Source organism: Psychrobacter sp. CLB018, from assembly GCF_041222815.1.
Lineage (GTDB): Bacteria > Pseudomonadota > Gammaproteobacteria > Pseudomonadales > Moraxellaceae > Psychrobacter > Psychrobacter faecalis.
This window is the reverse complement of record NZ_CP166085.1, coordinates 57,672-173,014: the sequence shown is the minus strand read 5'-3', so window position 1 is coordinate 173,014 and position 115,343 is coordinate 57,672. Positions and strand designations below refer to the sequence as shown.

100 protein-coding genes, 2 tRNA genes, 1 pseudogene and 1 riboswitch (1 of these 104 only partly in view) are annotated in these 115,343 nt (G+C 43.9%); of the genes and pseudogenes, 39 read left to right on the top strand and 64 right to left on the bottom strand.

The genetic code is table 11. The features are described from left to right. Positions 1 to 1,078: the 5' portion of an energy-dependent translational throttle protein EttA gene (gene ettA, locus AB8P72_RS00755; protein ID WP_369957899.1), read on the bottom strand. Its footprint begins 584 nt before the window's first position; the window shows 1,078 of its 1,662 coding nt (coding positions 1-1,078); the start codon lies at positions 1,076 to 1,078; its stop codon lies off the left edge, out of view. Between the two features lie 494 nt (positions 1,079 to 1,572). Between ettA and AB8P72_RS00750 the strand changes: the two genes are divergently transcribed. Both AB8P72_RS00750 and AB8P72_RS00745 read left to right on the top strand, forming a co-directional pair. Next, positions 1,573 to 1,863: a GNAT family N-acetyltransferase gene (locus tag AB8P72_RS00750; protein ID WP_369957898.1), complete on the top strand. Its 291-nt coding sequence runs from the start codon at positions 1,573 to 1,575 to the stop codon at positions 1,861 to 1,863. 295 nt (positions 1,864 to 2,158) lie between these two features. Next, a complete protein-coding gene (locus AB8P72_RS00745) occupies positions 2,159 to 2,452 on the top strand; it encodes a 4a-hydroxytetrahydrobiopterin dehydratase (protein WP_306495380.1) in 294 nt (97 codons plus the stop codon). Between the two features lie 131 nt (positions 2,453 to 2,583). Here AB8P72_RS00745 and AB8P72_RS00740 read toward each other — a convergent pair whose 3' ends face one another. Then, on the bottom strand, positions 2,584 to 2,739 hold the full coding sequence (locus tag AB8P72_RS00740; RefSeq protein WP_068407724.1) for a DUF1328 domain-containing protein: 156 nt from the start codon (positions 2,737 to 2,739) through the stop codon (positions 2,584 to 2,586). A gap of 445 nt (positions 2,740 to 3,184) precedes the next feature. Between AB8P72_RS00740 and AB8P72_RS00735 the strand changes: the two genes are divergently transcribed. The 3 genes from AB8P72_RS00735 (at position 3,185) to AB8P72_RS00725 (ending at position 6,645) form a co-directional block, all read left to right on the top strand. Then, positions 3,185 to 4,498 (top strand): trans-acting enoyl reductase family protein, encoded by a 1,314-nt coding sequence (locus AB8P72_RS00735; RefSeq protein WP_369957897.1) that lies wholly within the window; start codon positions 3,185 to 3,187, stop codon positions 4,496 to 4,498. 374 nt (positions 4,499 to 4,872) lie between these two features. Then, positions 4,873 to 5,718, top strand: coding sequence for a hypothetical protein (locus tag AB8P72_RS00730; protein ID WP_369957896.1), 846 nt, complete (start codon positions 4,873 to 4,875; stop codon positions 5,716 to 5,718). A 444-nt stretch (positions 5,719 to 6,162) separates the two neighbouring features. Continuing rightward, entirely contained in the window at positions 6,163 to 6,645 is a 483-nt protein-coding gene (locus AB8P72_RS00725; protein WP_369957895.1) for a hypothetical protein, read from the top strand. Between the two features lie 103 nt (positions 6,646 to 6,748). Here the strand turns inward: AB8P72_RS00725 and AB8P72_RS00720 are convergent, their stop codons facing one another. Next, a complete protein-coding gene (locus AB8P72_RS00720) occupies positions 6,749 to 9,313 on the bottom strand; it encodes a Tex-like N-terminal domain-containing protein (RefSeq protein WP_369957894.1) in 2,565 nt (854 codons plus the stop codon). A 425-nt stretch (positions 9,314 to 9,738) separates the two neighbouring features. On the opposite strand from AB8P72_RS00720, the gene ompR reads away from it, so the two are divergent. After that, a complete protein-coding gene (gene ompR / locus AB8P72_RS00715) occupies positions 9,739 to 10,497 on the top strand; it encodes a two-component system response regulator OmpR (RefSeq protein WP_068407795.1) in 759 nt (252 codons plus the stop codon). 114 nt (positions 10,498 to 10,611) lie between these two features. Here ompR and AB8P72_RS00710 read toward each other — a convergent pair whose 3' ends face one another. The 4 genes from AB8P72_RS00710 to ubiG form a co-directional block, all read right to left on the bottom strand. Then, a complete protein-coding gene (locus AB8P72_RS00710) occupies positions 10,612 to 10,878 on the bottom strand; it encodes a DksA/TraR family C4-type zinc finger protein (RefSeq protein WP_068407796.1) in 267 nt (88 codons plus the stop codon). Positions 10,879 to 11,212: 334 nt separating this feature from the next. Continuing rightward, positions 11,213 to 12,049 (bottom strand): YciK family oxidoreductase, encoded by an 837-nt coding sequence (locus AB8P72_RS00705; protein WP_369957893.1) that lies wholly within the window; start codon positions 12,047 to 12,049, stop codon positions 11,213 to 11,215. A gap of 94 nt (positions 12,050 to 12,143) precedes the next feature. Further along, the gene (locus AB8P72_RS00700; RefSeq protein WP_193029931.1) at positions 12,144 to 12,854 is read right to left on the bottom strand and encodes an HAD family hydrolase; all 711 of its coding nucleotides are present in this window, start codon (positions 12,852 to 12,854) and stop codon (positions 12,144 to 12,146) included. Between the two features lie 73 nt (positions 12,855 to 12,927). Further along, the gene (ubiG, locus tag AB8P72_RS00695; protein ID WP_369957892.1) at positions 12,928 to 13,788 is read right to left on the bottom strand and encodes a bifunctional 2-polyprenyl-6-hydroxyphenol methylase/3-demethylubiquinol 3-O-methyltransferase UbiG; all 861 of its coding nucleotides are present in this window, start codon (positions 13,786 to 13,788) and stop codon (positions 12,928 to 12,930) included. 454 nt (positions 13,789 to 14,242) lie between these two features. On the opposite strand from ubiG, the gene AB8P72_RS00690 reads away from it, so the two are divergent. Then, positions 14,243 to 14,863 carry a thiol:disulfide interchange protein DsbA/DsbL gene (locus AB8P72_RS00690; protein ID WP_068407799.1) on the top strand — a complete coding sequence of 207 codons (621 nt, stop codon included), beginning with the start codon at positions 14,243 to 14,245 and terminating at the stop codon, positions 14,861 to 14,863. A 118-nt stretch (positions 14,864 to 14,981) separates the two neighbouring features. On the opposite strand, the gene yjgA is transcribed toward AB8P72_RS00690, so the two are convergent. From yjgA to mazG, 8 genes are all read right to left on the bottom strand, one after another. Next, positions 14,982 to 15,494 carry a ribosome biogenesis factor YjgA gene (gene yjgA, locus AB8P72_RS00685; protein ID WP_068407800.1) on the bottom strand — a complete coding sequence of 171 codons (513 nt, stop codon included), beginning with the start codon at positions 15,492 to 15,494 and terminating at the stop codon, positions 14,982 to 14,984. A gap of 118 nt (positions 15,495 to 15,612) precedes the next feature. Next, entirely contained in the window at positions 15,613 to 16,572 is a 960-nt protein-coding gene (gene rapZ, locus AB8P72_RS00680) for an RNase adapter RapZ (protein ID WP_193029929.1), read from the bottom strand. Positions 16,573 to 16,613: 41 nt separating this feature from the next. Further along, positions 16,614 to 17,516, bottom strand: coding sequence for a pantoate--beta-alanine ligase (gene panC, locus AB8P72_RS00675; protein WP_193029928.1), 903 nt, complete (start codon positions 17,514 to 17,516; stop codon positions 16,614 to 16,616). Between the two features lie 96 nt (positions 17,517 to 17,612). Then, positions 17,613 to 18,413 (bottom strand): 3-methyl-2-oxobutanoate hydroxymethyltransferase, encoded by an 801-nt coding sequence (gene panB / locus AB8P72_RS00670; protein ID WP_193029927.1) that lies wholly within the window; start codon positions 18,411 to 18,413, stop codon positions 17,613 to 17,615. A gap of 111 nt (positions 18,414 to 18,524) precedes the next feature. After that, positions 18,525 to 19,025 carry a 2-amino-4-hydroxy-6-hydroxymethyldihydropteridine diphosphokinase gene (folK, locus tag AB8P72_RS00665; protein WP_369958252.1) on the bottom strand — a complete coding sequence of 167 codons (501 nt, stop codon included), beginning with the start codon at positions 19,023 to 19,025 and terminating at the stop codon, positions 18,525 to 18,527. Between the two features lie 102 nt (positions 19,026 to 19,127). After that, positions 19,128 to 21,449 (bottom strand): polynucleotide adenylyltransferase PcnB, encoded by a 2,322-nt coding sequence (gene pcnB, locus AB8P72_RS00660; RefSeq protein ID WP_193029926.1) that lies wholly within the window; start codon positions 21,447 to 21,449, stop codon positions 19,128 to 19,130. 164 nt (positions 21,450 to 21,613) lie between these two features. Further along, the gene (locus AB8P72_RS00655; RefSeq protein WP_369957891.1) at positions 21,614 to 22,015 is read right to left on the bottom strand and encodes a ComEA family DNA-binding protein; all 402 of its coding nucleotides are present in this window, start codon (positions 22,013 to 22,015) and stop codon (positions 21,614 to 21,616) included. Beyond that, positions 22,002 to 22,877 carry a nucleoside triphosphate pyrophosphohydrolase gene (mazG, locus tag AB8P72_RS00650; protein ID WP_198327943.1) on the bottom strand — a complete coding sequence of 292 codons (876 nt, stop codon included), beginning with the start codon at positions 22,875 to 22,877 and terminating at the stop codon, positions 22,002 to 22,004. Before mazG ends, AB8P72_RS00655 begins: the two co-directional genes overlap by 14 nt. A 177-nt stretch (positions 22,878 to 23,054) precedes the next feature. Between mazG and AB8P72_RS00645 the strand changes: the two genes are divergently transcribed. After that, positions 23,055 to 24,542 carry a phosphomannomutase CpsG gene (locus AB8P72_RS00645; RefSeq protein ID WP_369957889.1) on the top strand — a complete coding sequence of 496 codons (1,488 nt, stop codon included), beginning with the start codon at positions 23,055 to 23,057 and terminating at the stop codon, positions 24,540 to 24,542. Between the two features lie 149 nt (positions 24,543 to 24,691). Here the strand turns inward: AB8P72_RS00645 and AB8P72_RS00640 are convergent, their stop codons facing one another. From AB8P72_RS00640 to sdhC, 13 genes are all read right to left on the bottom strand, one after another. Then, positions 24,692 to 26,080 (bottom strand): UDP-glucose/GDP-mannose dehydrogenase family protein, encoded by a 1,389-nt coding sequence (locus AB8P72_RS00640; protein WP_193029924.1) that lies wholly within the window; start codon positions 26,078 to 26,080, stop codon positions 24,692 to 24,694. Between the two features lie 115 nt (positions 26,081 to 26,195). Further along, positions 26,196 to 27,860 (bottom strand): glucose-6-phosphate isomerase, encoded by a 1,665-nt coding sequence (pgi, locus tag AB8P72_RS00635; protein WP_068407819.1) that lies wholly within the window; start codon positions 27,858 to 27,860, stop codon positions 26,196 to 26,198. A gap of 3 nt (positions 27,861 to 27,863) precedes the next feature. Beyond that, complete coding sequence (locus AB8P72_RS00630; RefSeq protein ID WP_068407821.1) at positions 27,864 to 28,745, bottom strand: UTP--glucose-1-phosphate uridylyltransferase; 882 nt, start codon at positions 28,743 to 28,745, stop codon at positions 27,864 to 27,866. Between the two features lie 52 nt (positions 28,746 to 28,797). Then, entirely contained in the window at positions 28,798 to 29,844 is a 1,047-nt protein-coding gene (gene galE / locus AB8P72_RS00625; protein ID WP_102077760.1) for a UDP-glucose 4-epimerase GalE, read from the bottom strand. A 121-nt stretch (positions 29,845 to 29,965) separates the two neighbouring features. Continuing rightward, positions 29,966 to 30,841: a succinate--CoA ligase subunit alpha gene (gene sucD / locus AB8P72_RS00620; RefSeq protein WP_068407825.1), complete on the bottom strand. Its 876-nt coding sequence runs from the start codon at positions 30,839 to 30,841 to the stop codon at positions 29,966 to 29,968. A gap of 178 nt (positions 30,842 to 31,019) precedes the next feature. Beyond that, positions 31,020 to 32,186, bottom strand: coding sequence for an ADP-forming succinate--CoA ligase subunit beta (gene sucC, locus AB8P72_RS00615; RefSeq protein WP_068407827.1), 1,167 nt, complete (start codon positions 32,184 to 32,186; stop codon positions 31,020 to 31,022). A 193-nt stretch (positions 32,187 to 32,379) separates the two neighbouring features. Then, a complete protein-coding gene (gene lpdA, locus AB8P72_RS00610; protein ID WP_068407828.1) occupies positions 32,380 to 33,831 on the bottom strand; it encodes a dihydrolipoyl dehydrogenase in 1,452 nt (483 codons plus the stop codon). A 219-nt stretch (positions 33,832 to 34,050) separates the two neighbouring features. Further along, complete coding sequence (gene odhB, locus AB8P72_RS00605) at positions 34,051 to 35,313, bottom strand: 2-oxoglutarate dehydrogenase complex dihydrolipoyllysine-residue succinyltransferase (protein WP_068407829.1); 1,263 nt, start codon at positions 35,311 to 35,313, stop codon at positions 34,051 to 34,053. Positions 35,314 to 35,468: 155 nt separating this feature from the next. Then, positions 35,469 to 38,351 (bottom strand): 2-oxoglutarate dehydrogenase E1 component, encoded by a 2,883-nt coding sequence (locus AB8P72_RS00600; protein WP_369957888.1) that lies wholly within the window; start codon positions 38,349 to 38,351, stop codon positions 35,469 to 35,471. 928 nt (positions 38,352 to 39,279) lie between these two features. Continuing rightward, entirely contained in the window at positions 39,280 to 39,990 is a 711-nt protein-coding gene (locus AB8P72_RS00595; protein WP_068407835.1) for a succinate dehydrogenase iron-sulfur subunit, read from the bottom strand. A 193-nt stretch (positions 39,991 to 40,183) separates the two neighbouring features. Then, positions 40,184 to 42,034 carry a succinate dehydrogenase flavoprotein subunit gene (gene sdhA, locus AB8P72_RS00590; protein WP_068407838.1) on the bottom strand — a complete coding sequence of 617 codons (1,851 nt, stop codon included), beginning with the start codon at positions 42,032 to 42,034 and terminating at the stop codon, positions 40,184 to 40,186. Positions 42,035 to 42,492: 458 nt separating this feature from the next. Next, positions 42,493 to 42,897 (bottom strand): succinate dehydrogenase, hydrophobic membrane anchor protein, encoded by a 405-nt coding sequence (sdhD, locus tag AB8P72_RS00585; RefSeq protein ID WP_102077800.1) that lies wholly within the window; start codon positions 42,895 to 42,897, stop codon positions 42,493 to 42,495. A 2-nt stretch (positions 42,898 to 42,899) separates the two neighbouring features. Continuing rightward, positions 42,900 to 43,286 (bottom strand): succinate dehydrogenase, cytochrome b556 subunit, encoded by a 387-nt coding sequence (sdhC, locus tag AB8P72_RS00580; RefSeq protein ID WP_082894375.1) that lies wholly within the window; start codon positions 43,284 to 43,286, stop codon positions 42,900 to 42,902. Positions 43,287 to 44,451: 1,165 nt separating this feature from the next. Between sdhC and gltA the strand changes: the two genes are divergently transcribed. After that, the gene (gene gltA, locus AB8P72_RS00575) at positions 44,452 to 45,732 is read left to right on the top strand and encodes a citrate synthase (protein ID WP_102077758.1); all 1,281 of its coding nucleotides are present in this window, start codon (positions 44,452 to 44,454) and stop codon (positions 45,730 to 45,732) included. A gap of 91 nt (positions 45,733 to 45,823) precedes the next feature. Here gltA and AB8P72_RS00570 read toward each other — a convergent pair whose 3' ends face one another. Together AB8P72_RS00570 and AB8P72_RS00565 are read right to left on the bottom strand one after the other, a co-directional pair. Then, positions 45,824 to 46,837, bottom strand: a complete 1,014-nt coding sequence (locus tag AB8P72_RS00570; protein ID WP_102077757.1) for a hypothetical protein — start codon at positions 46,835 to 46,837, stop codon at positions 45,824 to 45,826. A 139-nt stretch (positions 46,838 to 46,976) separates the two neighbouring features. After that, entirely contained in the window at positions 46,977 to 47,552 is a 576-nt protein-coding gene (locus tag AB8P72_RS00565; RefSeq protein WP_369811315.1) for a type IV secretion protein Rhs, read from the bottom strand. A 227-nt stretch (positions 47,553 to 47,779) separates the two neighbouring features. Here AB8P72_RS00565 and AB8P72_RS00560 point away from each other — a divergent pair, with 227 nt between their 5' ends. Beyond that, complete coding sequence (locus AB8P72_RS00560; protein WP_193029921.1) at positions 47,780 to 49,069, top strand: replication-associated recombination protein A; 1,290 nt, start codon at positions 47,780 to 47,782, stop codon at positions 49,067 to 49,069. 298 nt (positions 49,070 to 49,367) lie between these two features. Next, a complete protein-coding gene (gene ribBA, locus AB8P72_RS00555) occupies positions 49,368 to 50,480 on the top strand; it encodes a bifunctional 3,4-dihydroxy-2-butanone-4-phosphate synthase/GTP cyclohydrolase II (RefSeq protein ID WP_068407844.1) in 1,113 nt (370 codons plus the stop codon). Positions 50,481 to 50,618: 138 nt separating this feature from the next. Here the strand turns inward: ribBA and AB8P72_RS00550 are convergent, their stop codons facing one another. The 5 genes from AB8P72_RS00550 to AB8P72_RS00530 form a co-directional block, all read right to left on the bottom strand. Continuing rightward, complete coding sequence (locus AB8P72_RS00550) at positions 50,619 to 51,110, bottom strand: acyl-CoA thioesterase (protein ID WP_369957887.1); 492 nt, start codon at positions 51,108 to 51,110, stop codon at positions 50,619 to 50,621. A 44-nt stretch (positions 51,111 to 51,154) separates the two neighbouring features. Next, positions 51,155 to 52,096 (bottom strand): hypothetical protein, encoded by a 942-nt coding sequence (locus tag AB8P72_RS00545; protein ID WP_193029920.1) that lies wholly within the window; start codon positions 52,094 to 52,096, stop codon positions 51,155 to 51,157. A 71-nt stretch (positions 52,097 to 52,167) separates the two neighbouring features. Beyond that, positions 52,168 to 53,136, bottom strand: a complete 969-nt coding sequence (locus tag AB8P72_RS00540; protein ID WP_238059963.1) for a uroporphyrinogen-III synthase — start codon at positions 53,134 to 53,136, stop codon at positions 52,168 to 52,170. Between the two features lie 121 nt (positions 53,137 to 53,257). Next, positions 53,258 to 54,289 (bottom strand): hydroxymethylbilane synthase, encoded by a 1,032-nt coding sequence (gene hemC / locus AB8P72_RS00535; RefSeq protein ID WP_193029918.1) that lies wholly within the window; start codon positions 54,287 to 54,289, stop codon positions 53,258 to 53,260. Positions 54,290 to 54,574: 285 nt separating this feature from the next. After that, positions 54,575 to 55,312: a LytTR family DNA-binding domain-containing protein gene (locus AB8P72_RS00530; protein ID WP_068407854.1), complete on the bottom strand. Its 738-nt coding sequence runs from the start codon at positions 55,310 to 55,312 to the stop codon at positions 54,575 to 54,577. A gap of 212 nt (positions 55,313 to 55,524) precedes the next feature. Between AB8P72_RS00530 and AB8P72_RS00525 the strand changes: the two genes are divergently transcribed. Further along, positions 55,525 to 56,520 (top strand): IS4 family transposase, encoded by a 996-nt coding sequence (locus AB8P72_RS00525; protein ID WP_145958783.1) that lies wholly within the window; start codon positions 55,525 to 55,527, stop codon positions 56,518 to 56,520. Between the two features lie 262 nt (positions 56,521 to 56,782). Here AB8P72_RS00525 and AB8P72_RS00520 read toward each other — a convergent pair whose 3' ends face one another. Then, positions 56,783 to 57,829 (bottom strand): sensor histidine kinase, encoded by a 1,047-nt coding sequence (locus tag AB8P72_RS00520; protein ID WP_369957886.1) that lies wholly within the window; start codon positions 57,827 to 57,829, stop codon positions 56,783 to 56,785. A 218-nt stretch (positions 57,830 to 58,047) separates the two neighbouring features. Here AB8P72_RS00520 and argH point away from each other — a divergent pair, with 218 nt between their 5' ends. The 3 genes from argH (at position 58,048) to thiC (ending at position 62,588) form a co-directional block, all read left to right on the top strand. Beyond that, positions 58,048 to 59,421: an argininosuccinate lyase gene (argH, locus tag AB8P72_RS00515; RefSeq protein ID WP_102077748.1), complete on the top strand. Its 1,374-nt coding sequence runs from the start codon at positions 58,048 to 58,050 to the stop codon at positions 59,419 to 59,421. 343 nt (positions 59,422 to 59,764) lie between these two features. Further along, complete coding sequence (locus AB8P72_RS00510) at positions 59,765 to 60,055, top strand: oxidative damage protection protein (RefSeq protein WP_068407860.1); 291 nt, start codon at positions 59,765 to 59,767, stop codon at positions 60,053 to 60,055. A 168-nt stretch (positions 60,056 to 60,223) separates the two neighbouring features. Beyond that, positions 60,224 to 60,346, top strand: a riboswitch (TPP riboswitch). A 262-nt stretch (positions 60,347 to 60,608) separates the two neighbouring features. After that, positions 60,609 to 62,588, top strand: a complete 1,980-nt coding sequence (gene thiC, locus AB8P72_RS00505) for a phosphomethylpyrimidine synthase ThiC (RefSeq protein ID WP_369957885.1) — start codon at positions 60,609 to 60,611, stop codon at positions 62,586 to 62,588. An 86-nt stretch (positions 62,589 to 62,674) separates the two neighbouring features. Here thiC and AB8P72_RS00500 read toward each other — a convergent pair whose 3' ends face one another. Next, positions 62,675 to 63,565 carry a fructose bisphosphate aldolase gene (locus tag AB8P72_RS00500; protein WP_102077747.1) on the bottom strand — a complete coding sequence of 297 codons (891 nt, stop codon included), beginning with the start codon at positions 63,563 to 63,565 and terminating at the stop codon, positions 62,675 to 62,677. 160 nt (positions 63,566 to 63,725) lie between these two features. Next, positions 63,726 to 64,574: a hypothetical protein gene (locus AB8P72_RS00495; RefSeq protein WP_102077746.1), complete on the bottom strand. Its 849-nt coding sequence runs from the start codon at positions 64,572 to 64,574 to the stop codon at positions 63,726 to 63,728. Between the two features lie 327 nt (positions 64,575 to 64,901). On the opposite strand from AB8P72_RS00495, the gene AB8P72_RS00490 reads away from it, so the two are divergent. The 3 genes from AB8P72_RS00490 to AB8P72_RS00480 all read left to right on the top strand — a co-directional run bounded on the left by AB8P72_RS00490 (position 64,902) and on the right by AB8P72_RS00480 (position 68,476). After that, the gene (locus AB8P72_RS00490; protein ID WP_369957884.1) at positions 64,902 to 66,851 is read left to right on the top strand and encodes an ABC transporter ATP-binding protein; all 1,950 of its coding nucleotides are present in this window, start codon (positions 64,902 to 64,904) and stop codon (positions 66,849 to 66,851) included. A 64-nt stretch (positions 66,852 to 66,915) separates the two neighbouring features. Then, positions 66,916 to 67,818, top strand: coding sequence for an alpha/beta fold hydrolase (locus AB8P72_RS00485; RefSeq protein ID WP_102077744.1), 903 nt, complete (start codon positions 66,916 to 66,918; stop codon positions 67,816 to 67,818). 40 nt (positions 67,819 to 67,858) lie between these two features. Continuing rightward, complete coding sequence (locus AB8P72_RS00480; protein WP_102077743.1) at positions 67,859 to 68,476, top strand: alpha-ketoglutarate-dependent dioxygenase AlkB; 618 nt, start codon at positions 67,859 to 67,861, stop codon at positions 68,474 to 68,476. A 45-nt stretch (positions 68,477 to 68,521) separates the two neighbouring features. Here AB8P72_RS00480 and AB8P72_RS00475 read toward each other — a convergent pair whose 3' ends face one another. The 3 genes from AB8P72_RS00475 to AB8P72_RS00465 form a co-directional block, all read right to left on the bottom strand. Beyond that, the gene (locus AB8P72_RS00475; protein WP_068407878.1) at positions 68,522 to 69,517 is read right to left on the bottom strand and encodes an NADP-dependent oxidoreductase; all 996 of its coding nucleotides are present in this window, start codon (positions 69,515 to 69,517) and stop codon (positions 68,522 to 68,524) included. An 80-nt stretch (positions 69,518 to 69,597) separates the two neighbouring features. Next, on the bottom strand, positions 69,598 to 70,356 hold the full coding sequence (locus tag AB8P72_RS00470; RefSeq protein ID WP_068407879.1) for an endonuclease/exonuclease/phosphatase family protein: 759 nt from the start codon (positions 70,354 to 70,356) through the stop codon (positions 69,598 to 69,600). A 202-nt stretch (positions 70,357 to 70,558) separates the two neighbouring features. Continuing rightward, positions 70,559 to 71,671 carry a hypothetical protein gene (locus tag AB8P72_RS00465; RefSeq protein WP_068407880.1) on the bottom strand — a complete coding sequence of 371 codons (1,113 nt, stop codon included), beginning with the start codon at positions 71,669 to 71,671 and terminating at the stop codon, positions 70,559 to 70,561. 463 nt (positions 71,672 to 72,134) lie between these two features. On the opposite strand from AB8P72_RS00465, the gene AB8P72_RS00460 reads away from it, so the two are divergent. The 4 genes from AB8P72_RS00460 to AB8P72_RS00445 all read left to right on the top strand — a co-directional run bounded on the left by AB8P72_RS00460 (position 72,135) and on the right by AB8P72_RS00445 (position 75,859). Further along, positions 72,135 to 74,324: a M3 family metallopeptidase gene (locus AB8P72_RS00460; protein WP_068407881.1), complete on the top strand. Its 2,190-nt coding sequence runs from the start codon at positions 72,135 to 72,137 to the stop codon at positions 74,322 to 74,324. Next, complete coding sequence (locus tag AB8P72_RS00455) at positions 74,325 to 74,582, top strand: YheV family putative metal-binding protein (RefSeq protein WP_068407882.1); 258 nt, start codon at positions 74,325 to 74,327, stop codon at positions 74,580 to 74,582. A gap of 125 nt (positions 74,583 to 74,707) precedes the next feature. Beyond that, positions 74,708 to 75,250, top strand: coding sequence for a hypothetical protein (locus tag AB8P72_RS00450; RefSeq protein ID WP_068407884.1), 543 nt, complete (start codon positions 74,708 to 74,710; stop codon positions 75,248 to 75,250). 30 nt (positions 75,251 to 75,280) lie between these two features. After that, entirely contained in the window at positions 75,281 to 75,859 is a 579-nt protein-coding gene (locus AB8P72_RS00445; protein ID WP_068407886.1) for a hypothetical protein, read from the top strand. A 111-nt stretch (positions 75,860 to 75,970) separates the two neighbouring features. Here the strand turns inward: AB8P72_RS00445 and pnp are convergent, their stop codons facing one another. From pnp to tpiA, 14 genes are all read right to left on the bottom strand, one after another. After that, positions 75,971 to 78,073 carry a polyribonucleotide nucleotidyltransferase gene (pnp, locus tag AB8P72_RS00440; RefSeq protein WP_369957883.1) on the bottom strand — a complete coding sequence of 701 codons (2,103 nt, stop codon included), beginning with the start codon at positions 78,071 to 78,073 and terminating at the stop codon, positions 75,971 to 75,973. A gap of 637 nt (positions 78,074 to 78,710) precedes the next feature. Next, positions 78,711 to 78,977 (bottom strand): 30S ribosomal protein S15, encoded by a 267-nt coding sequence (gene rpsO, locus AB8P72_RS00435; RefSeq protein WP_068407892.1) that lies wholly within the window; start codon positions 78,975 to 78,977, stop codon positions 78,711 to 78,713. Between the two features lie 298 nt (positions 78,978 to 79,275). Continuing rightward, positions 79,276 to 79,455, bottom strand: a complete 180-nt coding sequence (locus AB8P72_RS00430; RefSeq protein ID WP_102077737.1) for a hypothetical protein — start codon at positions 79,453 to 79,455, stop codon at positions 79,276 to 79,278. Positions 79,456 to 79,540: 85 nt separating this feature from the next. Next, positions 79,541 to 79,702, bottom strand: coding sequence for a hypothetical protein (locus tag AB8P72_RS00425; RefSeq protein ID WP_156508534.1), 162 nt, complete (start codon positions 79,700 to 79,702; stop codon positions 79,541 to 79,543). Between the two features lie 129 nt (positions 79,703 to 79,831). Then, positions 79,832 to 80,356: a type 1 glutamine amidotransferase domain-containing protein gene (locus AB8P72_RS00420; RefSeq protein ID WP_068407895.1), complete on the bottom strand. Its 525-nt coding sequence runs from the start codon at positions 80,354 to 80,356 to the stop codon at positions 79,832 to 79,834. A gap of 352 nt (positions 80,357 to 80,708) precedes the next feature. After that, entirely contained in the window at positions 80,709 to 81,770 is a 1,062-nt protein-coding gene (gene truB, locus AB8P72_RS00415; protein WP_369957882.1) for a tRNA pseudouridine(55) synthase TruB, read from the bottom strand. Between the two features lie 8 nt (positions 81,771 to 81,778). After that, complete coding sequence (locus tag AB8P72_RS00410) at positions 81,779 to 82,183, bottom strand: ribosome-binding factor A (RefSeq protein ID WP_068407899.1); 405 nt, start codon at positions 82,181 to 82,183, stop codon at positions 81,779 to 81,781. 154 nt (positions 82,184 to 82,337) lie between these two features. Then, positions 82,338 to 85,064 carry a translation initiation factor IF-2 gene (infB, locus tag AB8P72_RS00405; RefSeq protein WP_068407901.1) on the bottom strand — a complete coding sequence of 909 codons (2,727 nt, stop codon included), beginning with the start codon at positions 85,062 to 85,064 and terminating at the stop codon, positions 82,338 to 82,340. 164 nt (positions 85,065 to 85,228) lie between these two features. Continuing rightward, positions 85,229 to 86,713 (bottom strand): transcription termination factor NusA, encoded by a 1,485-nt coding sequence (gene nusA / locus AB8P72_RS00400; protein ID WP_068407903.1) that lies wholly within the window; start codon positions 86,711 to 86,713, stop codon positions 85,229 to 85,231. Between the two features lie 129 nt (positions 86,714 to 86,842). Further along, entirely contained in the window at positions 86,843 to 87,343 is a 501-nt protein-coding gene (rimP, locus tag AB8P72_RS00395; RefSeq protein WP_068407904.1) for a ribosome maturation factor RimP, read from the bottom strand. 565 nt (positions 87,344 to 87,908) lie between these two features. Continuing rightward, positions 87,909 to 87,985: transfer RNA gene (locus tag AB8P72_RS00390), tRNA-Met, on the bottom strand. Between the two features lie 152 nt (positions 87,986 to 88,137). Beyond that, positions 88,138 to 88,222: transfer RNA gene (locus AB8P72_RS00385), tRNA-Leu, on the bottom strand. Between the two features lie 197 nt (positions 88,223 to 88,419). Further along, positions 88,420 to 88,728, bottom strand: a complete 309-nt coding sequence (gene secG, locus AB8P72_RS00380) for a preprotein translocase subunit SecG (protein WP_025652589.1) — start codon at positions 88,726 to 88,728, stop codon at positions 88,420 to 88,422. Between the two features lie 266 nt (positions 88,729 to 88,994). Then, complete coding sequence (tpiA, locus tag AB8P72_RS00375) at positions 88,995 to 89,795, bottom strand: triose-phosphate isomerase (protein ID WP_082894377.1); 801 nt, start codon at positions 89,793 to 89,795, stop codon at positions 88,995 to 88,997. A gap of 464 nt (positions 89,796 to 90,259) precedes the next feature. On the opposite strand from tpiA, the gene pilB reads away from it, so the two are divergent. The 4 genes and pseudogenes from pilB to coaE all read left to right on the top strand — a co-directional run bounded on the left by pilB (position 90,260) and on the right by coaE (position 95,071). Beyond that, the gene (gene pilB, locus AB8P72_RS00370) at positions 90,260 to 91,894 is read left to right on the top strand and encodes a type IV-A pilus assembly ATPase PilB (protein ID WP_369957881.1); all 1,635 of its coding nucleotides are present in this window, start codon (positions 90,260 to 90,262) and stop codon (positions 91,892 to 91,894) included. Between the two features lie 222 nt (positions 91,895 to 92,116). Next, positions 92,117 to 93,340: pseudogene (locus AB8P72_RS00365) on the top strand (type II secretion system F family protein). A 25-nt stretch (positions 93,341 to 93,365) separates the two neighbouring features. Next, entirely contained in the window at positions 93,366 to 94,265 is a 900-nt protein-coding gene (locus AB8P72_RS00360; RefSeq protein ID WP_068407907.1) for an A24 family peptidase, read from the top strand. 116 nt (positions 94,266 to 94,381) lie between these two features. Continuing rightward, the gene (gene coaE, locus AB8P72_RS00355) at positions 94,382 to 95,071 is read left to right on the top strand and encodes a dephospho-CoA kinase (protein ID WP_068407908.1); all 690 of its coding nucleotides are present in this window, start codon (positions 94,382 to 94,384) and stop codon (positions 95,069 to 95,071) included. Here the strand turns inward: coaE and rlmB are convergent. Together rlmB and AB8P72_RS00345 are read right to left on the bottom strand one after the other, a co-directional pair. Continuing rightward, positions 95,034 to 95,804, bottom strand: coding sequence for a 23S rRNA (guanosine(2251)-2'-O)-methyltransferase RlmB (gene rlmB / locus AB8P72_RS00350; RefSeq protein WP_068407911.1), 771 nt, complete (start codon positions 95,802 to 95,804; stop codon positions 95,034 to 95,036). The genes coaE and rlmB overlap by 38 nt on opposite strands. Before the next feature lie 364 nt (positions 95,805 to 96,168). Then, positions 96,169 to 96,504, bottom strand: coding sequence for a pyrimidine/purine nucleoside phosphorylase (locus tag AB8P72_RS00345; protein ID WP_068407914.1), 336 nt, complete (start codon positions 96,502 to 96,504; stop codon positions 96,169 to 96,171). 545 nt (positions 96,505 to 97,049) lie between these two features. On the opposite strand from AB8P72_RS00345, the gene recN reads away from it, so the two are divergent. From recN to AB8P72_RS00305, 8 genes are all read left to right on the top strand, one after another. Further along, on the top strand, positions 97,050 to 98,729 hold the full coding sequence (gene recN / locus AB8P72_RS00340; protein ID WP_068407916.1) for a DNA repair protein RecN: 1,680 nt from the start codon (positions 97,050 to 97,052) through the stop codon (positions 98,727 to 98,729). Positions 98,730 to 98,932: 203 nt separating this feature from the next. After that, positions 98,933 to 99,496 (top strand): YqgE/AlgH family protein, encoded by a 564-nt coding sequence (locus AB8P72_RS00335; protein WP_068407919.1) that lies wholly within the window; start codon positions 98,933 to 98,935, stop codon positions 99,494 to 99,496. A gap of 72 nt (positions 99,497 to 99,568) precedes the next feature. Continuing rightward, positions 99,569 to 100,123, top strand: a complete 555-nt coding sequence (ruvX, locus tag AB8P72_RS00330; protein WP_068407922.1) for a Holliday junction resolvase RuvX — start codon at positions 99,569 to 99,571, stop codon at positions 100,121 to 100,123. Positions 100,124 to 100,212: 89 nt separating this feature from the next. After that, positions 100,213 to 100,692 carry a hypothetical protein gene (locus AB8P72_RS00325; protein WP_068407925.1) on the top strand — a complete coding sequence of 160 codons (480 nt, stop codon included), beginning with the start codon at positions 100,213 to 100,215 and terminating at the stop codon, positions 100,690 to 100,692. 76 nt (positions 100,693 to 100,768) lie between these two features. Continuing rightward, positions 100,769 to 101,095, top strand: coding sequence for a sulfurtransferase TusA (tusA, locus tag AB8P72_RS00320; RefSeq protein ID WP_068407927.1), 327 nt, complete (start codon positions 100,769 to 100,771; stop codon positions 101,093 to 101,095). 106 nt (positions 101,096 to 101,201) lie between these two features. Continuing rightward, a complete protein-coding gene (locus AB8P72_RS00315; protein WP_369957880.1) occupies positions 101,202 to 102,434 on the top strand; it encodes a methyltransferase in 1,233 nt (410 codons plus the stop codon). Between the two features lie 38 nt (positions 102,435 to 102,472). Continuing rightward, entirely contained in the window at positions 102,473 to 103,411 is a 939-nt protein-coding gene (xerD, locus tag AB8P72_RS00310) for a site-specific tyrosine recombinase XerD (protein ID WP_068407934.1), read from the top strand. A gap of 44 nt (positions 103,412 to 103,455) precedes the next feature. Further along, positions 103,456 to 103,794, top strand: coding sequence for a DUF3817 domain-containing protein (locus AB8P72_RS00305; RefSeq protein WP_068407936.1), 339 nt, complete (start codon positions 103,456 to 103,458; stop codon positions 103,792 to 103,794). 41 nt (positions 103,795 to 103,835) lie between these two features. Here AB8P72_RS00305 and AB8P72_RS00300 read toward each other — a convergent pair whose 3' ends face one another. The 3 genes from AB8P72_RS00300 to AB8P72_RS00290 form a co-directional block, all read right to left on the bottom strand. Next, entirely contained in the window at positions 103,836 to 104,231 is a 396-nt protein-coding gene (locus tag AB8P72_RS00300; protein WP_193029873.1) for a transposase family protein, read from the bottom strand. Then, on the bottom strand, positions 104,228 to 104,668 hold the full coding sequence (locus AB8P72_RS00295) for a transposase family protein (protein ID WP_102076715.1): 441 nt from the start codon (positions 104,666 to 104,668) through the stop codon (positions 104,228 to 104,230). Before AB8P72_RS00295 ends, AB8P72_RS00300 begins: the two co-directional genes overlap by 4 nt. Before the next feature lie 162 nt (positions 104,669 to 104,830). Next, complete coding sequence (locus AB8P72_RS00290; RefSeq protein WP_068407355.1) at positions 104,831 to 105,265, bottom strand: PH domain-containing protein; 435 nt, start codon at positions 105,263 to 105,265, stop codon at positions 104,831 to 104,833. Between the two features lie 171 nt (positions 105,266 to 105,436). Between AB8P72_RS00290 and AB8P72_RS00285 the strand changes: the two genes are divergently transcribed. After that, positions 105,437 to 106,045 (top strand): class I SAM-dependent methyltransferase, encoded by a 609-nt coding sequence (locus AB8P72_RS00285; RefSeq protein ID WP_068407352.1) that lies wholly within the window; start codon positions 105,437 to 105,439, stop codon positions 106,043 to 106,045. Between the two features lie 129 nt (positions 106,046 to 106,174). Here AB8P72_RS00285 and lptG read toward each other — a convergent pair whose 3' ends face one another. Continuing rightward, positions 106,175 to 107,416 carry an LPS export ABC transporter permease LptG gene (gene lptG / locus AB8P72_RS00280; protein WP_068407349.1) on the bottom strand — a complete coding sequence of 414 codons (1,242 nt, stop codon included), beginning with the start codon at positions 107,414 to 107,416 and terminating at the stop codon, positions 106,175 to 106,177. After that, positions 107,416 to 108,705, bottom strand: a complete 1,290-nt coding sequence (gene lptF / locus AB8P72_RS00275; protein WP_369957879.1) for an LPS export ABC transporter permease LptF — start codon at positions 108,703 to 108,705, stop codon at positions 107,416 to 107,418. The genes lptG and lptF overlap by 1 nt, the downstream gene beginning before the upstream one ends. 611 nt (positions 108,706 to 109,316) lie before the next feature. On the opposite strand from lptF, the gene AB8P72_RS00270 reads away from it, so the two are divergent. From AB8P72_RS00270 to sstT, 3 genes are all read left to right on the top strand, one after another. Then, positions 109,317 to 110,969 (top strand): leucyl aminopeptidase, encoded by a 1,653-nt coding sequence (locus tag AB8P72_RS00270; protein ID WP_306495373.1) that lies wholly within the window; start codon positions 109,317 to 109,319, stop codon positions 110,967 to 110,969. Between the two features lie 50 nt (positions 110,970 to 111,019). Further along, entirely contained in the window at positions 111,020 to 111,508 is a 489-nt protein-coding gene (locus AB8P72_RS00265; protein ID WP_369957878.1) for a DNA polymerase III subunit chi, read from the top strand. 196 nt (positions 111,509 to 111,704) lie between these two features. Next, complete coding sequence (sstT, locus tag AB8P72_RS00260; protein ID WP_068407337.1) at positions 111,705 to 112,907, top strand: serine/threonine transporter SstT; 1,203 nt, start codon at positions 111,705 to 111,707, stop codon at positions 112,905 to 112,907. A gap of 116 nt (positions 112,908 to 113,023) precedes the next feature. Here the strand turns inward: sstT and AB8P72_RS00255 are convergent, their stop codons facing one another. Beyond that, positions 113,024 to 113,347: a chaperone modulator CbpM gene (locus tag AB8P72_RS00255; protein ID WP_068407333.1), complete on the bottom strand. Its 324-nt coding sequence runs from the start codon at positions 113,345 to 113,347 to the stop codon at positions 113,024 to 113,026. A gap of 143 nt (positions 113,348 to 113,490) precedes the next feature. Next, the gene (locus AB8P72_RS00250) at positions 113,491 to 114,513 is read right to left on the bottom strand and encodes a DnaJ C-terminal domain-containing protein (RefSeq protein ID WP_201589919.1); all 1,023 of its coding nucleotides are present in this window, start codon (positions 114,511 to 114,513) and stop codon (positions 113,491 to 113,493) included. Between the two features lie 461 nt (positions 114,514 to 114,974). Between AB8P72_RS00250 and AB8P72_RS00245 the strand changes: the two genes are divergently transcribed. Beyond that, on the top strand, positions 114,975 to 115,337 hold the full coding sequence (locus tag AB8P72_RS00245; RefSeq protein ID WP_286796483.1) for a septal ring lytic transglycosylase RlpA family protein: 363 nt from the start codon (positions 114,975 to 114,977) through the stop codon (positions 115,335 to 115,337). Positions 115,338 to 115,343 lie beyond the last annotated feature (6 nt).

Below are 115,343 nucleotides of genomic sequence, written 5' to 3'. Positions count from 1 at the left end.
CACCGTTTGGACCGATAATACCAACGATAGCGCCCGCTGGGACGTTAAAGCTTAAGTTTTCATACAGCAGACGATCGCCAAACGATTTAGAGATATCGTTGACTTCGATGACTTTATTACCCAAACGTGGACCTGGTGGAATATAAATCTCAGAGGTCTCATTACGCTGCTGGAACTCTTTTGAGTTCAATTCCTCAAAACGCTGCACGCGTGATTTAGACTTGGCTTGCTGACCTTTTTGGTTTTTACGAATCCACTCAAGCTCTTTTTTCAGCGCTTTAGCAAACGATTCTTCTTGTTTATTTTGCTGCTCTAGACGGACGTTCTTTTGCTCGAGCCACTCAGTATAGTTGCCTTCGTACGGATAGCCATGGCCACGGTCAAGCTCCAAAATCCACTGAGCAACGTTATCCAAGAAATAACGGTCATGGGTAATGGCGACGATGGTACCGCTGTAGTTCTGTAGGAACTGCTCAAGCCAAGCAACCGATTCAGCGTCCAAATGGTTGGTCGGTTCGTCAAGTAACAGCATATCAGGGCGTGATAACAGCAGACGGCAAAGTGCCACGCGGCGTTTTTCACCACCTGATAATTTGCTGACGTCTGCATCCCATGGTGGTAGACGCAAAGCATCAGCAGCTTTTTCTAGCTGGGTATTTAAATTATGCGCATCCCATGCTTGAATGATGTCTTCCATTTTGCCTTGTTCTTCGGCAAGCTTATCAAAGTCGGCATCAGGTTCAGCATATTCGGCATAAATGGCATCGAGGCGTGACAGTGCATCTAAAGCTTCACGCATACCATCTTCGACGTTGCCGCGGACATCTTTACTGTCATCAAGCTGTGGTTCCTGCGGTAGATAACCAACCTTCGTACCTGCTTGCGCGCGCGCTTCGCCGCTAAAGTCTTTATCCACGCCCGCCATGATACGTAGCAAAGTTGATTTACCTGAACCGTTAATACCTAAAACACCGATTTTGGCGCCAGGAAAAAACGACAGATTGATGTTTTTTAAAATCTCGCGCTTAGGTGGAACAAGTTTTGACACGTTGTTCATCGTGTAGATATATTGAGCCATTAACACTCCGATAGACTGCATAGACGAGACGTGCAAACCAGACTTAGCAATCATGCCAAACGGGCTGCGCCTCAAAAATCAGGGTTATAAATTGTTTACCATTATCGCATTGTGGCGCAACCCCTGCAAGCTAACGGACTGTTTTACCTGTCTTTATATGCCTTTTAACTTTTTTTGCAGACTTTTTACGCTTAGCTGTCTGTTTTAGTAGCTTTCTCTGCCAATACCTTTATGCGAAATCACGCCTTACAAACTCATGTCGTGACGTTTGAATTAAAGTAAGGCTATTAACATTCGCCCTATCTAGCCTTACGGTAAATGACTAGAAAATTCATTTAAAAAAGCTCACAATAAGTACCATAAAAGGTTAACACTAAGCAGATCATGCGTATGATAGCTATTTAATAACTAATGCCTAAATAATCAATATTCAAGAATAGCCAGTTTATCAACCGCTAGGAATAATTATAAATATCAATAATTGGAGAATCTTTATGAGTAATAACGACAAACAGAATTTAGACATCGTTCACAATGAGCAAGCCAAGCGTTTTGAAACGTCAATCAATGGTCATACGGGTTATATCAGCTATCAAGAGCGCGGCGATCAACTGGTATACGACCATACCATCGTGCCACAAGAATTGGGTGGTCGCGGTGTTGGGTCTGCACTGGTTAAGCATGCTTTAAACTACGCGCAGGATAATAATAAAAAAGTGGTGCCACAGTGCTCGTTTGTCGCCTCATATATTGATAAATACCCTGAATATAAAGGGTTGCTTTAAGCTTAACAAAACAAGCCAATGATAGATAAAGCTTTATAGTAGTAACTATATAGTAGTAATTATGCTATAAAAGCCTTATCTTGGTTTAAGCGCTAAAACGTACGACTACCCTCCTATTTATCTGACGATAATTATTATATTTTTGCTTGCAATGATGTAATAAAGACAATCAGAATTAGGTGGGTTTTTTGTCCTATGTGCTTTTTGTCCTGACATTGGGCAAGAGAAGATATGTAAAGTGGAATAGAAAGCAGCAAACCGATAACCCTCCCTAATAATAATAAAGGATATCACCATGAGTAGTTTATCTAACCAACAAATCGACTTACAATTGGAAGACTTGGCTGGCTGGCGGCGCGACGGCAATAGTATCGTCAAAAGCTATCATTTCAGCGATTTTATTGAAGCGATGAGCTTTATGAATCAAGCCGCTTTTTATGCCGAAGCGCTCGAACATCATCCTGAGTGGAGCAATACTTATAACATTGTCGATGTACGCCTGACCACGCATGATACGGGTGGTATCACAAGTCTAGATATTCGCCTTGCAAAACGTATGGAACATATTATCCAGCCTAAAACTTTCTAGAACCGCATAAGACGTTTGGTACCAAAAGTAATCAAAATAATCAAATTTTAGCTATAAAAAAAGTCCTCAATCGAGGACTTTTTCTTATTACCAATATGGAAAATTACGACCTAAGCAGTCACTGTTCTCTATTACATACGGCGACTAACAAATGCGACAATGAATAGAATCACAGCAATGGCTAGTAGGATATAAGCAAAGTTTGCCGATAGACCAGCGACACCGCCAAAACCTAGGAAACTTGCAATCAACGCGATTACCGCAAAAATAATAGCCCAACGAAACATAATATTCTCCTCAAATTATGGTTAGAAACTAGATATACAGCTAGCAGTTTTGGTTATTAATAACCTATTTATCAATCAACCGTTTTACCACTGCACTCTTTTCTTCCTGAAAATCTTCTTTTTGTTTTGATACAACTTATTACTGCGTACGAATATAGATTAGCAATGATTTTCTCTGAAGAACGTTCATTTTGGTAATAATGTCGATAGGTTATGTAAACTTTGTAGTAAATCTTACCATTCCTAAGTTTTTACTTGGCTTTTCAAGACTTATGTGTAGAGATAGTGAATAGTTACTTAAATTCGCTCATTTTTATGACAAAATCTGCTATAAACCTAAATCTGCTACTTTCTGCAGATTCCATATCTAATGTCAGTTGCATAATGAACAAAAACAGCTATTTAGCAATTTCACAATAATCGCTATTTAATAAGGAAAATAACTATGAATACGGAAACCTCAAACGATACAGCGACATCAAAACAAACATCAACAAATCAAGAGCCTGCAAACCCTAGTGAGAAGCGTCCTTACGCGGTAGTTTTGTACGGTGCAACCAGTTTTGTGGGTCAGATTACGGCGCATTATTTAACAGAATTTTTATCGAACGCTAAAGATAAAAATGACGAGAATGTCACGTGGGCGATAGCGGGCCGTGACGAAGAAAAGCTCAATGAGCTACAGTCTAAGCTTACCAGCAAAGTCGATATTATCATTGCTGATAGTAACGATGCTGCTAGCCTCGATAAGATGACCAAACAAGCCCAAGTTATTATCTCAACCGTTGGCCCTTACCTAAAATACGGCGAGCCATTGATTAAATCTTGCGCTAATAATGGTACCGATTATGTCGATCTGACTGGCGAAGCGATATTCATCAAAGATATGATGGATAAATATCAGGACGCCGCCAAGCAAAGCGGCGCGCGTATCGTCAATTCATGCGGCTTTGACTCTATTCCGTCGGATTTGGGCGTTTACTTTACTCAGCAGCAAGCACAAGAAAAATTCGGTCGCGCTTGTGATGTGATTCATATGCGCGTCAAAGCGGCAAAAGGTGGTTTATCTGGCGGCACGATTGCGTCGATGGCGACGATTTTTGAAGAAGTCGGTCAAGACAAATCACGCCGTAAGCAAGTGGCAAACCCTTATTTGCTCAACGACGACAAAGATGCACCAAACGTGCGCCAAGATAATGTCAGCAAGCCAGAATACGATGACAAGCACAAACGCTGGCTGGCACCCTTTGTCATGGCCAGCATCAATACTCGCATTGTGCATCGCAGTAACCAACTGCTTGGCTATGAATATGGTCGCGACTTTAAGTATGACGAAGCGATGTGGATGAAAGACGGCGTAAAAGGTAAATTATCAAGCTACGCGATGAGCGCAGGTTTAATGGGATTTGCCACGGCGATGATGATTAAACCAAGTCGCGAGCTGTTATCTAAACATGTGCTGCCTAAATCTGGCTCAGGTCCTTCTAAAGAAGAGCAAGAAAACGGCTACTTTGATATTCGCTTGTTTGGTGAAACTGCCAATAACGACACCATCAAAACCAAAGTGACTGGCGATAAAGACCCTGGTTATGGCAGCACCTCGCGTATGTTGGCACAGGCAGCTTTATGTCTCGCGCAAGATATCAGTAAAGACGATATCGGCGGTGGTTTTTGGACGCCTGCTTCGGCGATGGGTGATCGCTTAATTGAACGTTTAGAAGAACATTCTGGTCTCAGCTTTGAAGTAGTAGAAGATTAATAGTAACTATAGTTAAGATTAAAACAAGATTTAGCTCATTGAGTATGACTTTAACTAAGCCAGTAACGACCGCTTCTTGGTAGCAAGAGGCGGTTTTTTTATTGCTTATATTCTTTACCTCGTTACTCTTCAAGTTTTAGACAAATGTTAATAAACGATAAAAGCGTATTTCTTTGGTAAACGATGTTGCCCCTTTGCCCTTTTTCAATACATTAAGCTACACATTCCCAGACTAATGTCACAGCCATATTGCTATAACTCACGTAGGATTAAACAGGTTATGGCACGGATTTTATAGACCAAGCCTAAGTTCAACAAGCCCAAAGAAACATATTAACAATAACTACATTAATAACAACTAAGAGGGAATGACTATGAAATTAAATGTATTAACAGCCGCAGTTTTGACATCCGGTGTCGCCATGTTTGCGAGTACCGCCAACGCTGGTATGACGACTGATAACCATGGTAACGTTGGTTATGACAGCTACGATGAATGTGTCATGGCGGTCAAAGACGGTTCGGCGAAATTTTATACGCCTTATACTTACCAAAAACCAAAAATGCAGGCAGGCGAAGCGTCGATTAAAAAGATGCGTTTGTCTGAGGTTATGATTCCTCAAGCCGTGGTCAATAGTAATAATTTACAAGCCAGTGATTATTCAGCCGGGGCTTGTGATTTGGGCGTTGGACAGTCAAACGGCCGCTATGGTGTCTCAGGTCCTTTAGTGGGTAAATACGTACCTATCGCTGCTGATATGCCCGTCAACGTCTATATGGACAAAGCCGGTAATCCGGTACGTCTCAGCATGCAGCAGTGCGATAACCACTTTGGCGCCAAATTCCCCACCCCTGTTGTCAGCGACGCTAAAGAAACTGAAGCGCCAGCGCCAGAACCTCAAGTTGCCATCACTGAAGAGCGCAGTATGGAGCCAGTCGTTGTCGAAACTACCCGCGTTATCCGCCCTGCTAAGTATCGTGTAAAAGAAGTCATCATTGCGCCGGAAGACCAAATTAAACGCGTTAATACCGCAAGTGGTACAGCAATTGCGGTAGAAGATGGAGCTAATCGCGCCGTCATCGTTGGTGAAGAAGCAGATAGCAGCGTCCTTGAAGATACAGAAATCAGTCAAACCTTCCCTGTGATTCGCGTGCCGGACAATAATACCCAGCAACGCGTGGTCAATCCAACAACCGGTAAATATGTGATTGTTGAATAGAATGTTGATAATTGAGTATTAACCATACGGTCTTTAAAATTAGAAAGGAAAGCAAAAAAGACATTTTGCTTTCCTTTTGTCGAGCCTGACAATAACGCTACAATAGTTGCACAAACTCACTTACAAACACCGCTCTGTGAGAGTTTTAATCGATGTGCTACTGAACCCATGCTTATTTAGTTGCTATTCTCCTATTAGATTTTTATCACTGACCCAGTTCAGCTTATAAAACTCTCTAACCAAATCAATCATGATAATCGTTCAATGGTTATCATGATTTTATTTTGTCTATAGGTTTAATGTTAGACATATTAAATATATAAATGCGAAATACTAAATAAATTGGTATAGCAATTTTGTTTTATACAACAATACTCAATATAAGCGTCAAGTTTAAAACCCCTTAAACTGACATTATAAGATTGTAAATTAAGGAATGGATTAATGAAAAAAAGTACTCTATCTTTATCGTTACTTATGGGCGCAGCGCTCACTATCCCAAGTTTGGCTATGGCAGCCCCTACTGATAGCGAAGCAGTAGAAGATGCAGCCACTGCAACCACCCTCGAAGCTGAAGGCACTCCTACAAATGAAGCCGCAACCGATCAATCTAATCCATTTCAATTAAGCGAAACTCAAACGATCAAAAGAGCACAGGTTAATAATCTTGCTAACAAACAGCCAATGACTACTGAGCTACAATCTGAGCAAGCGACAATTCAAAATACCATGCAAGAAGACATGCAGGCGCAACAAGCCGCAATGCAAAATCCAGAAGCTGCAATGCAGCAACAAGCCATACAAGATGATGAAGCAGCGATGCAACAACAAGATTTGCAGCAAGCTATGCTAGATGAGGAAGCAGCTCTACAAGAAGAAGCATCATTAGAGACTGAAGAAGATGCCGAGCCGACGCAAGCGCTATAAAACATAAATAGCAAAACCAATTTTAAAGAGAATCCTCCAATATATTCTCAATAAAAAAGGCAGCCATCTGGCTGCCTTTTTTGGTTAATCATTATGATAAATATTATTTTTTAGTTTTAGTAACGCCAGCTTCCTGCAACAGCGCGCCAAGCGTACCTATTTTATTAGGTGCTTCTTTATTAGGTGCTGCTGCTTTCTCCGCTCTAGGTGCTTTACGACGGTTGTTGGCATTATCTTTATCTTGACGATTGCCACGTGGTTTTGACGAACGCTTATCAGCCACTGGACGGCTATTACTTGGACGGTTGCTATTCGAATGATTGCTACGTGGACGGCTAGTCTTATCGTCATTACCCTTACCTTCTGCAACTGACTTCGCAGCTGGGCGTACGGGTTTTTCAGACTCAGGCTTCATACTAAAGCCGATACGGCCACGTTTTTCGTCGATAGAAATCACACGTACCGAGACGATATCACCGGGCTTAACGCGGTTCATCGGGTCAGCGACGAAATCATTGGCCATCTGTGAGATATGCACAAGACCATCTTGGTGGACGCCGACATCAACGAAGCAACCAAAAGCTGTCACGTTGGTAACAACACCTTCAAGCTGCATGCCCTCGCTTAAGTCTTTAATACTATTAACGTCTTCACGGAAGTTAGCCGTTTTAAACTCAGGGCGCGGATCACGTGCAGGCTTGGCAAGCTCTTCGATGATGGCTTTGACACTGATATTATCATCATTTGCAGCCAGCGCAGTGGTATCGATGCTGTTTAACACGCCATCGTTACCGATAACTTCTGGTAATGCTTTACCGGTTTGCTCAAGTAAGCTGTCAACCAACGCATAGCTTTCTGGATGCACGCCTGTCGCATCAAGGGGATTGCTACCGCCGTGGACGCGTAAGAAACCTGCCGCTTGCTCAAAGGTTTTTACCCCTAAGCGTGGTACGTTTTTCAATGCTTCACGGTTATCAAAGGCGCCGTGCTCTTTACGATAGGTGACGATTTGCTGGGCGACATTTTTATTCAAACCCGCAATGTGCGCCAAAATAGCAGGACTTGCGGTATTTACATCAACACCAACGGCGTTTACGCTGTCTTGGGTAACTTTATCTAGGCTATCTGCCAACTGGGTTTGGTTGACATCATGCTGATATTGACCAACGCCAATCGCTTTTGGGTCAACTTTAACCAATTCTGATAGCGGGTCTTGCAAGCGACGGGCAATAGAAACCGCACCGCGTACCGATACATCTAAATTGGCAAGCTCGTCACTAGCAAGCTCACTTGCCGAATAAACAGAAGCGCCTGATTCATTAACGATTACGGCTTTGGCTTTTAACTCAGCGTTGGCCGCCAAAATCTCTTTAATCATCGCGTCTGTTTCGCGGCTCGCCGTACCGTTGCCGATAGCGACCAAATCAACGCCATAAGTGCTTAATAATTCATCGATGACTTTTTTGGCTTCATCCATCTTATTATCGGGGGCAAACGGATAAACGGTGGCGACGACAGGCTTTTCTTCGCCATCTAGCATGACATGGCCTTGGGTATCAACAATCGCCATTTTAACGCCATGGCGGATACCCGGATCAACGCCTAGAATCACCTTACGGCCAGCAGGCGCTGCCATAAGTAAATGCTGTAAATTATTGGCAAATACATCAATGGCATCGGCTTCAGCGGTCAGACGTTTTTCTGTCAATAAACGATGCTCAATATGCGGACGCCATTTTTCTTTCCATAAACTGGTCGCGGCTTCTGTTAAAAACTCTTGACGTTCTGCTGGCGCTTTGGCATCAACCTCAAAGTGCTTGATGATTTTTTCGATAAATGGCGCGTCTTCGCCTTCGATTTTAAGACCTAAAACGTTTTCTTGGCGACCGCGAAGCATCGCTAATAGACGATGATTTGGCAGACGCGCCAAGCTTTCACTATGTTCAAAGTAATCTTTGAACTTCTCGCCAACTTCGCGTTTTTCTTCACTAGCAACGCTCGATACGATACTCGCCGTTTTCGCAAAGCCACTGCGTAGATTATCGAGTAAGTCTAACGCTTGCGTCCATTCATCAACGATGATGGCTTGTACGCCTGCCAATTGCTTGTCGATATCGCTGAAGTCAACTTCAATCTCATTACCACTGTCATCGGTAATGCTAGATTGTGCTTGATAATCGGCAAGCGCCTCTGTCGGTGTAATCTCTTGTGTTAACAGCGCTTGTGCGGCCACATCAAGACCAGCGGCGCGTGCTTTGGCCGCTGGTGAGCGGCGCCGCGGACGGTATGGCAAGTAGATGTCTTCAAGCTCGAGTTTCGACGTCGCATTATCAATACGCGTCTGCAGCTCGTCAGTCAAATTGCCCTGTGTGCTTAGCAGCTCGGTGATTTTGAGGCGACGGGTTGCCATATCGCGCTCATAATTAAGCGACTTCTCTAAAGCTCGCAGCTGCGCATCATCAAGATTCTGCGTCTTTTCTTTACGGTAACGGGCGATAAAAGGCACGGTCGCGCCTTCATCGTAAAGTTCGACAAACGCATTGACTTGAGCAGTCTTAATGCCAAGCGCGCGAGCAAGCTTGTCGTGAATATTCGCGTGTGTGGTTGCATCCAAAACCTGTGCATTTGTCGAGGTTTGAGATGGCGTTAAGGTATCAGTGCTACTCATAGACGTATCAATCGTTGAGAAATGTAGTTTTGCATTATAGCAAAAGCTGCATGAATAAAAATCCTTTTTATCTTTTCGTTATTTATCGCCTGTTTTCTGGCAAAAATCGTCTGATATCGCCCGTTCTTGCGCCTTGTTAAACAAACGCATACAGCATTTAGCATTATCATTGATGCAATTATTACAGCAATCTTATACACTAAAGTCTCAATCGCACAAATATTGCAGTTTACTACTGTACTGAACAATAGTTTGTTATATTTATTGATTTTTAGCAATCGATGGAATGATTTCTAGCTAGCAGCACTAATATTGATACCTTTATGGATGCTTTTCTGGATTCTATTTTTATTAACAAAAATATTTACCCTTGTATTTTTAATCACAATTTCTACCAATAATAATTTTTATAAGAGGATGACTGTATGACAGATAACAACAGCCCTGACACCTTAAACCAGCGCATTTTGGTCGTTGATGACGATGCTCGCTTGCGCTCTTTATTACAACGTTTTCTAGAAGACGATGGTTTTGTCGTCCGTACCGCTCATGATGGCAATCAGATGGACAAATTGATGCAACGTGAGCTGTTCTCATTGGTGGTATTGGATTTGATGCTGCCAGGCGAAGACGGTATTAGTATCTGTAAGCGTTTGCGTGAAGATAATGGCGATATTCCAATTATCATGCTGACGGCCAAAGGCGGAGACGCCGATCGTATCGCTGGCCTTGAAGCCGGTGCTGATGACTATTTGCCAAAGCCATTTAACCCAAAAGAGCTACTAGCACGTATCAAGGCGGTACTACGTCGCCAAAATCGTGAGCTGCCGGGTGCGCCAAGCCATCAACTTGAAGTGGTTGAGTTTGGACCATGGACGCTTGATTTATCGACCCGTACCCTAAAACGTGATGGCAATGTGGTCACTTTGACGACTGGTGAATTTTCAGTATTAAAGGCCTTGGTGCAGCATCCGCGTGAGCCGTTGACGCGTGATAAATTGATGAACCTTGCTCGCGGTCGTGAATGGGGTGCGATGGAGCGTTCTATCGATGTGCAAGTATCACGTTTGCGCCGCCTGATTGAGGATAATCCGTCACAGGCGCGTTATATCCAAACCGTTTGGGGCGTCGGCTATGTATTCGTACCCGATGAAGCAGAAGTTGAAGCGGCTAAAAGTGAATAGCTTTAGCATTCAATGTTGATACTATTTAATGCCATAAAAAAGCCCTGCAATTAATGTGCAGGGCTTTTTATGGTTCTAACTATTGCTTTAATATTTAATGCCTTATGCATAAAACTAACGTAATTGACTGTCCTTACTACCGCGGCGATTAAATAGCTCAGTTGCCTTTGCTTCTTTTTCAAGCTCAGACTGACAGCTAACGCAGTGCTGCACACCCGGTACCGCTATGCGCCGGGCTTCTGGAATGAGATTGCCACACTCATCGCAAAACTCAGCGCTTTCACCGGTTGGCAGTGCTCGCCGTGCGCGCTCTAACGCATCGTTAACCGTTGCATCCATTTGCTCATGTTCTGCTCCATCTCTTGACCAGCCACCTGCCATAATCGTATCCTATTTTTTATTAATGCTATTTAGGCTTTAATTGATAAAAGTCTTTAATAACAAATAGATGGGGTTATATGGCACTTATTTCAATCAATAAACGCTTTTATAAACACCATTAGGGCGTGTCTTCAATTCAATCGATGGACATCTAAATGGGCTAAAAATGGCTAAATTTTGCCAAACTTCATCAAATAGCTAGGTAATATCCCGATATTAACGGCGCTATTTTCCTTGTTTGACTGCAATTTATCTCATTTTTATCACCATTTTTAAAATGAAGACACGCCCTAATAGTGATAAAAATAATGGGCAATAAGATAGCAAATGATGATTAATCTTTTGGTTGCAGCTCAACCACTTGACCGCGCACGCCGATGCTTTCATCACTCATCAAAAACACATAACCGCCCATAATATCTTCTGGCGTTTTCAGGCTCATCGGATTTTCACCGGGAAAAGCATGAGCGCGCATATTGGTACGGGTGCCGCCAGGATTGATGCAATTGAAGCGTAAATTGGTGGTATTTTGCGTCTCTTGGGTAAAGATATCACTCATGCCTTCTACCGCTTGCTTAGACAGTGCATAGGCACCCCAAAACGCGCGCGGATGGGTGCCAACGCTACTAGAGGTAAAGACGATAGAACCATGAGCGGCATCCTTAAGTAATGGCAGTAGCGCTTGGGTGAGCATAAAGGTAGACGTAAAATTGACCTTCATCACCTGAGCAAACATATCGACATCGTACATCTCAAGCGGCGTCAAAGCACCTAGCATGCCAGCATTGTGCAATACCCCATCGAGCTGTCCGACTTCTTTTGCTATCAGATTCTCTAGCGTTTGCATCTCAGCATAAGTCGCGCCTTCGAGATTCATCGGTAGCATGGCAGGCTGCTTGCCGCCAAAGCTTTCGATTTCATCATAAACATATTCAAGTTTGCTACTGGTACGCCCCAACAATAACACCGTTGCGCCATAGCGCGCATAGCTCAAGGCGGCAACACGGCCGATACCATCACCAGCACCCGTGACTAAGATTGTTTTACCATCTAAGCAGTTATCAGGCGGTATAAAATTACGAATATCATCGTGCGATACAGAGGGTACAGCGTTTTGCGCAGCTGCTTGATTGGCTTGCTGCGGCGTGGGCGGATTAGTATTGTCACTCATGGCATTACTCACTGCTTATTATTTGATGATTTAATAGGTAGGTTGCTTATTAGCTATCTCAATGAATGGCTTATTTGCTTTATAAGTAGTTATTTTATAAATAGTCAAACTTACCAGAAGAGAGTAAAAGCTTACTCAATTCTTTAGGAGTGTCGGTAATGTAGTCAGCGCCCCATTTCTTTAAGTTTTTTTGATCTTCAGGCGGGATATAACCATAGGCGGCTAAAATGGTCGTCATACCAGCGGCGTTGCCCGCTTCAATATCGCGTATATGGTCGCCAATATAAAGCACGCTTTCAGCAGCGCCGCGCGGGATAGCGAGTTTTTCTAAGGCCACATACATCGGCTCTGGATCTGGCTTAGAGCGTGATACATCATCAGGACAAACCAGTACCGAGCAGCGCTCATCTAACTGCATTGTTTCTAGCAAAAGCTCTGCTAAATAGCGCGGCTTATTGGTGACAATTCCCCACGGCACGCCTTTATCCTCTAAGGTACGCAGTACTTCTTCAAGCTCGCTAAAAACACAGCTATCGACGCATATATCGGCTTCATAATCGTCTAAAAACTGCTGACGAAACTCAAGTAACTCTTCTTCACTAACCTCAAGCTGGCCGTTGTGCCGCAGCATCAAGCGTACCATCGACGAAGCGCCTGCGGAAACTTGCTCACGAATCTCGGCTTCAGGTGGCGCTTGCCAATCATTCTCGCCGCTCATTTTACCAATAATCCGGACGAAATCGGCGGCAGTGTCGATTAACGTCCCATCAAGGTCGAACAAGACAGCTTTTACAAATTGACTCATAACAGGCGCTCTTAATTTTGATTTAAAACATGGATTTAAAAAGTGATTAAAAAGGAATACTTATAAAAACGATTTACGACAGCGGTTTTTGTACCGCCATCATATAATTGACATCGACGTTTTGCGCCAACCAGTAGCGTTTGGTCAACGGATTATAATGCAGCCCAATGATATCTTGACGGCTAAAGCCTGCATTGAGCGCCATTTTATCCAATTCCGCTGGGGTGATAAATTTGGCGTAATCATGGGTACCGTGATCAAGCAGACGCAATACATACTCAGCGCCAACGATGGCAAATAGGTAGGATTTAGGGTTGCGGTTAATGGTCGAGAGCACGCAAACGCCGCCTGGCGCTAGTAGCTTAAAGCACGCCTCAACGATGGCGGTTGGGTCTGGTACGTGCTCGAGCATCTCCATACAAGTGACCACATCGAACTCACCGGCATGGCTTTCAGCCAATTGCTCAATCGGAATGTGCTGATAATGCAAGGTATCATCTAAATTGCTTTGCTCTGCATGTAAGGCCGCCGCTTTGAGATTTTCTGTGCCAAGGTCAATACCAGTAACATCAGCGCCGCGTCGCGCCATAGATTCTGACAAAATACCGCCGCCGCAGCCGACATCAAGAACTTTTTTACCCGCCAAGCCCATCTCTGCGGTTTTACTGCTATCAGCACTCATAAAGCCGCGCTTGACGTTGTCTTCTATCCAATTAAGGCGTAGCGGATTGATTTCGTGTAAGGTGGCAAAGGCGCCGTTTTTATTCCACCACTCGCTCGCCAAATTGTTGAATTTTTCTACTTCGCTGGCATCGACATTAATCGCCGTGTTTTGATTGAATTCGCTAGCAGCCATGCTAGCATCGCTAACATGGTCAGCAGGATGGTTTTGTTGATGATTCACAGGCTGCGCAGAAGGTGGAACTTGGCTCATAGGATTTTTCCTTTATTGGCATTATAGTTATTATCGGGAAGTATGATGCTACGCTCAATATTAGCATGAGAGCAGCAACTTTGTCGTGAGTACATCGTCACCGTTTGTGAAACGCGCAAGTTATAGCGCTATGTGTCGGTTATTTTTAAATTGAAAAAACTCAGCTTAACGACTTTGGATTGACGATCGGGCTGAACTTTATGATATAAAATAAGCGCAAAACCATAAGTAAGATACCTTAAATAATAGCTCACAGCTTTACAACCGTTAGTTAAGAATCGGGTTCACAACTATGGGCATTTTACGCTATTATAGGCAGTAGTCTATAAAAGGGTGATTTAGGCGACGCATTGCCGCTTAAACTTGTGAGACCTCTATACAAATGCGCTAAATGACTGCTGAATCGAACCTTCTGAAACAATTATTCTGAATCTCGACACCTCAAGGAAAAAGTATGAAACGTATCATCGCATTGACTGGTTTGGCTTGTGCTATTGGGTTTGCCAATATGGGCGCACAAGCCGCCAATTATGTCGCAGGAAAAGACTACCGCGTGCTAGACAATCCAGAAAAAATCAGCGGTGATGCTATCATTGTGCGTGAATTCTTTTGGTATGGCTGCCCGCATTGTAACGTCCTCAATCCACATATGGAAAAATGGGCAAAAACCAAAGACAAAGACGTGGCATTTTTCAAAACCCCAGCCGCGCTAAACCCTGTTTGGGAAGCCAGCGCCCGTGGTTTCTACGCCGCGCAATTACTTGGCTATGAAGACAAAACCCATGATGCCCTATTTGATGCGGTGCATAAAGACGGCAAACAGTTATTTGACCAAGCGTCACTGAGCAAATGGTACGCATCTAAAGGGGTGAATGAAAAGAAATTCAATAGTCTTTATAACTCATTTGCCGTTGGCACAAAAATTGGTCGCTCACAAGCTGGTGCTAAGCGTTATCAGCTTTCGGGCGTACCAGCAGTAGTCGTCCATGGCAAGTATGTGGTGACTGGTGAAAGCGCCACTGTTCCTAAAGTGGTTGATTATCTCGTTGATAAAGTACGCGCCGAGAAAAAATAATTTAAAGTGTGTGAATTATTAAGAAAATGAACGTTTATAAAAATGCAAAAAGCCAATCTTTAACGATTGGCTTTTTTATAGGTCATGGTTTATAAATTAATATAAGCATTATTATTAATTAGCTTTTAAGCTGCGACAATATCGCCACTTCACGAATATAACTGGCCAAATCTTCTTTAGATTCCGCCATCAATTCATCGTCTTGTGTATGTTTGGCGTATTCAATCCATAGCAGCAGCTGATACAAACTATTACGCTCAGAGGCTTTGTACTGTTTCACAAACTGCTTTAGCGTACCTTCATCATTGATATTTAAACGCTCAATCCAGCTTTCGATTTTAGAAATCTGCTCTTTTGGAAAAAAAGCGTCGAACAAGGCTTTAACCAATTCATGGCGGTTTTCTTCACTGATGAGTTTACCGACCCGTTTGGTTTGACGATTGCGCGCATTGGCACTGGTAATATCAGCAAGCGCCATCAGCTCCGCCATAAAATAATCACTTGCTGGCAGGTTTTTGAGCTGTTTTTTCGATAAGCTGGCAAGCGGTATCGACAATGCCTGTAAGCGCTCATGAGCTTTTTTGAGCTCTGTGCGCGAGACGCGCATATCCTGTTCTGACCAGTCAATCATAAAAGCTTTCCATTTTTCGAGATAGTAAATAATAGAGTTTATTGCGTCTTGCTGATTATATTGCTTGAGCATTCATCGTAGCTAATAACCATTAATAATTAGCATTACTAGCCTAGCTTTACCAACGATGTTTTTCGCGGTGCTTAGCGGTAATACTCAAACCTTCGGGCAGGCTGGTAGTCAATTTATCTTGCAAATGCTTGGTAATAAATACTGAGCGATGCTTACCACCGGTGCAACCAATCGCAACCGTCACGGTATGGCGATTATTATGTAAAAAATCTGGCAACCAGCGCGTCAGAAATGTAGCGATATCGTCAGTCATCTCTGCCACCTCTGGATAATCAGCAAAAAACTCAGCAACTTCCGCATCAAGACCCGTCGCGGCGCGTAGCTTTGGGTTCCAATGCGGATTGGGCAAAATGCGTACATCAAAGACAAAGTCGGCATCGATTGGGCTGCCGTATTTAAAACCAAAGGATAACAGGTTAATGGCGATTTGATTGTCGGCCCCAACATAATCGCGCAGGCGTTCTTTTAGCTGATGAATATTAAGCATACTGGTATCAATTTTAAGATCCGCACGCCTAAATATCGGCTGTAAAAGCTGGTTTTCTTTTTCAATTGCCGCTGGTAAATTATCAGTGGTATTTTCTATACCTTTGCTATCTTGCACCATCAAAGGATGAATGCGGCGAGTGGCATTAAAGCGCGCCACCAAGATATCCTCTTGCGCCGTCACATAAATGACGGTGAGCGCCTCTTCGCCATACGTCCGCTTTAACGTATCGTGTATTTCGGCAAAATTGGACAAATCGGCACGCGGAGTGCGAATATCGACCCCAAGGGCGACGCGTTTAATCCCGCTATCACAAACCAGCTTTTGCGCCGCCTCGGGAACCAATGACAAAGGCATATTATCAATAGAATAATAACCCAAATCCTCTAGGATATTGAGTACAGAGGTCTTGCCCGAGCCTGAGCGCCCTGACACCACCAAGATACTTAAACCATCTTTATGTGTCTGTGTCTGCTCGTTATTTGATTTGGCGTGCTCATTGTCCTTAGTTGTACTCATGATCCGTCATCCTTATACATTGCGCCTAGCCACTACCGCGCTCACGACGGCAGTGTTACCGTCACTAGCTGATTGTCTAACAAGCGTGCACGGCCCAACCAAGCAGCAACTAAAATCACCAAATCTTGCTGGCTTCCAGCGGAAATTGCAGATTCTTCATTTATCTCTAAAGCATCAAGCTGCGCCGTTTTAACTTCTAAATAGTCAATGATAAAACCTGCAGCAGTGATACGCGCGCTAGCCGCTGCTAATAAATGCGCAGGCCCTTGTTCGATATGCGCGCCATTCATTAGCTGATCGGCTAGTAGCTGTAATTCTTGATGAAGTATAGGAGCGATATTGCGCTCAGTTTCAGTTAAATACTGATTGCGCGAAGACAAAGCTAAACCATCAGCCGCCCGTACGATAGGTGCGCCAATGATTTTAATCGGATAACTTAAATCACGCACCAACTGCTGAATAATGGCCAACTGCTGATAGTCTTTTTGCCCAAATACGGCCACTTCTGGCTGGACGATATTAAAGAGCTTTGAGACGACAATACCAACACCATCAAAATGACTAGGACGCGATTGGCCACATAACTGGCTGGTGATTGCGCCTGCTCGAACGGACGTTGGTGGCGGTAATACCGGATACATCTCATCAATACTGGGCGCAAATACGTAATCGGCATTCACGGTAGTAAGTTTGGCAACGTCCTCATCTAACGTCCGAGGATAGCTATCAAAGTCTTCACCGACGCCAAATTGGGTAGGATTGACAAAGATACTCACCACGACAATATCGGCATGTTGCTTGGCAAGCTTGACCAGCTCAAGATGGCCATCATGTAGATTGCCCATCGTTGGCACTAACGCAATACGCTGCTTGCCATTTTGCTGACCACGATAAGGGTTTAGAGCGTTACGCAGTGCTGAGATGTGATGATGAATAATTGGCATGGTTACTATGTTTCATCCTGACAGCTTGTTCTACTGATAATGGTCAAATCATTAAATCAAATACGACTTACTTTAATACAATTTACTTTAATACAGCTAGCTAAATTGGTGCTGCTCAGTGGGAAAACTGCCGTCACGTACCGACTGCTGATACAGCGCAAAAGCCCCTTCAATACTACCCGCGCTATTACGCTCGTCAGTTAAAAAGTCATGGACAAAGCGTGGCACGCGGCCGTGCACCATACCAAGCATGTCATGCATGACCAGAACTTGACCATCAGTAGCAGCACCAGCGCCAATCCCAATAACCGGCACAGCTACGGCTTCTGTAACTGCTTTAGCAAGCTCAGCGGGTACACATTCTAATACCAAAAGCGCTGCACCCGCCTCGACGACCGCTTTAGCATCAGTTAACAGTTTTTCTGCCGCAGCATCACCGCGCCCTTGGATTTTATAACCACCAAAGACATTGACAGATTGCGGCGTCAGTCCTAAATGCACACAAGTCGGCGTACCTGCTTGCGCCAAGGTTTTGACCAAATCGCAAAGCTCACGACCGCCTTCAATCTTAATCACATGCGCGCCCGCCTGCATCAGCTTGCGGCTATTGGCGACCGCATCTGCTAGCGTCACATAACTCATAAATGGCAAATCCGCTAAAATCAGCGCATGCTTATTACTACGGGCGATATTGGCCGTATGATAAGCCATATCATCGACGCTAACTGGCAAGGTTGAATCATGACCCTGTACCACCATGCCCAGACTGTCACCAATCAAAATCGTATCGATTTGCGCGTTGTCCATCATACGCGCAAACATGGCGTCATAGCAGGTCAGACAGGTGAATTTAACACCGTCTTTTTTAAATTTATTTAAAGTAGATAACGTTGTCATATCACCCTCAATGCGGTTAACTATTTATAGCTTTTGATATTTTAATAAAATGCACAGCCACTATCGTAGCATCCAACTTATTCATAACTCTACAGAGGCACTAAAGAGGCGTTAATTCAGTTTTAATAGCTTCAGCCCCGTCCAATCGTCACTGGGCGGATAATCCGTTATTGGTTTGTTTAAAATGATTAACTCTGGCGCCAACTCTCGTAGCGGTAACAAAACAAAATTACGCTCATGCAAACCTGCGTGCGGTATCGTTAATTGCGGCTCTGAGATTTCGATATCACCATACAATAAAATATCGACATCAAGGCTGCGCTCACCCCAGCGGCGCAGACGAGCGCGTTTGGCTTGTTGCTCTAGCAATTGACAAAATGCAAGCAGCTCAAACGCAGTTAAGGTAGTCTCAAAACCTACCACCGCATTGACAAAGTCAGGCTGGTCTTGCGGTCCCATTGGCGCCGAAGCATAGAAAGAAGACACACGTACCGCTCGTATTTGCTTATTTTCTTGCATAGCTACGACGGCTTGCTGTAAATGCTCTACCGGCGAACCTAGCTCGTTTTCTAGATTGCTGCCTAAACCAACATAACAAGTAACCCAAGTCATACCGTTACTACTTTTATTGTCATTGGCATTGTCATTACTAGCTTCAAAGTGCCTGTTCATAATTCTCACTGTGCTTTAGTACTTTAAAGTCGGTTTGTAAGCTTAAGCGTTGTTAGTGCTTGGCTGACGGCGGCGGCGTTTTGATGGTACCGGCCCTTTTTGCTCATTCATTTTACTAGCAGCTGTTTGATTCTGAGCTGACTGAGTTTGAGTGGTCTTTTTCTTAGTATCCTGCTTGGTTTTAGCAGGTTTGTTAGAAGCAGCTTTTTTAGCAACAGACGGTGCATCCTCAGCAAATTCTGCCGCAGTTTTAGGGGCTTTTTTCTCATACTTGGCCGTATTTACTACTTGCTCTTTATCGCTAGCTGGTTTTGCCGCTACGTTAAGCAAGTTATCAGCGTTATTTTTACTGTCAGTATTACTATTATCCGCTATCACAGTAGGTTGACGACGGCGACGTTTATACGGTATCGGCTCGTTGTTTATGCTGACAAGCGCTGGCGTTTGGGCGACAGTACGCTTAGTATGGACATTAGTATTGGCCGTTGTAGATAAAGCTGACTGGTCAAAATCGGCTTTGCTAGCAGCAGACTTGGTATCGACTGGTTTAGCTTTTGCATGCTGCTGCGCTTGCTTATCAGCGTTAGCAGAGCTGTCAGATTGTCTTGCAACTCCTGCTTTCTTAAATGAAGTGCTTTCAGCTTTTGGGCTTTGCTCCACAGGCGCTTGCTTTGGTTTAGCATTAGATTTTGGCTGATCGTCCGTTGGCAACTGCTTGCGTAATGGCGGAACTACTTTTTCATGCTCGATGACAAATAACGGTGCAGGCTTGGCATCGTGGCGCTTATTTGCCGTTTGCTTGCCAGTGTTCGCCAGGGATAACTGCTGCAATTGCGCCAGCTCATTATTATCTTGTGCTGCTTGCTGCTTATCATAGCCCTTATGATGACTATTATTGCTGGCACTATGACTGCCATTGTTATTAGCCTGCTGAGTAGACTGGCTGGCAGCGCGGCGGCGGCGTGACGGCACGTTTGAGGCATCATTAGCCTGCTTGCTATGGGCGTTACCGTCTACATTATTTTGTTGATTGTTTTCTATGTGATTTACCTTATCATGGTTTGATGTGTTTAAAGCTTGCGGCTTTTGACGATTACGCCCGCGACCACGCTGCCCTTGTTTATAGGCACCGCGACGAATGTTTTCATCAAAATCATCAATCGCTTGATCTTGCTGCTGTTCGGTCAGGGTTTGATAGGTTTGCCACCACTCGCCCATGCCATTGGTCGACTCTGAAAGCGGATGTTCGGCATCACCGCACTGCTCACGCAATAGCAAGAAATCAAAACCGGCGCGGAAACGAGGATGCTCAGACAACTGGATAATTTGTTTGCTGCGCGGCGCCGCCAACTTTGGCTGTAATATCCAAATATCACGGATAAATTGTTCGGCAAATTTTGGAATAGCGGTCTTGATACGCTGACGGTCGATGACTTTGCCGGCTGCATGCAATTGCGCGTCAGCAAAAGGCATATTGCGTTTTTTGGCTTTTTCCAATTGATGTAGATAATTTTCCCACAATAACGCGGCATAAAAGAAAGCAGGATTGATACTTTTGCCAGCAGCGATACGTTTGTCGGTATTGATAGCGACTTGTTTGACCAAGGCACTTGGCTCGGCAGGCGGATAAATAACTAAACTGTCAATCGCGCCCGACTCAAACAATAACGGTAGTAGCGGCACTAAATAGCCACCGGTAAACATTTTTTGCGTTTCATCATACAAACGATGCGGAGAGATTTGCTCCAGCAGCGCCCAATTGTCATCGTGGAACTGGGCGGCGAGTTCGCTATCAAAATCAAAACCAAGCTTGGCTTTAAAACGTAGGGCACGCAGCAACCTGACCGGATCTTCTTCGATACGGGTCGGTGCATGACCTAAGAGACGGATAACTTTATTGTCGATATCTTCAAGGGCGCCGCAAAAATCATGTACCACGCCTTTAAGCGGTTGATAATAAAGTGCATTGATAGAAAAGTCACGACGGGCAAAGTCTTGTTTGATATCGCCCCAGACATTGTCGCGCAGAATCATCCCGTCTTGATTGGTATTAGAATTATTCAGTGGTGGTCCACGAAAGGTCGCCACTTCAATAAGTTCGCGCCCAGAGTAGACATGCGCCAATTGAAAGCGGCGACCGATAATACGGCAACGCTTGCCAAAGACGTCTTTAATCTCATGAGGTTTGGCATCAGTGACCGCGTCAAAGTCTTTTGGACGCAGGCCTAGCAAAGTATCGCGCACGCCGCCACCGACGATATAGGCATCAAACCCAGCTCGGGTTAGGGTGGCTATCACTTCGGTAATGGAATTGGGTAATTCAGATTTATTCAGTTCTAACTGCTTGGCGGCACGCTCGGCCATGCATCTACTCCTCGCCTTTATTCTTAACCACCCCGACGAACACAGCGTCTATCAGGCGGATGTACCCGCTAGTTTAACAAATTTTGACCATGGTGGGTGTGTTATGACATTTACTTACATGCTATTTTGTCAATATGGGGGTTAAATAATACAAAATAAAGCGCTTAATCTTGTACGCTTAAACGCTGGCGATTTCTCTCAACCGTTTTTGCGCCGATGCCTTTGACTTTCGTTAATTCATCGACCGTTTTAAAGCCGCCAAACATCTCGCGATATAAAATAATCGCCTGCGCTTTACTGCTGCCAATACCGTTTAATGCCACCAGCTCGGCTTCTGTGGCGCGATTGATATTAATTCTAGTCTGCGTGCGCGCTTGGCTTTGTGCTGCTTCTTGCGTCAATAGATAATGATAAGCGCTTTTAGCATTATCAAAACATGGTGCGGCAAGGGCAGGATGAGACAGCATCACCATGATAGAAAATATGCCTACTAAAAAAACGGCGGCATTTTTAAATAAATTAGCATGCTGCCATTTAATAAATAGGCTTTTATTAGTCACGTTCATGCTGTTTCGCCGCTTCCCATAACGCATCCATCTCATTGATATCGCTATCTTCTAAACGCTTGCCAGCAGCCGCTAATTGCTCTTCTATATAACCAAAGCGTGATTTAAATTTATGTACACAGGTTAATGTTGCAGTTTCAGCATCGAGGTCGAGTTTACGGGCGACATTGACCAAGGCAAACATGCAATCGCCAAGCTCCCTTTCAATCTCTCTGATATTGGTTTTGATTTCAACTTGGGGCTTATCTAAAATCTCGGCCTTTAGCTCGGCAATTTCTTCATCGAGTTTATCAAATGCGCCGCTGACCCCTTCCCAATCAAACCCCAATTTTGACGCTTGTTTTTGCACTTCCTGCGCTTGCATCAACGCACTACCTGCCTTGGTATTATCCAAACGACGCTTCGGCTTGCCACGTGCGGCGCGAGCTTGGTCTTCCTGTGCTTTAATCTCATCCCAGCGACCTTTTACCGCAGCGTCGTCTTGTAGCGTTTCGGCTTCAAAGACATGCGGATGGCGGCGAATCAGCTTTTCTTGCAACGTGGTAATCACATCGCTAATATCAAAGCGCCCTTGCTCTGCGTACATCTGACAATGAAACACCACTTGCAAAAGCACATCGCCAAGCTCGCCCTTGATATCTTCGTCATCATCGCTTTGAACCGCTTCGCCGAGCTCATAGGCTTCTTCAATCGCGTACGGAATGAGGCTATGATTGCTTTGCTTTTTATCCCACGGACAATCTGCGCGCAGCCGTGCCATTAACTTTAATAAATCGTCTAACTCACCAGTTGCTACTGGCGTTCCTTGTACAGGGTTGGGCGGCGTAATAGAAGTTAACGTTTGGTTGTTTAAGTCACTCATAAAATACTCTTATATTTTTTATCTTAGAAACGGATAATTATAAAAATGCTCACATAAAGCACTACTACGGCTTTATGACTCATTTGGTAGTTAGTGTATCATTGAACGCTTATTGACTTATAATCCTGTTATCACTCCCTCATTTTTTACTACGCACGCACAAGGAAGCTTATTATTATGTCCACTTCTGCGACTACTGGCTATCAGCCAGCAACAGATTTTCACCCTATTAGCATTCAGTCATTTAAAGCTTACGATATCCGCGGCGAGCTTGGCGTCAATCTCGATGAAGCTATCGCCTACCGTATCGGCCGTGCCTTTGCCCAAATTTTATTCGAGCGTTATCACAGTGCCGATAATGAGGCTACCGCTGAACTAAAAGACTTAAAGCCAGCTATCGTCATCGGTAGCGATATCCGCCACTCCAGTGAGCAGTTAAAACAAGCAACCATCAAAGGTATGCTCGATGCGGGTGTCGGTGTGATTGATTTGGGTATGACAGGCACAGAAGAGGTTTACTTTGCGACCAGTTATTATCAGGCGTTGGGCGGTATCGAAGTAACGGCTAGCCACAATCCGATTAATTATAATGGCTTAAAATTGGTCAAAGAGTATTCCAAGCCGATTAGCGCCGATGATGGCTTGGCAGAGATTCAAGCGTTGGCAGAATCGGGGCAATTTAGTACGGATAATCAACAAGGCGCATTACAATTACTAACGGATAAAAGCGCTTATATCAATCATGTCATGACGTTTATTGATGTTGATAAATTAAAACCGCTAAAACTGGTAATCAACTCCGGCAATGGTAGCGCAGGTCCAGTCGTTGATTTATTAATGGACAAGTTAGCACAAGCTGGCGCGCCAATTGAAGTGCTTAAATTGCACCATACGCCTGATGGTAGCTTTCCAAATGGCATTCCCAATCCAATGATTGAGGCCAATCGAACCGCCACTCAGCAAGCGGTGCTGGAAAACAAAGCCGATCTTGGCATTGCCTTTGATGGCGATTTTGACCGCTGTTTTTTATTTGATGAATACGGCGAATTTATCGATGGTAGCTATGTCGTTGGCATGCTCGCGCAAGCGTTTTTAAATAAATATGCGGGCGAGTCAATCGTCTATGATCCGCGAGTGATTTATAACACCGAAGCCGTCATTGATGAGCATAACGGTAAGGCGGTTATTAGCAAGTCTGGGCACTCATTTATCAAGCAAGTGATGCGGGATTCTGGCGCGGTTTATGGCGGCGAAATGTCCGCTCACCATTATTTTCGCGATTTTTTCTACTGCGATAGCGGCATGATTCCGTGGCTTTTGACCATTGAGTTATTATCGATTACCGGTAAAACCTTATCAGAATTGGTCAGCGGTTATATTGCAGCCTATCCAAGCTCAGGCGAGCTAAATTTTCACCTGACCACTCATGATGCGCCAGCCATTATTAGCGCTATCGAAGAGAAGTTTAGCGCCGAAAATCCAACCAAATCGATGCTTGATGGCTTAAGTTTAAACTTTGGCGAATGGCGTTTTAACTTACGCGCTTCCAATACTGAACCATTAATTCGCTTAAATATTGAAAGTCGCGGTGATGAGAATTTATTACAAACCAAAACCCAAGAGATTCAGCAATGGCTTGCTAGTAAAGGGGCGGTGCCTGCTTAACTTAAGTAATCATAATGCTAAGTAAAGACATTCTGAACTTATGAGAACGAAAAAGCGCCGGTTAATTTTTATATTAATCGGCGCTTTTATTTAGATTCAGTTCATTAGCTGCTTGTCTGCTACGCTTATTTTACCCTTGTTAAAAAGCTTTATTTGGCGCGACCAATCCCTATATAGTCACCGACCAAATCATCAACCTGCGTTCGCGACAGCGCATTGCGCGCATCGAATATCGGCAGCGCCTGCTCATTAAGCCTAGCAACATCTAGCTTATTTTCTGACAACCAGCTGATAATAAAAATGGCCTGCGCTTCATTAAGCTTTTGGTACGGACTGGCGATCAGTTCCAGTAGCGATTGCTGTCCATAGAGCTCGGCAAGCTCGGTTTGGGCTTTATCACTATATACCAGCGTGCGGATATTATAAGACCAGAGTAGCGCTAACAACGGATGAATAGCCGACTCTGCTGTCCGTCCCGAGCCCGCTTTATAACTACCGCCCCAAATCACCACGGTTTTATGGTCGATAAATCCATCAAAATATTGCCAAAACTTACGAAATATCAGCTCTTTTTGGTCTTCATTGATATTAATGACTGCCTGTAGTAACGGCATAGCTAGACTCTTTTCTGTACTGGACTGCTGCAACTTAACCAACTCTGTCGGTAGTGTATTACCACCAAAGCCCCAGCCTGCTTGCAAGTAGCTACTGCCTACGCGCTCATCAAGTCCCATAATGTGACTGACTTGCTGGATATCGACCTGTTGACTATCAGCCAAGCGCGACATCTCATTCATAAAGCTCACCCTTGTGGCAAGCATCGCCATGATACTACTACGGGCAAACTCTATAGTAGCAATATCTGCTTGATGAAACGCGCGCGCCTGTTGCATCAAAGGCTGTAGCATCGTTAAATGATGGCGGCTATTTGGCGTTTTTTCACCCAGCAACAACAATGATGGATTTAGCATTGAGCTGTACGCATCGCCATCTTTTAAGAATACAAATGGCACATAATAAACCCAAGCGCGCTGCAACTGCTTGGACAATGCGTCAACCGCGCCCAGCTGTTTAATGCCACTCATAATAAGCGGTAAGGTTTGCTGATGACTGTGGTTAAAGGCGGTAATCCAGCTGTCTGCTTGCCATACTGAGCGAATGCTGTCTAAAAATAACCAATATAGCGCAACTTGTTTTCTCTCACTATTATCATCCGTCTTTTCATAGTGCTCTAGCAGCTTACTCGCAGTAGTGGGCAAAGCGTAGCTGACAATCTGCTGCTGCTGCACGTACATCTGCCATAGCGCTTGCAAATGATGCTCAAAACCATATTGTTGTAATTGCTGCGTCAATACCTCTTTATCAGTATAAAGATGCACCGTATGACCAAGACTTGCCAGTACCACCGCACTGGTAATGGCCTCAATACTGTGACCGACGAGGACGCAAACACTGGTGTTTTTAGCGGCTTGGTTAAATGAATGTGGTGCGGATTGGTCGTTATCTGTCTGTTGTTTATTTATAGCGGCAGCGCTCATAAGATTACCTTTTATATTGCAAAGTTGGCAGCGTGGATAAGTGGATAAGCCAGTCGCATGATGCCACTAGCTACTAGCTACTAGCTACTAGCTACTAGCTACTAGCCATAAGCCATTAAGACAACAGCTTAATATGCTGCAATAGCTGATTGGTAGAGGTGTCGAATTGCGCATCGCCGCCTTGCTGCATGGCGGTATGCACCGACTCTGCCATTTTCTTGCCCATCTCAACGCCCCATTGATCAAACGGATTGATATCCCAAATGCTGGCCATGACATAAACCTTGTGCTCATAAAGCGCTATCAGCTCCCCCAAACTATGCGGGGTCAGCTCATCAATAAGGAGCGTGGTTGACGGCTGATTACCACGGTAATATTTGTATTTATCGGCATCAGAAGCCGCTTCAATATCCTTATCAGCAATAGCAGCATTACCAAAAGCTAAAACCCGACTTTGCGCTAAACAGTTTGCCAAAGACAATTCATGCTGCTGCTGTAGCGATTCATTTGTCGCATCATCACTATAACGGCGCACGCAAGCGATAAAGTCACAAGAGACCTGCTGCGTTCCTTGATGCAGAAGCTGATAAAAAGCATGCTGCGCATTGGAGCCAATCTCGCCCCACAAAATTGGACACGTATCATAATCAAGGCGCGCGCCATGCTGCGTCACCGATTTGCCATTACTTTCCATCTCAAGCTGGGTCAAGTAGCTTGGCAAATACTCCAAACGCCCATCATAAGGCAGCACGGTATGCGCATTGACTTGTAAAAAGGTACTATTCCAAACGGCGAGCAAACCTAATAATACTGGCAAATTCTCAGAAAAGTCTGCTTGGGCGAAATGCTTATCCATATTATGTGCGCCGGCTAGCAGCTCTTTAAAACCATTCATGCCAATACGAATAGCGATAGCAAGTCCAATCGCCGACCACAATGAAAAACGGCCGCCAACCCATTCCCACAGCTGCAATTGATGCTCAGGGTGAATGCCCCATGCAGTCATTTTTTCACAGTTGGCCGATACGCCGATAAAATGACGGCGCAAGACGCTTTCTTCCGTGCCAGCGCGTAGCTTTGCCGTAGCGAGTAACCATGACAGTGCTGTCTTGGCATTGGATAGCGTGTCAACGGTGCCAAAAGATTTGGAGGAGATGATAAATAAAGTGGTTTCAGGATTTAGGTGCTTGAGCAAATTATCAAGCTGTGTGCCATCCATGTTAGAGACAAAATGCACCTCGATAGCAGTATCTGCCCATTCATCAAGCGCGGTGGTCGCCATCAGCGGGCCTAAATCTGAGCCGCCAACGCCAATATTAACCACATCAGTGATTGCTTTGCCAGAAAATCCGCGCCATGTGCCGTTGCGTACCCGCTCTGACAATCTTTCTACCTGCGCCAAGCTCTCATGTACATCAGCGGCGACATTTTGCGTGCCAACTTGCAGCTGTTCTGTAGCTGGCAAGCGTAGAGCGGTATGCAGCGCTGCTCGCTTTTCACTGGTATTAACCATCGCCCCTTGTAACAAGGCATCGATACGGCCTGACAACTCGCAACTATTCGCCAAATTTAATAAATTTTCTAGCACCGCATCATTAATACACTGCTTGCTATAATCCATATATAGCGCGCCCGCTTGCGTGCTAAAGCGAGACGTCCGCTCATTATCCTGCGCGAACAATGGGGCAAGCGCCCACGGCTGCTCCGCTAACTTGGCTAAATGCTGCCAATACTTAGAGTGGCGGGCACTTTTATAGCCCTTATTATTTCTCTCATCCATTAGCTATTTATCATCCCTTAACTGCTGCTCGGCAAAATAGATAAACGCTTGCATATACGAGCGCATATCGCCTGCGTCATAACTATCGCCGCGCATGGTCGTCACATTAACGCCATATTTGCTAATCAAGGCATCAATGGCATCAGTCAGTTGAATCTCGCCGCCAACCGACGCTCTAGTATTGGCCAGATAATCAAATATATGATTGCTAAATACATAACGACCGACAACGGCCAATTTTGAAGGGGCATCCGCTAAATTTGGCTTTTCGACAAAACCGGCAACTTTAAAGCTCGCGTTTTTATCAGCTTGCTCGATTTCATGCGCTTGATTAAATGCTTCGTCTAATTGGGCAATACCGTATTTATGCACATCTTCATCTGCTACGTTATTGACCAATATTTGCGAATGCGTGTCTTTAGCAAAGGCCTCAATCATAAACGCCAAATTATCAGTCGTTATATCGGTGGTAAATGGATCGAGCACCACATCTGGCAGCAGTACAGCAAAGTCATGCTCACCGATGATTGGACGCGCCGCCAATACCGCGTGCCCCAACCCTAGCGGTTTGCCTTGGCGTATCATAGACACCGTTACATCCTCGGGTAACCAATTTAAGCTATCAGCTAACGCGCCTTTACCTTTAGTGCGCAATTGATTATCCAATTCAGCATTGATATCAAAGTAGTTTTCGATGGCGCTTTTTTGCGCATGACCGACCAAAACAATATGTTTGATACCCGCAGCAATGGCTTCTTCAACGACATAATGAATAGCGGGACGATTACCAAGTGGTAGCAGCTCTTTTGGCACTGATTTCGATAACGGCAGCATACGCGTACCAAAGCCTGCGACAGGAATAACAGCGTGAGTAATTTTTTTCATAATTTTTAGACTGTATTTAAAAGTGTGAAATAAGAAACATGCTTAATCAATGCTAAGCGCTATGATAGCCATTCGGGTTTTTACTCTGCCAACGCCACGTATCTTCACACATCTCAGTGATAGATAGTGTGGCATCCCAACCTAGCAAATCTTTGGCTTTATCGGCGCTGGCATAGCAGCTGGCAATATCTCCTGCGCGCCGAGCAGAAAACTGGTAAGGAATATTTTGGCCTGATACTTCAGAAAAAGCCGTGACCAATTCTAAAACAGACGTTCCTTTACCTGTTCCCAGATTAATGGGTAAAAAACCTATTGAGCTGTATTTATCTCGACCTACTTGTTTCTGTAAGTAGTTAAGCGCTGCTACATGACCTTGGGCAAGATCAGTGACATGGATAAAATCGCGTACCCCCGTCCCATCGACAGTAGAATAGTCATTACCAAAAATACTAAGTTTTTCAAGCTTGCCAACGGCGACTTGCGAAATATAAGGCATTAAATTATTAGGAATATCATTTGGATCTTCGCCAATTTGCCCAGATGGGTGCGCACCTACGGGATTGAAGTACCTAAGTGGAATAAGATTCCAGCCATCATCGGTTGCCGCTAAGTCCTCTAAAATATGCTCGACCATCAGTTTGCTCTGACCATAAGGATTGGTGCAAGAACGCTTTGATTCCTCATTGATGGGCAAGGATTCAGGATCTCCATAGACGGTCGCAGAAGATGAAAAAACCAAATTCTTAACATCGGCTTCTTTCATAACTTCCAATAAAGCAATGGTGCCACTGACATTATTATTATAATACAGCAATGGCTTGGCCACCGATTCTCCAACGGCTTTTAGTCCCGCAAAATGAATCACACCAAAGAACTGATGCTCGGCGAAGACCTGTTTAAGTAGATCAATATCACGAATATCGCCTTCAACAAACTCGATGGGTTGATCAATGAGCTTGGATACGCGCTCAATAGCTTCACGGCTACTATTAGACAAATTGTCGTAGACAACAATATCATAGCCTGCTTCCTGTAAAGCTATACAAGTGTGTGAGCCAATATATCCAGCGCCACCAGTTACCAATATCTTATTTTTCATAATTGCTACATTTTAATCAAAGGAAAGTTATTTTTAGAATAAAAAAAGACACCCCATTGTAGGAGTGCCTTTGTTTTTTTTCAACGATGTTTTGGTATTAGACTAGCTATTAATACCTAAATTACCAACCGGTAACTTCTTTTAACTTATCGCCAATTTTTGATGGATCGCGAGTATAAGCAATACCAGCGTCTTCAAAGGCTTTAAATTTCTCTTCAGCAGTACCTTGACCACCAGAGATAATCGCGCCAGCATGGCCCATACGTTTACCAGCAGGCGCAGTCACACCAGCGATATAACCAACAACTGGCTTAGTTACGTGCTCTTTGATATAAGCCGCCGCTTCTTCTTCAGCTGTACCACCAATCTCACCGATTAATACGATGGCTTCGGTTTGTGGATCGTCTTGGAACAGTTTTAGCGCATCGATTTGGTTCATACCTGGGATAGGGTCGCCGCCGATACCGATACAAGTAGACTGACCAAAGCCAAGCTTAGTGGTTTGGGCAACCGCTTCATAAGTCAACGTACCAGAGCGTGAGATGATACCCACTTTACCGGGCAAATGGATATGGCCTGGCATGATACCGATTTTGCACTGACCTGGAGTGATAACGCCTGGGCAGTTTGGACCAACCATACGTACATCGCCTGCTTCTTCGATATAACGCTTGGCTTTTAGCATATCGATAGTAGGTACGCCTTCAGTGATTACGACGATCAATTTTACGCCGGCATCGACTGCTTCAACGATAGAATCTAGTACAAATGGCGCTGGTACGTAGATAACTGAAGCGTCAGCTTGGGTCGCTTCCATCGCTTCTGCCATGGTATTAAAGACTGGCAAACCTAGATGCGTTTGACCGCCTTTACCTGGGGTTACGCCGCCGACTACTTTAGTGCCGTACTCAATTGCTTGTTCAGAGTGGAATGTACCGTTTTTACCAGTAAAACCTTGTACCAATACTTTGGTATCTTTATCAATTAATACACTCATTATGTTTTCCTTATTCGGTTGTCTTGCAATAGCAGTTTTCTCGCTCACTTATCGTTAAATGTTAACGATTTATGCTTTTACTAAAAACTGCCATCACGCTGTGACTATAATGCTTAAGCGTCTGGTTAAGCGAGTTATGAATAAAACAGCGCTTACCCTCACGACTTATATTAAAGGCTTATGCTTTAACCGCATCGACAATTTTTTGTGCCGCGTCTGCTAGGCCTTGAGCTGAAATAATTTTCACATCAGATTGCTCTAGTAGCTCAGCACCTTTTTCAGCGTTATTACCTTCTAGACGGACAACGACAGGTACTTTTACGTTCACTTCTTTAACTGCTTCGATAATCGCTTCGGCAATCATGTCACAACGTACGATACCGCCAAAGATGTTGATGAGAACGCCTTCAACACTGCTGTCTTCTAGAATGATTTTGAACGCTTCAACAACGCGATCTTTGGTTGCACCGCCGCCAACGTCCAAGAAGTTAGCAGGTTTGCCGCCGTACAATTTGATGATGTCCATGGTCGCCATCGCAAGACCAGCACCGTTGACCATACAACCGATGTTACCTTCTAAGGCAACATAGTTTAGGTCAAACTCAGCGGCTTTAAGCTCGCGCTCGTTTTCTTGCGTTTTATCTTGTAAGGCTGCAATTTTAGGCAGGCGATATAAAGCGTTTGAATCGATACCGATTTTGCCATCAACACAAACGATTTCGCCATTTTCGCGAACCGCTAATGGGTTGATTTCTAATAATGCAAAATCATTGTCAACGAATGCTTGATAAGCGCCGCTCATCAATTTTACAAACTGGTTGATTTGCTTGCCTTCAAGACCCAGTTTAAATGCCACTTCACGTGCTTGGTAAGGCATTAGACCAACTAATGGATCAACGCTTACTTTAAAGATTTTTTCTGGAGTTTCGCTTGCGACTTCTTCGATATCAACGCCGCCTTCGGTTGATGCCATAAAAGTTACGCGACGCGTAGAACGATCAACAACTGCGCCAAGATATAACTCAGTTTGTACTGGGTACATATCCTCTGCAACCAAAACAAAGTTTACGGGTTGGCCTTCTGCGTCAGTCTGGAATGTAACCAGATTGGTACCGATAAGCTCTTCAGCAACTTGCTTTGCTTCTTCGCGAGTTTTAACGAGCTTCACACCGCCCGCTTTACCACGGCCACCAGCATGAACCTGCGCTTTAATAACCGCAATATCAGTAGGCGTTTTATCAAAAGCAGCAGCAGCTTCGTCGCCATTATGGGCGATGATGCCTTCTTGAATGGGCAAACCGTAGCTTTTCAATAGCTCTTTTGCTTGATACTCATGTAAATTCATTGATTGTATCCTTTATTTTTTACAATTAATAAAAAGTGAAAACAAGTGCAAGGCAGAATAATGCTGCCACACTTATGATGGCGGCGACCGTTATCATAATAGTGATAGCGGCCGCACCATCCGGTTAAACTTGATATTTACTCAAATGCTTTCATTTTAAGCAAGTTAATCTTAAGCAATTTAATCTCAAAAACTACTTACGTTTTTTACGCTGAATGGCATGAATCGCACGGCCATCTGCTGATAAAGCAGCTTCATGAACCGCTTCAGAAATGGTTGGATGCGCAAATGTCATCAACTGCAAATCTTCGATACTAGATACAAATTCCATCGCAATCATACCTTGATGGACAATATCGCCCGCACCAGCAGAAATGGCATGCATACCTAACAAACGATCTGTTTTGGCATCAGCAACAACTTTGATAGAGCCTTGTGCTTCACTTTGGGCAAGTGCACGGCCGTTCGCTGCTAGGTTAAATGAACCAGTTTTGACTTCATAACCCGCTTCAGTCGCTTCTTGCTCGGTCAAACCAACCCATGCAATTTCTGGATGGGTATAAATGACGTTGATAATGGTGTCATAGTTAACTTGTGCTTTTTCGCCATGAATGCGCTCAACCGCCATCATGCCTTCTTCCATGGCTTTATGCGCAAGCATAGGGCCACGAACCAAGTCACCGATTGCATAAACGCCGTCAAGGTTGGTTTTACATTGGTCATCGACATCGATAAGACCGCGTTCAGTCAACGTGATACCGCTGTCTGCGCCCAATAGTTTTTCAGAGTAAGCACGGCGACCGACACAAACGATCAGTTTATCAAAGCTTTCATCCGAGGCTTCGCCTTTTGCTTCGCTGGTCACGACAACTTGATCGCCTTTCACTTCAGCATTGGTTACTTTGGTATCAACACGGATATCAAGACCTTGCTTTTTCAGCATTTTACCCGCTTCTTTAGCGATGTCTTTGTCAGCCGCTGCTAGGAAGCTTGGTAGCGCTTCATAGACAACCACTTCCGCGCCCAAGCGGCGCCATACTGAACCTAGCTCAAGACCAATTACGCCTGCGCCAATGACGCCTAAACGCTTTGGTACTTCGGTGAAATCAAGCGCGCCAGTAGAATCAACAATACGGTCGCCATCAGTTTTTGCCACAGGAATATCGATAGGCACCGAACCTGCTGCAAGAATGACGTTTTTGGCGGTAATAGTCGTTTCACTTTCGTCTTCTAGGGCAGTAAATTTAACTTTTTTATCCGCACCTTTACCATCTTCTAACGTGCCCCAGCCTTGTAGCCAGTCAACGCCATTGCCTTTTAGCAATGCCGCCACGCCGCCCGTCAATTGCTTAACAATGGCTTCTTTACGGCCAATCATTTGCTCGATATCGATAGCAACGTCACCGGTGCTGATACCATGTTCAGCAAGGTCATGTTTGGTTGCTTCATAACGATGTGATGAATCAAGTAAGGCTTTTGATGGGATACAACCGACGTTTAAGCAAGTACCACCCAGTGCTGGCTCACCTTTATAAACGCGTTTTTCGATACAAGCCACGCTCATACCCAATTGACCTGCGCGAATAGCGGCTTCGTAACCACCAGGACCGCCGCCGATGACGACTAAATCATAATTGTCTTTCATAGTACGTTCCTATTTTTAATTTGGTTCTAATTTATTTCTAGATTTTTTTCTGATTTTATGATGATTTAAATGACTGGTTGGCCTACTGAATGATAAATGACGATTTTTCCGTCGTTAATACACCACAAAAAAAGTCGCATTTATTTGACAATAAACCACAATCTCCTCGTCCAAAGTGAAAAAGCTTGTATCAGTGGTTACCGATACAAGCTTAAAAGCTTACAGGTCTAGGAGTAGCATGGTTGGATCTTCGACCAACTCTTTGATAGTAACTAAGAACTGTACCGCTTCTTTGCCGTCAATCATACGGTGATCATATGATAGTGCTAGGTACATCATTGGTAAAATTTCAACTTTACCGTCGACTGCCATTGGGCGATCGTTGATAGCGTGCATACCTAAGATAGCAGTTTGTGGTGGATTCAAGATAGGCGTTGACATGAGTGAACCAAAGACGCCGCCGTTTGAAATGGTGAACGTACCGCCAGTCATGTCATCAAGACCAAGTTTACCTTGTTGTGCTTTACCACCAAACTCACGAATCTTAGCCTCAACATCAGACATACTCATGCGGTCGGTATCACGCAATACAGGAACGACCAAACCACGATCTGAAGATACGGCAACACCGATATCATAGTAGCCGTGATAAACGATGTCATCGCCGTCTAGTGACGCGTTAACCGCTGGGAAGCGTTTTAGTGCTTCAGTCGCCGCTTTAATAAACAATGACATAAAGCCTAGACGTACGCCATGGCGCTTTTCAAATTGCTCTTTATACTTAGCACGCATATCCATCAACGGTTTCATGTTGACTTCGTTAAACGTGGTTAGCATCGCTGTTTCTTGTGAGGCAGCCAGTAGACGGTTAGCAACTGTCTTACGTAGACGCGTCATTGGTACGCGTTTTTCAGTACGCTCACCGGTTGATTCAGCAACTGGACGACCGCTATCAGATTTGATAGAGCTATCAGCTTTTAGCGTTGGGTTTGCCATGTCGGTTTTGGTTACACGACCACCGCGACCACTGCCTTCGACATTTTTAGGATCAACGCCAGATTCTTTCGCCGCTTTTCGTACCGCAGGGCTTTGGTCTTTATGATCCGCTTCGTCTTTTTTATCTGTCGCTTGGACTGGCTCACCGCCATCGGTAGCTTGTTTCGGCTGTACTGGCGCTGCTGGTTGATCTGGGTCAACTGCAGGCTCATCAGCACTATCGCTGCTACCACCAGCAGAACTACCGCTAGCACCAGCTTCAAACTCGGCGATTAGCTCGTCTGACAAAATCGTATCGTCAACTTGCTTAACGATTTTGGTAACCACACCGTTATCAGGTGCAACCACTTCTAATACCACTTTATCAGTTTCAATTTCAGCCAATAAGTCGTCGCGGCTAACTTCTTGACCTTCAGTGACATGCCATTCCACGAGGGTGCCATCGGCAACCGATTCTGGAAAAACGGGGGCTTTAATTTCAGCCATCGATATACTCCTTAGATATTGATATTACTCTTTATTATTAAGTCGTGATAGGCAGTCAATACCATTCTCAATCGTCTTACTTTAATGGTAATAGCGGTACGGACTGTTATCGCCTGATTCGTGTATCTTATATAATCTGTTGCTTAAGCCAACTACTATTTAGATAGCTCATCCACACTGATGCCAAGACCACCAGCAATGAGTGCTTGCTGCTGCTGAACATGTAGTTTTGGAGATCCTGTCGCTGGCGCCGCACTAGCAGGACGTGCGACCGGCTCCATGACTTTTGCCTTGGTTGGATGCGGCACAACAATGCGGAACATATGCGGCGCTAGATAGTACCAAGCACCTTGGTTAAGTGGCTCTTCTTGCGTCCAAACAATCTCAGCTAAGTTACTATATTTTTCAATCTCAGCAATCAAACGCTCTTCTGGTAATGGGTATAGCTGCTCAATACGCACAATCGCTACATGATCTAAACCTAGCGCACGGCGTTGTTCTAATAAGTCATAGTAAACTTTACCGCCGCACAGCACCATACGCGTTACGTTGTCGGCATTTTGCTGATCGATCTCTGGCAATACTGTCTCAAACTTGCCGTTCGCCAGCTCTTCAAGAGTTGAAGTTGCCAATTTGTGACGTAGTAAACTCTTCGGTGACATGACGATTAATGGCTTACGAATCGGACGTACCGCTTGACGACGTAGGGCATGATAGATTTGCGCTGGGGTCGTTGGCGTAATCACTTGCATGTTGTCTTCAGCACATAACTGCAAGAAGCGCTCTAGGCGAGCAGATGAATGCTCAGGACCTTGACCTTCAAAGCCATGTGGTAATAACATCGTTAGACCACAAACGCGCTGCCACTTAGTCTCACCACTTGAGATAAACTGGTCAATCACCACTTGTGCACCGTTCACAAAGTCACCAAACTGTGCTTCCCAAACGATTAGCGCATTAGGAACTGTGGTCGCATATCCATATTCGAAGGCTAGTACCGCTTCTTCTGATAACAATGAGTTGTAAGTAGCAAAGCGCGCTTGCGTCTCACTGATATGTGAAAGAGGCACATACATGCTGCCGTCATTGTCGTTATAGATTTCACTGTGGCGATGCGAGAACGTACCACGGCCCACATCTTCACCAGTAATACGTACCAAGACATTGTCATGGTCAACCAATGATGCATAGGCTAGTGTTTCAGCGGCGCCCCAGTTAAGTGGCTCTTCGCCAGTTTGCATAGCTAGGCGCTGTTCGACCATTTTTTGTACTTGGCGTTGTAGCTTGTAACCTTCTGGCATTTCTGCCATACGGCGACCATAGCCTTTTAGCACTTCGATATCGACGCTGGTATCCCAATCGTCAACCAAATCATGACCTAAGTAAGGTTTCCAATCAACGAAGAGCTCTTCGTTAGGCTGACTCACTAGAGAGCTGGCAACGTATTCACCGCGGTCTAACGACTCACGATATTCATCTTCGTACTGCTGAGCTTCACTCTCGCTCAACACGCCGGCTTTGATCAGTTGCTGTGCGTAGATAGTGCGAGTGGTTGGTAATTTCTTAATCACTGCGTACATTAATGGCTGAGTCGCTGATGGTTCATCGGCTTCGTTATGACCGTTACGGCGATAACAAAATAAGTCAATAATGATGTCTTTATCAAACTCATGACGGTAATCTAATGCCAATTGCGCCGCGAAAACCACTGATTCAGGATCATCACCGTTTACGTGCAAGATAGGCGCGTGCACCATTTTGGCAACATCAGTACAATATTCAGTCGAGCGTGCATCTTCTTGACGACTGGTGGTAAAACCAACTTGGTTATTAATAACAATATGTACTGTACCGCCCGTGGTATAAGCGCGGGTTTGTGACATTTGAAAAGTTTCTTGCACCACACCTTGGCCTGCAAATGCCGCATCGCCATGAATAACGATCGGTAGTACAGAGTTGCCTGTTTTGTTATCTTGGAGTGGTTGGTCATTACGGCGAACTTGACGCGCGCGTACCGAACCTTGCAATACTGGTGCGACAATCTCAAGGTGCGATGGGTTAAACGCCAATGCCAAATGCGCCTCACCGCCCGGTGTCATCACGTTCGATGAAAAACCATTATGATATTTAACGTCACCTGAGCCTTTTTCTGGCTGCACTTTACCATCGAACTCATCAAACAAATCGGCAGGGTTTTTACCCAAAATATTAACCAACAAGTTTAAACGACCACGGTGAGCCATACCGATAACCATCTCTTTAGTACCATAACCGCCAGCACGTTGGATGATTTCATTGATAGCAGGAATAAAGCTCTCACCACCTTCTAGACCAAAACGCTTAACACCCGTATATTTACGAGCCAAATATTTTTCTAAGCCTTCGGCAGCGGTTAAACGCTCAAGGATTGAGAGACGTTTTTCTTTATCAAACTCGATATAACCCAGATTGGTTTCTAGGTATTTTTCCATCCAGCGTTTTTCGGTGCTGGTGGTCACGTGCATATATTCCGTACCGATATAACGGCAGTAGACGCGCTCCATGATCTCAATGATTTCACGTAGCGTCGCTTCATCCTTACCAATATTTAAATCATTGGTTGGGAATACGGTATCAAGGTCGGCTTCAGAAAGATTGTGATAGGCAAGGGTTAAATCTTCCACTTCTGCACGTGGATGCAAATCTAACGGATCAAGCTTAGCACGGCGATGACCACGGCGACGATAGGCTGAAATCAGCTGCTGCACGCCCATTTGCTTTGGGTCAGCACAGTTTGAATTACCAACTGTTGAAGCTGATGCTTCAGTGCTTACTTTGTTCGCCGTTTGATTGCGCGCAAGCAACAAAAACTGATCTTTAATAGCATTGTGCTTGGCATCGTTTGGCGTTTTGTATTGTTCAAAATACGCTTGCCAATCGTTATCAACGCTACTAGGATCATCTAGATATTGCTCATAGAGCGCTTCGATATATTGAGCATTGTCGGCAGCCAGTTCAGTATGATCTAGGCTCGCAGTTTCTTTAGTTATACTATTCATAATAATCGTCTATTTGATAGATAAATGAATGGAATCGTGCTTATTATTGTGTTGTTCGTTATAGGTTAGCGACATCAATCGTCGCTTTTTACCATTAAAACTTGTCTTAACATTATCTTTTTATTAACCATATCTACAAGTTACCGCTCTTGGTCAATAAAAAACATCCTACCCAAGCTATCTCGTTATAAAAAAGATAATTGCAATACCATGCTTACTATTAAAATTATTTGTGAACGGTCGGTTTTCTTTAGTGGCTCGTTTGACAACATTAATTTATATATAATGCTTGCAGCTATAACCAAATTGTTAATAGCATGGTTTTACTCAAAAAATTTTGTCTTCAGTTAGCCTTTTAATTGGCTATTTCCGCTGAAGTGTCTTGCTATGGTAGAAATATAGGCGATATTACGCCAAAGATATAGTGCTGTATAGGGTAACATGACTGCCTAACACGCCATAGTTTGTTTGTTCAATACTAGGTATTTACGAAATGAATATCAACTATCATTTCTCGCAACTAGTTAATTTTTATATGAACAAATAACGGCGCTATCGCTAAGATTTAGCTAAATTTATAGCCTACTTTTTGCATTTCTATAGATTTTGAGCGATATAAACATTTATGGTTAATCACTACCTTTAAATGAATCTGCGCGAAAATATACGGTTGTAATCAATTATATAGACATGCGTACGATATAGCATGCCCTCTTACATACAAGCAACGTATTGTTAATACAGCCTTACTTTCATTGACTGAGTCACCACTGCCCATCAACAATACCGTCTAAAATATCAGTTTTGTGATGCTAGCTTTATAACTGACAGTTTAATGCTGATAACCTTGAATAAAAAACACCACCTAATGAGAGGTGGTGTTTTTTTAACAGCGCTATTATAAAGCTAATTACCAATAAATGGTAGACTAACCTGCTTGATCGATCAGTAAATTGCGCAGATGACCGATGGCTTTGGTTGGATTTAGGCCTTTTGGACATACTGACACGCAGTTCATGATACCGCGGCAACGGAATAAGCTGAACGGATCTTCTAAACGCCCTAGACGAGCACGAATATCAGTATCGCGGCTGTCAGATACAAAACGGTTGGCATTCAATAGTGCTGCTGGACCTAAGAACTTATCAGGGTTCCACCAGAATGATGGGCAGCTGGTTGAACAGCAAGCACATAAAATACACTCATACAAACCGTTCAATTTTTCACGCTGTTCAGGTGACTGCAAACGCTCGGTTGCTGGCGCTGGCTGGTCATTGATTAAGAACGGATGAACTTTTTCGTATTGCTCATAAAATTGGTTCATGTCGACGACCAAATCACGAACCACTGGCAAACCTGGTAATGGACGAACCGTTACTTTTTCAGGCAAGGTGTTCATGTTAATCAGACAAGCTAGACCATTTTTACCATTAATATTCATGCCATCTGAACCGCAAATGCCTTCACGGCACGAGCGACGGAAAGTAAGGGTTTCATCTTCTTTCTTTAGGCGTAATAACACGTCAAGCAACATACGATCTGAGTCCAATAACTCAATCGTATAAGTTTGCATGCGCGGCGCTGCGTCCACATCAGGATCGTAGCGATAGATTTCGATGGTGCGAGTACCTCGGCTCATAATGCTAAACTCCACACATTGGTGATGCGGGCTCACAAGCGTACAGTCTAAAGACTGCTATTTATCAGCGCTATGATTAAACCATAGCGCTGATAAAAGCTTATCGCTGGCGCTCACCTTTTATTAAATAAGGGATAAAACGTTAATTCTATGTATACACAAAGCTGTATGCTCAAAACTACAGGGGCTAGAATTAATAAACGCGAACTTTTGGCTCGACGTAATCGACCGTCAATGGCACTTTACGCACAGGCTTATAGATAATACGATTGCCTTCAGAATACCATAGGGTATGCTTCATCCAATCATTATCGTTACGGCCGTTTGGTGCATAATCATCATCTTCTGGGCGATCATAGTCAGAAACACTGTGCGCGCCGCGGCTTTCATGACGGTTAGCGGCCGATATCATCGTCGCTTTTGCCACTTCATACAAGTTGGCTACTTCAAACGCTTCGATACGCGCAGTATTAAAGACCTGTGATTTATCAGCCAAATGGATTTGGTCGATTTTATCAGCAAGCGCTAGAATCTGCTTAACACCTTCATCCATCATCGCCTGCGTACGGAATACACTGGCATGCTTTTGCATAATGGCGCGAATCTCGTCAGCCACGTCTTGCGCATTGTAGCCTGAAGTTGATTGTTGCAATTTGTCTAAACGGCGCACAGTGAAATCAAGCACATGTGGATCAAGCGGCTTGTAGTTATGGTCAGCATGATGGAATTCATCAACGATATGCTTACCAGCAGCGCGACCAAAGACCAATAAATCAAGTAGCGAGTTGGTACCTAAACGGTTGGCACCATGCACACTAACGCACGCACACTCACCGATTGCATAAAGACCTTTAACGACGTTGCCTTTGGCATATAGACCGTCTTCATCGGTACCCGCTTCTAGATCCGGTACAATCACCTGACCATGAATCGTGGTTGGAATACCGCCCATCATATAGTGAATGGTTGGGATAACTGGAATTGGCTCTTTAGTGATGTCAACGTTGGCAAAGTTTTTACCAATCTCGAATACTGATGGTAAACGCTTCATAATGGTGTCAACACCCAAATGGGTCATATCCATCACGATATGGTCAGCATTTGGACCACAGCCGCGACCTTCTTTGATTTCTTGGTCCATCGAACGTGATACCAAGTCACGTGGTGCCAAGTCTTTCACGGTGGGCGCATAACGCTCCATGAACGCTTCGCCATCTTTATTACGTAAGATAGCGCCTTCACCGCGGCAACCTTCGGTCAATAGTACGCCGGCACCATGAACGCCGGTTGGGTGGAACTGCCAGAATTCCATATCTTGCAATGGAATACCTGCACGAACCGCCATGCCAATACCGTCACCTGTATTGATATAAGCGTTGGTAGAAGCCGCAAAGATACGACCAGCACCACCTGTGGCTAACACAGTAATTGGTGATTGGAATACCGCAACCGTACCGGTTTCTTGCTCAAGCGCGATAACGCCATTGATGTTACCGGCCTCATCTTTGATCAAATCAAGCGCGATCCACTCGATAAAGAACTCTGTACCTTGCTGTAGGTTTTTCTGATAAAGCGTATGCAATAGCGCGTGACCCGTACGGTCAGCAGCAGCGCAAGCACGTTGTACGGCTTTTTCGCCATAGTTTGAGGTATGACCGCCAAATGGACGCTGATAAATGGTGCCATCTTCGTTACGGTCAAACGGCATACCCATGTGCTCAAGCTCATATACTACTTTCGGCGCTTCGCGGCACATGTACTCAATGGCGTCTTGGTCACCTAACCAATCTGACCCTTTCACGGTATCATAAAAGTGAAAGTGCCAGTTGTCATTACTCATGTTACCCAAACTTGCGCCGATACCGCCCTGCGCTGCAACGGTGTGCGAACGGGTTGGGAATACTTTGGTCAAGACTGCAACCTTCATGCCCGCTTCGGCCAAATGCAATGAAGCACGCATACCTGAGCCGCCGCCACCAACGATGACCGCGTCATAGTTCAGGGTTTTAATATTGCTAATGGTATTATCTTGTCTAGTTGCCATTACGGTTTTCCTAATGCCTGTTAATGCTTAGAAGTAAATAAAAAGGCTGATGTCTATGCTGGTTTCTGTCTTATCATGCGGCAATGTCGGCTAATATTTGCGCTCACGCTACTGACAATAATTTCAACCATCAAAATCTGCTATCAATACCTTTTGACCACTTAACTTGCATATCTATCGTTATATTGGGCTTATCTGTTTATTTAACTATCGGTCTAACTGTTATGCAACTGCTTAATAATGCACTGGTATCAGTGATAAGTTAAATTGAGAAATACCCAACGCTATGATTGGCTCTGTCTATTTTGGCTACTAACGGATTTTATTCTCTAAACGCTTTTAAATCAGTAAGGCTATAAATGCGGTTAGATTCATCCGTTATTATTCATCGATATATGGCTGCTAATACTACGCTTATAAATAGCCTATGAATAAATATTTACCGGTATGATAAAAAGTTAAACAGCAACAACACCGAAGCCGTTACCCCAAAAAATCATAATGCCCCAAAATAGGAAGACTAAAATAGCGATAATCATCAATGTTTGTAAAAATAAACGCAGTTTAGGCGCGCTTTCACCCATCTTGCCAGAGGTAATATAGTCGGTAAATACCGTCCACATACCCACCCACGCGTGACCAGCCAATGCCAAAATAGCCAACAAGCTGAACAGACGCATCGGTAAACTGGTCATAAAATCAGACCATTCAATGAAGGTTACATTGCCATGGGTTAAGAAAAAGCCCAGCAACACCACACTGTAAACGGCTAGAATAACCGCACTGATACGTTGGACCATCCAATCACGGGTACCTGAGCTTGTTAGACCGGTGGCGCTTTTGATTCCTGAATCATTTTTTATCATTAGAACATCACCCATACAAATGACGCGACAATTAAAATCGCTGCAATCACTAAGCTGACAACAGACGCCATACGCGCCGATTGTAGCTCTTCATTTTGACCATTATCAGCAAATAAATGCTTCACGCCCATCACGAAGTGATAAGCAATGGCGGCGACGAAAATCCACGCTAAAAAGCGAATAAAGACATTGTCAAACACGGTTTCAAAACTCTCAGGCGATGCCAAAGAATTCTGTAATAACCACAGCATGACTGGGATAAGTAGAAATAAAACAATGCCAGAGATACGATGCAAGATAGAAGCAATTGCAATCGGTGAGCGGTTAACGCTAATCACTTGGCTTAAGGGCAGATTAATAGGTCGGTTGCTTTTCACAGCGGGCATCCTTTTTGCGGTTATACTCCTGTATCAGCTATCAACGCATTATACGAATACTATTTATCAATACTATTCTACAAGCGGCAAGCAACACATGAGATGAATAAAGTAAGGAAGGGCTAGCTGACGTCGTTTCATTTGCGCTAAATATGCAAGGTCGATAAGTCTTATTTATCTGACGTTCAGATAAACTCTATAAATAAAATCTGTGCCCGTAGCGACTGTTTATTTAGTTGCTATTTGGGTAGTTTCCATTTATAAAGTGGTTATAGACTTCCCTATCGCTCACTGAAGTGACAATCCCTTTTTATGACAAATCATTCACACCCTTTATACAAAATAAAGAGGTTACATGGAGTTCATAATATGGGATAAATCGATTAACTATTCTATTTTTACGACGTTGCATCAACAAAAAAGATAACGCCATAATATCATCTGTAGAGTATCATTTTTTATTAAGGCAAACTTCACTGTTGACTATTTAAAAATAGAACAGTTAACAAGAATATTCAAACGATAAGTCGGGATTTAGTCTATCAACCGAACAGTCAATCATCAAAAAGTCTCAATAAAGCTGGGCTTTACCAATAGTTTTATCAGAGCAGCCTATTCATTTGCGCAAAGCTAGTGCCAGTTAAATCCCTCCAATTATAAAATGACTGCGCCATAATTACAAATTTATCCCCTAAATAGTGGTTATCGGTGATTATTTAACAAAAAGCTAGCTATTGGTAAGGCGAATTTATTAGTATTGATATTTCAGAATCAATTTTTGATCCAAATTAATCTGTCGGTTACGCATACTCTGTCTATGCCATGGTGCGTTGCTGCAAATATGACGGACGTTTATCTTGTAATAAAGTCTTAATTATTATAATGTTAATGAGAATCATTACATTATAAGCAACCAGCGGACTTGCTGCTGAATTACCGCTAAATTACTGAATAGACATATTTTGATACAAAGTTTACAGTCGTTTAGCACGACTAACGCACACCTATTACAGACATTACTGCTAAAAGTCTTTTCAAAACCTCAGTAATAACTGCTAATATAGCCTGCATATTAAATGGGTTAAATTTTTTTGACCGTTTAACTAGTGAAGACGCGAGGGTATGCGTCGATATATTTTTATTCTAACAAGTTACAAACAATGGAGAGCAGTTTATGGCTGACAACAATGCCAAATTAAGCGTAAATGGTGAAGAATACGAACTTCCTATTATTGAAGGTACTTTAGGGCGCCCAGTTATCGATATTGCTGCTCTACAAGATTCAGGTTTTTGGTCTTATGACCCTGGTTTTAAAGTAACCGCCCCTGTTGAATCTAAGATTACTTATATTGATGGCGGTAAAGGGGAGTTATTACACCGTGGCTACCCTATCGACCAGTTAGCAAACAATGCTGAATATCTAGAAGTGGCGTATGCGTTGATTCATGGTGATCTACCAAACGCTGAGCAAAAAGCGGATTTCTATGAAAAGGTTCGTAAGCACACCGGTGTTCATGACCAATTACGTAAATTCTTTGAAGGTTTCCGCCGTGACGCCCATCCAATGGCGATTATGGTTGGTGTCGTTGGTGCCCTATCAGCGTTTTATCATGACAACTTAGACGTCAGCAATGAAGCACACCGTGAAATCACCGCTATTCGTCTAATCGCTAAAATGCCAACGCTTGCAGCAATGAGTTATAAATACTCACAGGGCGAACCGTTCATGTATCCACGTAATGATTTCAATTACGCAGAAAACTTCTTATACATGATGTTTGCAACCCCTGCTGATGTTGACTACGAAACCAATGACGTGATTACTCGCGCCATGGACAAAATTTTTACTTTGCATGCTGACCACGAGCAAAACGCTTCAACGTCTACTGTACGTCTAGCAGGTTCTACTGGTGCCAACCCTTACGCGTGTATCGCTGCAGGTATCGCTGCCCTTTGGGGTCCATCACACGGCGGCGCTAACGAAGCTGTTCTTGAGATGCTAGATGAAATCGGTACGGTAGAAAACGTCCCTGAATTCATGGAAAAAGTAAAAAGCCGTGAAGTAAAACTGATGGGCTTTGGTCACCGTGTTTACAAAAACTTTGACCCACGCGCACAAGTAATGAAAGAGACTTGCGATGAAGTACTAGGTGCATTGGGTATCAATGATCCTAAGCTTGAGCTTGCGATGGCGCTTGAGAAAATCGCTTTAGAAGACCCGTACTTCGTTGAGCGTAACTTGTATCCAAACGTTGATTTTTATTCTGGCATTATCTTAAAAGCCATCGGTATCCCAACGTCAATGTTTACCGTTATCTTCTCACTCGCGCGTACTTCTGGTTGGATCAGCCATTGGTTAGAAATGCACAGCGCACCGTTCAAAATCGGTCGCCCTCGTCAGTTATATACTGGTGAAACGCATCGCGACTTCGTTAAAGTTGAAGATCGTAAATAGTCAGCTATTGTTATTAGCAGCATAAAAAATCCCGCTACTTGAGCGGGATTTTTTATGGTCTAAATTCAATAAAGAAATAAAAAGTCACACTTTATTGAAACTCTTTTAAGGTCTGCTCATATTTGGCAATTTGCTCGTCATAACCTTGGATGGTTTCATTAAATTTTGCCATCAGTCTCTCAAACTCTTGCTGCTGATTGAGTTTCATCTGCTGCATATCCATCACTTGTTGGGCTTCTATCTGCTCCCAAACTTGATGCTGAATAATCAAACGCGCCAGCGCTGGACTTTTTGCACTAAGTCTACCGGCGATTTCTGCATGTTCGAATACCTGCGGCACCAATGTCGCGATATTGATTAGAGTATCAACATCTTCCGCACTAAGCAGCGTGGTCACAGGCTGATAAAGGGCTTCCATCGCTTGCTGATAACTGTCTATAATCTGCTCATCTGTCAACATCACTGGTTTACGCGGCTCTAAACTGATACGCTTAAGTACGGTTAAATCACGCTCGCCCACTTCAGTGCTGGTATTGATATCAGTGTCCGTAGTCGCATTGGCGTCGACTTCAGGGTCGTTGCTAACGTCTGACTCACTATTATTATTGTCCATAGCTGCGGCTGAATCCGTAGCAGGTGGTTTTGCTATTTGCTCAGAATCTGTATTATTTGCAACTCGATTAGCGGTATTAGACGGCTTAGCATTGTCTACTGACACAGCAGTTGTACTATCAGGTAACAAATCATTGCCACTGTCTGAGGCATCTGCCGCTTGTAGCGATTCATATTCGGCTTGCAAACGCTGCTGTAGGCTTTTTGCTTGCGCAAGGTACAACGGCTGAAACTGCTCTATACGCGCAGCCGCAGAGTCACTTTTGCGCATCGGCTGACTGTCCTCTACGCTAGTTTTTTCTTTGGGTTGACTATTATCAGCTACTGGTGCTTCTGCTTGCTGCTGACAGCCGCTTAACAACAAAACCCCAGTCATAGCGGCGGCTAGCAAGGAGCGGGTACGCGGCGACATCATTGCTTTATTTAGCGACCCTGCATTTATACAGGTATGATGAGTCTCACTATCAGGCTTTGTTAATAAATTTTTAAACATCCGAGTTCTCATCCTTATTAAAAGCAGTTCGCTTATATATTGAGACTACTAGCTATTTTATTTTTCTATATCTCTAGCAGCTTGTTATTATTATCAAAAGTTTCAGTCATCATATAAATATTATAGGATAAAAGAAAGATTAAACTTTAACTGTGTCATGAGTTTTATGTTCGTCGCGAGTTTTATTATGGTCATGGCTGTTATCGATTCTTTGTGTCGCTAAAAAAGGAATACAATTTTCAAAACCCTGACAATCGCGACCGTGCTGCCGACTGATAAAATAATCTTGCACCATGCGTGCTTGCTGCTCGATACCATAGTTGAAAAAGGGTTTGCCAGCGTTAAGGACATAATCATAGCGGCGATTAATCATAGCGCCGCGCACAACTTTAAGACCTTGCTGCAATTGCCACACATGGGTCAATTCATGAATAAGCCAGCTTTGCTTACCCAATGATGATTGGCTAAAATCTGTGACCCAGTCGGCCGGGTGAAAATAAATATTACCATTAGGACTGACAGCGTAATTTTTTAGTACCCAGAATGCTGTTTTTAGCTGAACTTGCTCAAGCCGGATACTATCGCCGAACACCGAACGAGCCAGTGCTATCTCTCCAGCAGTCAGCTGCCGTGAACGCTGCTTGGTAGCTTTAAGAGGCCTAGCACGAAGAGACTCAGCGCGTTTAAATAAACGCTTGAAAGCAGATAGCGACAGCATAAGTGTCTTACCTTGTATTGGTTGCTGGTTTTATATTTGATAATTCGTTATAACATGATTGGTCATAACTGATAAACCATTAATAAGGTCGAAATCGCGTAAAACAAAGCCTTTAAGACATAAGCTGTACACTTAGCTGACTTTTATTAACGTAAATCTGCGTTAGCCTAGCTATAGTCAAAACAATACAAAAAACAGTCGTTTAATTGATAATAGAGATTTTTATGCCACCCAATTTTCATGCCGATACGCCCCTTGCTCAGCGCATGCGCCCAAAGACGCTCGACGCTATTATTGGACAAGAGCACCTGTTAGCAGCAGGCGCACCGTTACGGCGCTTGGTTGAGCAAGGGCACCTGCCGTCGATTATTTTGCATGGCGAAGCAGGCATTGGGAAGACCACCATCGCTATGCTATTGGCTGATGCGGTTGGCCGACCTTTTCATGCGTTATCGGCGTTAAATACGGGTGTGAAGCAATTACGTGAGGTTTTAGATACCAAGGATTCACTAAGCTTTGAATCGCCGGTGGTATTTATCGATGAGATACACCGTTTTAATAAAGCGCAGCAAGATGCGTTACTTGGCGCGGTAGAGTCAGGTGATATTACGTTAATTGGGGCGACGACTGAAAACCCGTCGTTTAGTGTGAATAACGCCCTGCTATCGCGTTGCCAAGTGTATCGTTTAGAGCCGCTGACGCCTGAGCAAATCAGCGCCGTATTGCAGCGCGCGCTAGCAGAAGATAATATTCTTAAAAACCTAAAAGTTGATTTGCAGGCACAAGAGACAATTAGCCAATTGGCACACGGTGATGCCAGAAAAGCGCTCAATCTATTAGAGCTTGCCATTCAAACGGCAGATAGCAAACAATCGCCATTAATTATCAATGATGAATTGGTCGCTCGGGTCGCTCAGACGGCGCTAGTGCGCTACGATAAAGATGGCGAGCAGCATTACGATATCATCTCGGCCATGATAAAATCTGTACGCGGCTCCGACCCTGATGCGGCGCTATATTGGATGGCGCGGATGCTGGTTGGTGGCGAGCCTGCTGATTTTATCGCACGGCGCTTGGTGATTTTAGCCAGCGAAGATATTGGTAATGCCAATCCAAATGCCCTACTCCTTGCCGATGCTGCACTGCGTAGCGTACAGTCTATCGGCATGCCAGAAGCGCGCATTATCTTGGGGCAAGTGGTGGTTTATCTGGCGACCAGCGCCAAGAGTAACAGCACTTATAAAGCCATCAATGCGGCAATGGCCTTGGCAGAAAAAGACGCCTCGCCTGTACCGCTGCATTTGCGTAATGGCGTGACCAAATTGATGCGCAATCAAGGTTATGGTGAAGGCTACACTTATCCCCATGACTACCCCAATCATTATTATCCGCAAAGCTATCTACCGAACAATTTAATCGGCACCAGTTTTTATGAATTTGCTGACAATCAGCGCGAGCAGCACAGCAAGCAGTTTATGGACTGGCTAAAGGGTCAAGCGGCTAGTAATGAATAACAGCATATTTGCATGCATCATTGATAATACTTATCGCTATTTTTAAGCGATTAATGGACATACTGGCAAGATGACGCAGCACAGTAGGATGAAAAGCGTTAAAATAGCCTCATAATGATATATACAAGTCAATTGAGCGCAGCAATTTTTTTGCTTATTGCTGTTATTTATATGGCTGTTATTAAGCCACGCCATGCTTTACAACAGCGCTTGACGCCCTCTGCTGCTACAATAGACAAATAATAATTTAACCTTATCATCAAACCCATCTATACATAATAAAATATTGAGACTTCCTATGAGTTTAAATACGATTCCTGAGATTATCGAAGACATTCGTGCTGGTAAAATGGTCATCTTGATGGATGACGAAGATCGCGAAAACGAAGGCGATATCATCATGGCCGCGACCCACGTGCGCCCTGATGATATCAACTTTATGATTACCCACGCGCGTGGTTTGGTTTGCTTAACCTTGTCAGAAGCGCGCTGCCAACAGCTGGCATTGCCGCTAATGTCTGACCGCAACGAGGCAAAATTTAGCACCAACTTCACCGTTTCTATTGAAGCGGCTGAAGGCGTGACCACAGGTATTTCTGCCGCTGACCGCGCACGTACCATTCAAGCAGCAGTGTCTTCTTCAGCAAAACCAGAAGATATCGTCCAGCCTGGGCATATTTTCCCAATCATGGCACAAAATGGCGGCGTCCTGCACCGTGCCGGTCATACCGAAGCAGGTTGTGATTTGGCCCGCCTAGCAGGGTTGGAGCCAGCAGCCGTTATCGTTGAGATCATTAAAGACGATGGCACGATGGCGCGCCGTGATGACCTTGAGATATTTGCCAAAGAGCATGGTCTTAAAATTGGGACGATTGCCGATTTGATTAACTATCGCATCGCCAATGAGCAAACGGTCGAAGAAGTCGAATCCCATCCGTTTGAGACCGAATACGGTACCTTTACCTTGCACCGTTTCCGCGAGTTTGGTGCAGACGAAACTCATTTAGCTTTGGTAAAAGGTGATGTCAGCGAAGGCGTCAGTACCGTTCGTGTACATGGCTTCCATCCTTTACGTGACTTGTTTGCGGCAAAAAATGACACCACTGGTCGTAGCGGCTGGAGCGTACGCTCAGCCCTAGAAGAAATAAACAATTCAGAGCGCGGCGTGTTGGTTTGGATCGGCAATCATCAGCCGATTGACTTGGGAGAGGCGCTGGATAAAGCGGCTGAAAATCAGTCCATGTCTACCATCGCTCAGCAGCCTTATCGCAGTATCGGGGTTGGCGCACAGATTTTACGTCATTTGGGCGTGCGTGATATGCGCTTACTGTCGTCACCGATGAAGTTTTATGCGCTGTCAGGTTTTGATTTAAATGTAGTAGACTTTATTCATGCGCCTAAGCAAAAATAAAGCCTAGAAATTAAAAAGTACAGCAACATAAAAAAGGCACGCTAATAGTATTTAGCGTGCCTTTTTATTTTTAACGGTATCATTTTAGTGATATTGATACTTAATAATTTGGCCGACTTTTCAAAGTTTTTAAATTTTTTAAAGTTCGGGCGTATGATTAAATTTTGCCTCTAGTGCCAATAAACGCTCACGCTCCTCATTGCTCCACGGCAATTTATCCTTACCATCACTGTCTAAACGGACGATAACGGCATCAGCGGTCGCGACAATCGCTTCTTGAGCGCAGCTATAATAGCTATATTCCATCACAATACTGGTATTACCCAAATGCTGGCAACGCACGCCTAGTAATAACGTATCGGGATAGGTCACCGGGCGTAAATATTGGCAGCTTGATTGCGCCAATACCGTCACCATACTGCCATCAAACATACCGAGCGCTTGCAGGTAACCAATCCGTGCTGATTCCGCATAACGATAATAGACCACGTTATTTAGATGATTAAAGGCATCCATCTCGCCCCAGTGGATCGGCTGCTGATGAATAATTGGATAATGCGCTAGCTCACTAGGACGGTTGTCATCTACGCTATTATTATTTACGTTTGTGTGTTGTTCAAAAGCACTCATCACTGCATTTCTCTTATTTTTTTATAGAATTTCAAAAACGACAATTAACGCTTAGGCTTATCTAAAATTTGCGTGGTCAATAATGGCGTTGGCTGTGGCGCCGTGGCAATCAGGCGATCTAACCAGTCGACAACTTCTGCGGTATTATGAGGGGCAGATTTGGTTTGATCTTTATCTTTAGAAGTTGCGTTGCTCGTTGTTTGAGCGTTTTTATTATCGGTAGCGGATTTTGACGCAGACGTATCTACTAAGGTTTGTAGCTGTTTACGTGCTTGCCGCAGATAGCCAATCAGCTGATCTTTTTCACGCATATTGCTTGCTTGACTGGCAAGGTTTAAAGTCATAATCACTTCATGAATGATAAGCTCTTTACGGGTTATGCCGACATCGTTAGCGCTAGTATTAGACGCGCCAGCTGCACGAGCAGGACGCTGATAACTATGTAAAAACGCTTGGATATTTTGAATGGCTAAGTTTTGTAACTGCCAAGGACTCGGCTGCGAGCTTCTTGCTTGCAAGCGTTCAATGTCTTTCATTAAACTTTGCTTGATTACCACGGTAAGCGCAGGGGCAATCTCATTACTGCTTTGAGACAGTTGCCAATGCAGACCGCGCAACAAATCAATCGCCGCACTCTCGTTATTATCCGCCAACAATCTATCAGCCGCCTGTATCTGAATGCGCAATAAATCAAGCTGGTTTTGCGCTTGGCTACTAGCAGCGACGCGCGGCTCTGGCAGCGTCTGCTGACTCATCGCAAAGATGCGATCGTCCATCTCATTTAGGCGGCTGACGACTTGCTCATTACTTTGCAAGCGCTCATTTATACTGTGCTCAAAGCGCTGCTGACTAATAAACAACCACAGCAGAGCAGCAATAAGCAATAATATGACCAGCCATTGCAAACGTAGCAAAAACATATTTGCTTGCCGGCGCTGCTGAATAGCAGAAGGCTCCTTAACTAACGAGTCAGAATTCATGGACATAAGGCAGCACCGTTGGTGAATAATTTTTTCAGTAAATATAAAATAAATGGCTTGAGAAAAGGAAGTGTTTTTTAACTGCAACCGACTAGCGGTGTATGGATTGCCGCAAAAATGGTTTCGGGCGCCAAATCTTCCACGCGCCAATAACTTAAATCCTGACCAGCGACCATATTGGCTAAGCGCTCGCCTAGTACGACATAAGCAAAATCGTTGAGCAGCAATGGCGCATGGTTTGGCTTTTCTGCAGTTGTTCTTTTTTCTAAATCCTGCGCTGACACCTCTGTAACAATCGCTTGCCAATGCTCAAACGCTGTGCCACTACTGACAATCACGATAGGTTTTGGCTGCTCAGACTGTTGGCTAAGATACTGGGACTGCCACTCTTTATACTGCGCCATAGCATCATTGGGCATTTTGCGCTCATACCAAGCAATACTATCGATATGGACACCGCGCGCCTGTAAAGTATTGACCAATAAACGCCGCCCGCCAAGCCCGCGCCATACCAACAGCCTATCACCAGCCTGCAGGCTGTCAATTTCTGGCATTGCTAACATACCTTCATTATTAGCAATCAGAGGTTGCAATACTTGATAATTCGCCGCATCGAGTTTGGCGTCATTTAATACCGCTGCAGTCGCCTCTCCTACCGCTATCAGATGGCTTGGCGCTTTTAAACCTTTAAAACTAGCGTCCTGTTGCGTGCTATTAGCTCCCTCAACCAGCTGAGCTTGGCGCTCATGCTCAAGCGCCTGCCAAACGGCTAAGCCAGAAGCTGCCGCTGTCGGACTTACAATAACCAGCGCCTGATAATCACCGGCAAACCATTGGCGCATCAAAGCCATGTCTTGCTCGGTAGTTGGACGCATCTCTAAGGTCAATATCGGTATATCAACTACTGAAAATCCTGCCGCTTGCAAATGATTGGTCAGCGGCGCCGCACGTTCAATGGGGCGCGTATTGATGACCACTGGCGGCAGAGATGCTTGCTTATTAATGGTTTGGTTTGAAGCAGTAGACTCAGAGGATGACCAAGACATAAACATACCGTAACAGAAGTTAAAAAGTGAGCTTACGCATACAGTCATTGCAGCGACTTTATGCGTAAATGGCTAGCGACATTTTATTGTTATGCCACTTAAAGGTGATTTATTTTAAGCTTTATTTAGATTGATAAATCGCTGATAAAATATCACCCGCACCAATTTCTAGTAGCATCTCAGCCACGTCAATACCTAATTGATTGGCTTGCGCTTCTTGTTCGACTTGACTGCCAGTTAAGGTCAAGCGTTTATCAGCTTTGAGTAGCTCGCTACCGTCTTCTTGACCGACGCGGCCGCGTAGCCATAATACATTACCATTGTCGTTATTACCGTTTTGGCCATTGTTTTTGCTATCGTCGTCTGCATCAGCCATTTGTAATACCGCATAAGCGGCAATCGGTACTTGGCAACCGCCCTGTAAATGACGGTTTAGCGCACGCTCAGCGATAAGACGGATACGAGCTTTGTCATCGTTTAACGGTGCCAATAACTTTAGAACTTCGTCGTCACCTTCGCGGCATTCAATCGCAAGTGCCCCTTGACCAACGGCTGGCAAGCAAATATCAATATCCAGCTCACTACGAATGCGCTCGTCATGCTCGATACGCTGTAAACCACTGGTTGCCAAAATAATAGCGTCATACTCGCCGGCATCAAGCTTACCTAAACGCGTACCAACGTTGCCGCGCAGGGTCTTGATTTGCAAATCGGGGCGATAGGCTTTGATTTGACATTGACGACGCAAGCTTGCGGTACCAACCACTGCGCCCTGTGGCAATTCATCGATATTATGATAAGTGTTCGATACAAAGGCATCGGTTGGCGAAGCGCGTTTACAATAAACACCAAGCGTCAAGCCTTCTGGTAATTCCATCGGCACGTCCTTTAAAGAATGTACCGCGATATCTGCCTGTTTATCATATAACGCCTGCTCGAGCTCTTTAACAAACAAACCCTTACCACCAATTTTAGCCAGCGGCGTATCCAAAATCTTATCGCCTTTGGTGACAATTTTTAGCAGGTTAATGGTTAGCTCAGGATACAGCGCCAGTAAGCGGTCACGAATATGCTCCGCTTGCCATAATGCCAATGGACTTTGGCGGGTAGCAATATTTAAGGTAGTCAAAGCAGGTTGCTGCATGGTGCTCATAAAAGGCCTCAATAGATTCGATATAAAATCGCGTTGGTGAATAACAGTTACTTAACGACAATTGCTCAACAACGGTCGCTCAACAACGAAGGATTCAGTATCTTTACAATAATGCGAATGTAGCATTCAATATAAACGTTAAATGTCTTTAAACTGAATGCTACAAAAAAATACCCCTATTTAAGCATAAATAAGGGTTTGATGATATGGCAGGATTATTTCAACAGATTACTGCGCTTGCTGCTTAGTGCTTTCTAGGATGGTTTACCTGTAGACAGTTTGCCGCTACATATTCTGAATTTTTTCACGTAATGCTGGTAGATGACGGCGGCTGACTGCTAGGGTCTCATCAATACCTTTAAAGTGCAGCTGAAACTGTCCGGCATCGAGTGTTTCTAAAAAGTCTAGATATTTAATATTGATAATGGCGTTGCGATGGACGCGAAATAACTTGCCTTCAAACTCTTGCTCAAGCTCTTTTAACGTATCATCAATAAGTACAATGCCGTCTTTGTGGCGTACTTTGACGTACTTTTGATCGGCGGTAAAATAATAGATGTCTTTGAGCTCAATCAGCTCTACACCGCGGTGGGTACGCGCCACGATATGTTCGCGCACTGGGCGCGCGGTTGGATTCTCAAGTTTGCGAATCTCGTTTAATTGCGCCGCATTGAGATTGGTGGCTTTTTTTAGCGCCTCGAGTAATTCATCTTTGTTGGCAGGTTTTAACAGATAACCGATGGCGTTGGCTTTGAGCGCCGCGATGGCATAATGGTCATACGCCGTGACAAAGATAATGGCGGGTGGATGGTTTAACGTTGCAAGCTCTTGCGCGCACTCGACGCCATCCATCTCTGGCATGCGAATGTCGAGCAATATAATGTCTGGTTGCTCAGATTTTACGGCGATAATGGCCTCAATGCCGGTTTTAGCTTGGGCAACCACTTCATGACCTGACTCTTTGACTATTCTAACCAAACGCTCGCGAGCTAAGGGCTCATCATCACAAACAACAATCCGCATCCAAACTCCTTTATAAGTGCCTACTTATAAATCTTTTCTCTGCACACGACAAAAAAACAAAAAAGTCTGTTAAAGCAAAGGCATAATAGTAATTTTTAAGACGAATCAGACCATGCCAAACTTTAACAGACTTAGTGAAACTTTAACCCAAAACCTGAGCATGAACAAGGCAAGAATCAATTGTTTGAGCCTAATGATAATAGCCCTGATTACTGCTCAAAGCAGTAATCTTAAAAAAAATAGCAAGACACCTTCCTAAGGGTGGCAAGACCGACAGTCACTATCGCAGACTACAGCGATTTTTTGCCGAAGCGAGGATAGACTACGATCAACTGGCTTTAATGATATATCGACTATTTGGGCTAGGCAAAGTCACCTTAACCATTGACCGCACCAACTGGAAATGGGGTAAAAGTAACCTCAACATCTTTATGCTAGGGGTGGTATATAAAGGGATAGCCATCCCCTTATACTGGCAAATGCTAGATAAGCGAGGTAATACAAACCATCTTGAACGCTGTGAACTTATTGAGCGGTTTATCAAACAATTTGGCAAAGATAACCTTGAGATGATAGTAGCAGACAGAGAGTTTGTTGGCGAAAAATGGTTTAACTGGCTCACCAATAATCACATACCCTTTGCCATACGGATTAAGAAGAACAGTAAAGTTAAGAATCATCATGGCAAGTTGGTACAGATTAAAGAGTTATTACGCCATGTTAGCCATCAAGAAACATATCGACATGGACGAATACTGACTGTCGATGGTTGTTTGGTTCGAGTATTTGCCAAGCGTGATAAAGACTATGGTTTAGTGATTGTGGCCACCAATCAACTAGAAACAGTGGATGCGATGACAAGCTATGCTAAGCGTTGGGAGATTGAGACTTTATTTGCTTGTCTAAAGGGCCGTGGCTTTAATCTTGAAGATACCCACTTAACCCATCTTGATCGGGTCAGTAAATTAGTCGCAGTGAACGCCTTAGCATTTTGTTGGGCTTATCATGTCGGTATTTATAAAGACAAAGATAAGCCGTTAAAGCGCAAGTTAAAGTCAAACGCTCGACCTCAAGCCAGTTTGTTTGCGCTTGGCCTGGATGTGTTGATTGAGGGCCTTCACTTGGTGTTCTTTAACAATGATAAGACTGTATTTCGACAGTTAGTTAGCTTTTTAACCCCTAAACCTATGAAAATCGGGTGGGGATGATTTTTTTGTCGTGTGCAGAGAAATCTTTTAAAGTATTAATAACCTATCAATCTTTAACACTCATCCCTTAGTAAGAATGCAACTCCCTACTTAAGTTATAAACCAACTGCCGCACTTGTGCAAGCCACGAATCTAACTTTGCCGTTTAAATGCTTTAGCCGTGCATAACAGCTTTGACGGTGCAATAAATATGCCACGATAAATGCTTGGCGATAATTGGCTCATGCATAGCAACTAGAGCAACTGTTTTAAAGAACAAGAATTATAAACTGACATCTTGCAGCGGATAGCTAATATTAGTAAGAATTTGTTTATTCATGATGCTGTTTTGGATGTCGGCACTTTGACCAAAATAGGCGCGCAGACGTTGCGCCTGAATCATAAAATCCATATGTTGGCGTAAGTCATGGTTAATCAACAAGGTTTTTTTCGGCAGCTGCACGCTAATGGTAATGTCGACCCGATGCTGCAACCAAGTGACTTTTATATCAATATAAATGGTTTCGGTGGTCATCCTAATGACGTTCACTAGCATTTTTTCAATCACGCTTTGTAAGGTTAAAGCGGTAATCACCATGTCATACATGACGTCTTCTTTTGGCAATTGCCAGTTTACTACCAATTTATCTGCTAAGCGGATGGATTCAATGGCCAAATAATGCTCACACAGGGCAATCTCTTCTTCAAAGCTGATCTCACGCGCGCCATTAAAACTGGCACGAAAGAGCGCTGAGACGTGCTGCAATAAAACAGCGGCGCGCTGCGGCTCAGACTCAATCAGCGACATCAAAGTATTGATAGTATTAAAAAAGAAATGCGGCGCTAGGCGAGCTTTTAACACATCATTTTGGGCTCTCAATTTTTGCTCAAATGAGTGCTTTAGTGCATTTAGCTCACGATAACGGCGTAAAAAAAACAGCAAGGCGGCAATGGTAAATCCGGCGGCAATCACCGTATTAAATACAATGATTGAGATAAAGTCCGCCAAGTTATAGTTAAACCAGCCAGCGTTTATCATAATTAGCAAGGCCAACGCGACGGTCACCGCCGTGGCAGTGGTCAAAATGAGTAAAACATACATACTGACGGTCGTTACGCGTAAGCCTTTAAAAACTGGACGTAGATAATCGATGAGATAAAAAGAAGGAATCAAGGCCAAGCTGGTTTGGATAAATCTTGCCATAAACTTGATGATAAACTGCGTTTCATTGACCACGCTATGCCGATCGACAATCGCCACAAACAGCGACCAAAAAAAGATTGCCAGCAGCCATTGCCAAGGCTTCATCATCTCCATGAGCTTGGGCATAAAAAACTCTAAGCGCTCCGCTAGTAAGGCAACCTCATCATTTGCTATACTTGAGTTCTTATTCTCTTGACTTGTCTTGAACTGATATGAACGCCAACTCTTCAAATAGTATTAATCCTAATTCAAATAAAAATTCATCTACTCCTGATTCTAGCATAGATGCTTCTATAACCAACACTCCTGCGCTGCAAAGCGCTACAGGTGGTCAAGGTCAGCAGATGTGGGGCGGGCGCTTTAGTGAAGCGACTGATAGCTTCGTTGCCGCCTTTACTGCATCCGTCGGCTTTGACCAACGCTTTGCGCGTCACGATATCCAAGGCTCAATCGCCCATGCAACCATGCTGAAAGAATGCGGCATTTTAAGTGCTGATGAGGTTGCGACCATTATCGATGGCTTACAGCAGGTGCTGCGCGAGATTGAAGCTGGGGAGTTTAACTGGTCGATTGCGCTCGAAGACGTGCACATGAACGTCGAATCGCGCTTGACGGATATCGTCGGTGCGGTTGGCAAAAAACTACATACTGGCCGTAGCCGTAACGATCAGGTTGCGACCGATATTCGTCTATGGTTGCGTGAAGAAACCGACAATATCATCGCGCTACTGGTACGTTTGCAAAGCGGTTTACTAGATTTAGCCGAACAGCATACCGACACCATTATGCCGGGCTTTACCCATTTGCAAACCGCGCAGCCAGTGAGCTTTGGTCATCACGTGATGGCATGGTTTGAGATGCTCTACCGCGATACCGAGCGTCTGGTCGATGCCCGTCGCCGTATCAATCAGATGCCGCTTGGTAGCGCTGCCCTTGCTGGCACGACCTTTCCAATCGATCGTACCATCACGGCCAAATTGCTAGGTTTTGAAGGTATTTGCCAAAACTCGCTCGATGCCGTCTCAGACCGTGATTTTGCCATTGAGTTTACCTCGGCAGCTTCTATTTTGATGATGCATATGTCGCGTATGAGCGAAGAGATTATCCTATGGATGTCAGCGCAATTTAACTTTGTGCAAATACCAGATCGCTTCTGTACTGGCTCATCTATTATGCCGCAAAAGAAAAACCCTGACGTACCAGAGTTGGTACGCGGTAAAGCGGCGCGGGTTTTTGGCCAATTGATGACATTATTAAGCCTGATGAAAAGCCAGCCACTTGCCTATAATAAAGACAACCAAGAAGACAAAGAGCCGCTATTTGATTGCGTCGATACTTTGACGGGTTCGCTACTCGCTTTTGCTGATATGCTACCGAATATTACTCCGAATAAGGAAAACATGCGCGCTGCTACCATGAAAGGCTATGCAACGGCGACTGACCTAGCCGATTATTTGGTACGCCAAGGGGTGGCATTCCGTGATGCCCATGAAGTGGTCGGCAATGCCGTTGCTTTGGGCATTCGTGAGGGCGTTGATTTAAATGACTTATCACTGGCACAGCTTCAGCAATTTAGCGACGCCATTGGTGATGATGTCTTTGACTTCTTAACGTTAGAAGGCTCATTGGCTGCTCGTGACCACTTAGGTGGCACCGCGCCAAATCAAGTCAAACAGGCGGTGGTTAATGGACGTGCGCGCCTAAAATCGTTTGCTTAAAAGCCTTTTTTAAAGCTGAAGCTAGCAATAAAACTGTGCTTTAAAACTAGCGCTTTTCTCTAACACCCGCCATTGTGCGGGTGTTTTTTTGTCATGCCTGATTTTGCCAGCACTGGATATAGTCAAGGAAATTTAAAATCGCTACAAGGCGATCTACCGCAGATAGTACACTGAGTACATCTAGGGCGAGCAACACCGTAGCGGTTTAAAAGTACGCCGACTATAGATTTGATGTTACCTTCTCTACACCTGATACGCTTTGCTAAATCGTGCAAGCGCGTTATGATAGATTACCAATATTCGACACGATAATTTAATACCACTAATTAATGAGGATTGCCTGATGACTGAGACTTTTAATCCACAAGCCAATACCGTATTTTGCCGCAAATATAAGCAGGAATTGCCAAAAATGCCGCATCCGCCATTTCCTAATAAAAAAGGTCAAGAGCTACAAGAAACCGTTTCTGACAAAGCTTGGAAAGAATGGCTTGAGCAGCAAACCATGCTGATTAACGAAAACCATCTCAGCATGATGGACCCTGAAGCCAAAAAGTTCTTAACTGAGCAACGCGAGAAGTTTTTGGACAATGAAGACTACGAGCGCGCGCAAGGTTGGACACCAGAAAAATAATACGCACGGTGATTTTATTAATTAAAAAGAATGTCATTAATTGAAAAGCTGTCATTGATTAAAAGACAGTGATTACATTAATAACAGCAAGATTGCCTCTCTACTAACAAACGGCAAATGACTAGGCATCATCCCTATAGTTTGTTAGTATGAGACTGATTTACAACACTGACAGACTCGGGGTGCGGTGTATGACAAGCTTAGTTTAAGCTATTTCATACATTCGCTGAGAGATCACCCGCCGAACCTGATGCGGTTAGTACCGACGCAGGGAAGTCTTAAGACTATGTTTTATATACAAAGGGCGCGCAGAAATGCCTTTTTATTATTGCTCATACTTCATGTGCTAGCGTTTTTACGCGGCCATGAGGAAAGCAATAAAAAGCGGCGCCTACCAATCATTTAACAACGGCATTAGATTCATTTTCAATGAAAGTTGAATTTAATAATAGTGCAGACGTTTAATGATTGAATTTGTCTATCTTGCATCGTCTTGCCCCGCAGCTACTGGCGGTGTTGCTTTTATTCAAAAACCAACACGCTAGGACAGCATATGAACCTCACACAAAATACTTCAACTCCTATTGCCAAAACTTCTGACAAAAAAGCCGACGCTCTAAAAACGCCTGCCCATCGTACCGCAAATGATGCGCGTTTTGAAGAAGACGCTCGCGACTTACACCGCATCTTACCAGCTTCTAAAAAAGTCTATATCGGGGGCTCACGGCCCGATATCCAAGTACCGATGCGCGAGATTACCCTTGACCCTACCCCTATCCAAGGGGTAAGCGAGTACGATTGGGAGCAAAACCCACCATTTTATGTCTACGACACCTCAGGCGTTTACACCGATCCCAATGTCGAGATCGATTTGACCAAAGGCTTACCAAAGCTGCGTGAAGGCTGGATTGCTGAGCGCGGCGATACTGAACAGTTAAAAGGTTTATCTAGCTCATACGGACAAGCGCGCGCCCGTGATATCAGTACTGCTAACTTAAGATTTGCGCATATTGATAGACCACGTCGCGCCTTAGTAGGAAAGAACGTCACGCAAATGTATTACGCGCGTCGCGGTATTATCACGCCTGAAATGGAATATATCGCCATTCGTGAGACGCAAAAGCAGCACGAACTGACCGATATGCGCCAACACGATGGCGAAAGCTTTGGTGCCAATACGCCAAAAATCATCACCCCTGAGTTTGTCCGCAGCGAAGTTGCCGCAGGCCGCGCCATTATCCCCAATAATATCAATCACCCTGAATCTGAGCCGATGATTATCGGGCGTAATTTTTTAGTGAAAATTAACGCCAATATCGGCAATTCAGCGCTCGGCTCATCTATCGATGAAGAAGTATCAAAAATGACCTGGTCAACGCGCTGGGGCGCCGATACCATTATGGATTTATCGACCGGCAATCATATCCATGAAACCCGTGAATGGTTGATTCGTAACTCACCAGTGCCAATTGGTACGGTGCCGATTTATCAAGCCTTAGAGAAAGTCGATGGCGTTGCCGAAGACTTAACGTGGGAGATATTCCGCGATACCTTGATTGAGCAAGCCGAGCAAGGCGTTGATTACTTTACCATTCACGCTGGCGTACTGCTACGTTATGTACCGCTAACCGCCAATCGCTTGACGGGCATCGTCTCGCGTGGCGGCTCTATCATGGCGCAGTGGTGTTTGGCCCATCATAAAGAGAGCTTTTTATACACGCATTTTGAAGATATCTGCGAGATTATGAAGCAGTATGATGTGGCATTTAGCTTAGGCGATGGCTTACGTCCGGGCTGTTTGCAAGATGCCAATGATGAAGCGCAATTTGGTGAGCTACGTACCCTAGGTGAGTTGACGCAAGTCGCATGGAAGCATGATGTACAGGTGATGATTGAAGGCCCTGGACACGTGGCGATGAACCGTATTAAAGAAAATATGGACTTGCAGCTTGAGCTATGTAGCGACGCACCTTTTTATACTTTAGGGCCATTAACCACTGATATTGCGCCTGGTTATGACCATATCACCAGTGCCATTGGCGCAGCGATGATTGGCTGGTTTGGCACGGCGATGCTCTGTTACGTAACACCAAAAGAGCATCTCGGTTTGCCCAATAAAAAGGACGTCAAGGACGGTATCATCACTTATAAAATCGCCGCTCATGCTGCCGACCTTGCTAAAGGCCATCCGGGCGCACAAGCACGTGATAATGCCTTGTCCAAAGCGCGTTTTGAGTTCCGCTGGGATGATCAGTTTAATCTGGCGCTTGACCCTGATACGGCGCGTGAATATCATGACGAAACACTGCCAAAAGATGCGCACAAGTCTGCGCACTTTTGCTCAATGTGCGGACCGAAGTTTTGCTCGATGAAAATCACTCAAAACGTGCGCGAGTATGCTAAAGGTTTAGATGCAAAAGAAAACGGCGTTCAGGCTACTAGTGCGATGAGCCGCGCTGATATTAAAAAAGGCATGGACGAGATGACGCAAAAATATCATGCCGAGGGTCGCCAGTTGTATAAAGAGGTTTAAGCGATTAACGTTAATCCTTAATTCATAAAAAAGCGCTACTCATAAGTAGCGCTTTTTATTGCAAACAGTTTTATCTTTATAGTAGATTAAACCTTTGACGCTTCGTAAATCTCTTTAATAGAAGTATTAATCGTATCAGCAAACTCTGCGTCGCTTTGTTGCTTATTTAAGCCTTCGGTAAAAGCGCGCGAGAAGCTCGCAATCATACCGGGGTTTTGTTTAAGCTTTTCACAGGCGTCATGACGACTGTAACCGCCTGATAGCGCAACCACTTTGAGCACTTTTGGGTGATCAATCAGCTCTTGATAAAATCCGTCTTCTTCAGGCAAAGTCAGTTTTAGCATCACTTGATGATCATCGTCTAAAAACTCAAGATTGTGCAAAATACTAGTTTTAAGGATGATTTCGCAGTCATGCTTTTTGCTACTGTTGATATCCACTTCTGGCTCAACGATCGGCATAAAACCTTTAGAAAGAATTTGCTTTGCGACATCAAACTGCTGCTGGACGACAAGCTCGATACCATCGACACTTGGTTCATAAATGACTGAGCGCATCTTGGTGCCAAATACCGGATAATTTTTTGCTTTATCCAGCAACAAGTCTAGATTTGGCATCGGACGCATCACCTGTACGCCGTTCATGTGTTCAGCCAAACCCTTATCTACCTTTAAAAAAGGTACGATATTTTTATCTTCCCATAGGTAATTGGCGGTCGGTTTGCCATTAACCTCGCGCTCCATGGTATCTTCAAATAAAATCGCCCCGAGTACACGCTCATTATCAAAGGCATCACAAGTCATAATACGGGTGCGCATTTCATGCACCAAATCAAACATCGCTTCATCATTGTCATAAGCATCGCCGCTGACGCCATAGTTCTCTAATGCTTTTGGCGTGCTGCCACCACTTTGGTCAAGCGCGGCGATAAATCCTGAGCCATTTTTTATATGCTGTAGTTGTTTTTCGTATTCCATTGAATGGGTATCCTATCCTAATTAATAAGGGTCAAACGTTATTATAATAAGTCAATCAGCCCTCAATAGTATGAGCCTGACTGTCAGTTACCTTATCATAGGACATGCCACCTGCCTATTGTTGATAAGTTAAAATTTTACCTATTTCATAGTGGCATTATTAAAGCAAAAACAATACCGCTACACAGCCAATCGCCAATAATAAACCGACGATATTGATACGATTGAGGCGCTCTTTAAATACCCCAACCCCTATCAAGGTTGCCACCGCAATCACGCCGACGTTCATGCCTGTAAAGACGATACTTGGCGACTCAGACAATACTTGATGGGCGCGTACATAAGCATAGATATTGCCCATATTGAGCGCGCCAAGTAATAATCCTGCGCTAAGGGCATTGCCCTGCCAACGCACGCGCGTGCTAAGCAGGTAAACGAGTAGCAGCAAACCTGCCAGCCCAAAGGTCACAAATAAAGTTAAAGGAAACGCCGCGCCTTGCTTGGCAACTTGTTTGAACAAAATATCAATCACGCCGTAACCGAGCCAAACGCCAAATAACCAAAGTGGCGTCTGCTTTGCTTGGCTATTTATAAGCCCGTGCTGCGGACGATAAACCAAAGCAGCGAGTGCTAAAAATCCTAACAACAGACCAAATATGCGCGTACCCGTTAATACTTCGCCAAATAATAAAAAAGCAGCAACGATAGGAATGATCAGTGATAAACGCTGGGCGGCATCGGTTGCTACCACCCCGACCGATTCAATCGCCCGCCCAAGAATAACAAACACTGCTGGCAACAAGATACCAAGCGCAATAATGATACCCCAAGCATTTCCAAGTGCGCCGATACTACTAACATCTGGTTTTAATAACAGCCAAGTTAATAAAAATGCCACGGGATATCCCGCCACGATGGTTTGGCGAATATCGATATTTTTTTGGCGTAATATTTTTAAAAGTACGGAAACAGCGACGCTACAGAGCACCGCTATCGTTAAATACATCATCAACTTTATCCTTGTTAAGTCGCAACTTTGCGCGTTTATTATTCGTAGGAGTAAAAGAATACTCATTCATTAGCCGATTTTTCGATTATTAAAACGTATAAATAAAAGGAAGCAACAAACTAGAAGAAATGATGGAATGTAACAAAACATTTCATCCACAGCAATCTAATTATTGTGTGCTCTACCTGTCAGCTTACAATTAGCATGCAGGCATGAGGACGAATTTTGTTAAAATAACCAGCAATCCTAATAACAAAAGTAACGATTCACGATAGCGCTTGACGGCGTTTATCTTGGCGTACTGCTATGAATGCTCTTTGACTGCCTATGAACGCTTTATTTCGCTTTTTTGAAACTCGTCTGCCCGCCTTTCCTGAGACGCCTATGCCGCTGCCCTCGCCGCGCGATGGTATGCTCAAATTTATGTGGGCATGTACCAAAGGGCTACGCGGGTGGTTATTGCTATTTATGATTTTGTCTGCTGGTATCGGTATCTACGAAGCGATGCTATTTGCGTGGATTGGCAATATCGTCGATTGGCTTGGCGTTTATACGCCGCAAAATCTGTGGGCAGAAAAAGGCGATATGCTGCTTTTGATACTGGCCGTGATGATTTTAAGTCCGCTTTGGATTGCCCTATCGTCATTTATCCATTTTCAAACCTTGCAAGGCGTCTTCCCGATGCAGATGCGCTGGCGTTTTCATCAGCGTATGCTTGGGCAATCGATGCAGTTTTATCAAGACGAGTTCTCTGGTCGCGTTTCTGCTAAGGTAATGCAAACGGCATTGGCCGTACGCGATACCGTGATGACGGTCACAGACATGTTTATGTACGTCGCCGTTTATTTTATTACTTCTGGCATTATTTTATTTAATTTAGACAGCTTATTATTGATTCCATTTATTGTGTGGTTTGTCTTGGTGTGGCTGGCGATGTGGTATTTTATTCCCAAACTTAAACAAACGGCGATTGTACAAGCCGATGCCCGCGCGTTAATGACGGGCCGCATCACTGATGCGTATGCCAATATCATGACGGTTAAACTGTTTAGCCACTCGCGCCGCGAGCTCGATTATGCCAAAAACGCGATGGGACAGTTTTTAGGTACGGTCCATGCGCAAATGCGCTGGGTCAGCTACCTTGAGGTATCAACCCACTTAATCAGTGTGATTTTGGTCAGTAGTACGGCCGGTATCGGAATTTATTTATGGCAACAAAGCGCTGTCGGTGTTGGCGCAATTGCCGCTGCCACGGCGATGGCGCTGCGATTAAATGGCCTGACGCGCTGGATTATGTGGCAAACTGCTAGCCTGTTTGAGAGTATCGGGACAGTACAAGACGGGATGCGCACCTTATCTGCGCCGCAAACCATCGTTGATAAGCCAAATGCCGCTATCCTTAAAGTCAGCGATGGTCGTATCGCTTTCGACCATGTTGATTTTAGTTATGAAGGCGAAGACGATGCCACAGGTTTAAACAAGCATAAATCAGACAAGCCTCTAGATAACACGCATGAAGATGCTGTTATTCCTGCTGCGGATTCTGCAGCGGGAACTTCATACGCCAAGCTATTAGATAACTTTTACTTAGATATCAAACCGGGTGAGAAAATCGGTCTGGTTGGGCGTTCAGGCGCTGGTAAATCAACTTTGGTTAATCTACTCCTGCGCTTCTTTGATGTTGATAAAGGCAAAATCTATATCGACGGGCAAGCGATTGACGAAGTTACCCAAGAATCGCTGCGTCAGCAAATCGGTATGGTCACCCAAGATACCTCGTTATTGCACCGTACTGTGCGCGAAAATATCGCTTACGGTCGTCCTGACGCAACCGATGAGGAAATCATTACAGCTGCTAAGCAAGCTCAGGCGTGGGACTTTATTAAAGATTTATACGATGACAAAGGCAATACCGGTCTTGATACACAAGTCGGCGAGCGCGGCGTTAAGCTCTCTGGCGGTCAACGTCAGCGCATCGCTATCTCACGCGTGATGCTAAAAAATGCGCCGATTTTGTTACTGGACGAGGCGACCAGTGCACTTGATTCTGAGATTGAATTTGCCATTACCGAAAGCCTAAACGATATCATGACCGGCAAAACTGTGATTGCAATTGCCCATCGATTATCGACCATTGCCGCGCTAGATAGATTGGTGGTCATGGATAAAGGCCGTATCATCGAGCAAGGCAGTCATGATGAGCTACTGGCGTTAAATGGCGTTTATGCGCGCTTATGGCAGCGTCAAAGTGGCGGCTTCTTAGGCGAAGACAGCTAATTGCAAGTTAACAATAAAATGTAAGATAACGGTTAAAAAACCACCACAAGGAAGTGAAGTTTTTATGGAAACTTTTACCAAACGTATTAATATCAGTGGCAAGCAAGCGCGCTATTATGATTTAGAGCAGTTGAACCAAACTGCAAATCAAGCAGACAAACCGAACCACCATAAACGCCCGCCTGCTCATTTTTATGGTGGTAACAGCTTTACTGTTGGTACTTATGCACCATTATTAAATAAGCTCGCAACGGATTTTGATTTATCGGCGCTGGCGCTACGTGGTTATTGGTATGACAAGCCGCAAGCGCCGCGTCTGACCCGTGAGCAAGATGCCGATATACTGATTGAGTTTTTAGAGAAAACCCAAAACGCGCCTATCGTTGGTATTGGGCATTCGCAAGGCGCAACAGCGACCGCTATAGCAGCAGCAAAACGCCCCGATTTATTCTCGCAGTTATATCTTATCGAGCCTGTCACCTTTACTAAAAAACAAGCAACGCTTTATAACTTACTACCGCGCAAGATATTGCTAAGCCGTGAACCTTTTAAAAGCACCCTAACCAAGCAATCGACGTGGGCAAGTATCGATGACTATTATGAGCATTTGCGCGCGCAACGGGCTTATAAACGTATCAGTGATGAGCACTTAAAAGTATTTGCTGAACAAAGTTTGACGGCCAATAACAATGGCAGCTATAGCTTGATGTTTGCCCCCGAGCAAGAGCTTGCCAACTATTTTGGTGCGCCCCATATCGATGCGGCATTAAAAAAACTCAGCTGTCCTTATACCTTAATCACCGGCAAACCGACTTTGTTTATCAATGATAAAGTACGTAAACAATGGCAAGGATTTGTTCCCGCCGATAGCATTATCTCTTTGCCCGATTACGGTCATCTTTTGCCAATGGAAGCACCTGAACTGTGTGCGCAAATTATTAATGAGCATTATGAAAGCAATAAATAAGCCGAGCGATATGGAATGTAGGATATATGGGATATAAGCAATGAGCGACCTTTTTGTCCCTGCGCCAACCGATAATTTATTGCCTTATGATGGCAAAGTTAATGACTTAGGTATCGTTATCGATTATCCCAGTGCCTTATACTATGCCCTATTAACGACGCTACCTTGGCAGTCTGATATCGTGACATTATTTGGTAAGACGCATGTCACCACTCGCCAAATAGTATGGATGGGCGACAGTGCTGCCAGTTATCAATACTCGGGGCACAGGCGGCAAGCCATTGAGTGGACAGACTCAGTGTTTCATGTGAAACATCATATCGAGCGGCAACTATTAAAAATCGGTATCAATACCCACTTTAATTCTTGCCTGCTAAATTACTATCCGTCCGGCGACGATGGTATGGGGTATCATGCCGACGATGAAAAAGAACTAGGCAATCAGCCAGTTATTGCTTCTTTGTCACTCGGAGCGACGCGCAAGTTTGTCTTAAAGCATAAAAAAACTCAAGATAAAGTCGAGCTTTATCTTGAGTCCGGTCAGCTTATCGTCATGCATGGTGAGACGCAAAAATGTTGGAAGCATACTGTTACTAAAACAAAAACGGTTTTAGAAGGACGTATTAGCTTAACCTTTAGGCAAATGATATTAGATTAAACTCGCTTAACTTAAATAACCTCGCTTAACTTAAATAACTCTGCCTTAGCTTGCTTTGAGCACAATCTTGCCAAAGGTATCGCCTTTTTCTAGCTCGCGGTGAGCAGCGACCACTTCAGATAATGGATAAGTTTGCTGAATTTGTAAAATTAGCGTGCCGTCAGCGACATCTTGTAAAACCTTTGCCATATCTTCGCCATTTGGCTTTACCGCATAACCATCGACGCTCAAGTTTTTATTACTACCGGCAGCTTTTAGTTTATCAACCCAAATGGTCGGTAACACTTTAACGCGACCTCCAGATTTGAGTGTGCTCAAAGCGCGCACGCCGGCATCGTCACCGACCAAGTCCATCAGTACATCGGCTTGTAAGTCAGGAAAATCTTGGTCTTTGGTATAATCTATCCAACCTTCCAACTTGCTTTTATCTATCAATTTATCAAGTTTGGCGTATTTTTCTGGTGAGCAAATAAGCGTGACTTTGATATTATCTGACGCTACCTTTTTCAGCAAAAACTGAATCGCTAAATGTCCAACGCCGCCCGCTGGCGCGTTTATCACCACATGCTCAGCGTTTTTTATGTTGGCAAATTCTACAAACTGTAGCGCCGTTTGCCCGATACAAGGCAATGCCCCTGCTTGCTCTAATGTCACAGACTCAGGTACTTTTGCCAGTAAATCAGCATCGATCGCCACGTATTCAGCGTAGCAGCTGCCATCAAAACTAAGGGCCGCGACGTCATCTCCAATCATAAATTTATCGCTATTACTTTTGACCACTATCCCTGCAACATCAAAGCCTAAAATAGCGGGCTCGCCTTTATCAAAGTTATTTTTTTGAATCGCATCGGCGCCCCAGCCTTTACCTTGACGGGTTTTATAATCGACGGGGTTGATACCGGCATAAGCGACTTGTATTAATACTTGGTTATCCTTTAATGCAGGCATAGCCACGCCGTCTTGATATGTCATGACTTCAGGTTCGCCAAACTCGCGTATCTGTACGGCGTGCTGCGTCGTTGGTAGGTGTTTATCAGACATGATTTTTCATCCTTGTATTATTCTAATTTCTCTTTTTTGGTTAGTTTCTTACTTGTTATCCATTAACTGATAACAGCAATTCATAACAATGCTAATTCTGCACTTAGCGGCAAATGATCCGATAGTGTTGACCAAGGCTTACCGGTATGTACCCACGCGTCTTTTACCCTTAGATTGCGCACATAGATACGGTCTAGACTGAGCACAGGCAATTTTGCTGGAAAGGTTGGTAGCAATTTGCCATGACAGTGTTTAAAAGCTTCGGTCATCCCCAAGCTTGAAGCGAGCCTGTCACAAGACATTTTTTTCCAGTCGTTAAAATCGCCCGCCAAAATCAGCGGCTGATTAGGCGCAATCTCATTACGCACATAATTGGAGATGGCTTCGTACTGCTTGATGCGGTCGCGCTCAAAGAGGTTTAAATGGGCGCATAATACCACAACCGGCATCTCCCACCCTAGCGGCTGCACTTCACAATGCAGGACACCGCGCTGCTCAAGTTTATTCACCGTAATATTGACGTTATGTTTAGGATCTAGCGGAAAACGACTCAACACCGCATTACCATGATGACCGTTTTCATACTCTGAGTTTTTGCCATAGCTGTTTTGCAGTTGCAAATATTCACCAAACCATTCGTGCTGTGATTGGTCGGGATATTCGTTATATTGCATATTACGCTTGAGGTTTTGACCCTGCACTTCTTGCAGGCAAAGGATATCTGAGCCAATGATATCAAGCGCTTGGGCGATACCCTGTATCTTCACTTGGCGATTCATCGGCGACATGCCTTTATGAATGTTGTAGCTAGTTAAAACAAAAGAGGTGGTATTAGTCATAAATTTATCAGTTATAAACTCAGTATGGATAGCGTAAGGGTGAACAGCGCTTTATTAGAAACTTATCAAATGACACCAGTCATCAGATAAACGTAAACCTAAGTTATTATAAAAAAGAGCATTGATTCATATCGAACCAATGCTCCCATATTATACCTATGTCGTAACGATGGCTAATTCATTAACGAATAGCAGCCATCACTTAGTAGCGTGTTACCAGAGCAATTGGCTGATCTGCACCCATCAGCTCCTGCGGCATGAATACGGCTTTGCCACCATTATGAATGACGTGTTCGATGATTTCACCAACGGCATCATCAGTAACGCCTTGGGCAGTCGCATCATCAGCCATGCTTAGAGTCTGCGCCGCTTCATCGATCATAGCCGGTTGCATGTAACCGCGGCGGACATATAAAGTCTCGCCAACACCTTGGAAGGCGCTGCGGTAAACTTCTTGCAAATCTGTTTGCAGCATATTGGCACCGCGCGCTTTGTCAATTTCACCCATAGCGGCTTGATGTAATGACGAGCGATAATTTTCAACCGCTTCTTGTACGCTATCAATGATATGCTGCGCGCTGCCTTCTTCTAAATTGGTGGCATTTGAAACGGTAGCAATGATATTATCTGGACGATCACAAACATCTTTATAGTAACCGATATTTTTGGCATCGCCAACGATCACTAACGGCATTTTATTCTCGCCCCATAGCTCTTGGACGCTCTTATCTACTTGGTTAAAAAATTCTTTTAGATAGCTACTCTCGTTGTTCGCTGAGCGATCAGAGCCGGCATCACCTGTTGTATATAAACCATTATTTTCTACAGGAAATGGAATGTTTTCCATATTATTTTGTGCATCGGTATCTTGGTCGAACTCTTTGACCACACGGTCGTTAGACGCTTCAATCAAGCGCGCCTTATCACGCGTCAATACCACCGTATAATAATGCACAGCACTAGCCATATCACGCACCAAATCACGTGTTGCAAATCTATCAGAGATTATCACGCGCTCTTTGGTATCAATAGGCATACGGACGATTTGAGCATCGTCAGTGCTAGCAAATATGGCTAAGGTATCTAAGTTATAGTTGTGATTCAGGTCACTGGTTTTATTCTGGATATTTTCTAAAATAGAGGTGGCGGTACTTTTGTCGTACTCGTTGTTTAGGCGCTCTTCGACGACTTTTAATTGATTTTTTAGGGCGATAGGATCTTTTTGATTGTCAGGATGCTCACGGTGCGTTTTGACAAAAATACTGACCGCTGGATTGGCTTTGGTCTCACGTAGACTTTTAAGAGTTGCTTTCATAAATACTGCTCCTTATTTTATTATCATTGGTTGGTATCGCAAAGTTTGTCATAGAATTTGAAAATTATTTTTAACAACTGCCTTGTGTTTAATTTATTATATTAAGTCCTTGTATTACTAAGATGCTAACAACTTGTCCTCACTCCCTGTAGGGTTAATTTGCAAGTAAATGATGACGCTTTGTAAGTGAAACTTAGCAAACTATCAGTCATATCGATAATTAGCGCTAGGTTATTATCCAATTGGACATTTCTAAAAATCCCATTCATAAAATGAACACTCTAAAACCAATTATAACGCTGGCTTGTATTTCAACCGCGTCATACCCATCTTTTAGATAACCTTTACTTTACATAACGTTTTAAACTACGTTTTAAATAACGTTCATAGCACTTTATCTAAATTATAATAATTTATTCATTACTAACAGACCTTGACTAACAGACATTGGATACCTTTCTTTATGAACTCTATTGCTCCAGACCTACACCTTGTTGATTTTTCCAGTACCACACCTGATGCCTTACAAAGCCAGGTCATCAGTGCTATCGATGCTGCCAACCGTTTTTTAGATGAGATGTCGGCAGATAGCAAGCTTAGCGCTGAGCAGGCGTTGGCAGAGGTGATGAGCTTTGACCATATAAATCTGGCGTTAGATCGTAGTTGGGGCATTTTGTCGCATCTTAATAGCGTGATGAGTAGCGATGAGATTCGTCATGTCCATCATGAATTGTTGCCCAAGCTGTCTGCTTATGGCACGCGTGTTGGTCAGCATCAGCCGCTATTTAGTCGCTATCAGACGATCGTCAATGATCAGGCTTTCTTTGCCGAACTAGACCCAGCAAGGGCGCGAGCAATTGAGCTTGCGCTGCGTAGCTTTGAGCTATCAGGCGTTGCGCTACCCAAAGCTGAGCAAGAAACCTTTGCTGCTATTCAAAGTGAGTTATCGACTTTATCAGCGACGTTCTCAGACCATATCTTGGATGCTACTCAGGCGTATGCCTTACCGCTTGAGCAAAGCCAATTAGCAGGGTTAACTGAGAGTGGTTTGGCGCTATTAGCGGACGCAGGCGAACAATATAAAGCTCGCGAGCTTGCCAGCGATAAGCTCACCCAAGCACAAATTGATGCGTTGCCGACGCCTTATTATGTTGCAAGCTTAAACATCCCCGTTTATCTTGCCGTCATGACCCATGCCGATGATCGTAATCTGCGTGAGACGCTGTACCGTGCTTATGTTACTCGCGCCTCTGAGTTTGATGCGCATACCAATGCCAAAGGTGAGTCGCTCAATAATGCCGATATCATGAGCCAAATTCTGCAATTACGCGCGCAAAAAGCCAAGCTATTAGGTTTTGATAATTATGCAGAAGTGTCACTGTCGACCAAAATGGCAGATAGCGTAACGGAAGTGGAAACCTTTTTACGGGATTTGGCGGCGCAAGCGACTCCAGCTGCTAAGCAAGATTTAGCACAGCTACAAAAATATGCGCAGGCTTATGGTATTACTGAGCTACAGCCGTGGGACAGCGCTTATATTGCCGAAAAAGTAAAACAGAGCGAATTTAGCTTATCGCAAGAGGAGATACGTCCTTATTTCCCACTACCGAAAGTGATTAGCGGATTGTTTACGATCGTCGAGCGTTTATACGGTATCAAGGTACAAGAGCACAGTGAGTCTGTATCACGCTGGCACGATGACGTACGTTTTTATCAATTATTTGACGCCGATGATCACTTGCTTGGTGGCTTTTACTTTGACTTATTTGCTCGTAGCGGCAAACGCGGCGGCGCGTGGATGAGCGGTTTTCAATCACGTTATACCTATGCGGAGCAAAACCATCAGCAGCTACCGGTTTGCTTTATGGTCGGCAACTTCACCCCTGCCCTCGATGGTAAACCAAGCCTATTGACTCACGATGAAGTACTGACCTTGTTCCACGAGTTTGGTCATGGTTTACATCACTTATTAACCCAAGTAACTGTTGGTGATGTCGCTGGTGTCAATGGCGTTGAGTGGGATGCAGTCGAATTGCCCAGTCAATTTATGGAAAACTGGGCGTGGGATGCCGAAGGGATTGCTTTAATAAGTAGCCATGTTGAAAGCGGCGAACCCTTGCCAAAAGACAAACTTGCCGCCCTACTAGCGGTCAAAAACTTCCAAAGCGGCATGCAAACCTTACGTCAAATCGAGTTTGCACTTTTTGATTTATTGATTCATGCGCAGACGCCAGCACTTGATTATGATGGTATCTTGGCGACGTTAAACGCCGTGCGCGATGATATTGCGATTGTGCAGACGCCAGATTACAACCGTTTTGCTAATGGCTTTAGTCATATCTTTGCTGGTGGGTATGCCGCCGGTTATTACTCGTATAAATGGGCGGAGCTATTGTCTGCCGATGCGTTTAGTAAGTTTGAAGAAGAAGGTATCTTTAACCCAACTACCGGCAAAGCCTTTCGCGAGACTATTTTATCGGTCGGTGGTAGTTTTCCTGCTAAGACCAACTTTGAGAACTTCCGCGGTCGCAGCGCCAGCATCGATGCTTTACTACGGCATAGCGGTTTTGACAATGCTAAAAATGACATTGCTAAAAATGATGCTGCCGCCACTGCTAAAGCCAATGTTCAAACGACGCGCGAGGTCATCTAAATGCGCTATCAATCATCAACGCCAAAGCGCCGGTTTTTAGCAGGCGTTCGCTGTCCTAAATGTCAGGCGATGGATGCTGTGATGCAAGTAAATATCGTCGTACCCGAACCTGATGAATACATCGAATGTACGCAGTGCGGACATACAGAGCACCGCCCCGATCCTGATACTATCAGTGCTAAAAACCATTTAGAGGACCAGATTGCTCGTGATGCCATGTCGACAGGTACCAGTGGTACAGTCAAATTCAAGCCATAAGAGTCATATTTGATAGTTAACGTTAATTTTTAATAGCACAAAGCCTGTCTAGCAATAGATGGGCTTTTTATTTTGAGTTTGTTATAGTATGGCTACTTATATTTTTGCCAGAAATCGACCATCGTATGAATAAAAAACGTCTACGTCCTTTATCGACTAAGTCAGCGCTGAAAAAGTCTGCCAAATCGCGTCAAAAATGGTGGCTTATTATCATAGTGGCGGCTTTATTGATTGGTTATTTGGTTTGGGAAAACAATTCGCCAGACACTGAAAAGGCGCCGATCGAAAGCACACCACCTACTGCCGATTCTATTGAGCAAGATAGTGCTGAGCAAGCAAATATCCCGTCATTAGATAGTAATGACAATATATCAGATGACAGCCAGCTAACTTTAGAGAGTGATGACTCGGCAATTACAAACAGCCAAATCCCTAATCCCGACGCTATTTTAAATGCGCCCTTGCCGGAAAATGATAGTTTAGCAAAAGAAGAAATAGATCGCTTGGAAGACGAGCGTCAGCGCTTAGCCGAACAAGAGAAGCTGGCCGCTGAGCAATTAGCAATGAATAAGCAGTTGACAGAGATGAAAGAAGAACAAATCGCCCTGCTGGAGGAGCAAATTGCCCAATTAGAAGCTGCGGAAAGCGCGAAAAACAGTGTAAAATAATATTCATTTCACAGAGGGGCAAATAGATAAATGGCAAGTCTACAACTTACCCACGCCCCTATTTTAAATAGCAGCGCCCAACTGCTGATATTGCCGGTGAATAACGCCGGTATCCTGCTAGATCCTATCCTTATGCGCAGCAAAAACTTATATCCAGACAATTACCAACGTTACTTTAGCGCCTGCCGCGAGGGTAGCCTAATGGTTGGTAGCTGTTTAATGCATAAGCGCGCACGTGAGCAAGCTGGGCTTGGCGTCAGTAGCAACGGTAGCCAACCAAGTTATATTGCCAACCTTGTCGTATCGGATCATCCCTATCATTCACCGAGGGCAAGCTGGTTAAGCGCAGCTCTAGTCGATTTACAACAGCAGCTAATACCTTTAATACGTTATCAAGGTATACGCCGGATTGCATTGCTAGCGCGCCCGCTTATTGCTCATTATTCGCAAAAAAATTCTGCTCAAAATAATATTGCTGATAACGGTGAAATAACAACGTCAATTGCTTTAGATTGGTCTAGCAATATCTTGCCTCTTGTCACCCATCATCTACAAGATTTACCAAAGCTACGTATCGATATTCATCTTCCTAAAGACATCAATATATAAATCATTTTCTCATTGTCATTATTCTTTGTGCGCATAAAAAAAACCGCCTTGTTTGCCAATATCAGCAACCAAAGCGGTTTTTTTAAATCTAACTAATTCGAAAAACGAAGATTAGTTTTGCTCGATACCTTTCATGGTCAGCTTAATACGGCCACGGTTATCAACATCTTGTACCAATACGCTGACGGTTTGACCTTCTTTTAGGTAGTCAGACACGTTTTCTACGCGCTCATCGGCGATTTGCGAGATATGCACGAGACCATCGGTGTTTGGCAAGACGTTAACGAAAGCACCGAAGTCAACGATACGCGCAACCGTACCTTGATAAGTTTTACCGACTTCTACCTCCGCGGTGATGGCTTCAATTTTGCCGATAGCCGCTTTGGTTGCTGCTTTATTTTCACCAAAGATACGAATGGTACCAGCATCATCGATATCGATAACCGCGCCAGTTTCTTCGGTTAGCTGACGAATCGTTGCGCCGCCTTTACCAATCACATCACGGATTTTTTCTGGGTTGATTTCGATAACCGCATAGTTAGGCGCATGAGCGTTGATTTCCGTACGGCTTGCAGGCAGTACTTTATTCATCGCTTCTAGGATATGAATACGACCAGCGTGGGCTTGCTTAAGCGCTTGCTCCATAATGTCTGGGGTAATGCCTTCGATTTTAATATCCATCTGTAGCGCGGTAATACCGTCTTTCGAGCCTGCTACTTTAAAGTCCATATCACCAAGATGATCTTCATCACCTAGGATGTCAGACAATACCGCAAAGCGCTCGCCTTCTTTAACCAGACCCATCGCGATACCCGCAACTGGTGCTTTTAGCGGTACGCCTGCGTCCATCAATGCCAAGCTTGCGCCGCAAACCGAAGCCATTGAAGATGAACCATTTGATTCGGTGATTTCAGATACCACACGAATCACATATGGGAAGCGTTCGCTATCTGGCAACATCGCTTCAACGCCGCGGCGCGCTAGGCGACCATGACCGATTTCACGACGTTTTGGCACACCTTCACGGCCGGTTTCACCAACTGAGAAATGTGGGAAGTTGTAATGCAACATGAAATGGTCACGAATCGTACCAGCCAATGAATCAATCATGTTTACATCACGGGTGTTACCAAGCGTGGTGGTTACCAATGCTTGTGTTTCACCGCGGGTAAATAGTGCTGAACCATGGGTATATGGCAATACGCCTACTTGTACATCTAGCGCACGAACGGTTTCAAGATCACGGCCATCGATACGCGGCTTACCTGACAAGATATTGTCACGAACGGTGCGGTATTTTAACTCTTCATAAATCTCTTTTAATTCAGATACCGTATCGTTATACGTTTCTGCTTCGGCGTCACCTGCCAATGCTTCGATGATCGCTTGTTTGATTTCGTCAAGTTTGCTGTAGCGCTCTTGCTTATTGGTAATAGTATAAGCATCAGCCACTTGCTCACCAAACTGCTCTTTCATGCTGGTTTCTAACGCTTGATCGCGAACAGGCGCGGTATATTGCTGCTTAGTGGTACCAACCTCTTCTGCCAATGACGCGATATTATCAATGACGATTTGCTGCTGCTGATGACCGTATAAAACCGCACCTAGCATTTGGTCTTCAGACAATTCTTTCGCTTCTGATTCAACCATCAATACTGCAGATTTGGTACCCGCAACCACCAAGTCAAGGTCGCTGTCTTTGAGCTGCTCAAGCGTTGGGTTAAGAACATATTCGCCATTGATAAAGCCAACACGCGCTGCTGCTACCGGGCCATTGAATGGGGCATCAGAAATAGCCAGCGCTGCTGAAGCACCGATGAGTGCCGCGATATCTGCCGACTGAGTTTTATCAGACGAGACAACCGTCGCCGTAATTTGAATTTCGTTCACGTAGCCTTCAGGGAATAGCGGACGAATAGGACGGTCAATCAAACGCGACGTTAAGGTTTCATTTTCGCTTGCGCGGCCTTCACGTTTACCATAAGCACCAGGGATTTTACCGGCTGCATACATTTTTTCTTGATAGTTGACGGTCAATGGGAAGAAGTTTTGCCCTTCTTTAGCATCCGACTTTACTACTGCCGCTACTAGGACAGTCACGCCGCCCATGTGAACCAAAATAGAGTTTGCTTGACGCGCGATACGACCCGTTTCAATAACGACCTGCTGGTCGCCGTACTGGAATTCACGCTTAATGGTATTAAACATTGTCATATAATTTTCCTAATATTGACTGACGAAAGGGATATCAGCATCATAAAAAGCTGATATCTGTCATTAAAAATTCTTGGTAACTGGTTACTCGTGATTGGCTACTAATTGACGTTAACATAATTGGAAACTGGGTTGATTAGAGCAATTTTGTTACCTATTTATTTGATACATTTATTTAAATAACGATTTCACGTTATTTGCTGACTAAAATCTGCTTTGCTAGCCACTGTTTGATAAATAATACTCATCACGATAAACCTTATAAATAATTAATCGAGCGCGAATACTACTCTCAAACTCATAAGGCATTATTTTACAGTGATTTATAGCCATTGACCAATGAAATGCCAAACTGTCTGTCTGCGCATTACCGTTATGAGCATTTCAGTATAAAAAAGTCGGTTAAAATAGGAGTTTGTCACATTAAACGTATGCCGCTAAGGCATAATTTTTTAACAGTCAAACTCATATAAATACGCATAAAAAAACGGCGTGAAACTATTCCACACCGTCTTTAGAGAAAATCTATTTTATCGAGCTTAGCAAGCAAATACCAAGTGGCTTAGCAAAAAATCTAAAATCTTGCCACATTCTGGCATATTCTATATTAGCGACCACTCGTACTATTGTCGCCAAATTAACGACGTAGACCTAATTGGCTAATAAGGGTGGTATAACGACCAAGGTCTTTACCTTTTAAGTAGTCAAGCAGTTTACGGCGCGTGTTAACCATACGGATAAGACCACGACGGCTATGATGGTCCGCTTTGTGCTCTTTAAAATGGTTCTGTAAATCGTTGATACGAGCACTCAATAGTGCTACTTGAACTTCTGGAGAACCAGTGTCGTTTTCGCCACGTTGGTATTGAGCAATGATTTGTTCACGATCAGAATTGGTTAGCATAAATCTCTCCGGCAATGCTAAATGTACTAAGATACTTTCAATTTAAAGCATCTAGGCACAATAGAATAAAAATAAAAAGTTTAACCGTCATTCAGGACAACCCTGCATTACTAGAGTTGACCTAGTGTACGACAAACTTATCAATTAGAACGTTTAGTTAAGAATAAAGCGAAAATTAAACGTGACAGCGATTATAACAAAAAACTGCTGAACTAGCAGCAGTTTTTATAGTAGTTTTACAATTTTTGCAGAGAAAAATTGATTAAGGTCTAAATTTATAAGACTAACGTTTCAGCAACTATTTATCCTTCTTAACGTCGTCCTGCGTAGCATTACCGCCAAGCTCATTATCTTCAAGAGGAGCCGTCGTTGCTTCCGCTAAACTATCTGGAATATTATCTTTTTTAGGATTGATATCTTCGGCTTGTTGTTTAATTTTTTTCTCTTGCGCGTCCATGTTGCCTTTTGAGTCAGTCATAAATACTCCCAGTTATCATTATTTTTGTATATTTTTACTAACTATCTTATTAATAATCAGCAGATTCAATAAATTACGGAGTTAACTATTTTTCTTCTTTAGCATTTTTTAAATTATCAGCAATACGGTCTGCAGCCGCTTCAGTATCTTGCGTATGATTATCTTCTGTTTGACCCTTTAGGGCAGCAGTCGCTGATTCTGAACGTTGTTGCTCAAGCTTGGTATCGTTCGGATTAGGATTTGACATAATAATTTCCTTTTCTGTAGTTATGATTTTAAAGTTATGGTAATTTCGTAAAATCAATATAAATAAAGCGTTAATAAATAGTAGCTGCTTCTTTTAGGTTAATCTATAAAATTTAATTGGCTTATTAATCTAAGATAGCGCTTTATCAATAGCAGCGACAAAATCGTTAATATCATCTGGATTACGTGAGGTAATTAAATTACCATCCACTTGCACGCTTTTATCGACGAAATTTGCGCCCGCATTTTCTAAATCGGTCTGTAACGAGTGATAAGCTGTTAAGGTTTTACCTTTAGCAATGCCTGTATTGATTAATACCCAAGGCGCGTGGCAAATGACCGCTAATGGTTTACCTGCATCGTTAATAGCATTAATAATACTGTGCGCTTCTTCGTTACCGCGTATGGTATCGGCATTCACCGTGCCACCTGGCAAAACCAGTGCCTCATAATCAGCAACGTTAGCGTCTTTAGCAAATATATCTGCAGTGAAGGTATCACCCTTATTGACGTCCTGCTGCATGCCCTGGACTTCTTTGTCTTTATTGGTCGTAATGAGGACTGTTTTATAACCTTTATCTTTTAATTGGTTGTTAACTTCTTCATATTCAGCTTGTTCGAAGTTATTATGTAATAAGAAAGCAATGGTTTTCATAATAATCCTTATACTTTAGATTTCAACTTTAGGTATGAGTATTTTTAAAATACATTTTTTATTATTAATCTCAGATACTTTTTATATTAGTTAATGTCTTTTTATTTTTATTTATACTGCTTTTTTATAATTCTAATATTTAATAAAATCCCATTTTTATGATTTTTATTTCCTTATATTTTTTATATCCTTGTCACACTTTCCGTAGCTGACTTAACTAAGGTACAAAAAAAGCAGGTTTCACTATAGGTGAAACCTGCAATAAAATGTGATGATATGTGATTAGTGTAAACTCTTAGTAAGTTTTACCCAATTTCAGTTATGGCTACTACCGCTTATTTAAGCATTAACGCTACAACTGGATAAGCTTTTTGGGCTGTAAGCGCCCGTTTAGGCTTACCGCTCCTAAACCTATAAACTGCCCTTGCTCATCTATAAGACGAATATCTACGGGCATTTCATGAGGTAATAAGGTTTCACTATCTTCTTTGTCACCGTCATTTTCATAATGCTGTTGTTCGATAGCCGTTGTAATATAGCTTCGTATATCGTCCGTCAGCTGCTCGGTGACATTTAGGCGCTGTCCCATATGAACACGGGCGCACTGCTCTGTGGTTAAGGTAAGCTCAGTATCAAGGGTGATACAAGCATCAACGGGTAATAGGTGGGTTAGGCGACTCTCAAGCGACAACGCTTCTAGATTGGCCAAACCAATCGCATTATCAATCTTAAAACTACCAACCTTTAGGCGCCGTAAAGCGGTGAGATGCCCTAGCGTGCCAAGGGTTTTAGCGATATCTTCTGCCAATACTCGTACGTATGTACCTTTCGAGCAAGTCACTGTCAACTGAATTTGTTGCGCATCGATTGCGGTTAAATCAATGGCTTTAATGACAATATCTCTTGCGGGCCGCTCAATCTCAATACCTGCTCGCGCATATTCATACAATTTTTTGCCATCTTTTTTTAGCGCCGAATACATCGGAGGAATTTGCTGCTGTGGCCCTAAAAATTGCTGAGCAATGTTTTCTAACATGGCATGATCAAACTGTGGAATAAGTGCTTCAGCAACAATCTGCCCGTCGGCATCACCCGTATCGGTTTGACTACCCAAAAGAATGGTTGCTTGATAAGTTTTATCGGCATCGAGTTGATAGTGACTAAACTTAGTGGCCTCACCTAAGCAAATGGGCAATAAACCCGTTGCCATCGGATCGAGTGTGCCTGTATGACCAGCTTTTTTACTGTCATGGTTGGGTGATTTAAACAGGTATTTCACCTTTGACACTACTTGTTGCGAGGTCATACCTTGCGGCTTATCCACTAATATTACGCCCGAGACTTTGATTTTCTCAGGCGTTTTAAGCGTTTTTGCAGCGGCTAGCGTAGAGGTGTTAGTAGAGGCGGTCGACATAATAGCTATTACTCGTTAATTTCTTGCTCATCAGACTCGTTTTGCTCAGTTTTGGTCACAGCCTTATTGATAAGATCCATCATATAGTTGCCACGCGCCGTCACTTCATCATAATGAAAGCGTAAACGCGGTGTGGTACGCGTTTTTAGACTGTGGCTTAATTCGGTACGCAAAAAACCCGCCGCTTTATTGAGGACCTTGATGCTGTCTTCATGGCTAGATTTGGTCATCGCATCGTTAAGCTCAGGCTCCATGATGGTGACGTAAATATCTGCGTAACCCAAGTCTGGGCTGACTTTAACGCTAGAGATAGTGACAAAGCCCGTCAAACGCGGGTCATTGACTTCATCACGGATAAGGACCGCAAGCTCACGCTGAATCTGATCAGCCAAGCGTTGTAAACGTTGATTCATGTTATTACCTTACTTTAATGTAGCTTATTTTTTATTGATGAGTAGGTTTGCTTAGTAACAAATTTTAGGACTAGCATTTGCTAAAAAAGGCCTAGCAGGGTGTACCTGTTAGGCCTAAGTACAGCTGAATATTAAGAATTGTCAAACGACTGCTTTAGATAGTACGAGCGAATTCTTGGATTTCAAAGACTTCGATTTTATCGCCCGCTTCGACGTCGTAACCACGAACCGCTAGACCACACTCCATACCGGTACGTACTTCATTAACGTCTTCTTTATAACGACGTAATGATTGCAATTGACCCGTAAAGATAACTTGGTCATCACGCAAGACGCGGATAGGTTTGTTGCGATAAATCGTTCCTTCAACCACCATACAACCGGCAGCAGCACCAAACTTACTAGAACGGAATACTTCGCGAACCTCAGCAACACCCAAGATTTTCTCACGATGTTCTGGCGCTAGCATACCACTCATTGCCGCTTTGACATCATCAATCAAGCCATAAATAACGCTGTAATAGCGGATATCCATTTTAGCAGCGTCCGCTTTACGGCGTGCGGTTGCGTCTGCACGGACGTTAAAGCCTAATAATACCGCTTCGCTCGATTCAGCCAATGTCACATCAGATTCAGAAATTGGACCAACGCCTGAGCTAATCACTCGAACTTTAACTTCATCCGTCGATAACTCATTTAAAGCCGCAAGTAACGCTTCAAGCGAACCACGCACGTCAGTTTTTAAGACGATATTTAAGAATGACACATCGCCTTGTTCCATCTGATCAAACATGCTCTCTAGACGCATGGCGTTCTGACGTTCAAGCTGGCGCTCGCGCTCACGGTTGGTTCTAAAATCTGCCACTTCACGGGCTTTTTTCTCGTCGGTTAAGACTAAGAACTCGCTACCAGCAGCAGGTGTTTCAGGTAAACCTAATATCTCTACAGGGATAGACGGACCAGCAGATTTGATTCGTTGACCATTTTCATCGGTCATGGCACGAACCTTACCGTAATGCTCACCTGCTAGTACTAAGTCGCCCTGTTTTAAGGTACCTTTTTTAACTAGGACACTGACAACTGGCCCGCGACCTTTTTCAAGTCGTGATTCAATAACAACGCCTTGGGCAGCACCATCTAGCGGTGCTTCTAGCTCCATTAGCTCAGCTTGTAGACTGATAAGCTCTAGTAGCTCATCAATACCGTCACCCGTTTTGGCTGAGATACGCGCCATTGGGGTATCACCGCCCCATTCTTCTGAAACCACTTCTTTAGCAGTGAGTTCATTAAGTACGCGATCAGGATCGGCGCTTGGCTTATCCATTTTGTTGATAGCAACGATGATAGGCGTACCAGCAGCGCGCGCATGATCAATCGCTTCTTCGGTTTGTGGCATCATACCATCATCGGCAGCGACAACGATGACAACGATATCCGTCGCCTGTGCACCGCGCGAACGCATCGCACTAAAGGCGGCGTGACCTGGGGTATCAAGGAAAGTGATAACACCGCGATCGGTCTTCACATGGTAAGCACCGATATGCTGAGTAATACCGCCAGCTTCACCGGTAGCAACTTTCGTTGTGCGGATTTTATCAAGTAATGAGGTTTTACCGTGGTCAACGTGCCCCATGATAGTCACAACTGGTGGACGCGTTTGCACGTTACTGCTACGCTCATCTACCGCATCTTGTAGATCGTCTTCAACTTTGGTATCACTAACCGGTACTGGGTTGTGACCCATTTCTTCAACAATCAGACTAGCTGTTGCCTGATCAATAGTGTCGGACTCGCGTGCGATTTCACCCATTTTCATGAGCAATTTGGTCACTTCGCGAGCTTTAACCGCCATACGCTGTGCTAAATCAGAAACCGTAATGTGTTCACTGATTTCAACATCGTAAACGATTTTATCGACTGGTTTTTCAAACTTATGCTGTGAGGCTTGCGTTGAGCGTAAACCGTTTTTACGGTTTTTGATTTCACGCTCGTCTTGATTCTTACGGCGACCACGACCGCGAGCACTGGTGCTACTGGTACCGCGTTTGATTTCGCGACGTTCTTTTTCAAACGATTCTTCTAAAGCATCGCCGACCAAACCTTCGGCTAACGGCTCATCTTTACGCACTTCAGTAGCCGGCTGATCGGTATATTTACCGGCCATTTTACGCATTTGCTCAAGGGTACGCTTTTGCGCTTCTTCGGCTTGCGCACGGCGGGTCTCTGCTTCGATTTCACGCAGACGCGCTTCCTCGACTTCACGAGCTTCGCGAGCTTTACGCTCTGCTGCCGTTTCAACTTTTGGTTTCGTCGCGGCAACTTTTTTCTTCGGCTGCTCTTTCGGTTTAACTTCTACCGCCGCTTTACCGCCTTTTTTCACCACTACTGAGGTTGAGATATCGTCATTCTTATCGTCTGACTTTTTGCTCGAACCTAAGCTTGCACGCATCGCTGCCAACGTAGCCGCTTGACGTTCTTCCGCTTTTTTCTTAGTAGCGGCACGCTCTTCTGCTTCTTTAGTTGCACGCTCTTGTGCTTCAATCATGGCTTGTTCGCGCGCTGCCAATTCTTCCGCCATCTTTTCTGGATCAGGCTTCTCGAATACTTTCTTTTTGCGCACTTCTACATTAACGCTCTTAGATTTACCTGAAGAGCCGGTCACGCGTGCGGTGCTGGTCGTCTTAGATTTCAGGCTAATACGTCGCTTTTCTTGCTGGCCATGACTTTGCTTTAAATACGTCACCAACTTCTCTTGCTCAAGCTCGGTGACTAGGTCATCCTCTGCGCGAGCAGGCAGTCCAGCATCTACCAGTTGCTGTTGTACAGCACTTGCGGTTTTGCCTACCATATCTGCCAGTTCTTTGACGGTCTTATCTGCCATTTATTATCACCTACTGTCTATTATTTGCTATATGTTCAATTCAGTTGTTGGCTACAAATGATTGGGTTAAGGCTAGTATTTGTAACGCATTTGATTGGGTTACGTCATACCAGCCCTTATTATCGATAGCATATCACTAAAAGACAGCGATATGCAGTTACCGCTTATTCATTGAACCAAGATTCCCGAGCTTTCATGATGAGTTTTCCTGCGGTTTCACTATCTAAACCTTCGATATCTTCTAGATCGAAGACGGCTTGTTCTGCCAAGTCATCGACAGTAATGATGTCTTTTTGTGCCATTTTATAAGCCCAACTGACTGTCATTCCTTCAAGATCTTGTAGTTCTTGACTTGGCTCTTTCATGTTCTGTTGTTTGACCAATTCATCGGCAATGACCACTTCTTTGGCACGCTCTTGAATCATGTCAATCGCTTCGTCGTCTAGGCCTTCGATATCATAAAAGGTTTCGACTGGTACATAAGCGACTTCTTCAATACTGGTAAAACCAATATCAACCAGCGCTTGGGCAAGATCTTTATCGACCTCTAAGCGCTCATAAAATAACTCAATAAAGGCCTTGCTTTCGTTTTCTTGACGTTGCTGATATTCTTCCTCTAACATCATATTGAGCTTATAGCCGGTTAACTCAGAGGCTAAACGTACGTTTTGACCTTGTGAGCCAATCGCCCGCGCCAATTGATCATTGGTGCTAAAGATAATATCCGCCGTTTGCGTGTCTTCATCGAGAATAATACTGCTGACGTCCGCTGGCTCTAGCGCACTGATGATAAATTGGGCTGGGTCATCTGACCACACCACCACATCAATACGTTCGCCATCAAGCTCTTGTTGTACCGCTTGGATACGCGTACCACGCATACCAATACAAGCGCCAACGGGATCAATACGATGATCGTTGGTTTTAACCGCTATTTTAGCACGCGTACCCGGCAAACGCGCGACATTGCGAATTTCAATAATTTGTTCGGCAATTTCAGGCACTTCTTTTTGCATCAATGCTGAGAGCATTTCAGGGTGCGTGCGTGATAACAATAACTGGGCGCCGCGGTTTTCGCGGTTAACATGGTACAAAATGGCATTGATACGAGATTTTGGGCGCAATTGTTCACGAGGTAGCATCTGATCACGTGACAAATAGCCTTCAGCGTTGTCACCTAAATCAATGATATAACCATCGCGCGTTTGTTTTTTAACTTCGCCATACATCATCTCGCCAATACGTGGCTCAAAAGCGTCGGCTACTAAATTGCGCTCTGCTTCACGGATTTTTTGAATGATAACTTGCTTGGCTTGCGTAGCTGCAATACGACCAAATTCAATCGATTCAATCTGCTCTTCTTTAATATCACCAATTGACCATTCGTCTTGGTCAAGATCGGTAATCGCCAGCTGACACGCAGGCATCTCATGGTCTTCATCTGCAACCACTGTCCAATAACGATAAGTATCATAATCGCCCGTCGCACGGTCAATAGCAACCCGTACCGCTACTTCTGGCTGATCGGTATAGACTTTTTTCTTCGTGGATACCACCAAAGCATCTTCGATTGCTTCAAAGATGTCTTCAGGATTTAAGCCCTTTTCATTACTGACAGTTTCTACTACCGTTAAGATTTCACGACTCATGCTATACCTGTCCTATCGTTTTATAATTGACTTAAACTTTATCGTTAATGTGTTGACGTTATATTTTCACCATAAGCCAAAGGCTGTTTGGAGAGTAAAATATTCATTTATCAAGCTACTGTTTTTAAACTAAGCATCTTCATAAATCAAGTTGGCTTTGTCAATATTGCTTAATGCAATCTCAAACTGCTCACCATCAGTGGCGGTCAGTTTTAAAGAAGTGTCATCAATACTGTCTAAAGTACCAGTTGCTTTGCGGCGTTTTTTATCGCCTTCACCAATCGCTTGGATCAAACGCAAGCTAACGGTTTGACCGACATAATCACGCATTTGCTCATCTGAGAAAAAGGCACGATCAAAACCTGGCGACGATACTTCTAAAATATACTCACCAGCAATCGGGTCATGAACTTCAAGAATACCGCTCACTTGATGATTTACCGCGGCGCAGTCCTCGATGGTCACTTGCTTATCTTGGGCTTGGTCTTCTGGCAATGCCTCAATATAAATGCGTAACAACGAGCGACGACCTTGTGGCGCAAATTCAATACCCCATAGCGCCACATCACAAGCAGCAACTGCAGGAGCAATAATATTGGTCAGTTCTGTAACTTTTGTCGAAAGCTTCATAATCTATTTATCTTTTCCTATTCACTTCTCGAACATAGCGAGTTAAGTGTTTTTAATTTTATGCATCGAACTTTTATAAGTTCAAAATTTATTAAAAGCGCTTTATTAATCAAAATCTTATGAATCAGAGTCTTATCAATCAAAGCTTTGTTAAGCATTGTCTTATATAGACAAGAATATTACTTCAGCAATAATTATCATTCTATTCTTAAAACGTAACTATTATGCCTGGCCTTATATACTAGGCGTTTTATGACTCGTGCTTTTATATAGGGATGAGCATAAAAAACATCAAGCTCAACCAGACAATGCCTTTATTATTTATAAAGCAGAACTATCGATAAAAGCGTGAGGAGTAAAGGATAGTATGCTTACCAAGCATCGCGCCGGTCGCGGCAGATGATGGTTAGTAACGAATAGCATCGCACTCTATAGAGATAGAGCTTAGCATAAGTAGGATAGATATCGCGATAACACCGACCATCAGATACAAAAAAACCCACAAACATAATGGTGGGCTAATCGTTACTGACAAATTTAGTGTACAAAACATCAGTATAAAAAGTGGTAGCGGGGGCTGGATTTGAACCAACGACCTTCGGGTTATGAGCCCGACGAGCTACCAGACTGCTCCACCCCGCATCAATCTAGAACGCATATTATAGAGAGGTTTTAGAGGGCTGTCAATACTTATTTTAGATAATAATCAAATTAAGCATTAATGACGATGAACCCTGCTTTCTATAATGTTTGAGTACAACAACGTTCAAGTAAAACATCATACAAATAAAGCTTGGTGCGATTGGGGGGACTTGAACCCCCACAGCTTGCGCCACCACCCCCTCAAGATGGCGTGTCTACCAATTCCACCACAATCGCATTTTTCTTACTACTCTGTTTTTGAGCTTTAACCTTTTATAACCGATGCATAAGGAAAGCAACGAAAGTTAAAGACCACTAAAAACAGAGAAGCATTGTAAATCTAACATCTTAAAATAGCAAGTACTGCCTGAATTAAAAGATAACTGCTAAAAATATCTGTCAAAACAATTAAACAGATACTAACGCCAATATAACTACTGAGGATTTTGTGTCAGCGGGCGTGGCGTTTGCGGCGCTGATACTGGCGCATCTAAACGAAACTGGTCTTCTGCTTGTTTACGTGCATGTACGGCAAGCGTCATACTGGTGATAAAAAATATCACCGTTAATACTGCAGTGGCACGCGTCAAAAAGTTTGCAGTGCCGGCGGCGCCAAATACAGTACCTGATGAGCCCGCACCAAAAGAAGCTCCGGCGTCTGCCCCTTTACCATGCTGTATCAAAATCAAGCCAATCATGGCAATCGCCACGATAATGTGCAGGGCTAATATAAACGTAAACATGGTGGCCTCTTTTGCCGCGTAATGACGACTGATAACGTAAAATAAATCGTAGGATTAAATAATGTAAATAACTGGCGTTTAACGATTGACCTCTAATATGGCCAATAACGCCAAACCAGTTGTGTAAATAAAGCAATCATCTAAATAAGGCGCATTGTACACGATTGCAAGGTCACTGTTAAAGCCACTTTTGCCAACTGCGAAAGACATTTTTTGAGCAAAGTTATTGTTCAATATGGATTAAATTGTAATTTTACTGAATACGACTACGCTTTATTGCCGCCAAAAGCCTTAGCAATCGCTAAAAAACTTTCTGCTTTTAGCGATGCGCCGCCAACCAATGCCCCATCAATCATGCTATCAGCAGCAAAACTGTCGGCATTGTCAGCATTGACGCTACCACCGTATAAAACCGTTATGTTGTCTAATTCGCCATTGAAGCTCGCAAGGGTTTGCTTAATATGTTGATGTGTCGCACTTACTTCAGCGACGGTTGGTACTTTGCCCGTACCAATTGCCCAAACTGGCTCATAAGCGATGATTAAACGCTCTGACAAGTTTGTAGCAAGTTCAGGATTTTGTGCAAGTAAATCTTTAATCACCGCTAATTGCGCATCAATGACTGCCAGCGTTTCTTTGGCATCATACTGCGCTTGGGTTTCGCCAATGCAAAATATCACGCCTAAGTTTTGTGTGAGGGCGTGAGCCATTTTTTGCAATAAGCAATCATGAGATTCTTGATGGTATTGACGGCGCTCAGAGTGTCCCAGTATCGTCCATGTTGCGCCAGTATCAGCAATTTGCTGCGCTGAACAATCACCGGTATAAGCGCCGGTACTGGCACTATAGGCGCTTATATCTTGAGCGGCGCTCAGTATTGAACTACCTTTTAGCCGCTCACTGACAGCCGTCAAATGAATCAGGCTCGGGGCGATCATCAATTGACAATCAGCGTTATCAGGCTGCTCTTTTGTGCTAACAGCCATTAATAAGTCATCTAGTAGCGCCTTGACGTCATGGCTCGTCGCTGGATTCTGCTTCCAATTTCCAATTACCCAAGCTTGCATACCTATATACCTTATCTTATCTATTGCTGCCAATATGGCTTATATGCGCGCAAGTATAACAAATATTTCCTAAGTGCTATAGTTATAGTATGAGGCGCTCAAAGTTGGAACTGATTTTGCATAAAATTATTTTAAATAAGTATTTGGCACATTGACGTTTTTAGCAGATTAGTCATCTTATACGCTATATAAAGTCTTTTAACTCTAAAAAATTCCTATATCATTCTATTTATAGAAAATAAAACCAAGGCAATCAATCATTTGTTTTTAGAATAAATGTTACTAATCAATGTAGCGATTATAAATAAGCTACTGGTGTTATATATAGTAGATGCTTTGGTTTCGGTAAAAAATACAGCCCATTTGGTATCACGCATAGAGAGGTCTTAATGTCTATCACAGCCAGTAAATATGGTGGTTTAGCGTAGCAGTTAATTAGCGAAGGCATCGTCAGCGAAGCGCATATGAAAACCGCGCAAACAGAATCACAACAGCAGAAAATGGGCTTGGTTCCCTATTTGGTTGACAATAAGCTGGCCAATGCTTATCAAGTAGCGCAGATGCTATCGCAAGCGTTTGGTGATCCTTTGTTTGATCTTGATGCCTTAAGCTCAGATGTCATTCCAAAAAACTTGGTCGATGAAAAAATCGTACGTAAGTTCAACGCCCTACCACTGTTTAAACGCGGGCAACGCTTATTTGTGGCATTGAGTGACCCGACCCGTATCGATGCCATCGACGCTATTGCCTTTAACTCGCGCCTGTCTATCGAGACTGTCGTCGTTGAAGAAGATAAGCTCAAAAAGCGTATTGAGAATCTGTACGCTGATACCATGCAAAGTTTTGATAGCTTTTCTGACAGCGATTTAAATATTGGCTTTAATGAAAGCGAAGAAGACGAAGGCGAAACCAAACTTAGCGACGGCGTCGATGAAGCGCCCGTGGTGAAGTTTGTTAATAAAATGTTGGTTGATGCCATTCGTATGGGCGCCTCGGACCTACATTTTGAACCTTATGAAAAAACCTATCGCGTGCGCTTTCGTGTCGATGGCGTCATGCAAAAAATGGCCAGTCCGCCGGTACAACTTGCGGGTAAAATTGCCGCGCGTCTAAAAGTCATGTCGCAAATGGACATCTCTGAGCGCCGTGTACCGCAAGATGGTCGTATTAAGCTTAAAATCTCTAAAGACAAAGCCATCGATTTCCGCGTAAACTCCCTACCTACCTTATTTGGCGAAAAGCTGGTTTTACGTATTTTGGATCCATCATCTGCCATGCTTGGTATTGAAGCATTAGGTTATGAGCCCGACCAAAAAGAGATGTTTTTAGAAGCCTTACATAAGCCTCAAGGTATGCTGCTGATTACTGGTCCTACTGGTTCAGGTAAAACCGTCTCCCTTTATACCGGTATTAATATTTTAAATATTGGCGAGACCAATATCTCAACCGCCGAAGACCCCGTTGAGATTAATCTTGAAGGTATCAATCAGGTCAACGTTAACCCGAAAGTCGGTTTAACCTTTGCCAATGCGCTCAAATCATTCTTACGTCAAGATCCTGATATCGTCATGGTCGGTGAGATTCGTGACCTTGAAACGGCTGAGATTGCGATTAAAGCAGCACAAACTGGACATATGGTGCTGTCTACCCTGCATACCAATTCTGCCCCTGAAACCTTGACGCGTTTGCGCAATATGGGAGTTGCCTCATTTAACATTGCAACGTCAGTGAACTTGGTTATTGCCCAGCGATTGGCAAGACGTTTATGCAAAAATTGCAAAAAACCCATCAATATACCGCGCCAAAGCTTGCTTGAGCTTGGTTTTACCGATGCTGATTTAGACAACCCAGACAATGTCATTTATGAACCTATTGGCTGTAATGAATGCCGTGAAGGCTACAAAGGCCGTGTCGGTATTTATGAAGTGATGAAAGTCAGCCCCGATATTTCGCGCATTATTATGGAAGATGGTAACGCCATAGATATCAAAGACGCTGCCCTTAAAAACGGCTTTAGAGATTTACGCCGCTCGGGTATTTTAAAGGTGCTGCAAGGGGTAACCAGTATTCAAGAAATGATGCGCGTGACTTCTGAATAACGACCGTCGAAAAACAAAAAGTTCCAACTCGTGATTTTGAGCCTTTATGTTTATGAATTAGTAATATTGTTTAACAGATATACTTAGATATAAAACAGATATATACTGGCTTTTTTCGCTAGAATAAAGTAAGCCAAAGGGAAAGTTGCTGAAATTATCCTGCTTTTATAGGTTTGCAACTTCTTGTTGATTCTTTCCATGACAAATTACAAGGGTAGTAACATGGCCAAAGCTAAAACCGACATGCTATTAGACTTTGTCTATGATGGAGTCAATCGGCGTGGGCAAAAAGTAAAAGGCGAAACCACCAGTCGTAGCTTGGAGTTGGCAAAAGCAACCTAGCGCAAACAAGGTATCACCGTTAAAGCCATCAAGAAAAAACCCAAGCCTTTATACACCTTTAAAAAGTCTATTAAACCGATTGATATTGCTATTTTTGCGCGGCAGTTGGCAACTATGATGAAAGCTGGCATGCCATTAACCCAGTCTTTTGAGATTGTTGCTGATTCTCTTGATAACCCGAGCATGAAAGATTTGGTCTTACAAATAAAAGCCGATATTGAAGCTGGTGGTACCTTTGCTTCAGCACTGCGTAAACATCCACGCTATTTTGATGACCTTTTTTGCTCGCTTGTTGATTCTGGCGAGCAGTCCGGTTCGTTAGAGACCATGCTAGAGCGGGTTGCAACCTATAAAGAAAAAAGTGAGCTGTTAAAAGCCAAAATTAAAAAAGCGATGAAATATCCTATCGCCGTTATTGTCGTTGCCATTATCGTCACTATTATTCTACTGGTTAAAGTTGTTCCTGTATTTGCCGATTTATTTGGTTCATTTGGTGCCGAACTACCTGCGTTTACTCAGATGGTAGTAGGGATGTCAGAATGGATGCAATCTTGGTGGTTTATTTTAATCGTACTGATTGGTGGCGCCGTCATTGGCTTTTCAGAAGCTAAAAAACGCTCTAAGAAGTTCCGTGATTTCTTAGACCGTGCGGTATTAAAAGCACCCATATTTGGCAATATTGCTTATCAAGCGGTTATCGCTCGCTTTGCGCGTACATTATCGACCACTTTTGCTGCTGGTGTACCCCTGATTGATGCTTTAGATTCTACCGCTGGCGCTGCAAATAACGTAGTCTTTTATAACGCCATTCAGCAAATAAAAAACGATGTTTCAACCGGTCAGCAATTGCAATTTTCGATACGCTCAACCAACTTATTCCCAAGTATGGCGATTCAAATGGTTGGTACTGGTGAAGAATCAGGTAGCTTAGAAGAGATGCTCGATAAAGTTGCGGTCTATTACGAAAACGAAGTCGATAACGCTGTTGATGGTTTGACCAGCTTAATGGAGCCGTTAATTATGGCGGTGCTCGGTGTATTGGTTGGCGGCTTAGTGATTGCCATGTATTTACCAATCTTCCAAATGGGCTCAGTGGTAGGCTAACAGCCACTGCAAGGAAAACGATTTCATGCAATTTCTTCAGTTATTACAAGAAAATATGACACTCGCTTTAATTATTTTTGGTCTACTTGGCCTCTGTGTCGGCAGCTTTTTAAATGTGGTAATTCATCGGACACCGCTTATGATGTTAACGGCTTGGCGGCAAGAATGTAGCCAGTTTATGGCTGAGCAAGCAGACATGCCACCTGAACATACGCGACCATTATCAGATATCGTCGCTGCTGATACTCCCATCACACTAAGCACACCTGCTTCACGCTGTCCGCACTGCGCCCATAAAATAAAGTGGTATGAAAACATCCCTTTAATAAGCTGGCTTATATTACGCGGGCGCTGCTCAGACTGTAAAGCTGCTATCGGACTGCGTTATCCTATTGTTGAGCTGGTAACTGCTCTGCTATCTATGTTGGTCATTTATCAGTTTGGCGTCAGCGCCGCAGGATTATCAGCATTGATTTTGGTCTGGACGCTGGTTGCTTTAACGGGTATCGATTTTGATACCCAGCTATTGCCTGACCGCCTGACCTTTCCTTTAGCGGGCTTAGGATTGGCGGTAAATTCGCAAGGCTGGTTTGTCTCACCTACGCAGTCAATCTGGGGACTTTTACTTGGCTTTTTATCTTTGTGGGTCGTGGTAAAAATCTTTTATTTCATTACGAAAAAACACGGCATGGGACAAGGCGATTTTAAATTACTAGCCGTCTTGGGTGCTTGGCTTGGGCCTATGATGTTGCCACTCATTATCTTGCTCTCCTCCCTATTAGGTTCTATCGTCGGGATTATTCTGATGAAAAAACAAGGAGAAAGTCGTCCTTTTGCTTTTGGTCCTTATATCGCCATTGCTGGTATCATTGCATTATTATACGGCCCAGATATCGTCAATTGGTATTTAGGAATGTACGCTTAAACCCCTATACTGACGCAAGTAGACGCGCAATTTCTCAAAAATGCGCTTTAACCTGCTAGAATAGGCTATTGGTATATTGTAGCCTCCCTCTTCTATCGGTTAAATAAGTCATTACTATGTCAAATTATGCCTCATCTTCATCTTATTCCTATCAGCCACAGTCGCCCCAATCCAAAAGCAAGACGTTAGTTGTCGGCTTGACCGGCGGTATCGGCAGCGGGAAGTCGGCGGCAAGCGATTGGTTCGCGCAGCAAGGGATTGATATTATTGATGCAGATGTGATTGCTCATCAAGTGGTCGCTAAAGGTAGCGCTACTTTACGTAAAATCAAAAGAAAATTTGGTGATTGGGTATTAAATGATGATGGGGAAATGGATCGCGCCGCCGTGCGCACTCATGTCTTCACCCATCCTGAAGCCTTAATTGAGCTTGAAGCCATCACCCATCCAGCCATACGCGAAGCGGCAAAGCTGCAACTAGCAGCCAGTACGTCGCCATATGTCGTGCTATCAGCGCCACTACTGATTGAGGCAGCAGAAGCGGGCCTTGCCAATTTATGCCAGCGTATATTGGTGATGGATGCCACCGAGGAAACTCAGCTTGCCCGTGCCAGCCAGCGCGATGAGCAAAGCGTGCAAAAGATTAAAGCCATTATGATTAATCAGCTCAGCCGCGAAGAGCGTAATCGTCATGCAGATGATGTGGTGCTTAACGAGAGCGATCTTGCGGCGCTATATTTACAGCTTGAGCCATTACATCAAAACTATCTTACGCTTGCCCAGCAGCTAAAGTTCGCTGCCGATTAATCTCATAGAGCGCCATACCAGTCGCCACACTCACATTTAAGCTTTGCAGGTTACCATGCTCGTTGCCTGACATCGGAATATAAACCAGCTCATCGCAGCTCTCCATCGTCAGGCGACGCATGCCCTCGCCCTCAGAGCCCATAATAATCGCAGTTTTACCCGTCATATCAGCAGCATGTATTGGCTTTGCCTCTGCATTTAATGCGGTGCCAAACACAAAGACGCCAGCATTTTTAATCTTGCTTAACGTACGAGCCAAATTGGTCACACTAACGATAGGCATCATCTCGGCAGCTCCTACCGATACTTTCGCAACCGTTGGCGTCAGGCTTGCCGCATGGTGTTTGGGGCAAATAACGGCATCAACGCCCATGGCCACTGCGGTACGTAAACACGCACCAAAGTTATGCGCGTCGGTAATTTGGTCGAGCACCAATAATAAGCATTGCTCACGCTTAGCAAGGGTATCCAATAAACCTTCGTCAGCGAAACCTAACGGACGCGCATTCAGTACCACGCCTTGATGCTGCGGGCTACCGCATAGCTGAGTAAGCTTATCTTTTTGTGTCGGTTGAATACTAATACCATTATCACGTGCTTGCGCCATAATCGCTTGTACGTGGCTGTCGCTCTCACGTCCTTGTTGGACAAATAAACTGAGTCCATCAAGCGGGCGATATTCGAGTAAGGCTTCAATCGCGTGAATGCCATAAAAATAGCTAGGTTTTGCCATAGTGGGTCTACAATATAAAAGTGGTATCGCGTACGGCGATAAAAAATAGGAAATATAGTCAGTCCTAAATAAAATCAGTACAAGTATGATGACCCGCTACTGGTATTCATTTTGCGCAGCCTCTGTCTGCGTAGGCACAGCAAGCAAGGAAAATGAATACCAGTAGCTCTATGTTCATCTTATAGCGGACTGCCTATATAACGATAATTGTAGCAATTAACGCGTGGCGAAACGAAAAATTATTAAAATAATTGCAAAAAAAAGAAATAAACCTTGGCGTAAGATTTATTTCTTCTAACTTGTTTATTTAAAGGGGTGGCAAGTTGTCTTGTAACACCTTTAATCGTATGATTTTTTAGCCAGCTTAACCTTCTAAATGACAAATATACTGCACGATTTCTTCTGTACGCAAATTAAAACCACTATTGCCTTCGACTACGAATGACTGTCCTGCGCGGTAGTAGCTAAATTCTTCCTCACCGTTTATTTTGACCTCACACTCACCGCTGATGATTTCGATGCGCTCCGAAGTATTGGTGCTAAAGTGATAGTGCTCAACCAAATTGTCGCAAGGCAAAATAACCCCGAGCGTTTTATGGCGACCGTCCTCAAACATAATGGTATGGCTTGAGCAACGACCATCGTAGGATATCGTGGCTTGAGCATTGACTGTTACATTGGTAAATTGCGCCGCTGTCATAGTGGCTTCCTTATCAAATAATTATTGCCAAACTAAAAGACCAAATTGAAAAACTAAATAGCAGAATAACTCATCGCTTAACTGACAGTTCTATTACAACTTTTTGACGATTCACTCTATATTTAGCTCGATATAACTGTTAACCAAATAAAGACTCGCATAGAGAATACACTATGAAAAGTAATGATGAAACGCTTACTTTGTCTAGCATGAACTCACCTCTCGTCTTTTACTAGAAACATCATAGATAGCAGATTGTATGAAAATCTGGTGGTAAGAGTTTATCATTATGTGAGATTATGCTACCACATTATATCTATAAAGTTTGTTACAGCGACTAGGAAAGTTGCGCTTATTGTTAAATGAATACCTAGCTTTGATTACCTTTAAAATTTGTATTTCCTACCTTTTGCCACCATAATATTTGCCAATTATCGTTATCTTATTAACACCATTTACCAAAGCTGTTTTTATTTATTTATCCTATTGTAGACCTAAAAATCAGCCTAATTGCTGATATTTATTGTCTGCCATGAGAGGCGTTGATGCTCGTATCATTAACTTTACAGCAGTTTGCATTGATTGCTCAGCATGAGCTGAGCATGGCTGAAGGCTTCAATGTCATCACCGGTGAGACAGGTGCTGGCAAGTCATTATTACTAGATGCGCTGTCTTTGTGCGTAGGTGAGCGCGCTGATAGTGCCATGGTCAGGCACGGCGCGGCGTATGCTGATATCTATGCGCAGTTTGATGTAGAAAATAATGACGTCGTGGCAGAATGGTTTGCCAAGAACGAGCGCCCTTTAGAAGAACCTGAAGTCTTGATTCGCCGTCAGCTTAGTAATACAGGACGCTCTAAAGCCTGGTTAAATGGCACGCCGGTCAGCTTAGCGGAACTTAAAAGCTTAGGCGCTTTATTGGTAAACATTCATAGTCAACATGCCCAGCAAGCCTTACTAAAGCCACAATTTGTGGTGCAATGGCTTGACGAGATGGCACAAATCACGCCACTTGCTGTACAAACGACCAGCAGCTATCAAGCTTATCAGCAGCTCAAACGCCGCGCTGATGATATCGCCAGCCGCGAAGCTCAGCGTCAAGATCGCATTCAATTGTTGCAAAGCCAGCTTGCTGATATTGCGCCGCTACTCGCGGTTGATTATGCAGAAGTAGAAGCGGAGCACGAAGAGCTGTCTAATATCGAAGCGTTGATGACGGAAGCCAGTCACGGTTTACACCTGCTCGATAATGACACCGATGAGCCGGATGTCATGACCTTGCTCGGGCAAGCAATTAAGCTTTGCGACAATCAAATGAGCGTCAGTCAAACCTTTGAGCAGGCGTCCGAACAGTTGCATTTGGCGCAGCAGCAAATCACTGAGGTCACAGGCTTGCTATCGGATTATGCGGAACAGCAATTACCCGACCCTGAGCGCTTGCAAACACTCGATAGCTTAATCAGTCTTGGGCACCGCTTGTCGCGTAAGCATGGCCTGCCGGCAAGCGATTTGATTGATGAAGCAAAGCAGTGGCAAGCGCAATTAGAACAGTTAGAAAACGAGCCAAGTAGTGATGCAATGGCAGCGCAAATCGAGCAAGCATGGCAAGAGTATTTGTCACTTGCCACTGAGCTTAATAAACAGCGCTCAAAAGCGGCGCCAAAAGTCAGTAAACAGCTGATTGCGCAATTACAACCGCTTGCCCTGCCAAATGCGCGCTGCGAGTTTGTCTTTACCAAAAAGACCGATCCTAGCCAGTATAATGGTCAAGGCTGCTATGATATCGATTTGTTGTTTAGCGCCAACGTCGGTATGCCGATGCAGCCGCTACATAAAATTGCCTCAGGTGGTGAGCTGTCGCGGATGGCACTGGTCATGCAAGTTCTGCAAGCGACCAATGCTAATAATAATGCTGCCAAGCCGATGCTCGTCTTTGATGAAGTGGACGTCGGTATCAGTGGCGGTACGGCGCAAGTGGTTGGTGAGCTGTTACGTGCGCTTGGGCAGACGCAGCAGTTATTGGCCATTACTCACCAAGCACAGGTTGCGGCGCAAGCGCATCAGCATATCTTGGTACAAAAACATCATGATGAGCAAACTGAGAGCGAGTTATTAATTTTGACCGATAGCGCGCAAGTCGATGAGCTGGCCCGTATGTCTGGCGGTGTGACCATCACTGATGTCACCCGTGACCATGCACGTAGCTTATTAAGTGATGTTAAATAATGATTATCGAGTGATGGCTACTAAATAGCTGGCAGGTACATGGTTAGTAGAAAATAACTCGCAAATAATGACCAGTCGAGAGTACAGTCTTTTAGCAAACAATCGCTAAATATTTGCTTTAGTTGATTTTTTACGCCTAAACGCCATATAGTGGTCTATCCTCTTAATAATTTCACCTTTAATATTAGGTTGCGTTTGTTTATATGTCTAAAGCCAATTTGACCCATCACTTCTTAATCGCGGCGCCCGAGCTGTCAGACCCACGGTTTGAGCAGGCGCTGATTTATATCTGTCGCCATGATAAACATGGGGCGCTTGGTCTGATGGTCAATCGTCCGATAGAGCAAGCGCGCGTCGGCAAACTGCTAGAAGACTTAGACATTGAGGTCACCGATCCGCAAGTAATGGAAGATATGGCGCTAGAAGGTGGGCCTATGTATCCAGAAGTCGGTTTTGTCCTGCATACCGGTCAACCAGAATGGGCGTCGTCTTTTGCCATCTCAGAAAACGTCTGTATTACTACCAGTCAAGATATTCTAAAACGCATCGCTGCTGGTCAAGGTGTCGGGCATTATCAGCTGTGCTTAGGTCATGCCAGCTGGGGTAAAAAACAGCTCGACCAAGAACTTGCGAGTGGCGACTGGCTGGTTTGTCCTGCGGATCTGAATTTACTGTTTGATACGCCATTTGCAGAGCGTTGGCAAATCGCTGCCGATAAGATTGGCGTTAATTTTGACTATTTGAGCAGCGATATTGGTCATGCCTAGCGTTATATATTAAGTGCTATATACTGAGCAGCATTTGCTTCATGAAGACAGAAACAGGAAGTACCCCAAATTATGGTCAATAGTATTCTTGCAGATAGCGCGGGCGCTATAACTACTGATAGCACAGACGCTATAACTACTGATAGCGCTACAGAGCCAACGATTAAGCCGCATCTAATTTTGGCGCTCGATTATGGCGTCAAAAAGATGGGGATGGCGCTAGGCAATTCTATTACCGAGACGGCGCGCGCCTTTGATATTTTGGCGATGAATAATGGTCAGCCGGATTGGGACAACCTGCTTGGTATTATCAAAGTTTGGGGCGTGGCAAAAGTGGTGGTCGGATTGCCACTCAATATGGATGGTAGCAGCTCAATGTTGTCCAAGCGGGCGCACAAATTTGCTCGTCGCTTAGCGCATAGAATTATGGAGCAGCGTTTACCCGTCATTGTCTCTCTCTGTGATGAACGTCTGACCTCAGTTGCGGCGCGTGAGATAGCTTGGGAGAATGGCTGGATTCAAAACGAGCGTGACCCGATTGATGATATCTCCGCCTGCATCCTGATGTCGACGTATTTTGCTGATCCGAGTAGCAGTCTCGCCATCGACGCCATTAAAGCGAATTAGTAGAAAGCGGTTGAATAGTACGCTAAATCCATGGCTAATATACCGCGCCTCTTCGCTATATCATCTAAACGAATAAATGACTGATTAATATGACCACTGTCTCAGATCCATCTTTGCAAAACAAGTCGCAACGTGGCTTTGCACCGCTAGCGATTGCGCGTATCAAAGGCGCGCAGCGAGCAAACCAGATAGCGATTTATCTTATTTATGCCGCTATTCTCGCCTTTATGGTCTTTGGCACCATTGCTAGTATCAAAGCCTTTCATAACAATCAGCTGCTTTATCAATTGTTCTATAACCTGCCCTACGCTTTGGTGGCGCTGACGATTCCTATTACTATTTATGATGCATTGGTGATTTATCGTTATCGCTTAAATCAGCCATCAATGATTGCCATGAGTATTGGTGTATCGACGGTTATATTACTTGGCGGGCTACTATTTGCCGATACTGCTTGGTTAGGATTGGCATGTTGGCTTGGGGTGGCGTTTTTATTTAAGGTGAGCTTTAAGCGCTTTTTTAACTTTTTAGACGCTGAAGAAACGTCTGAAAATGTTAAAGAAACATAAAACTTCCTGATAAAAATGCCATCACTAATAAAGAACTGAAAACATTCACCATATTTTATTGATTTAAAAAACGACTATGACAACTTCAACATCTGATAGTACCATTCAACATCATTTAGATACCCAAGGGCTGATTTGCCCTGAGCCGGTGATGATGCTACATCGAACCATACGTAATGCCGAAGCTGGCGCAGTGATTGAAATACTCGCTACAGATCCTGCGACCACTCGCGATATTCCTAATTTTTGCCGTCATTTGGGGCATGAGCTTGTAAAGCAAGAAACGCTTGCTGAAAATGTGCCGTTAAATATTGATCCTGATGAAATCACAATTACGGACGATGATGATGCACCTATTAACGCCACGCTTTATCGCTATTTGGTGAAGAAAAAGAATGCTTAAATGCATTTGATTGAGCTTAAAGCACTCATAGCATCAACGCACTAATAGCATCCAGATATCTTTGCTTTGTACGAAACATATCATTCACAAATTAAAGGTAGATAGCATGTTAGCGCCCCAAAAGCAGTATGTGCAGTGGCTCGAAAACAAAGACGGCAGCGAGACGTTACATCAAGCACTTTGGTTGTCGGAAAGCAATCATGCGCCGCCTGCGCGTATTGTGTTGGTCTATGATAAAACGACCGCCGATGAGGCTTATCGCTTGGCTTGCGGAGGCACTTCACTACTGTGGCGTGGTGACTTTCATAATGCACGGCAACTGCTACAAGCGCTCAATCGACGCATCGAGCGTACCAATGAGCGCTCTGAGCTACGTAAAATAAAAAAAGCAGCAAATCAATCTGCAAAATCCAATAAAAATGTAGATAAATCTTCAGAGTTATCCAAAAGTATTCCTAACTTATTTCATCAGCAGCGCCAATTGCAAGCCCAGCGTGCGCGCATATTAAGCCGTCTGCTACTCGAGCTTGATGCCAATTATGTCAGCCAATTACGCCGCGCCCCTGATATGAGTGCGGCTTGCATAGCTGCTTTTGGTCAGTTGGATAATGAACTGAATGAGTCGTATGTGCTGTCTTTTCGTGACCTACAAGGAGCGCTTGGTGCAGCGCAGTGGCGCGAAAAAGGCGTTCCGATTGATGGTTTAGATTTATCGATATTCCCGCATTATGGTGTCTTTGCCCCAACCCGCCATGAATATGTGCAGCTATTACTCGAGGCGCCACTGCCAGATACTTGTGATGTCGCTTATGATATCGGTACGGGCACTGGCTTGCTGGCTATTATCTTAGCGCAGCGCGGTGTCAAACAAGTAATTGCCACCGACTTAAATCCGCGAGCTTTAACCTGCGCCAGCGAAAATTTTACGCGATTAGAATTAGCTAATGTACAGTTGCAACAGGTGGATTTATATTCAACGGATGCGCCACTCGCTAATTTAATTGTCTGTAATCCGCCTTGGCTACCCGCTAAGCCAAGCTCGCCGTTAGAGTATGCCGTTTATGATGCCAATAGCAAAATGCTGCGTGGGGTTTTGCAGGGCGCGAAATCTCATTTAGCTAAGCAAGGAGAAGTCTGGTTGATTCTGTCGGATTTGGCTGAGCATTTACAATTACGCACTCGTGAGGAATTATTAGGCTGGTTTGCTGATAGTGGTTTGAAAGTAAAATACCGCCTCAATACCAAACCTAAGCATAGTCGCAGCCAAGATGAGTCTGATCCACTATTTGCAGCGAGGAGTAGCGAGATTACTTCATTATGGTGCTTAGAACCTGCCTAATCTTTAATAATTGATAATTAATCATTGAGTATCAAATTATGAGCCGCGACCGCGCCGTCCAACAGCGCCAACCTAAAGCGCTAGCCGTCGATGACGAGCCAGCTTACATCACCGAGTTTCGGCAAGCAATGCTCGCCCGCGGTTTAGCAACGCGGACGCGTAATGCTTATGTGCGCGATTTACGTTCTTGCGAGCTGACCAATCCTATCGCGCTGACGAAATGGCAGCCTGAAGACGTGCTGCACTGTTTATCAACCCTTACCATCGAGGGCAAAACGCCGCGCACGCAAGCACGTACGCTGTCAAGCTTGCGCCAGTTCTACCTTTGGATGATTGCTAGTAATTTGCGTGAGGACAATCCGTGCGAGCGTATCAAAAGCCCCAAATTAGGTCGTCCACTGCCAAAGGATTTGAGCGAGGCCGATGTCGATAACCTCCTCGCTGCACCTGATAGCAGCACGGCGCTCGGTCTACGTGATAAAGCCATGTTAGAGGTGCTCTATGCTTGTGGTCTGCGCGTCAGCGAGCTGATTAATCTGTCGCTTGAGCAAGTCAATCTAAACGCTGGTTGGCTACAAATTACCGGTAAAGGCAATAAAACCCGCTTAGTGCCACTCGGCGAATATGCAGCAGATGCGCTAGAAGATTATCTAACGCACGCTCGTGGCGATTTGATTGCGCATTTGAAATCTGGTAATTGCCAAGCGGTGTTTTTGACCGCGCAAGGCGGCTATATGACACGGCAGAACTTTTGGTATCTATTAAAGAAATACGCCAAAGTTGCCAGCATAGATAAAGAGCTATCACCGCATACCCTACGCCATGCTTTCGCCACCCATTTACTCAATCATGGCGCAGACCTGCGTAGCGTGCAGTTATTACTGGGGCACAGTGATTTATCAACCACACAGATTTATACTCATGTGGCGACGGCGAGATTGCAGAAGTTGCATGCCGAGCATCATCCGCGCGGTTAGAATTGAAATTAAAGATTTATTGATGATTGTAAAAGGAATAAAACGTGTCGCAAGCTCAGCCATCTACTTTGCCTACCCTAACAAAAGGGCAAAACTCTGCCCTCAAAAACCTGACCATCATGGGTTACTTAGAAGGCACGTCTTTTTTATTATTGCTTGGTATCGCCATGCCACTAAAATACATGTTAGGTATTCCTGAAGCAGTGAAATATGTCGGTATGGCGCATGGGGGATTATTTATCGCCTATATTTTGATGCTGTTGATTGCAACGAGTAAAATAAAAATGCCGCTATGGGCAATGCCTGCAGGTGTGCTTGGCTCGTTTTTACCATTTGGTCCGTTTATATTTGATCATTTATTAAAAAAGCGTTTGAAAAAATAGAATTAAGTATTTTTGGTTATCGATTAGACCTCTTGCAAAAGTCATAGGTTTAGCTCGAAATTAATGATACCAGCAAACAGCTTCATTCTAAGATCATAGCGCTGACGACGGTTACGATATTTATGAGCCACGATTTTGAACAACTTGATTAAGCCTATTTTGTGCTCAACCACAATACGGAACTTTGCCAGATAGTGATTGGCCTGTTTGCATATCTCCAGTAACTGACCACCACGTGGCTTTTTAAAAGGGGTGAAGGTTTGCTTATGTAGCTTTGCTAACCCTTGATAGCCACTATCTGCTAGTAATTTAGCATTGTCAGGAAGCCAATCAGGACAAGTATCTTTATAGAGCTTAAAATCGTGGATTGACCCTTTACAGGTTTGCACATCAAGTATCAACCCTGTTTGCCAATGAACGATAACCTGCGCTTTCAAGGTGTGTTGTTTTTTCTTACCGCTGTAGTAGTCTCTTTGGTTTTTTTTGGACGCTCAATTGGGGTTTCGGTCGCATCAACAATGACGACGCTCCAATTGATGTCATCATCGACGCGACTAGGGAGCTTTTTGGGCAATTCAAACTTGCCAGAGTCAATCAGGATGTCTTCTACTTTACGGATGATACGACTAGCAGAAGACTCATGAATACCAAAGTCCATACTGATATGATAAAGCGTGCGGTATTCACGCCAATAAGTCAGGGCTAGTAGTATCTGCTCCTTAAGACTGAGCAAGCTTGGTCTGCCTGATTTGGTTTTAGATGCTTCATGCTCTTGCATGGCCTCAAGCATGTCATAAAAGGTGGCTTTATGAATGCCAGTGTAGCGTTTAAAACCAGCGTCACTTTGTTTGAGTAGCTTATCTATGTTTGGCATGGTTCCTAAAAAGTTATGAGCGTCTTCTTATTTTAATTCCCTTTGCTACTTTTGCAAGAGGTCTATTGTCTTTAGACTTTTGAGGATAGTGATCCGTCAAGAACAAGATAAAATAAGTTGGACACCCAGTATCATCCGCCTAGATAAACCAAAATGCTTACCTTATTTTGCTATCACTATACTAGGGTTACGCGCTTTTATTTCTTGGTAAAATAATCGTTTGTCTTTTGGCGATATTAATACCTTTTTATTTTTATAGTCTACCTCAAGTCTATCTAACGACAGAGCTGGTGCAGAAACCATATTTCGGGTTGGAGCAATATAAGTAATGTCTGTAAGCTCAATACGCTGCGTAGAAAAACCATTATTTATAAGAAGATGACCGTCTGATAACGTATATTTCGTACCAAAAAACGGCATAAGCATTAATACTATAAAAGGTAAGAAAATAAATGCCAAAAAAATAGCTTTAGCTAACGAGCCGTTTTCACTTTTCTTCCATTGCCAAAATGGAATGCCAATCATCATAAAGCTACCTCCCAAGAGCGTAAATCCAATCCAGAAATCAATTTTAGATGTAAATACAATGTCTGTCATAAAATACTCTATAGTTAGCTAAAGCGGATTTAAGTCTAGCAATAATAATCAATCTTATCTTTAACTAAGATAAATTTTAAATGAATCCCTAGCTGCAAACCTGCCCTTTTCTCGTTACAATACCTGCCATAGTATATTAACCTTCTATTTATTAAATAATCCGAGAATCCCATGAGCCATAGACCCCCTGCTGACCTGTTAAAAAGCGCCGAACACTGGCGTGAAGATATCAACTTTCGCCAAGATGTGCTGGGCAAGCCGTTTGATTTTGCGACCACATGGGGTATATTCTCGCCGCAAAAGCTCGATGATGGCAGTTTGATGCTGCTTGATTATGTGGATTTTCAAGCGGATGATGATTCGATAGATTTGGGCTGTGGCTATGGCGTGCTTGGTATGACGGCGGCGCGTGAATGTCCGAATGGACTGCATACCTTGATTGATAAAGATTTTATGGCGGTAGAATATGCGCGCCGTAATTGCGAGAAAAACGGTCTGAAAAATGTTGATGTGCATTTGTCTAACGGCTTTAATCATGTGGCAAAAGACAAAGACTTTAGCCTTGTGATGTCGAACTTGCCAGCCAAAGTAGGTAAAGAGCAGCATTATTTATACTTCCTTGATGCCTATGCGCGCATGCGTCAAGGTGGGCGTTTTTATGTGGTGACGATTAATGGCTTGCGTCAATTTATGAAGCGCTCATTTACCGAAGTGTTTGGTAATAGCGAAAAGGTTAAACAAGGTAAAACTTATACCATTACCATGGCGACCAAAGACTAAGCTTAAGCAACTTAAAAACTGAGCAAACAAAAATCCCGCTAACAAGATGATGTCTTAGCGGGATTTTTTATGGCTAAATTTTTAGAACTATATTTTTAAAGTTATATTTTTACAATTACATTTTTAAGGTTACATTTGCCGCTTCAACAAATAACCACCCAATATCGCACTGGCGATAATCGGTAATAACACCATTAATAATGGCGAGAATCCAGTCGCGAGCGAAACAAAGCCAACCAAGTCTTGCACATAACTAAACAGCAAGCCAAATAGCAATGCCACCACGATGCGTAAGCCCAAGCTATGCGTACGTAGTGAGCCAAAAACGAATGAGCAAGCGACAATTACCAGCGATAAAATCGATAATGGTGACAGCAGCTTTTGCCAAAAGGCCAGCTCATGACTTAACGAGCGCGTGCCTTGCTGGCGCATAAATTGGCGATGCTCGTATAACTGGGTCAATGATAAATCTTCGGCCTTACGAGTGAGTAAATACACCGACTCAGGGGCAAAAGGCAAACTCAAGGTATCTGACGGTGCGATAGCTTGGCTACTCTCAAAGCCCTGACCAATCATCAGCTTGGTCATATTATTCAGCTGCCACTCGTAACGGTATTGCTCGCTCGGCTTGCTGCTATCGGTATCTATCGGTTCGCGGCCGATATATTTGCCGCCCTCAGCATGAATAGCAGATTGCAGATTGCCATTATTATCCAAATGCCAACGTTTAACTTCGCCGATATTGCCTTGCACATCGGCATAATCGATATATAAAATATCGCTGCCATCTGGCTTGGCACTGCCGTCTTTTGCACTCTCAAAGCGTGGCTGTACCGTCCAATAACCGCGTACCGAGGTGACAAGCGAGCTGTTATCTTCATCGTTAATCTCTTGCGCCAACTGATTCGAATGCGGTAGGACAAACTGATTAATCACCAATGCCAATAGCACAAAAATCAAGGCAGGCTGCAACACCCAGCCGACGATACGATAAACACTGACGCCAGCAGCGCGCATGACGACCAGCTCGCTTTTATTGGCCAATAAACCCAAACCGACCACGGCGCCAAGTAACGCGCCCGTTGGGATAAATTGCTCTAAAAAGTAAGGCGAGCGATAAAAGATATATTTAATCGCCTCGCCCATCGTATAGTTATCATCTAACGAATCTAGCTCAGACAAATAAGAAAATACCAGCTGCAATGCCCACAAGCCTATAACCGCGCCGATGATGGCAAGCAAAGCGTTTAGTTTAACGTAACGGCTCAGCACTTTTAGATTGGTTGGTTTAGGCGCAAATTTCAGTTTGGCTTTTGGCGAATTTGGCTTTGATGAATTAGACGATGATGATTTAGAGAATAAAGCGCTCATTAGGATTGTCCTCCTTGTGAGCCATTGCTTTTTTGGTCAATATTGCCTTGATGCTCGCTAACGGTTAACAGCTCATCTGGTTTGCGAAAGCGCAAACGATGTTGGACGCGGCTGCCCCAATTCATATAGAGCGCCAATGCCATAAAGCCTAATACCAACCATGCATACGCCCAAACGCTAACACTGCCTTTACTCACCGCATTTTTGAGGGAAATAATACCCAGCGCACAGCTGACAAATAATAAAATCGATGGGAACAAGCGCAGCCAGCGACCTTGACGCGGACGTACTTGCGCCAGTGGCACGGCCAGCATCGGTGCAATAATCATGAGCCAAGGCAATGCCAGACGATAGCCAAGCTCCCCTTGTGCCGCTCGTAATGCTTTTTCGCTATTCACTGCTGTACTGCCTGTTGCGGCTTGCCATAATGGACCAATCGCTTGGGTTTCGATATTGGCTTCGGTGATGACTTCTTTAGAGGATTCGGTCAAGGTGATACGGTAGCGATCAAAGCCCACTTGATTGTATTTTAAACTGCCCGCGCCGACTTCATAGCGGCGACCTTGGAATAAGTCCAATTGGGTGACGCCGCTACTGCCGGTATCTACTTGCTGAGCGCGTTTGGCAAGGGTAATGGTATCTTTACTGATACTATTCTTGCCTATAGGGGCTTTTGGTAGCTCTGGAATATTGAGCTGCTCAGCAGTTTCTGGGTCGATATTATTATTTACATCAGCGGCCGCGTTTTTTGCTGCATTGCCTTTAGGCTTAGGCTCAGATTGTATCAATATCACATCTTGCAATTGCTTTTTATCATCACTCAAGCTGCCGACGTACAAATGATAATTGCCACTACTGATAAACTGATTGGGACGTATCAAATCAAAGGCACTGGTCAATGCCTGCTGCTGCCAAACACTTTCTGATGAGCGCACGCCCCACGGTTTACCAACAATAGATAAGGCTGCCTCTCCCACAAATAATGCCAATATCAATGGTGTCATCAACCGCCCAAGCTTACCACGCGACACGCCGCTGGCATTAATCACCGCCATTTCTTGGTCAACATACAAGCGCCCAAATACTAGCATGAGTGCGATAAAAAACGCCAACGGTAGGATAAGCTCTAAAAAGTAGGGCAAATTATAACCAATGATGGTAAATAATAAGCTGATGTCTAAATTGCCTTCTGCGGCAATACCAAAATAACGGATTAAACGGCCGCCGAGCATCATCACCACTAAAAACCCCAACACCAAAGCGGTCGTTGAGGCAACTTGTTGAGTCATATAGCGGCGTAATATCACAATAGGCACTCTTTAAGAAAGGTTGGTATGCGCACAATTTAGCGCAGTTTGACTGGCGCTACGTTATAAATAGTAGCGATAAAGATAACCGCTAATCCTAGCATATTTTGCTCAAAAATGGCTGTAAAATGTGTTGGAAAACATTGTATGCATCTTGCTATAAGCCTTGATTGTTTGGTTCATAATAGCTAAAACTAACAAAGCCTACAGCGTATATTGTTTATAAGAATACCTTAATCTAAAGGTGAATCTATTAACTATTTACGCCGTATGTTTGCTTTATACTATTTAGCAAAGTTTGTTTGTCCTTGGTATCATTTGCCGCGCTTTTTTGGGTTTTGTTGCTAAACTACTGTTTCTGCCAAATTTAATTAGTACAAATACTTTAAATAGCACAAATAAATAGGTAGTCGATTCAAAAAAATACAGAATTGCTATGTTGATAGCGACGCCGCGCTCGCTGCGCACTCGCCTCGCAATATGCTACACTATTGTGCTAGCTGCATAAGCAACGGTATTTAAAAAGTATTATTTTAAAAAGCACGAATACATTAATAAAATACGCATTTCATAACTCTAATAAGGATAATTATATGAATATTAAATTAACGCAAACCCTGCCAAAAACCCATACACAAAAAATACTTAAAAAAGAAGCCAAAAGTAAAGATGCCGCCTGTCTTGTGGTACTCATCGATGATAAGAAAAATATCTTAGCTGAAGCCACATTAAGCGATTATCAAAGCCGTATTAAGCAATTGATGGAAGTATCACATTTTAATGGTAAAGCCTGCGAAACCGTCGCTGATTATGCCTTGGCTGGTGATAAAAAAACGGCTAAAGAAAATCCAGTACAGCTGTTACTCGTCGGTGTGGGTAATATTGATAAGCTTAGTCATAGCGGCTTGCAGAAAATCGCTAATACCATTTATCAAAGCACGCAAAAACGTGTTGACTCTATCACCGTTGCTTTAGGTGATGCGCTAGAAGAAAATCATTTCAGCCAGTTTGCTTTGAATTTACTCGCAGCAAGCTACCGTTTTGACAAATATAAATCTGAGCAAAACACGCCTGTTTTAACCGACATCTATTTACTTGCCGACCAGTCTTTGCAAGCGGCATTAGACTTTGCTCAAGCGGTATTCGCTGGTCAAAGCTTGACCCGTGATGTCGCCAATGAGCCGGGCAATATCTGCTTCCCAGCTTACATGGCCGAACAAGCCGAAGCGCTTGCCAAAGCTTATCCTGACTTATTAAAAGTCACCGTCTTGGGTGAAGATAAGATGTCAGCGCTGGGTATGAACTGCTTCTTAGCGGTTGCCCAAGGTTCAGCCAAAGAAGGTAAATTGGTATTGTTAGAGTACCGCGGTAAATCTAACTTTAGCGCTAAAGCCAGCGCTAGCAAAATCGCTAATAGCGGTGCAAAAGTAACGGGCGGTCTAAAAGCCTTGGCAGATAAATTACCGACCAAAGCTGCTAGTAAAAAATCTGACAAAAACAGCGATGCAAAAACTGTCAATGATGATGCGCCTATCGTCTTAGTCGGTAAAGGCGTGACCTTTGATTCAGGCGGTATCTCAATCAAACCCGGTGCGGCGATGGATGAGATGAAATTTGATATGGGCGGTTCAGCCTCAGTACTCGGTACGATTAAAGCTTTATGTGAAGCGCGTCTACCAATTAATGTCGTTGGTGCGCTTGCTTGTGCGGAAAACATGCCATCAGGTGATGCCACGCGCCCAGGCGATATCGTCAAAGCCATGAATGGCAAGTCGGTTGAAATCTTAAATACCGATGCCGAAGGTCGTTTGGTGTTGGCCGATACGTTATGCTATGTACAGCGCTATAATCCAAAAGCCATTATTGATGTGGCAACGTTGACCGGCGCTTGTGTGGTTGCCTTAGGTCACGTGCGCTCAGCGGTATTTAGTAATGACGAAGACGTGTTATTTGAACTAGAAAACGCCAGTCATTTATCGGGCGATTTAATCTGGCATATGCCGTTAGATGATGAGTATCAAACACAGCTTGACTCGCCTATCGCTGATATGCAAAACATCGGTGGTAAAGGTGGCGGGGCTATCACAGCCGCTTGTTTCTTATCTCGCTTCGTTGAAGAAGGTCAAGCATGGGCGCATTTGGATATCGCTGGTACGGCATGGAATTCTGGTCAAGACAAAGCAGCAACTGGTCGCCCTGTTCCGCTATTTATGCAATACCTCAAAAACAGCGCAAACAATGCCTAATCTGTTATTAATAATCTATTGGTAAAATACCAATTTATGAAAATGAATTTATGAACATCAGTTTTTATATTTTAAGTGAGAGTAAAGCCCAAGATATCTTGGGCTTTATTTGTCAATTGACCCAAACCGCGCTGAACAAAAGCAGCCAACCGCTCTTGATTCTCATTGATAAAGATGATGAATTGCTATCGACGCTTGATGAAGCGCTATGGTCATATGATGCCGCAAGCTTTATACCGCATCAGCGACTTTTGCACGCTACTATTTCTGAGCCTAAAGATGCTAGTAAACCTGTGCAAGATAATAATGAGGCATTAGCCCCTGTTTTACTTAGCAGTTATATGCCAGCGGATTTTAAAGGTATTGTCCTAAATACCACCATCCATCCTGTCAATCGTTTTATGGCAGCGACCAATAATGCCCAGCCTACTCGGGTGCTTGAGCTGATAAAACCTGACCCTGAGAGTACGCAAGAAGGTCGGCATAAATACAAAGCCTATCAACAATTGGGCTACGAGCTGACCCATTTTAAGGTTTAATCGACAAACCTTATCTATTTTTTGTCTTAAAAAACACTTCTATTTTTTCACATTGTGCACTTTTACTTGACCTTATGTGCCTAGGTAGGCATGGGTTAAAGGTAGGCGTTTATCTTAAAAAAATGCTACCATCCTTCGATTACTTTTCCGTTCTATTATAAATTTTATATTTATTGACAAAGTCGAGGGTGTATAGATGCGTTCATTGATTGCGATGTACCAGCGTATAGGGCTGGTGCCGCTTATTATTATCGGTTTAATATTAGGCGTTTTGATTGGCTGGCTGGCACCAAATATCGGTGTTGCGCTGGGCCTATTAGGGACGCTATTTGTCGGCGCCCTAAAAGCAGTCGCGCCGATATTGGTCTTTATTTTGGTCATGGCAGCGATTAGCCAACATCGCAGTGGCAATGAGGTGTATGTCAAACCGGTGTTGATTATGTATATGTTCGGCACTTTTTTGGCAGCACTGACCGCCGTTGGCGCAAGCTTCTTATTCCCAACCGAGCTAATATTGGTCAATGCCAACATTGAGCAAGTACCCCCTGCTAACCTGCAAGAAGTACTCACCAACCTGCTGATGAATTTGGTTGCCAACCCTGTGCAGGCCATCGCTGATGCCAATTATATTGGTATTTTAGCGTGGGCAATCATCATTGGTTTTGCCCTACGTCAAGCCAGCGATACCGCGCGGGCGGTGGTCAGTGATTTTTCTGATGCCATCTCGCAAGTGGTCAAATGGGTCATTGCGCTAGCGCCATTTGGTATTTTAGGCTTGGTTGCCAATACCGTCGCTGAGACAGGCTTTGCCGCCCTAGCAGGTTATGCGCGCATCTTGATGGTACTGGTCGGTTGTATGTTGTTTATTGCGCTAGTGGTCAACCCTATTATCGTCTTAGTTAAGACGGGTAAAAACCCTTTCCCACTGGTGTTTACTTGCCTGCGTGAATCAGGGATTACCGCGTTTTTTACCCGTTCATCAGCCGCTAACATTCCGGTTAATATGAACCTTGCACGTAAATTAGGTCTACACGAAGACACTTATTCAGTCACCATTCCGCTAGGTGCGACCATCAATATGGCCGGTGCGGCGATTACCATTAACGTCTTAACCCTAGCAGCAGCGCATACACTTGGTATCGAAGTAAGCTTTGCCTCAGCGCTACTACTAAGTTTGGTCGCAACGATTAGTGCTTGCGGCGCTTCTGGTGTGGCTGGTGGTTCGCTACTTTTAATTCCATTGGCAGCAAGCTTATTTAGTATTCCAAACGATATCGCCATGCAAGTGGTGGCAATTGGCTTTATCATCGGGGTGGTACAAGATTCCGCTGAAACTGCCTTAAACTCGTCAACGGACGTCTTATTTACCGCTGCCGCTGATCCAAAATATGCGCGTTAATTTTTAATTATTGACGTTGGTTTTAATGAAAAACCGTCATTTTTAAAGCGGTATTTTTAATAGTATAAAGGGTCTCATTTAGAGACCCTTTTTTATGGGTAATGACAAGACACTGGCTATTTTAAATGCTCAACGTCTACTTCAATCACCGGCATCTGCATATCAAGCTGGCGCTTAAATTGGCGCAGCTGCTCAACCTCATCTAGTAACTCCAGTATCAAACCAATCGCCGGCACGCTGGCTTCAAAGTCACGGCTGAGGCGCGAGGCACGGCGTACGGTTGTCAGCTGATAACCGGTAAATTGCTGACGCTCTGGTACATCATATTCGATAATATTTTCTTCAAGCAATTCGATGACCCATTGGCGCTCTTGCCCACAGGCAGATACGAGCTCATCTAGGCTCAAGATAATGTCGGTAAATTCAGGCGAGTGTTTCATAATGATTATCCTCGTTTGCGCTTTATTTTATCGTATGGTCGTTATCTCTATTACAGGGCGATTATTCATGATTCATCACAGTTAAAAACTGATAGCACCAATCGTTAATAATAGCTGTTAATATCAGACGTTAATACCCGTCGTTAACGGCTGATATTGGTATCAGCAAACGCTTCTTTGAGCTGTTCATACGCCTTTATGGCCGCTTCGCTGCTGACATCAGGATTGACGATATTTAAGGTCAAATATAGATTGCCCGCTTGCTTCGCAGGAATACCTTTACCTTTTAGGCGTAAATTGCTACCTGATTTGCTGTTTTTAGGAATCGTCACTCCAAGCGAGCCGGCGGGAGTATTAACGGTAATTTTTTCACCGAGCGCCGCTTCCCAAGGCGCAATATTAACGGTTTGATAAACATCGGCGCCTTCAATACGGATATTATCAGCGTGACTGATTTTAATCTTTAAAAATAAATCGCCGTTTTTACCACCGCCGATACCAGCTGCTCCTTGTCCTGCTAAGCGGATTTGCTTGCCATCGGTGATGCCTTTAGGAATTTTGATTTTAAGGGTTTTATTTTCATAATCGACATTACCATTCGCCTGACGCACGGGCACATTTAACTTGATGCTATAGTCATCACCGCTATAGACCGAGGCCAAATCCACGGTAATCTCTGCATGTTGGTCTTGACCTTGACTGTCTTGCGCGCCAAAACCGCCGCCAAACTGCTCAAAGCCGCTGCTTTGTGAGCGGCCACCAGTTTGTCCACGCGAACCGCGACCAAAGGCTGAAAAGATATCATCGAAGCGAAAACCGCCATTGCCATAAGCTTGACCTTCACCAAACTGATCTTTGATGTCTTCCCAGCGAAAACCACCTTGGCCGCCAGCGCCCGCAGATTGCCCACCAAAACCGCCAAAGCCACCAGCGCCACCTGCACCGGCAAAAGGGTTGTCTAGCATGGCATCGTATTCTGCGCGCTTGTCTTTATCCCTGAGGGTTTCATAAGCATTGTTGATTTCCGCGATTTTATTATCAGCGTCTGGATCATCACTGACGTCAGGGTGATATTGGCGTACCAGCTTACGATATTTCTTTTTAATCTCAGCATCGCTGGCATCTTTTTTGACGCCCAAAATGTCATAGTAATTTTTCTCTGCCATGTTATTTTTCCTCAATATAAAAGCCTGTGAATAAGACTGCTATGCCAATATAAACGAAACGATGGACCGGTTTGTATGAGAGCGATATAACGCATATAACGTCTGGTCGTTATCATTGTTATTGTCATCTACATATCATCATAACAATAATAAACCGCCAACAATACCAACCCAAACTGTTAGACAAATAAATAGTTACCTTAAGTATAAAGGCTATATTTATAAGTAATAATGGAGATATTGTTAACAAAATTAAAGAGTGGTTAAGAGGATTGAGCAATGGTGAATCATAGATTTGCAGGCATAACAGCGCCCTTTTGACCTTAGTAGTTCTTTTACATACCTGTAAGGGTATAACAAGCTCTTTCTTGTAAAATGCCTTTATTATTTGTACTCGCAGGGAGTATGGATAACATAGGCAAGAGTATCTGTCTATCTCATCAACAAGAAATAGGTATTAAATGTCTTATTTAATCAAGTCTTTAGTCATCACTTTATCACTGCTATTAAGTATGACCGCTTTTGCCGGCAACACCAGTTATTACGGTAGTAAGTTCCATGGCAAACGTACCGCAAGTGGCAGTATCTTCAACATGAACTCCCTCACCGCCGCGCATAAAACGCTGCCGTTTGGTACGAAGGTACAAGTGACTAACAAAAAGACAAAGCAGAGCGTGATCGTAAAAATTACCGATAGAGGACCTTATATTAAAGGTCGTATATTGGATTTATCGAAAGCCGCTGCTGGTCAAATAAACTGCGAACTTTGCACAACTACTATGAAAATACTGTCTTATGGAGATGGTAAATACCGTATGGAATAATGGCAT

What these genes read in the sequence shown, in the direction of transcription:
- rimP (WP_068407904.1), bottom strand. Translation starts at nt 87,343, where the DNA reads ATGAAGCTTTCGACAAAAGTTACAGAACTGACCAATATTATTGCTCCT.
- AB8P72_RS00410 (WP_068407899.1), bottom strand. Translation starts at nt 82,183, where the DNA reads ATGAATCAACGTTTACAACGCTTGGCTGATCAGATTCAGCGTGAGCTT.
- AB8P72_RS00510 (WP_068407860.1), top strand. Translation starts at nt 59,765, where the DNA reads ATGACTGAGACTTTTAATCCACAAGCCAATACCGTATTTTGCCGCAAA.
- AB8P72_RS00265 (WP_369957878.1), top strand. Translation starts at nt 111,020, where the DNA reads ATGAACATCAGTTTTTATATTTTAAGTGAGAGTAAAGCCCAAGATATC.
- AB8P72_RS00270 (WP_306495373.1), top strand. Translation starts at nt 109,317, where the DNA reads ATGAATATTAAATTAACGCAAACCCTGCCAAAAACCCATACACAAAAA.
- AB8P72_RS00295 (WP_102076715.1), bottom strand. Translation starts at nt 104,668, where the DNA reads ATGCCAAACATAGATAAGCTACTCAAACAAAGTGACGCTGGTTTTAAA.
- rapZ (WP_193029929.1), bottom strand. Translation starts at nt 16,572, where the DNA reads ATGAGTACAACTAAGGACAATGAGCACGCCAAATCAAATAACGAGCAG.
- thiC (WP_369957885.1), top strand. Translation starts at nt 60,609, where the DNA reads ATGAACCTCACACAAAATACTTCAACTCCTATTGCCAAAACTTCTGAC.
- AB8P72_RS00700 (WP_193029931.1), bottom strand. Translation starts at nt 12,854, where the DNA reads ATGAGTCAATTTGTAAAAGCTGTCTTGTTCGACCTTGATGGGACGTTA.
- tusA (WP_068407927.1), top strand. Translation starts at nt 100,769, where the DNA reads ATGACAACTTCAACATCTGATAGTACCATTCAACATCATTTAGATACC.
- panB (WP_193029927.1), bottom strand. Translation starts at nt 18,413, where the DNA reads ATGACAACGTTATCTACTTTAAATAAATTTAAAAAAGACGGTGTTAAA.
- truB (WP_369957882.1), bottom strand. Translation starts at nt 81,770, where the DNA reads ATGTCGACCGCCTCTACTAACACCTCTACGCTAGCCGCTGCAAAAACG.
- xerD (WP_068407934.1), top strand. Translation starts at nt 102,473, where the DNA reads ATGAGCCGCGACCGCGCCGTCCAACAGCGCCAACCTAAAGCGCTAGCC.
- lptG (WP_068407349.1), bottom strand. Translation starts at nt 107,416, where the DNA reads ATGAGCGCTTTATTCTCTAAATCATCATCGTCTAATTCATCAAAGCCA.
- AB8P72_RS00480 (WP_102077743.1), top strand. Translation starts at nt 67,859, where the DNA reads ATGAGCGACCTTTTTGTCCCTGCGCCAACCGATAATTTATTGCCTTAT.
- AB8P72_RS00545 (WP_193029920.1), bottom strand. Translation starts at nt 52,096, where the DNA reads ATGTCCATGAATTCTGACTCGTTAGTTAAGGAGCCTTCTGCTATTCAG.
- tpiA (WP_082894377.1), bottom strand. Translation starts at nt 89,795, where the DNA reads ATGCAAGCTTGGGTAATTGGAAATTGGAAGCAGAATCCAGCGACGAGC.
- folK (WP_369958252.1), bottom strand. Translation starts at nt 19,025, where the DNA reads ATGACTTGGGTTACTTGTTATGTTGGTTTAGGCAGCAATCTAGAAAAC.
- sucD (WP_068407825.1), bottom strand. Translation starts at nt 30,841, where the DNA reads ATGAGTGTATTAATTGATAAAGATACCAAAGTATTGGTACAAGGTTTT.
- pgi (WP_068407819.1), bottom strand. Translation starts at nt 27,860, where the DNA reads ATGGATGAGAGAAATAATAAGGGCTATAAAAGTGCCCGCCACTCTAAG.
- AB8P72_RS00655 (WP_369957891.1), bottom strand. Translation starts at nt 22,015, where the DNA reads ATGAACGTGACTAATAAAAGCCTATTTATTAAATGGCAGCATGCTAAT.
- sucC (WP_068407827.1), bottom strand. Translation starts at nt 32,186, where the DNA reads ATGAATTTACATGAGTATCAAGCAAAAGAGCTATTGAAAAGCTACGGT.
- pcnB (WP_193029926.1), bottom strand. Translation starts at nt 21,449, where the DNA reads ATGGCCGAGCGTGCCGCCAAGCAGTTAGAACTGAATAAATCTGAATTA.
- AB8P72_RS00645 (WP_369957889.1), top strand. Translation starts at nt 23,055, where the DNA reads ATGTCCACTTCTGCGACTACTGGCTATCAGCCAGCAACAGATTTTCAC.
- AB8P72_RS00285 (WP_068407352.1), top strand. Translation starts at nt 105,437, where the DNA reads ATGAGCCATAGACCCCCTGCTGACCTGTTAAAAAGCGCCGAACACTGG.
- AB8P72_RS00560 (WP_193029921.1), top strand. Translation starts at nt 47,780, where the DNA reads ATGCCACCCAATTTTCATGCCGATACGCCCCTTGCTCAGCGCATGCGC.
- AB8P72_RS00530 (WP_068407854.1), bottom strand. Translation starts at nt 55,312, where the DNA reads ATGCGGATTGTTGTTTGTGATGATGAGCCCTTAGCTCGCGAGCGTTTG.
- ompR (WP_068407795.1), top strand. Translation starts at nt 9,739, where the DNA reads ATGACAGATAACAACAGCCCTGACACCTTAAACCAGCGCATTTTGGTC.
- odhB (WP_068407829.1), bottom strand. Translation starts at nt 35,313, where the DNA reads ATGGCTGAAATTAAAGCCCCCGTTTTTCCAGAATCGGTTGCCGATGGC.
- AB8P72_RS00250 (WP_201589919.1), bottom strand. Translation starts at nt 114,513, where the DNA reads ATGGCAGAGAAAAATTACTATGACATTTTGGGCGTCAAAAAAGATGCC.
- AB8P72_RS00335 (WP_068407919.1), top strand. Translation starts at nt 98,933, where the DNA reads ATGTCTAAAGCCAATTTGACCCATCACTTCTTAATCGCGGCGCCCGAG.
- AB8P72_RS00490 (WP_369957884.1), top strand. Translation starts at nt 64,902, where the DNA reads ATGAACGCTTTATTTCGCTTTTTTGAAACTCGTCTGCCCGCCTTTCCT.
- AB8P72_RS00750 (WP_369957898.1), top strand. Translation starts at nt 1,573, where the DNA reads ATGAGTAATAACGACAAACAGAATTTAGACATCGTTCACAATGAGCAA.
- coaE (WP_068407908.1), top strand. Translation starts at nt 94,382, where the DNA reads ATGTCAAATTATGCCTCATCTTCATCTTATTCCTATCAGCCACAGTCG.
- AB8P72_RS00430 (WP_102077737.1), bottom strand. Translation starts at nt 79,455, where the DNA reads ATGACTGACTCAAAAGGCAACATGGACGCGCAAGAGAAAAAAATTAAA.
- AB8P72_RS00720 (WP_369957894.1), bottom strand. Translation starts at nt 9,313, where the DNA reads ATGAGTAGCACTGATACCTTAACGCCATCTCAAACCTCGACAAATGCA.
- AB8P72_RS00290 (WP_068407355.1), bottom strand. Translation starts at nt 105,265, where the DNA reads ATGACAGACATTGTATTTACATCTAAAATTGATTTCTGGATTGGATTT.
- ribBA (WP_068407844.1), top strand. Translation starts at nt 49,368, where the DNA reads ATGAGTTTAAATACGATTCCTGAGATTATCGAAGACATTCGTGCTGGT.
- ubiG (WP_369957892.1), bottom strand. Translation starts at nt 13,788, where the DNA reads ATGAGCCAAGTTCCACCTTCTGCGCAGCCTGTGAATCATCAACAAAAC.
- AB8P72_RS00630 (WP_068407821.1), bottom strand. Translation starts at nt 28,745, where the DNA reads ATGAAAAAAATTACTCACGCTGTTATTCCTGTCGCAGGCTTTGGTACG.
- panC (WP_193029928.1), bottom strand. Translation starts at nt 17,516, where the DNA reads ATGCCAATTATTCATCATCACATCTCAGCACTGCGTAACGCTCTAAAC.
- AB8P72_RS00470 (WP_068407879.1), bottom strand. Translation starts at nt 70,356, where the DNA reads ATGACTAATACCACCTCTTTTGTTTTAACTAGCTACAACATTCATAAA.
- AB8P72_RS00475 (WP_068407878.1), bottom strand. Translation starts at nt 69,517, where the DNA reads ATGTCTGATAAACACCTACCAACGACGCAGCACGCCGTACAGATACGC.
- AB8P72_RS00455 (WP_068407882.1), top strand. Translation starts at nt 74,325, where the DNA reads ATGCGCTATCAATCATCAACGCCAAAGCGCCGGTTTTTAGCAGGCGTT.
- AB8P72_RS00425 (WP_156508534.1), bottom strand. Translation starts at nt 79,702, where the DNA reads ATGTCAAATCCTAATCCGAACGATACCAAGCTTGAGCAACAACGTTCA.
- AB8P72_RS00360 (WP_068407907.1), top strand. Translation starts at nt 93,366, where the DNA reads ATGCAATTTCTTCAGTTATTACAAGAAAATATGACACTCGCTTTAATT.
- AB8P72_RS00600 (WP_369957888.1), bottom strand. Translation starts at nt 38,351, where the DNA reads ATGAATAGTATAACTAAAGAAACTGCGAGCCTAGATCATACTGAACTG.
- AB8P72_RS00500 (WP_102077747.1), bottom strand. Translation starts at nt 63,565, where the DNA reads ATGGAATACGAAAAACAACTACAGCATATAAAAAATGGCTCAGGATTT.
- recN (WP_068407916.1), top strand. Translation starts at nt 97,050, where the DNA reads ATGCTCGTATCATTAACTTTACAGCAGTTTGCATTGATTGCTCAGCAT.
- galE (WP_102077760.1), bottom strand. Translation starts at nt 29,844, where the DNA reads ATGAAAAATAAGATATTGGTAACTGGTGGCGCTGGATATATTGGCTCA.
- infB (WP_068407901.1), bottom strand. Translation starts at nt 85,064, where the DNA reads ATGGCAGATAAGACCGTCAAAGAACTGGCAGATATGGTAGGCAAAACC.
- AB8P72_RS00725 (WP_369957895.1), top strand. Translation starts at nt 6,163, where the DNA reads ATGAAAAAAAGTACTCTATCTTTATCGTTACTTATGGGCGCAGCGCTC.
- AB8P72_RS00255 (WP_068407333.1), bottom strand. Translation starts at nt 113,347, where the DNA reads ATGAAACACTCGCCTGAATTTACCGACATTATCTTGAGCCTAGATGAG.
- AB8P72_RS00485 (WP_102077744.1), top strand. Translation starts at nt 66,916, where the DNA reads ATGGAAACTTTTACCAAACGTATTAATATCAGTGGCAAGCAAGCGCGC.
- lpdA (WP_068407828.1), bottom strand. Translation starts at nt 33,831, where the DNA reads ATGAAAGACAATTATGATTTAGTCGTCATCGGCGGCGGTCCTGGTGGT.
- rpsO (WP_068407892.1), bottom strand. Translation starts at nt 78,977, where the DNA reads ATGCTAACCAATTCTGATCGTGAACAAATCATTGCTCAATACCAACGT.
- ruvX (WP_068407922.1), top strand. Translation starts at nt 99,569, where the DNA reads ATGGTCAATAGTATTCTTGCAGATAGCGCGGGCGCTATAACTACTGAT.
- AB8P72_RS00730 (WP_369957896.1), top strand. Translation starts at nt 4,873, where the DNA reads ATGAAATTAAATGTATTAACAGCCGCAGTTTTGACATCCGGTGTCGCC.
- lptF (WP_369957879.1), bottom strand. Translation starts at nt 108,705, where the DNA reads ATGACTCAACAAGTTGCCTCAACGACCGCTTTGGTGTTGGGGTTTTTA.
- gltA (WP_102077758.1), top strand. Translation starts at nt 44,452, where the DNA reads ATGGCTGACAACAATGCCAAATTAAGCGTAAATGGTGAAGAATACGAA.
- AB8P72_RS00245 (WP_286796483.1), top strand. Translation starts at nt 114,975, where the DNA reads ATGTCTTATTTAATCAAGTCTTTAGTCATCACTTTATCACTGCTATTA.
- AB8P72_RS00315 (WP_369957880.1), top strand. Translation starts at nt 101,202, where the DNA reads ATGTTAGCGCCCCAAAAGCAGTATGTGCAGTGGCTCGAAAACAAAGAC.
- sdhA (WP_068407838.1), bottom strand. Translation starts at nt 42,034, where the DNA reads ATGGCAACTAGACAAGATAATACCATTAGCAATATTAAAACCCTGAAC.
- yjgA (WP_068407800.1), bottom strand. Translation starts at nt 15,494, where the DNA reads ATGATTGACTGGTCAGAACAGGATATGCGCGTCTCGCGCACAGAGCTC.
- AB8P72_RS00325 (WP_068407925.1), top strand. Translation starts at nt 100,213, where the DNA reads ATGACCACTGTCTCAGATCCATCTTTGCAAAACAAGTCGCAACGTGGC.
- sstT (WP_068407337.1), top strand. Translation starts at nt 111,705, where the DNA reads ATGCGTTCATTGATTGCGATGTACCAGCGTATAGGGCTGGTGCCGCTT.
- AB8P72_RS00690 (WP_068407799.1), top strand. Translation starts at nt 14,243, where the DNA reads ATGAAACGTATCATCGCATTGACTGGTTTGGCTTGTGCTATTGGGTTT.
- secG (WP_025652589.1), bottom strand. Translation starts at nt 88,728, where the DNA reads ATGTTTACGTTTATATTAGCCCTGCACATTATCGTGGCGATTGCCATG.
- rlmB (WP_068407911.1), bottom strand. Translation starts at nt 95,804, where the DNA reads ATGGCAAAACCTAGCTATTTTTATGGCATTCACGCGATTGAAGCCTTA.
- AB8P72_RS00735 (WP_369957897.1), top strand. Translation starts at nt 3,185, where the DNA reads ATGAATACGGAAACCTCAAACGATACAGCGACATCAAAACAAACATCA.
- AB8P72_RS00450 (WP_068407884.1), top strand. Translation starts at nt 74,708, where the DNA reads ATGAATAAAAAACGTCTACGTCCTTTATCGACTAAGTCAGCGCTGAAA.
- pilB (WP_369957881.1), top strand. Translation starts at nt 90,260, where the DNA reads ATGAAAACCGCGCAAACAGAATCACAACAGCAGAAAATGGGCTTGGTT.
- AB8P72_RS00705 (WP_369957893.1), bottom strand. Translation starts at nt 12,049, where the DNA reads ATGAGTGACAATACTAATCCGCCCACGCCGCAGCAAGCCAATCAAGCA.
- AB8P72_RS00465 (WP_068407880.1), bottom strand. Translation starts at nt 71,671, where the DNA reads ATGAAAGCAACTCTTAAAAGTCTACGTGAGACCAAAGCCAATCCAGCG.
- AB8P72_RS00345 (WP_068407914.1), bottom strand. Translation starts at nt 96,504, where the DNA reads ATGACAGCGGCGCAATTTACCAATGTAACAGTCAATGCTCAAGCCACG.
- AB8P72_RS00710 (WP_068407796.1), bottom strand. Translation starts at nt 10,878, where the DNA reads ATGGCAGGTGGCTGGTCAAGAGATGGAGCAGAACATGAGCAAATGGAT.
- AB8P72_RS00550 (WP_369957887.1), bottom strand. Translation starts at nt 51,110, where the DNA reads ATGAGTGCTTTTGAACAACACACAAACGTAAATAATAATAGCGTAGAT.
- AB8P72_RS00540 (WP_238059963.1), bottom strand. Translation starts at nt 53,136, where the DNA reads ATGTCTTGGTCATCCTCTGAGTCTACTGCTTCAAACCAAACCATTAAT.
- pnp (WP_369957883.1), bottom strand. Translation starts at nt 78,073, where the DNA reads ATGACAATGTTTAATACCATTAAGCGTGAATTCCAGTACGGCGACCAG.
- AB8P72_RS00570 (WP_102077757.1), bottom strand. Translation starts at nt 46,837, where the DNA reads ATGTTTAAAAATTTATTAACAAAGCCTGATAGTGAGACTCATCATACC.
- sdhC (WP_082894375.1), bottom strand. Translation starts at nt 43,286, where the DNA reads ATGCCCGCTGTGAAAAGCAACCGACCTATTAATCTGCCCTTAAGCCAA.
- AB8P72_RS00640 (WP_193029924.1), bottom strand. Translation starts at nt 26,080, where the DNA reads ATGAGCGCTGCCGCTATAAATAAACAACAGACAGATAACGACCAATCC.
- mazG (WP_198327943.1), bottom strand. Translation starts at nt 22,877, where the DNA reads ATGAGTGACTTAAACAACCAAACGTTAACTTCTATTACGCCGCCCAAC.
- AB8P72_RS00420 (WP_068407895.1), bottom strand. Translation starts at nt 80,356, where the DNA reads ATGAAAACCATTGCTTTCTTATTACATAATAACTTCGAACAAGCTGAA.
- AB8P72_RS00745 (WP_306495380.1), top strand. Translation starts at nt 2,159, where the DNA reads ATGAGTAGTTTATCTAACCAACAAATCGACTTACAATTGGAAGACTTG.
- AB8P72_RS00595 (WP_068407835.1), bottom strand. Translation starts at nt 39,990, where the DNA reads ATGAGCCGAGGTACTCGCACCATCGAAATCTATCGCTACGATCCTGAT.
- argH (WP_102077748.1), top strand. Translation starts at nt 58,048, where the DNA reads ATGTGGGGCGGGCGCTTTAGTGAAGCGACTGATAGCTTCGTTGCCGCC.
- AB8P72_RS00495 (WP_102077746.1), bottom strand. Translation starts at nt 64,574, where the DNA reads ATGATGTATTTAACGATAGCGGTGCTCTGTAGCGTCGCTGTTTCCGTA.
- AB8P72_RS00460 (WP_068407881.1), top strand. Translation starts at nt 72,135, where the DNA reads ATGAACTCTATTGCTCCAGACCTACACCTTGTTGATTTTTCCAGTACC.
- nusA (WP_068407903.1), bottom strand. Translation starts at nt 86,713, where the DNA reads ATGAGTCGTGAAATCTTAACGGTAGTAGAAACTGTCAGTAATGAAAAG.
- AB8P72_RS00520 (WP_369957886.1), bottom strand. Translation starts at nt 57,829, where the DNA reads ATGCCCAAGCTCATGGAGATGATGAAGCCTTGGCAATGGCTGCTGGCA.
- AB8P72_RS00740 (WP_068407724.1), bottom strand. Translation starts at nt 2,739, where the DNA reads ATGTTTCGTTGGGCTATTATTTTTGCGGTAATCGCGTTGATTGCAAGT.
- hemC (WP_193029918.1), bottom strand. Translation starts at nt 54,289, where the DNA reads ATGAGCACCATGCAGCAACCTGCTTTGACTACCTTAAATATTGCTACC.
- AB8P72_RS00445 (WP_068407886.1), top strand. Translation starts at nt 75,281, where the DNA reads ATGGCAAGTCTACAACTTACCCACGCCCCTATTTTAAATAGCAGCGCC.